The organism is Ruegeria sp. (assembly GCF_965243365.1).
Taxonomy (GTDB): Bacteria; Pseudomonadota; Alphaproteobacteria; order Rhodobacterales; family Rhodobacteraceae; genus Ruegeria.
Window position 1 is genome coordinate 230,687 of the sequence record NZ_CBDEUW010000001.1, and the last position, 115,343, is coordinate 346,029.

Below are 115,343 nucleotides of genomic sequence, written 5' to 3' on the forward strand. Positions count from 1 at the left end.
GAACTTGCCGACCAACAAGACGATGAACGGGGCAACGAACACGATTGCCAGCGCATCGGCAAGGGGCATCACCCGGATTGCGGCAATGAAGCAAAATGTTGCGAACACCAACAGCAATGAGCGGAAAACCAGCACCATCACCTGACCTTTCGCCACGCGCACCGACAGTCCCATTATCCAGATGAAAGGCGCCATCAACGCGCATTGCACCACAAACCGAGCAGCCGTAATCTGCCCGACTGGCACACTGGTCGACGCGAGTTTCGCAGACACATCCAGCAAAGGAGCGGTTAGGCAAAACCCCAGCATCAGCGCAACGCCGACAAGGGTGCGATCCGGCGATTGAGGTATGGGTTCAGCAGAGGTCATCGTTTCATTTAGAGATGTCGCCAAATGCGTGTCTGTTCTCAATACGACCACAGGCAAAAGTCTCGCAATCCACGAGTTCAGGTTGAATTGGATATAGCGCTCGCGATGAATGTCTCCTCTGAAGGGCCGCACAGCCGCATCAGGTGGCCGGGCCAAAGGGCAGCTAACACGACACGAATTGCTCCAAGGTAGTTGCCCCTGATCTGTTTAACACGCTCGGGTGAGAGGATGTCGCCAATTTCCATTATCTCATCGAGATGCGGAAACCCTTGCATGGCGTCAAAAGCGCGACTTTGACGTCGGGCATGGTCCTCAAGTATAGCCGAGATTGTTGGACTGTATTCGGTTGCTACTTAGCTTCAGTGAGCGCGTGAATGATACAAGCCCCTTGAGACGTATTTTCCCCGTCTGCCAGTAAGGCCAGCTCTGCAGCTCTCTTAGACTTTGATGACTGGAGTTTGGCTTTGGCTTCGGGCGAGAGCAAGGCAACCATGCACTCAGCCAGTAATTGGTTTTGATTGTCAGTCATGTCACTACGCGACATGTATTTCACATAGCTGTCTGTTGCCAGCTGGTCTGCGGACACAATTTTTGCCTGTATCAACAGGAGCAAGCAGATAGCAGCCAACCTCACTAGTCTCACTGTTTATAAGTCCTTGTCCGTTGATTGAGCTTTGGCAGATGCAAGTAGAAATCGCGCATCGGTGTACAGAACCTCTCGGACCTGGCGCCAAATAGGGCACACTTGTAATCGGCGACCAGCTTTTCGTATCCTTCTCTGGCCGTTCTGAAAGAAGTGATCAGCCTGAACACTTCGCAAAGCGTCCTGCCCAAGAGCCCCAATATTTTGGTTCAATAAAACGGGATCTGTTGAGAAGTTTTGGTTGGATGAAGAGAGAGCGTTGTAGCAGCAGGTTTGAGAGGTCAGTTCACGCCCGGACTCTGTCCCTTTCAAGAATTCAGAGAACTGCTCGCATAACAAAGCAGGTCAGATGTATTTCTCTGAACTTCGGTAAACTTCGCAACTGACAATCGGACTGCGGCCATCCAAACCGACGGTAATATTCAGGCGTCGGCGCGGTGCTGATGTCTGGGCTTGGTGGGAGGATTGGAGGGAAAACCATGCCAAGAGTCCAACTTCCCGCTGTCACCCCGAAACGAAAAGCATGGAACAAGGGCCGGATCATCGGCCAGAAACGACCACTGTGGCCGAAACAGGTCTGGGCGATCCGCGCGCGGCTCGAACTGGCAGACAACCTGCGCGATCTTGCATTGTTCAACGTGGCGATTGATAGCAAGCTTCGTGGGTTTTGTTGCAAAGATCTGAGCCCGTTGAGTTGTTTCAGCAATCGCTTGTGAGTCAGGTGGCGAGTTCAGCGAACTGCTGAAATGGACAGAGGCCGGGCGTGATTTGACCCTTGCGGATCATGTGTGCCACTTCTATTCCGTCGAGCGTTGCCGCCGCTGATGCAAAGGCCTTGAACCCCAGCATTGGCCGCGTGCGTCTCTTGATGAAGCGATGGTCTTGTTCCACGATATTATTCAAATACTTCCGCCTGATCATCTCGATTGGGATCGGGCAGCCAAAACCTTTCAGCATTTTGTTGATTGCTTTGATACCGGCTGTGTTCGCACCGCTCTTGTCGATGACGACCTTTCGTGGAATGCTATTGCATTCAAGCATTCGAGCGAAGAATTTCGTAGCGGCAGGTTTGTTCCGACGTCCTGAAAGCATGAAATCCAGTGTCTTACCGTGTTTATCTACTGCTCGGTAGAGATAGACCCACGCACCTTTAACTTTGATGTAAGTTTCGTCCATTCTCCACGAACGATCACATGGCCCTTTGCGGTGAAGTGCTGCTTCAGCGATTGCACCAGAATATCGTGTTACCCATCAGTTTAGCGTGGTGTGGTCCACTGAAACACCGCGCTCGGCCATGATTTCTTCAAGGTCACGGTACAACACGCCGTATCGAAGGTAGAAGAACACAGCAAAGAGGATCACATCCTTAGGGTATTGCGCGCTATTGCGTGCCTTTGAAGGAGATCATGAGCTGGCTTTCGACTAGTTGGGACCGAAAGCCATCCACACGCTAAACTCAAGCGCGTCAACAGCCAAAACTTTGCAACAGAGCCACAAGATGCTTGCGGGTTTTGGCTGCCCCATCCCGATCGAGATGGTCAGGCGGAAATATCTGAACAACATGGTAGAACAAGACCATCGTTTCATCAAAAGGCGAACTCGCCCGATGCTCGGTTTCAAGAGCTTTGCCTCAGTTGCAGCAACACTTGCTGGCATCGAGGCGTCACACATGATCCGAAGAAAGGGCCAATTCTCGCTCGGATTCTGTCCGTTTAAACAATTTGCTGCACTGCCAGCCTAACTTCGTTCCGATCGCCAAGACAGTCCGGTAAGTTCAAAACTCTGCAACAAAGCCAGGGCGGGTTTCAGACCTAACCCACTATCATCAGGCGGTGGCGATGGGTCTTTCCTAGGTCCGGCTAACTTTTCACTGTCTGGCGCTCAAGAAGTGCTCAGTTGAACCAGGATTCGCCCGTTCTCTTCGCGTGTCGGATAGCATTTCAGATCAACACAGACAGGCGCGGACAAAGCTTTGCCGGTTTCGATATTGAACCGACCTTGATGCAGCGGGCATTCGATCACCATGCCGGTAACTAGACCATCCTCAAGATGCTGTTCTTCATGGGTGCAATGCCCGTCCGTAGCAAAGTACCCTTTTTCAGTGTTGTAGATGGCATAGGTTTTTCCGCCATGATCCCAGCGGATCAGATCTTCTTCGTCGATGTCATCCGCTGCGCAGGCATCAATCCAGTCGGCCATGAGGTTATTCCTTGTTATTGGGTTGATTGGGCAAGATGTTCGCGAAATGCGTCCAGCTCAGCCGGTTTCATTGAGATCGATTCTGACGGGCCGGGATAGGTCCGGTCTCGAACCGCAGCGCGAAACTGATCGAGCGACGAGCCGCGCTCATTTACGATCTGTGTCCGCAAGCTTTGCAGGCCACCAAAAGCCCTTGCATGGCGAGGTGGGTTTGGCGTGTCGCCGCATATATCTTCCATGAAGCAGAATATCACGTCACCCGCAGGCCCTGATCCAATCGAATGGGTGATCAGCCCGGTGCGTTGTGTGATCTCTTCAAGGGCAGGGGCGGCGACGCATTCGACCTCAACGGCGTATGCTCCCGCGTCTTCGAGGCGGCGGAAATCGTCAAACAGGCGGATTGCCTCTTCGGCGGTTTTGCCAACCGCCCGCAGCCCGCCAATCCGGGTGGAAAGACGCGGCACAAGGCCAAGATGCCCTTGAACACACAGACCTTCAGCGACCAGCATCCGTACAACATCCAAACCGCGCGCGGTATAGACCGCATCCGCCCCGGCTTCGGCAGCCTTGATGGCAGCCCGCAGGATTTCCTCATTGGTCGCGTAGGCCGTCATGCCAAGACCGGCGATCACGAAGGTGTTTGGGGCGGCCTGTCGGACAACCTCGGTATCGCTGTCCCAGATCGAGATCATGTCGATCCCGTTCTGTTCACACGCGGCGGCTTCGTCTGCATCGGTGGCTGAGACCTGAGTGAACTGCGTGTTGCCCTTTGCGGCGATGATATCGGCGACGGTCAGATTGCGATCCGCAGGCTGACCGCCATAGGTGTAAATCCGTTTCATGTTCAGCGCATTGAGGCTTTGGCCACGGGTTCAAACCCACCTTCGGTGACCATATGCGGGGCTTGACGGATCGTAGGCGCCTTGGTGTTCATACCCAGTGAGCGTTTGATGACCACAACTAGCAATTCCCAGTTGGTGCGGATCAGACCGGGGTCAGGCTGAGGCACCTGATCTTTGACCTTCTCGTGCAATTCAGGCAGCGAGTAAAACGGTACCTGCGGATAAAGGTGGTGTTCAACATGGTTGTGCATATTCATATACAGGAACCGACCCAGAAATGACGGGCTGAACGAACGTGTAGACTTTAGGATCGAGGGATCGTTTTCCTGCAACTCGGCGTGCTGGATCGTAGTGAACAGTTGCATTGGGAAGCCACCCAGAATGCGAGGGATCACGAAATAGATGGCAAGCCAGGTCTGACCCATGGCGATGGCGACGGCGATGGCCAGATATCCCAGCAGGAAGGCGCGCGCGCCCCAGATCAGTTTGGGGATTTCCCCGTCGGGCGTGTAACGCCGCGCTTCTTCGCCAACAAAGCCAAAGGCGTGGCAGATGATGACCTTGGCCTCGTACCACAACAACGGCAGGCCGGTTTGTTCGATCAGCCAGCCACCGAAAGTCATCGGCGTATCGAACGGCATCTGACCGTCTTCGCCCACATGCCAGGTCTTGGTGTGGTGGCTGGTATGGGCGTAGCGGCGATGATAGGGCTCGCCGAAATACAAAAACGAGCTGATCCACAACACTGTTTCGTTTAGCCAGCGCGTACGGAAGGCTGTCCCATGGGCGGTTTCGTGGCTGAGAGAGTAGGCGGCGACCCCGAGGGCGCTGGCGTAGAAGCCCATGGTCAGAATGATCCACCAAGTGCCCAGCGTGTAGTGAATGGCAATGCCTGAAACGATCATCAGTGCCACCCACTTCGCCAGCCAGACCAGCCCGGGTCTGTCGCTGCGCTTTGCAAGAGATTTCAATGCTTTGCGATCAATTTTAATGCCTGAGGATGCTGCGTTTGTTGCAACATAATCGGTTGTCATGGCGATTCTCCGTGAGTCGGGCTTTGACGGTGCGCTGCTGCAGCGTAAAAACAAGCATCCCAAAAACAGGAAAAAGCACAAACTTGAAAAATTAGCATATCCAAAAGTATGACTTATGGATTATGCCTGAACCCATGGAAAAATCACTGCTTCCTCCACTGAACTGGATTCGGGCATTTGAGGCCTCGGCGCGCCATTTGTCCTTCACAGGCGCGGCAGGCGAATTGAACATGTCTCAGCCCGCTGTTTCCCAGCAGGTCAAGGCGCTTGAGACCCATTTGGGCCAAACCCTCTTTCTACGACGGGGTCGGCGGTTGGAAATCACGGTTGCCGGGAAAAGCTATCTGCCGACGGTGCAGGATGCGCTGGAAACCTTGTCACAAGGTACCCGCGCGCTGATTGGCGGTGATCGGGGAAGAACGCTGAGTGTGCAGTGCAATCTCGCCTTTTCCGTATATTGGTTATCCCCGCGTCTGGGCGATTTGCTGGCCCAGTTTCCCTGGCTCAATATCAATGTACAGGGTGCGCTGTGGGACCCCGAGCGTACCGCGGAAACAGCCGATGTCGAAGTCCGGTTTGGCGTGGATCTGGACCGCAGTCTCGGTGGGTTGAGATTGTCTCACGACACATCCTTTCCCGTTTGTGCGCCGGAACTGGCCGGGCAGGACTGGCGCAAACACAATCTGTTCGATTGTGCTGGTATGAAGGGTAACTGGCTCAGTTGGTCGCAGAAAGTTGGGCAGAGAATGCCCGCGAACAAACGGGTAAATATTGGTTCGACCTACGCTGTTTCTCTTAGCGCGGCTGTCGAAGGCTGTGGCTTTGCGATGGGGCACGAGACTCTGGTGGAGGGGTTATTGTCCAAAGGGCGCTTGTGTCGCGCGCATCCAGACGGGGTCGAAATGCCCGAAGCTTATTTTCTGATGCCAGTCCTGCCACGATCTCAAACCCCTGCCACGCGTGCTTTTTCAGGTTGGCTGTGCGAACAGGCGGGTGTTTAGTATGTTGTTCTCATTTGGTAACCTTGATGGAATGTCATTCTGACGAATGTGACGGGTTTGTTTTGGAACCATGTGGTGCGTTCGAGCTGGAAGAGGGGTGTTCCGGTTGGGACGGAGAGGAAGTCCTGGAGGGGGCCTGTTGCGGGGACGGCTGAGAAGGCGATTTCGGCGTTTGAGAAGGGAACCTCGGAGAGCAACCATTCATTGGGGCCGGTGCTGAGGAAGTCTTCGGCCACCACATGGGGTACGGCGTCGATATTGATCCAGCGTTCCTCGAACTGGAAGGGCCGGTTGTCGGCGTGGTGCATGCAGGTCAGGTGCAGAACCTGGGCGCCCTCGGGCAGGCCGAGCTTGGCTTGCAGCCAGGCGGGGCAGTCGATCACGGTGCGGCCGACCAGGGCATAGCGGTATTCGGCATTCATCTCTTCGATGGTCTGGCGGACCACGGCGATGGACAGTTTGGCCTGTTTGACGGGCATGGTGACCACGCGGGTGCCGCCTTTGCGCTTGCGGGTGACGATGCCCTGCTCGGCCAGTTCGCGCAGGGCACGGTTGACGGTGGCCCGGGCGCAGCCGAATTCGGCGGCCAGTTCCAGTTCGGTGGGCAGCAGGCTGCCCTGCGGCCAGACGCGGGTCTGGATGCGGTTCAGGACCTCGTCGCGGATCGCCTGAAAGCCGATGTTTTTTTGCTCGGTCAAGTTCTGCTCACTATATGATTTTGCTCATATTCATATTATGTCCAGATCAATAGCAACATGCAAAGAAATTGAACCGGATGCAGATAAGACTGGATGAGATCGCCGCCACACCCTGGGCCAACGGGGGTGGTGTGACCCGAGAGCTGGCCACCCACCAGATCGGGGGGCAGGTCGCCTGGCGCATCAGCGTGGCCGAGATTGAACGGGACGGGCCGTTCTCGCGGTTTCCGGGGCTGGCGCGGGTGCATACGATCATCGATGGGGCCGGGCTGGACCTGCAGGGTGCGGAGGGCACTTTGAAGGCGCGGCCGTTTGCGCCTCTGTCCTTTGACGGGGCGCTGGAGTTGCAGGCGCGCTTGCTGGATGGCCCGTGCCGGGCGTTCAACGTGATCTATGATCCGCAGATTGTCACGGTCACGGTGGATGTTCGTACCGGCGCGCAGGCGTTCGACGCGGCGGCGGATGCGTTTGTCTTTGTTGCGGTGGGAGGGGTTACGATAAACGGCACCGGGTTGGTCGCAGGCGAGGCGATGAGGCCGGACGACGCTGTAACGATCATTCCGGCCCCCGGGGCCAAGGTTCTGCATGCCCGGTTTGTGGACGCCCCGATTCAGAGATCGGCCAGAAGCCCGGCTATTGCGGTCCGGTAGTTCGAGACAATCCGGTCACGATTTACATGGCGGCCATTCTGCACCTGATGGCGGCCAGCGGACCACAGATCGGTGACCACATGATCCTTGGCGGCAAAGACCAGCCCGTCCAGCAATTGATCAGAGCGGAGCGCGCAGAGCGCCGGGTTCCGGCTGTCGATGGCCACGAGATCGGCCAGTTGGCCCGGGGCGATCTCTCCGGCGTTGCGGCCTAAAGCCTGTGCGCCACCAGTGGCCGCGCCGCAATAAAGGGTCTGCCCGACCGAACCCTCACCCACGACCAGCACATTGCGTGACAGATCGCGCAGGCGCTGGGAGTATTCCAATATACGCAGTTCTTCGGTCAGGGAAATCAGCACGTTGGAATCCGAGCCCACGCCAAAGGCCCCTCCTGCATTCAGGTAGGTTGGGCCGTTGAAGGGGCCGTCGCCCAGATTGGCCTCGGTCACCGGGCACAGGCCTGCAACGGCCCCGCTGGCGGCCATGGTGCGGGTCTCATCCTCGGTCATATGGGTGGCGTGGATCAGGCACCAGCGCGCATCGACCGGGGCATTGGCCAGCAGCCATTCCACCGGGCGGGCCCCCAGACCGGCCTGGACCTCGGCCACTTCCTTGGGCTGTTCTGCAATGTGGATATGGATCGGACCGGTGCCTTGCGCGGCCACCACCTGCGCCAGATCGGCGGGCGAGGTGGCGCGCAGAGAGTGTGGCGCGATGCCGACGCGGCAGTCGCCGGGCAGGGTCGCGCGTGCGTCCCGCGCCTGATCGACCAGCGTGCAGAAACGGTCGACGTCATTGCCAAATCGTGCCTGCCCCGGTTCAAGCGGCTTTTCCCCGACACCGGCATAGGAATACAGCACCGGCAGATGGGTCAGGCCAATTCCGGTCTCGGCGGCGGCCTCCATGATCCGGTCGCTGAGTTCGGCGAGGCGGTCATAAGGCTGCCCGTCCGGCCGGTGATGCAGGTAGTGGAACTCGCCGACCGAGGCATACCCGGCCTCCTGCATCTCAAGGTAGACCAGTGCGGCGATGGCCTGTACCTGCTCGGGGCTCAGGTGTGCGGTGAAGCGATACATCAGATCGCGCCAGGTCCAGAAACTGTCGCGACCGGCCAGACGGTATTCGGTCATCCCGGCCATGGCGCGCTGAAAGGCATGGCTGTGCAGATTGGCCAGCGCAGGCAGCAGGGTGTCGACATGCGTATCGCCCGGTTGTGCTGTCACATTCGGGGTCAGGCGCGCAATGCAGCCTTCTTCGAGCTCGACGCGCAGGTTGTCTGCCCAGCCGGTTGCGAGCAATGCGCGGTTTGCAAAAATGGCCATCGTGCCGTCCTCCGATTTTATGGATAGACATATGGCATAAAGACTTGTACCAGAAAAGAGAGAATTGCAGGGAGGGGGGATTCGAATGCCGGCCCACGATCAGCTGTTCACCGATCTGCATGCCGCCACCATGGCCGGTGGGGGCGCCTATGGATTGATCGAGAATGCGGCGATTGCCGTTCAGGGTGGCAAGGTTGCCTGGGTTGGCCCGCTGGCAGATCTTCCGGCTGATTATACGGCGCTGCCCCGGACCTCGCTTGGCAATCGCCTTGTGACACCCGCACTGATCGACTGCCACACCCATGTGGTCTTTGGCGGCAACCGCGCCGTTGAGTTCGAGATGCGATTGAACGGGGCGACCTATGAAGAGGTCGCGCGGGCCGGAGGTGGCATTCTTTCGACAGTCAACGCAACGCGGGCTGCGTCCGAAGACGCTCTGCTGGCCGATGCGTTGACGCGTGTGGATGCCCTGCTGGCCGAAGGGGTGGCGTGTATCGAGGTCAAGTCCGGCTATGGGCTGGATGTCGATACGGAGCTGCGCATGTTGCGTGCGGCACGGCGTATCGAAGAAGAGCGCCCTGTCCGGGTAAAGACCACCTTTCTGGGTGCGCATGCCGCGCCGCCCGAGTTTAAATGGCGCCCGGATGCCTATATTGACGACATCTGCATTCCAGCCCTGCGTGCGGCCCATGCCGAGGGGTTGGTGGATGCTGTTGACGGGTTTTGCGAAGGCATCGCTTTTGACACAATCCAGATCGCCCGTGTCTTTAACGTTGCGCGGGAACTGGGCCTGCCGGTCAAGATACACGCTGAACAACTGTCCAATCTGGGCGGTGCGAAACTGGCCGCCGGTTATGGCGCGCTGTCTGCCGATCACATCGAATATCTGGATGAGGACGGCGTCCAGGCCATGGCCGCAGCGGGCACCGTGGGTGTGATCCTGCCCGGGGCGTTCTACACCCTGCGGGAGACGCAACAGCCGCCCATTGACCTGCTGCGCAAACATGATGTGCCGATGGCTTTGGCCACCGATTGCAACCCGGGATCCTCTCCTCTGACATCTTTGCTGCTGACCATGAACATGGGCTGCACGCTGTTCCGCATGACGCCCGAAGAGGCTCTGGCCGGAGTCACCACGCATGCCGCGCGCGCACTGGGTCTGACCGATGTGGGCACGATTGCTCCGGGCCAGCGCGCCGATCTGGCGGTGTGGAATGTCACTCACCCGGCCGAGCTGTCTTATCGCATCGGCTTCAACCCGCTTCATACCCGCATATTCGGAGGCGCAATTTGACCCCCCTGACACTTACTCCCGGCGCTGTCTCTCTGGCGCAGCTGGAACAGGTTTACCGTGATGAATTTGCGGTGCGGCTGGACCCCGTTTGTCGCCCCGGTATTGAGGCCGCCCATGCCCGTATCGCCGATGCGGCGGCGGGTGAGGCGGCGGTTTATGGGGTCAATACCGGCTTTGGCAAACTGGCCAGCGTCAAGATCGCGGCTGAGGATACGGCGACCCTGCAACGCAACCTGATCCTGTCCCATTGCTGCGGTGTTGGCCCGGCCATTCCGCGCGCGCATGCGCGGCTGATGATGGCGCTGAAACTGCTCAGCCTCGGGCGCGGCGCGTCCGGCGTGCGGCTGGAGCTGATCGATCTGCTGGAGGCCATGCTGGACAAGGGCGTGACCCCGGTAATCCCGGCGCAGGGTTCAGTGGGCGCTTCGGGCGATCTGGCCCCGCTGTCGCATATGGCGGCGGTCATGATGGGCGCGGGCGAGGCCGAGTTTGGCGGCACTGTCATGCCCGGAGGCGAGGCATTGGCGGCAGCCGGTCTCACGCCGGTCGAGCTGGGCCCCAAGGAAGGTCTGGCGCTGATCAACGGCACTCAGTTCTCGACCGCCTTTGCGCTGGCGGGTCTGTTTGGCGCGTGGCAGGCGGCGCAGAGCGCGCTGGTCACCTCGGCGCTGACCACGGATGCCATCATGGGCTCGACCGCGCCGTTGCAGCCCGAGATTCACACTTTGCGCGGTCATCGCGGCCAAATCGAGGCCGGGGCCACCATGCGTGCGCTGTTGGCCGGGTCGGTGATCCGCGAAAGCCATCGCGAGGGCGACACGCGGGTGCAGGATCCGTATTGCATTCGCTGCCAGCCGCAGGTTGTCGGTGCGGCAATGGATGTGCTGCGGCAGGCGGCCACCACGCTGGAGATCGAGGCCAACGCGGCCACCGACAACCCTCTGGTCCTGTCCGAGGCCGGGCTGATCGTCTCGGGCGGCAACTTCCACGCCGAGCCGGTGGGCTTTGCCGCCGACATGATCGCGCTGGCCGTGGCCGAGATCGGGGCGATTGCGCAGCGCCGTATTGCGCTGATCGTCGACCCGGTGCTGAGCCATGACCTGCCGCCCTTCCTGACGCCCAATCCGGGGCTGAACTCGGGGCTTATGATTGCCGAGGTCACTACAGCGGCGCTGATGAGCGAAAACAAGCATCTGGCCAACCCCTGCGTGACGGATTCGACACCGACCTCGGCCAATCAGGAAGATCACGTCAGCATGGCCGCCCATGGCGCGCGGCGTTTGGGGCAGATGGTGACAAACTTGGAGCGCATTCTGGGGGTCGAGCTGCTCTGTGCGACGCAAGGCATTGAGTTCCGCGCGCCGCTGCCCACCAGCGAGACCTTGCAGGGCGTGATGGCGCAGCTGCGTGCGATGGTGCCGCCCTTGGGCGATGACCGCTATACCGCGCCGGATATCGAGGCGGCCTCGACCCTGATTGCCAGCGGCGAGATTGCCCATGGCACGGGTGTCGACATGCCGGAACTTGGCGCATGACCGAGCCAGTAGAGATCACGAAGGGCCACAGCCCTATCGTGTTGGGCCTGCCCCATACCGGAACCTATGTGCCGCCCGAGATCGAGGCAAAACTGAACGACCGGGGCCGGGGGCTGGATGATACCGATTGGCATATCCATACGCTCTATGACGGGTTGCTGCTCGATGTCACCACAGTACGCGCCACCTTCCATCGCTATGTGATCGACGCCAATCGCGACCCGTCCGGCGTGTCGCTTTATCCCGGGCAGAACACCACGACGCTGGTGCCGCTGACCGATTTTAACGGGCAGGATATCTGGGATCAGCCGCCATCGGAGGCTGAGATCGCCGAGCGCCGCGCGGCGTTCCACGCGCCTTATCATGCGGCGCTTGAGGCCGAATTGGCGCGAGTGAAGGCGATCCATGGATTTGCTGTCCTCTATGACTGCCACTCGATCCGCAGCCATATTCCCTTCCTGTTTGACGGCGTGTTGCCGGACTTCAATATCGGCACCAATCTGGGTACGACCTGCCATGCGCGGGTCGAGAAAACCGTAGTGGATATCTGTGAGGCAGCCGAAGGTTACAGCACCGTGCTCAATGGCCGTTTCAAGGGCGGCTGGACAACACGCCAGTATGGCCGTCCGGCTGACGGCATCCATGCCATACAGATGGAATTGGCCCAATCTACCTATCTCAGCGCTGAGACCGCGCCCTGGACCTATGAGACAGGCAAGGCCGATCGTCTGCGCTCTCATCTCAAAACCATTCTCAATAGCCTGGCCGCGCTGGCCCCTCAGACATCCGGAGAACCCCGATGACCGACCCCCGCAAGAACACCCGTGACATCTATCCACCCACCGGCCCTGAGCTGAACGCCAAAAGCTGGATGACCGAGGCGCCGTTGCGGATGCTGATGAACAACCTGCACCCGGACGTGGCCGAAAACCCGCATGAGCTGGTGGTCTATGGCGGCATCGGGCGCGCGGCGCGGACGTGGAATGATTTTGACACGATTGTTGCCAGCCTTAAGGATCTGGAAGAGGATGAGACGCTGGTCGTTCAGTCCGGCAAACCGGTGGCCGTTGTGCGGACGCATTCGGATGCGCCGCGGGTGCTGATCGCGAACTCGAACCTGGTGCCGCATTGGGCCAATTGGGATCACTTCAACGAGCTCGATAAGAAGGGTCTGATGATGTACGGCCAGATGACCGCTGGCTCGTGGATCTATATCGGCACGCAGGGCATCGTTCAGGGCACCTATGAGACCTTCGCCGAGGCCGGGCGTCAGCATTATGATGGCGATCTGACCGGCAAATGGATTCTGACCGGCGGTCTGGGCGGCATGGGCGGTGCGCAACCTCTTGCAGCGGTCTTTGCCGGGGCCTGCTGTCTGGCCGTGGAATGCAACCCGGACAGCATCGATTTCCGCCTGCGCACCAAATATCTCGACGAAAAGGCCGAGACACTGGACGAAGCGCTTGAGATGATCGACCGCTGGACCAAGGCGGGTGAGGCGAAATCGGTCGGTCTGTTGGGCAATGCCGCGGAAATCTTCCCCGAGATCTACGCCCGGATGCAGGCGGGCGGGATGCGCCCGGATATTGTCACCGACCAGACCAGCGCCCATGACCCGGTCAACGGGTATCTGCCGCTGGGTTGGACCATGGCGCAGTGGAAGGACAAGCGTGAAAGCGATCCCAAGGCGGTTGAGAAAGCCGCGCGTGCTTCGATGAAGCAACACGTCGCGGCGATGGTTGACTTCTGGAACGCGGGCGTGCCGACGCTGGATTACGGCAACAACATCCGGCAGGTGGCGCAGGATGAGGGGCTGGAAAACGCCTTTGCCTTCCCTGGCTTCGTGCCCGCTTATATCCGCCCGTTGTTCTGCAAGGGGATCGGGCCGTTCCGCTGGTGCGCTTTGTCGGGCGACCCCGAAGATATCTACAAGACCGATGCCAAGATGAAGGAGCTGTTCCCCGAGAACACACATCTGCACAACTGGCTCGACATGGCGCAGGAGCGTATCGCCTTCCAGGGCCTGCCCGCCCGTATCTGCTGGATCGGGTTGGGCGACCGCCATCGCGCCGGGCTGGCGTTCAACGAGATGGTCCGCAACGGTGAACTGAAAGCACCGGTTGTCATCGGGCGCGATCATCTGGACAGCGGATCGGTCGCCTCGCCCAACCGCGAGACCGAAGCGATGAAGGACGGATCGGACGCCGTCTCCGACTGGCCGCTGCTGAATGCGCTGGTCAACACCGCCTCGGGCGCGACCTGGGTGTCATTGCACCATGGCGGCGGCGTTGGCATGGGCTTCAGCCAGCACGCAGGCGTCGTCATCTGCGCCGATGGCACAGACGAAGCCGCAAAGCGCCTCGAGCGCGTTCTCTGGAACGACCCGGCCTCAGGCGTCTGGCGTCACGCCGATGCAGGCTATGACATCGCCAGGGACTGCGCCCGCGAACACGGATTGCGCCTGCCCGGCATTCTGGGCTGAACTATGCCAGCGGAGGGACAAGCACCCTCCGCACCCACTTTGGAGAAAACGCCAAACAAACCCAGCCTGACCAATAGGACAGCAAGGAGACGTAGATGCGAAGTATTCTGAACCTGGTAATCCAGCGATTGGGCCTGGGACTGATCACCCTGCTGGTCGTATCAATCATCATCTTCTCCGCGATCGAACTGCTGCCGGGTGATCTGGCCGAAGCAGTTCTGGGACAATCCGCAACCGAAGAAACTCTGACTGCTTTCCGGAAAGAACTGGGGCTGGATCAGCCTGCTGTGTTTCGGTATTTCGACTGGATCGGCAGTGCGTTGACCGGAGACTTCGGCGTGTCCCTTGCCACACAGCGCCCAATTTCCGAACTGATTGGTATTCGGGCCTGGAACACCTTCTTTTTGGCAGGGTATGCGGCGGCCATCGCTGTGCCCCTTGCCGTTACACTGGGCATATTCGCCGCGCTCTATCGCAACTCGTGGTTTGATCGCACCGTGTCTTACCTGTCGCTTGGGGCGATCTCATTCCCAGAGTTCTTCATCGCCTATATTCTACTGCTGGTCTTCTCGGTCGAGCTGGGCATGTTTCCAAGTATTGCCAGCGTCGATCCGGATACACCGCTCAGCACGCGCCTATACATCTGTTTTCTGCCCGCGTTGACACTAACGCTGATTGTGGTGGCTCACATGATGCGGATGACGCGGGCTTCGATTATCAACCTTCTGGCGCTTCCGTATGTTGAAATGGCCCACCTTAAAGGCGCGAAGCCCTGGTGGGTCATTGTCGTTCATACCCTGCCGAATGCGCTTGCGCCGATCATCAACGTGATCGCAATCAACCTGGCGTTCCTGATTGTGGGCGTTGTCCTGGTCGAGGTGGTGTTTGTCTATCCCGGCCTGGGGCAGCTTCTGGTCGACTCGGTCGCCAAGCGGGATGTGACGGTTGTGCAATCCGCGTGCCTCATCTTTGCTGCGACATACATCCTGCTCAACCTGCTGGCGGATGTGTTGTCGATCCTCACCAATCCCCGACTGATGCACCCGAGGTAATGGCCATGACACCTGAATTCAAAAAAGCGCTGCGTCATGCGCCCATCTCGGCCTGGATCGGCTTCATCATTATCGGGCTGTATATCTTTGTTGCTATCTTCGCGCCGGTTCTTGCGCCCTATACCGAACGTGAGGTTGCGGGTGCTCAGTATCTGCCATGGGCCGCGCCGCATTATCTTGGCACCGATGCTTTGGGTCGGGATGTTCTGTCGCGGCTGATCTACGGCGCGCGCAATACGGTTGGTATTGCTGTGCTGACAACATTCCTGGCTTTTGGCTTTGGTGCAATGACCGGACTGCTGGCGGCGACAGTCGGTGGCCGCTTCGATCAGCTGGCCAGCCGGGTCGTCGACATCCTGATGGCCATTCCACCCCTGATCTTTGCACTGCTGGTGCTGACCATCACCGGTACAACGGTCTGGGCGTTGATCTGTGTCATTGCCTTGCTCGACAGTACGCGGGTGTTCCGCCTGTCCCGTGCCGTGGCTCAGAACATTCTGGTTATGGACTATATCGAGGTCGCCCGCCTGCGCGGCGAAAGCCTTTGGTGGCTGATCCGACGTGAGGTTTTGCCGAATTCGACCGCACCACTGATTGCGGAGTTCGGGTTACGGTTCTGCTTTGTGTTTCTGTTCATCTCGGCGTTGTCTTTCCTGGGTCTGGGCATCCAGCCGCCCGCGGCCGACTGGGGGTCAATGGTGCGGGAAAGTGCCAAGCTGATCACATTCGCCGATTTCAGCAGTTTTGATGGGGCGACCTTTGGCCTTGCCCCGCTGCTGCCCGCTGCGGCCATCGCCATGCTGACCATCGGCGTGAACCTGGTGGTCGACTGGGTGCTGCACAACGCCAGCGGATTGAAGGAGTAACGCCATGTCTGAACTCTTGCTGAACATTCAGGACCTGAAGATCGAAGGTTACTCGGACGAAGCCTGGCACCCGATCATCAAAGGCGTTGATATCAAGCTGCACAAAGGCGAGGTGATGGGCCTGATCGGAGAATCGGGCGCGGGCAAGTCCACGCTAGGTCTGGCGGCGATGGGCTATACCAAGGGGGGCTGCCGGATCACCGGTGGATCGGTCTTGTTCGACGGACAGGAACTGGTTGGGGCAAAACCTGACACCCTGCGTGGCCTGCGGGGTGCCCGAATTGCCTACGTTGCGCAATCTGCTGCGGCATCGTTCAACCCTGCCTACAAACTGATCACACAATACGCCGAAGCGCCTGTGCGTCACGGTGTAGTGCCGAGATCACAGGCCGAAAGCGACGCCGTGGAGCTATACCGCCAGATGCGACTGCCCAACCCCGACGAGATCGGGTTCCGCTATCCCCATCAGGTTTCGGGCGGGCAGTTGCAGCGGGCGATGACCGCCATGGCAATGGCCTGTCGCCCGGATCTGATCATCTTTGATGAGCCGACAACGGCGCTGGACGTGACCACTCAAATCGAGGTGTTGAGCGCGATCCGCGATATTGTCGAACAATACAATACTGCGGCTATCTACATCACGCATGACCTCGCCGTGGTTGCCCAAATGGCGGACCGGATCAAAGTGCTGCGTTATGGCGTCGAGGTCGAAGAGGCCGAAACGCGCGAGATGCTGTCCAATCCGAAAGAAGACTACACCAAGTCCCTCTGGGCAGTGAGAGACTTTCGGCGCACGGTTACACCTCAGACCGAAGACCCCGAACCTGTGATCGAGGTGCGAAATGTCTCGGCGTCCTATGGCGCGCTGCAGGTGCTCAAGGACATCAACCTGACCATTCACCGTGGCAAAACCGTTGCCGTTGTCGGTGAAAGCGGTTCGGGTAAGTCGACGACCGCGCGCTGTATCACCGGGCTGCTTGTTCCAACAGACGGAGAAATCCTGTTCGATGGTGAACCCTTGCCGCCGGCGTTGAAATCGCGCGGGAAGGACTTGTTGAAGCGGGTTCAGATGATCCATCAGATGGCGGATACGGCGATGAACCCGAAACAGAAAATCCGCGATCTTCTGTCTCGTCCGCTGGAGTATTTTGCGGGTGTCAAAGGGGCCGAGAAAGAGGCCCGGCTGCGCGAGTTAATGGAGATGATCGAACTGGAGCCCGACAAGTTCCTTGATCGCTATCCGGGTGAGCTGTCGGGAGGACAGAAACAGCGCATCTGCATTGCCCGAGCACTGGCGGCCGAGCCCGAATTCATCATTTGCGATGAGGTGACCAGCGCCTTGGATCAGCTTGTGGCCGAGGGCATCCTGCGCCTGCTGGACAAGCTGCAGCGGGACCTGAACCTGACTTACATGTTCATCACCCACGATCTGGCAACGGTGAAATCCATTGCCGACGATGTGGTGGTCATGTTGAAGGGTGAGATTGTCGAACAGGGTCCGAAGGATGAGGTTCTGACTCCGCCCCATCATGGGTACACGGAAAAGCTGCTGTCTTCGGTCCCAGAAATGGACCCGGACTGGTTGGATAACGTTTTGGCCGAGAGGGCCAGGGACTAAGAAAGGGCCGCGATAATCTCGCGGCCCTTTTCCTTAGAGGTCCAATATAACGGCGCTTTTGGGACGAGAGCAGCACAACAGCACTTCGCCTGGATCAGGATCGTCCAGCGGGTCTTCGAAATAATCGACCTCGCCGTCGGAGATGTTGCACAGGCAGGTGTTGCAGATGCCGGTCCGGCAACTGAATTCAGGTTCCAGCCCTGCCTTTTCCGCCAGATCCAGAAGGGATTCCGCGCTGTCGTCCCAATCGACTGTTATGCCCGATTTGGCAAAAGTCACCGTGTTTTCACCCGTTGCCTTGGCTGGCTGTGGCGCGGGCTCTGTGGCCGGCGCCTCGGCAATGGGCGCAGAAGGTGCGTCCAGCGAGTCCGAGGGGCCGAAGAACTCGTAGTTAATCCGCTCTTTGTCCAAACCCAGCGTTTGAAGCAGCTGATACATTGCCCGCATGAATGGCGTTGGGCCACACATGTAGACTTCGTAATCATCTAGTGGCAGCAAGGACTGTAACGTCTCACGAGTGATCACGCCTTCGCTGTGGAAATGCCCGTTGGCATGATCCGCCTCATGCGGGACGCGGTAAGCGAAATGAACCGTAGCATTTTCGGCCTGCCCCAGTTCCAGAACTTCGTCGCGCAGGGCATGAACGGCGCCGTTCTCGCAGGCGTGAATGAACCACACAGGCCGATCCGTTCCGGCCAGGCTGTGCAGCATCGACACCATCGGAGTCAGACCAACGCCCCCGCTCAGCAGGACGACAGGGCGGGTGCTGTCCTGATCCAGATAGAACACGCCCCGTGGTGCCATCGCGGTGATCTCATCCCCTTCCGAGACCTGATCGTGCATATAACACGACGCGATCCCGTGCGGTGCGTCAGGAAGGTTGGCCGGTGCGGCCTCGCGCTTTATGGTCACGCGATAGCGCTCAGGTGAGGCGACATTGCAGGACAGGGAGTAGTTCCTCAATGTCGCCCCATCTGGCCCGGGTATGCGCAGCGGCAGGTATTGCCCGGGCAGGGCAGGGGCCAAAGCCTCGCCATCGGTGGGTTCAAGTTCGAACGAGGTGATGATCTCGCTTTCCCTGATCTTGCGTGCAACACGGTATTGACGGAATTTCTTGGCCATCTCAGCCCTCCATCTTGGCGTCGACCATCGCCTCTTCGGCGATCATTGCTTCCAGTTGACGGCGGAATCGCAACTGGCCACCGTCGATGCTCAGGTCGATATGGGGGCTTTCCTTTTCGTCCATGCCGACCTGTACCTCTTCAAGAACAGCCAGGTCTTCTTCGAAGGCATGGCGGACGTCTTCGCTCATCATTTCCGACAGTTCGGCGTCGTCGGGCCGGATGTTGCGCAGCTGGAACCAGTAGTACCGGGTTTCGGTCTCCGAAGTCGGCGTCATGAAGTTGTAGCTGTCCATGATGAAGGTCTTGTCATGCAGCGGCCCCTCTGGTCCGCCCGTTCCTGCCGGGGTGAACACGGCCTTAATCAGCGCATGGCTTGGATAGCGCACTTCATAATGTTGCAGTCGGTCGCAATTGCCTTCGAACTCGACCACTTTTTTATAGAACGGAGCAGGTTCCACATCCATCATCCAGCGATGAACAATTATGCCGTCATCTTTTTTCGTGACTGAAAGGGGCGCGTCCTTTGTGGCATCCTGCGCGAACGAGCTTTGATGTACCCAGGCTACATGGGTTGGGTCCAGCAGGTTGTCGGTCATATAGAGATAGTTGCACTTGATCTCCATGGCGGCACCACGGTTGATACCCCAATCGGGATCGTCGTAATGCTCGATCTCGAAAATCTCGGATGCATCTGCCATGGCCGGGTTGCCCATCCAGATCCAGACCAGCTCGTATTTCTCGTGTACCGGATATGAATGCACCTTGGCAGAAGACGGGATACGCCCTTTGCCGGGGGCCGAGACACACTGACCGGCGCAGTCAAACGTCAGCCCGTGATAGCCGCATTCTACATCGTCACCTTTGATGCGCCCTTTGGACAGCGGCAGTTTGCGGTGCGGGCAGGCATCTTCTAGCGCGACAACCTCGCCACCCTGGGTGCGGTAGATACAGATTTTCTTTCCCAGCACCCGAATTTGCCGAAGCTCATGAGTGATCTCGGAACTCCATGCGGCTACATACCATGCATTCTTCAGAAACACGGGTTTGCTCCTCTCGGATTTATTGTTCAAGCTAAACTAGTTTATGCGCAGCAAATGATCATCTGCATAGACCAGCATTCTATAGTTTTGTTTAGGAAAACTAATCCGATCCAGGAACGCGGCGCATCGAACGGGAAATCTGGCGTCCGGCTTGAAGAATCCAATCCAGAAACTGAGTTGCTGTCCGGTCGTGCAACGTACCTTCGCCCCAGCAGATGATATAGGGGTGCGGCATCTTAAGTTCTTCATCTGACAGGCGAATAAGTCGTCCCGTCTGTAAATCCCGCTCTGCGAATGAGGTTTGCGCCAAAGCGACTCCCTTGCCCTGAATGGCTGCATCAAGCGCCATACTGGACAGTGAGAACACCCCTACATCCCTGAACTCTTCCCCGTCGGTGATACCGGCAAAGTCAAACCAGTCCTCCCAACCTGGCACGTCTTCAAACCCTGGGCCCCAGTCGGTGCGCAGCAATGGCACTTGCCGCAGACCTTCCGTGGTTTTCACCTCTGGATACGCCTGCAGAAATTCGGGCGAGCAGACCGGAAAAACCGAGTCTGTGAACAATTCTTTATGAAACGGAAAGATTTGTCCTTGGTCCCCATATGTCAGCCGGAACGTAGTGCTAAGCAGATATCGCTCAGGTTCCTGGTGCGTGGAATCCAATCGAATCGACACGCCCGGATGTTGGTCCTGGAAATTACCCAGAATTGGATAAAGCCACTTCGACAGCAAGGAAGGCAAGGCGCTGACGGACAGATTCGTCGCCTGCTCCATCCGGTCGAGATAAATTTGCGCCCGATGAAGCGCGTCGAATCCTTCTGACAGAAACTTGTGATAGGCCTCGGCTTCTTTACGCAGCAATACGCCACGCCCGCGTCTTGTGATCAGGGATTTGCCGATTTGTTCCTCAAGAATCTTAAGTTGTTGGCTGACCGCCCCGGGCGTAACATTTAACTCACGAGCTGTATCAGCCACTGAATTTGTGCGCCCGAAAACCTCGAAGGTTTGCAGTGCACGGAGCGAAGGAAGCATCTTTCGTTTCATTGGATTTGCTCTGGCCAATTTAGGTTAGCTACCTAACTCTATAGGTTACCTAACTTGAATCTGGAAGAGAATAGTCCCAGTGTAAATATGCTTGTACATAATAGGAAACGACGGCTCGCTAGATATGTCTGTCAGACTCCAGCCGACATAGCCATAGCCGAACCGTACAACAGGGATCACAACGATGACATTAAAAACGACAAGACGGTCGTTGCTTCTGGGTGCCAGCGCGATCGGCGCGGGTGCACTATTGGGCGTCAACGGCTTGCCTCTGGCGGCATACGCAGACACACCGCAATCGGGCGGAACATTCAAAATAGGTACGTCTGATTTCAGTTCGTCAGATACTCTTGATCCGCAGGTGATCGAGACCCGTTTTGGCACGCTGCTGAACTGGCAGCTGCGCAACAACCTGATTGAGGTCGGGCCGGGTGGTGCATTGGTGCCTGAACTGGCCGAAAGCTGGGAGGCGTCAGACGACCAGAAAACCTGGGTGTTCAAAATCCGTGAAGGCGTCGAATTCCACAACGGCCAGCCTCTGACTTCGGCCGATGTCGTCTATTCGATCAACCTGCACCGGGGTGAAGAGACGAAATCAGCGATCAAGGCCCTGTTGGGAGAGGTCGCGGATGTCCAGGCGACGGGCGATCACGAGGTCACGATCTCGCTCAGCGCTCCGAATGCCGGCTTCGATTCGATCTTGTCGGTATACTCCCTCTCCATCGTGCCGGATGGCACAACCGATTTCAGTGCTGGCATCGGGACCGGCGGTTATATCCTGGAATCGTTTGAGCCCGGCACCAAGTCGGTTGTGAAGCGCAATCCGAATTACTGGAAAGAAGGTCGCGCGCATTTCGACTCGGTCGAGATCGTGGCCATCGCGGATGTGACCGCACGGACCACGGCGCTGCGCACCGGTGAAATCCATGCCATGAACTTTGTCGATCCAAGCACGGCTGCACTGTTGGAGCGGGTGCCGAACATCGATCTGATTCAGACGCCTGGTAAATCGCACTACGCCTTCGCGATGCTGACGGATACTGATCCTTACACCGATGTTCAGGTCCGTCAGGCGTTGAAATACGCGATCAACCGTCAGGATATTCTGGACAAGATTCTGGGCGGCTATGGCTCGCTGGGCAACGATCATCCGATCTCGGCCGCCTATGCCCATTACAACGGTGACCTAGAGCAGCGCGCCTATGATCCGGAAAAGGCGAAATCGCTGATCAAGGCAGCAGGTGCCGAAGGTACGACTATCAAACTGCACGCAGCAGACACGCCATTTACCGGTGCTGTCGATACGGCCCAGCTGTTCAGCGAGCATGCGCGCGCAGCCGGGATCAACATCGAAGTCGTTCGCGAACCCGACGATGGCTATTGGTCAAGCGTTTGGGCAGTAAAGCCGTTCTTTGCTTCGCGCTGGTCGGGTCGGATCAACGAGGACGTTATGTTCTCGACCGCCTATTCCGCATCTGCGATGGAGACCGGCTGGAACGAAGCACGCTGGACCACTGACCGTCTGAACACAATCCTGACAGAGGCACGTTCGGAAAGCGATCAGGCCCGCCGTCACGAATTGTATGGCGAAGCCCAGTCGCATATCCGCGACGAAGGCGGCACGGTCATTCCGGTCTTTGCCGATTTCATCGACGCGAAGGCCAACAATGTTGCCCATGGTGAGCTGTCCAACAATTGGGATCTGGATGGCGCCCGTTGTTCGGAACGGTGGTGGTTCACCTCCTAAGTGAAAACACTCTTTCGGGGCGCCTTGGCGCCCCGAAACACGCACTTTTTTCGAGATCAACCAGATGAACGCACATACTGCGCCGGACCGGGCCGAGGCCCTGAAGGCCGCCTTAGAAGACCTGAGCGCACGTTTTCCCGATAATCTGACCATCGGGCGGGGTATCCGTGACGAGCATTCACACGGGGATTCCTGGCACGACCCCGCGCGCCCGGATGCGGTGTTTTTTGCGGATAGCACTGAACAGGTCTCGGAAGTTTTAAAAACGTGCCATCGCTTCGGCGTTCCGGTGATCCCTTTTGGTGCAGGGTCCTGCATCGAAGCGCAGGTACAGGCGCATCAGGGCGGCATCGCGCTGGACACAACGCGGATGAACACAATCCTTGCGGTGCGGGCCGAGGATATGGATTGCACGGTTCAATGCGGGGTGACACGCCAGCAGCTGAATGAAGACCTGCGTGCCACGGGCCTGTTCTTTCCAGTCGATCTAGGGGCACACGCGACGCTAGGCGGGATGGCCGCGACGCGCGCATCGGGAACGACCACGGTGAAATATGGCTCGATGAAGGATCTGGTCCTGTCGCTGACCGTGGTGCTGCCAAACGGAGATGTTATCAGAACCGGGCAGCGCGCCCGCAAGTCTTCCGCCGGGTATGATTTGACGCGCCTGATGATTGGCTCTGAGGGAACGCTGGGCGTAATCACCGAGCTGACGCTTCGATTGTTCGGCCAGCCCGAAACGGCCCAGGCGGCGATGTGCAGTTTCGACACAATCGACGCGGCGACCCAAACTGTGGTTGAAGCGTTGCAGATGGGTCTGGGGCTGAACCGGATCGAATTGGCCGATACCCTGCAGATGCAGGCGATCAACGCTTATTCGAACTCAGACTGGCCGGAAAAGCCGACCCTGTTTCTGGACCTGACGGGTTTTGAGCCTGCGGTAGAGCACGATTTGGCCCTGCTTGAAGAACTGGCGCAGGGCAATGGAGCAGTTCGGTTCGACAAAGCGCAAAACACCGATGCCTATAACGCAATCTGGCGTATCCGGCATTCCGCGCTTTATGCCTCACGCGGGTTGCGCCCCGGTGCCAAGGGGATTTCTACGGACGTCTGTGTCCCGATCTCGCGCTTGCCAGAATGTATAAGTGAGATCAGCAAAGTGGTCGAAGCGCAAAACATCACCGCGCCGCTGGTCGGACATGTCGGGGACGGCAATTTCCATCTTGTCCTGCTGTTCGACCCCGAGGACCCAGATGAATTCGCACGCGCCAAACTGGTCAACGAAACGCTTGTAGGGATGGCCATCGAGATGGAAGGCACTTGTACCGGAGAGCACGGTGTCGGCCTTGGCAAGAAAGCCTATCTTGAGGCGGAACACGGGCCTGCGCTGAACCTGATGAAAACCATCAAGCGTGCCATTGACCCCAAAAACATCATGAACCCCGGCAAAATATTTGACCTCTGACCCGGAAACCAGCCCATGAAAGATTCCCAGATGTCCGACTTCCGCTCTTTGATCCGGCCTGAAATCAACGATTTGCCCGACTATAATGCCGGTCTCGCATTGGATCGGTTTCGCGCCACATATGGGATCGATTGTGTGGCCAAGCTGGACAGCAACGAAAACCCGCACGGCCCCAGCCCGCGCGCCATCGCGGCGATTGAAGCGGCGGCAACTGGCGTCGCCAGATATCCCGACGCCGGTACATTGGCGCTGCGCCAGGCGATTGGCACAGGATATGGGCTGCCTGCTGAGCGGGTGGTGATGGGCAATGGTTCAGAAGACCTGATCGGAGCGATTTTCCGCGCGGTGCTGCGCCCGGGCGACCATGTGGTCACCATCTGCCCCAGCTTTGGCCTGCACGAATTCGGCGCGCTGGCCTGTGGTGCAACCGTATCGAAACTGCCGTTCAACGAAGACTGGTCTTTCCCTATCGACGGTATCGTCGATGCTCTGGCAGATAAACCGCGCGTTCTGATGTTCTCCTCCCCGTCTAACCCCGCTGGACCGGCGATCACATCTGACGGTTTTGACCGCATTCTGGCAGGGTTGGATCCTGAAACGCTGTTTGTCTTCGATGAAGCTTATGTCGAATTCTTGAGCGACGATGCCAAGTTCAACGCGTTGGAAAGGCTTGAGACATCCAATCTTCCATGGATATCACTGCGGACTTTCTCGAAAGCCTACGGGTTGGCGGGCGTGCGTGTGGGATATGCGCTGTGTGCGAACGAGGTTTTGGCCAAATCGCTGCTGAAAACCCGCAACCCATTTGGCGTAAACGCGTTGGCGGTTGTTGCTGCGCACGAGGCTTTTGCCGATGTGGATCATCTGGAACACAGCACCCGTGCTACAATGGCGGAACGCGGCAGGCTGTACGAAGAAATGACAAAGCGCGGGTATTCCGCCGCGCCGTCTCACACCAATTTCCTGTTCTTCGACTGTGGCGAGTCGGGGGCGGGATTTGCTGAAAAGCTGCGCCACAAAGGCGTGTTGATCAAGGGCTGGCTGGAACAGCCATATGAGAACTGGGCACGTGTAACTATCGGTACTCCCGAACAGAACAACGCCTTTTTAAACGCACTGGACAGTCTTAAGGGCTGATAATTTTATCCGGTAAGGAGCAAGACAATGGGTGACATGAGCACATCCGCAATCGACAAAATCCGCGCCGATCTGGCTGCGCTGCAGGAGCTTGACCAATTAGATGGTCACGCGATGCCTGGTGATTTCTACAATTCAGAAGAGTTTCTGGAATTCGAGAAAGAACACCTGTTTCGCAAAGAATGGGTCTGCCTTGGTCACGTCGGCGAAGTGGCCAACCCCGGTGATTTCTACACGACCGATCTGGTAGGAGAGCTTCTTCTGGTGACTCGCGGCGAAGACGGCGAAATCCGGGTGCTTTCGAATGTCTGCCGCCACCGCGGCAATCAGGTGGAGACCGAGGCCAAGGGCAATCGCAAGCGTTTTGTCTGCGGCTATCACGCCTGGACCTATGGCGACGACGGAGCACTAAAAGCAGCGCCGCTGATGAAGAAGGTGCGAACCTTCGATCAGAAGAAGTGCGGTCTGAAGCAGTTCAGGACCGAGATTTGGGAAGATTTCCTGTTCGTTAACCTCGACGGTAATGCGACCCCTCTGGCGCCCCGGATGGAAGGCCTCTCGAAGCTGATGACCAACTACCATCATGAAGAGCGGCATCTGGTCTTCATGGAAGAAACTGTCTGGAACACCAACTGGAAAAGCCTGATGGAGAATTTTCTGGAAGGCTATCACCTGTCCGCGACCCATCTGAAAACTCTGCACGCTATCACTCCAACCAAGCTGTGCCAGAAGTTCGAGGAGTGGGGAGAAGGTTACACCGGATATCACGCGGTCTACGACCCGGACTGGCCCGACCGCGGCCCGTTCCATGAGGATCTGAACGAGTTCGAACGGCGCAACTCGCTGCTGACCTGCGCCTATCCCAGTTTCCTTTTGTCGGTGGCCACTCACTTCACGCTGTTCCTGTGCCTGCGCCCGATTGATGCCGATCACGTGGCCATCCGCTGGGGTGTTGCCGGGTTTAATCCCGAGCCCGGCAACAAGGAAGCGGTCGAATATGTCGAGCTGTGCAGAGGATTCAACGCCGAAGACAAGGAAAAACTGGAGACGCTGACCAAGGCGATCAAGAGCAAGTATTACGAACCCGGCCCCCTTGCCCCTGACAATTTTGAAGGCACCATCTGGGACTTCCTTCAATATGTCGCAAAGCACCTGTCAGCCAAGGCCGAACTGTAAATCTCCCGAAACTCAAGCGGCCGTCTGCTGGCGGCCGCATTTTTTTACAAGGACAAAGCAATGATGCGAACTCGCGCAGCAGTTGCGGTTGCCGCAGGCAAACCGCTTGAGATCATGGACGTCAACCTGGAAGGCCCGCGTGCCGGAGAGGTTCTGGTCGAAATAAAAGCCACCGGCCTGTGCCATACGGATGAATTCACCCGTTCGGGCGACGACCCCGAAGGTATCTTCCCAGCCATCCTGGGCCATGAGGGCGCGGGCGTGGTATTGGAGGTGGGCGAGGGCGTTACCAGCCTAAAACCGGGAGATCACGTGATCCCGCTCTATACGCCCGAATGTCGTGAATGCGAATACTGCCTGAATCCAAAAACCAACCTGTGTCAGGCGATCCGTGAGACGCAGGGGCAGGGCTTGCTGCCCGACGGCTCGACGCGCTTCTCGATGCTCGATGGGACACCGATACATCACTATATGGGCTGCTCGACATTCGCCAACCACACCGTGGTACCCGAGATCGCGCTGGCCAAAATCCGCCCCGACGCTCCGTTCGACAAAGTGTGTTATATTGGCTGCGGTGTCACCACCGGGATCGGGGCTGTCATCAACACAGCCAAGGTCGAGATTGGTAGCCGTGCCGTGGTGTTCGGATTAGGCGGCATCGGGCTGAATGTGATTCAGGGTCTGCGTTTGGCCGGGGCCGATCAGATCGTTGGCGTCGATCTGAATGACAGTAAAGAAGAGATGGCGCGACACTTCGGCCTAACCGATTTCGTTAACCCGTCGAAAGTTGACGGGGACATGGTGGCGCATCTGGTTGAGCTGACCAATGGCGGGGCTGACTACACTTTTGATGCAACTGGCAACGTGAATGTCATGCGCACCGCATTAGAAGCGGCGCACAAGGGCTGGGGTGAAAGCATCGTCATCGGTGTTGCTCCTGCCGGGGCCGAAATCTCGACCCGTCCATTCCAACTGGTCACGGGCCGTTCCTGGCGCGGCACCGCTTTCGGCGGAGCGTCGGGACGCACGGACGTTCCCAAGATCGTAGACTGGTACATGGACGGCAAGATCGAGATCGATCCAATGATCACCCACAAACTCACGCTGGATCAGATCAACGAAGGCTTTGATCTGATGCACAAAGGTGAAAGCATCCGCGCTGTGGTCGAGTTCTGAGCAATTGCACGCAAAAGGTGCAAGATGGTTCAACATTGCCCGGTCCAATACTCGCTTGATCTTGATGGCCCGGGCAAACGGACCGGCTTTGTCGATGTCACTCTGTCTGACAAAGCGCATGCGTTCTGCGTCATCTCCTCAGCCTTCAAAGGAATTTGCGACAAAACCCTGGATGGGATAGAGGTAGCCAACATCATCCGGATGATTTGAAGCCACACATGAGTCCTTGATGGCATCGAGTTGGCCGCACACGTGTGCTAGTTGGCAAAGCCAGCCCTGGGATGTTATCCAAAAAAACTGAGGCCAGGCAATGAGTTCAATGCCAATCATAGCTCAACGATTGTACGCCCTTTGATCTCTCCTTTCAGAATCCGTGCACCCGCGTCTGTGACATCTTCCAGTTTGATGCGGGTAGACAGCGCCTCCAGTTTCGCAATCGGCAGATCTGTTGCGATGCGTGCCCAGGCTTTCTGACGGTTGTCGAAAGGCTGCATGACCGAGTCGATGCCCAGCAGGTTCACACCCCGCAACAGGAAGGGCACGACTGAGGCGGGCAGGTCCGCGCCACCGGCAAGTCCGATTGCCGCAACCGAGCCGCCGTACTTTATCTGCCCGAGAACACGTGCCAGCATGGAACCGCCCACCGCGTCGATACAGCCTGCCCATGTTTCACTTTCCAGCGGACGCTTGACGGTTTCGGACAACTCCGCGCGGGACACGATGCGGGTGGCGCCCAGATCGGTCAGAAACGCGGTGTTCGCATCTCTCCCGGTTACGGCGACGACCTGGTATCCGAGGTTGGCAAGAATCGCGACAGCAACCGACCCAACACCGCCGGATGCGCCAGTCACCAAAACCTCGCCCTGATCCGGCGTCAGGCCGTGTTTCTCCAGCGCCATTACGGCCAGCATCGAGGTCAGGCCAGCTGTGCCGACCATCATCGCCTGCGCCGCAGACAAACCTTGTGGCAGAGGAACCAGTTTGTCCGCCGCGATCCGGGTGCGCGTGGCGTAGCCGCCCCAGTGATTTTCACCGACGCGCCAGCCGGTCAGGACAACCTTGTCACCGGGCATGTAGCGGGGGTCGGCCGAATGTTCGACCGTGCCCGCATAATCAATACCCGGCACATGGGGGAATTTGCGAACCAGCCCGCCGGTTGCGGACAAGCACAAGCCGTCTTTGTAGTTGACCGAGGAATACTCGACAGCAACGGTCACATCGCCCTTTGGCAAGGTATCGTTGTCCAGGGTTTGGATGGTCTGGGTGACACCGTCTTCGGTCTTGTCGACCACAAGAGCAGTATAGGACATCTGACTTTTCTCTTCCGTGAGTGACTGGGGGGCATTAAGGGCGGCAAACCGGGCTTCGCGCCATGCGATTGCCGCTTTGACGCCTTTGGTGGCCAGGATTTCCTTGAAGGTCCGAGACTCCTCGGTTTCCGAGGTCTCAATCTGGATATCAATGGCAAGTGCCTCGCGCAGAGCGCCCTCGAAACCCATACGACCGTAGGATTTGTTGATCGCATCTTTGGTCAGCTTCACAGCAAGCCCATCCAGAACCGCCGCGCGTCGGGCCGTATCCCGGGCGGTGTCCAGCAGATCGGACCGGGGCACCACCGAATTGACCAGACCTATCTGCAACGCCCGATCCGCTGTGACTCGGTCATTACCGAACAACAGCATCTCTTTAGCCTGTTTCGGGCCGGTCAGCCACGGCAACAGCAGAGCGACGATACCCGAACCGAACTTAGGCTCAGGCTCACCGAATTTGGCATCATCCGCCGCGATCGTCATGTCGCAGGCCATCGCCAGCTCAAAACCGCCCCCCAGCACATATCCATGCACGGCTGACAGCGTTGGTTTGGGCGAGTTCCAGAACCGCATGATGACGTCGAAATCCATCTGCAAGGTGGCCGTCATGTCTTCCAGAGAGGGATCGGCCTCCATCGTACCCAGATCGAAGCCGGCGGAAAACGCGCGGCCCGCGCCACATAACAGGATCGACCGCACTCCCGGGTCGGCCTCGGCTTGATCCATCGCGGCCTGAAGCCCTGCGGCCATCTCCGCCGTTATCGAATTGAGTTTCGCGGGCAGGTTCAGGACGATTTCAGCAACGGGGCCGTTGCGGCGATACAGAACAGGGCCAAAGGCGTGATCCCGAACCGGGTCTTTGCCAAGCGTTGGGTCAATGCGCATGATTCATATCCTCTGATGAGGAGGCCGCGTCTGCGGGAATGATCAGGCTGTCCACGGCAACGACGCCCGAGGGGCTGACCAGAACGGGGTTGATGTCGATTTCGGACAAGTGTTCCCCCAGATCGGCCACCAGATGACCAAAGCGAACATAGGTTTCGATCAGCGCTGGCACATCGCAGGGATCAGCCCCGCGCACGCCTTCCAGCACTTTTGCCATCTTCAGATCCGCGATCCGGCGGCTGGCGACATCCGCATTCACGGGCACCATCGACAGCTGACTGTCTTTGAGGATTTCGATCCAGACCCCACCAAAGGCGATCATGACGAAGCTGCCAAACTGCTCATCCTGCACCAGCCCCAGTGCCATTTCGGCGTCCCCGCTGGCCATACCGCTGAGCAGGACGCGCGGACCCAGATTGGTGGACAGAGTCCTATAAGCCTCAACCGCTTCGCCTGCATTCGCGATGTTCAGAATGACCCCGCCCACATCGCTTTTGTGCAGGATGCCGGGTTCCGCGGTTTTGGCGACCAAGGGAAAACCAACCTTGCAAGCAGCCGCGGCAACGTCGTCTGCCGAGGTTACGATAGCAAATTCCGGCACCTGGATGCCGTAGTCACGTAGCAGGGAATACCCCTCATCCTCGGTCAACGCGTCCTGACGGCCCCGCAGAACAGAACGCCAGTATTCCGCGCGCGAGTTCTCTGGATGATCCTCTTCAACCATGTCTTTCTGGGCTACGAAGTCACGATAGGTCATCGCGTTTCGGATCGCCCGCAGGGACGAGACCGTACCGTCGAGCACCACAATCCCGGATCGCGACAAACGCACCGCGTGTTTCCTATGGCTCCAGGCGCTGTAATTGGTCATGACAATCAGCGGTTTGTCGGTGGCACGCGCAACCGATTGACACACTTCGACATAGCCCGCATGCAGGTCCAGCTCTTCGGACAGATCCGCGACAAACATGCCCAGAGCCGTGTCGTCATCGGCCATCAGAGCCAGCAGGCAGTTTTCAAACACGGCCTCGAAATCACGCCCTGTTCCCCAGGCGTCCACCGGGTTTTCAGGTGTCAGGCCGGTGTCCAGATTGGCCTCGAGCACCTTTTTAGTGGCCTCGCTGATATCGGCAAAGGGCACACCTTCATCCGAGGCCACATCGACAATCAACTCACGCTCACCGCCGGAATCCAGCACGGCAGAGATGCCGCCCGGAGCAAGCGGCTTGTCACAGCATAGCAACAAAGAGGTCGCTGCCAGTTCGTTCAGATCGCGCACGCTGATCACGCCGAACCGGCGGAACAGGGCTTCGTACACCTCGGCATCGCCCGCAATCGCGCCGGTATGGCTCAGGGCAAAGCTGGCGCCCGCCTCGGTGCGTCCCAGTTTCAGGACCACAACCGGGATGTTGCGTTCATTGGCCTTTTTCAGCGCCGCAACGAAACCTTCCGGATCGCGGATCGCCTCAAGCACTAGTGCAACGCATTTGGTCTCGGGCTGTTCCAGCGCATAATCCAGATAATCTGCCGCCGTGGTCACCAGTTCCTGCCCGGTTGAAACCGCCAGATTGAATCGCAGCCGTTCGTCGTTGAACAACAATGCCTGCAGCAGCGAACCGGACTGCGCGATATAGGTCAGCCCCCCCGTTGCGATCGGTTCCGGGTGAAAGGCGGTAAAGGCGCGCAACCCGTGGATCGGGTTGAAAAACCCCATGCAGTTCGCACCGCAGACTGGCACCCCAGCATCCCGCGCCAGCTTGGCGATTCGGTCACGCAGACGATCATCCAGTTCGTCTTCTTCCTCGGCGCTGGCAAAGATCACCAATGAGCGTGCGCCAGCAGCAATGGCTTCCTTCGTGACCGCCTCCAGGACCCGGTTGGGCACCGACAGCACTGCCATATCCACCGTTTCCGGCAGATCCCCGATGGATTTGTAACAGGGCCAGCCATAAAGTTTTTCATAGGACGGGTTGATCGGATAGACTTTGCCGCTGAAACCGCTGGGCACAAGATTTCGTATCATGTCGTTGCCCACGGAATTGCGTCTGCGCGACGCGCCGATCATGGCGATTGAGCGCGGTTTTAGCAGCGGATCAAGACTGTGATCTGGCTTCTTCAGCATCATGTTGCCTTGCAATTGTAGGGTTTCATGCTCGCTGGACGCATCAGCGAGCCCAGCGGTGTTGCGCGCAAAACCTAGACAATTGACATCAGAAGAAAACTCTGGAAAAGCGAATGACACCATACGCTGAGGTTATGATGTCTACATCCTTGCCAAGCTTTTCCAGCCTGCTGGCCTTTGACGCAGCAGCCCGTCACGGTACGTTCACCCGCGCCGCGCGCGAGCTGAATGTCTCGCAACCTGCAATCTCGCGCCGGGTGGCGATGCTTGAGGCGGATATCGGGGTCGCCCTGTTCGACCGGACGACAAAACCGATGCACCTGACGCCGGAGGGCACATTGCTGTTTGATGTGTTGCGCAGCGGGCTCAGCCGTCTTGAGACGACAATCAGCGATCTGCGTGAAAGCGCGGGCAACAGGAAGTTCATGATTACCGCAGATCCCGGCTTTCTGACCTATTGGCTGCTGCCCCGCTTTCACATTTTGCGCGCCGCCTTCCCCGAACTGAACTTCAGCTTCATGACCGGTGATTACCGAAGCGGGCCGCAGAGTTTTGACGTGCAAATCCGCTTTGGAACCGGTGAATGGGACGGGATGACCAGTTGCAAAGTTCTGGGCGAAGAAGTCTTCCCCGTCTGCGCGCCGGTATTCCTGGAAGGTCGCGAGCCCGCTCTCGACCCGATGGACATTCAGTCTTCGCGCCTGCTGCATCTGTCGGGGTCGTTCCAGCGATGGTACGACTGGAAAGCCTGGCTGACGGCGGCCGGAGTCCCTGCGACCCGAAAACTGAAGACGATTGAATTCGACAGCTATGCCACAGTGATCAACGCGGCCCTCGCCGGGCAGGGCATTGCCTTGTGCTGGGCTGGTCTGCTTGAAGAATACCTGGAAACAGGTGCTTTGGTCCGGGTGTCAGAAACACGGCTCGTGTCTGATCGAGGGTATTTCGTCACATATGATGCAACGCAGGCCGAGAACAGCGCGGCGGCACGGGTGGCAGCCTGGTTCAATGATCCGGATCGCGGTGAATGACGACTCCCGACCAAGCGTCTTACCTGACCAACGACTTACACATGCGCGTCGGAGTCTTGCCAAACTCTTCACGAAAACATAGTAAAAAATGACGGTGTGAGGTAAAGCCGCTGGCTAGGTTAATATCCAGGATGCTCATACCTGTTTGCGTCAACAGAAAATACGCACCTATGAGGCGGAATCGCAGGTAGAACTGCTTTGGTGACGAATCCAGGCTTTTTTAGAAAAGCCGTTCGTTCTGCCGCGTTGAGATCCCGATCCTTTCCGCAAGTTCCTGGGTTGAGATCGGAAATTCCAGATTATCTTCCATGATCTTCACCGCACTGCGTAAACAGCCGGCATGTGAGCAAAGTGCAGCATCGAACAGATACCCCCGGACCGACGGGCCTGCGGCAACGGTGCTTGAACAGAATTTGATTGAATTTAAGCTTCGATCCTCGCTTGTTTGTTCGGCCACCCAGGAGGAAACCGTGAACACAAGTCGACATCTGAGTGCATTTCTGCTGGCGCCGGATATTTGCCACCTGAATCACGGCTCCTATGGGGCGGTTCCACGGATAGTTCACGAGAAGCACTGCGCGCTTCTGCGTCAAATGGAAGAGCGATGCTCCAGCTGGTTTCGTGACACTTACCCTGTCTTGATGGCCGATGCGCGCCGTTCAGCCGCGAGCTTTCTCGGGGGTTTGGAACGGGATTGGGTCTTCGCCGAATCTGCAACCCAAGCCTGCAACGCGATACTATTGTCGCAGAAGCTGAGTGCGGGCGACGAGGTTATCTTTCTCTCCGAAATCTACGGGGCGGTGCACAAAGCGTTGCGGCACTGGTGCGAAAGCCGGGGCGTGATCTTGGTCGAGGTCCCTGTTGCGCTGCCCGTCGAGGGGCCGGAGCAGGTCGTAGATGGTCTGCGTGCCGCTCTGACGGGGCGAACAAAATTGGCAGTATTCGATCACATTGCCTCGCCTTCGGCGATCAGAATGCCGGTCGAGGAAATGAGCCGCATTTGCCGCGACAACGGAACGCGCGTGTTGATCGACGGGGCGCATGTTCCCGGGCAACTGCCGTTGGATGTGGAGGCCATCGGCGTCGACTACTACGTGGGCAATGCCCATAAGTGGCTTTTTGCGCCAAAAGGCTGTGCGGTGCTCTGGGCACGGTCCGATCGTCAGGCTGACCTGCATCCCGGCAGCATTTCACATGGATATGGGGAGGGCTGGCAGGTCGAGTTCGATTGGGTTGGAACACGCGATGCCACGCCCTGGTTCTGCCTGCCCGACGCCATCGGAGCCTGGGAAAGGTTTGGAGGCCTGGACTTGGTCGCGCGAAACAAGGCACTCGCCCGCGATGCAGGTGAAATGCTGGCCCACGAACTGCGTGCGGAGCTCTCCTGTCCGGCGGACATGGCGTACGCCATGGCGACGCTGCGCCTGCCCGGCGTCACGGGCGATGTGAATGCGATCAAGCGCGAACTGGGGCGGCGCTACCCAACCTGCGTGTGTGAAATCCTTTATGAAGCGACATAAGAACGATGCCGCTAATGCAGAGACCATCTGCGAGGCTGCGAGCCGCCCCCGACGATGCGCTAACTCGAACGTCAGGTCGCGGAGCTGCGGAAAGAGAACCGTATGCTTCGGCAATGCCGTTCTTCGCCAAATCCAGGCCAATAGTGCAAATTTCATACAGTGAATCCCTCACGTCATTTGTGCAATAAGGTCGTCAATCGGGGCAGAGTTCGCGACCGACCCAGCATCGGTCACGTCGTCTCGGTTATCTTGCGTAAATGTCGCGGTGCGTCGGGATTTAAGCCACGATTGTTGGCCATAGTTTCCACCATATTGTAGAAAGTGGTGACAATCGAAATCGGATCGGTCAGCCAGTGATCTGTTGCGACAATCGGCAGATGCACTGCGTGTTGAGCGAACCGGCTGGTGGTAAAAACCCGTGCTCCCCTTTCAGTCAAGGTATCGGCGACCTCTGCCAAGGATTTCTCTGTTGCATCGTGTGCCGAAAACGCGATCACCGGGAAGCCCGGATCGACGATCGCGACAGGTCCGTGCAAGACCTCGGCCGAAGAATAGCTTTCGGCATGCAGCTGGCACGTTTCCTTGAACTTCAACGCAGCCTCGTTCGAGATGGCCAGACTTGGACCACGCCCAAGGGTGAACAGAGAGTGCGCATTGCCGACCTCGATTACCTCGTGCCATTCGCATCTGGTGGCGTCTTTTAATTGTTCCGGCAAAGCGCGAATTGCAGCTAGTAGCGCATCATCCCGGGCCAGTTCGGCCAACAGCCATAAACCGGCGACCATTGATGTCACAAAGGTTTTTGTGGCGGCAACACTCTGTTCCTCTCCGGCGTGAATAGGCAATGTGACATGCGAGGCACGGGCCAACCGCGATGTGGGAGAGTTGGTGATCGCCACAGTATGCGCACCGGCTGAGGCAAAGGAAGAGCTCAGGCTGACAATGTCTGGGCTTTGACCAGATTGCGAGATCGACAGGCACAGTGCGTCCGTGCAATCGAGTGTGACCCCAAACACCGAGTTGATCGAAGGACCGGCGGACGCCATGGGACGTTTCAGAAGCAACTCTCCCGCATATTTGAGGAAGGTTGCTGCATGATCGGATGACCCGCGCGCGACGGACAGAAAATAACGTGGATTTCGTGTGCGAATTTCCTCGGCAGCGTTAGAAATGGCTGCTGCCCCGTGTGTCAGCAGCTGCTCGACGACGTCGGGGATTTGATTAATTTCGCGGCGCATATGGGTGTCTGTGGCAGACATGTCTGTTGCCTTTCGAGTGTACCGGCGCTGAGGCCAGGGCATGGAAGAAGATGAGAAGAGTGTTCAGTAGCGGGTTTAGGACCGCCACGTCAGCATGTTGGCCATCAGCCGGTAGGCTCCTGGAACAAGGTGGTCCATCTGGTAGTGCAGATTCAAAGCAGCATGCACATGCCTGCCGTTGCCGATCCTGGCTGCAAGAAGGGCACCTGTCAGAGGGTCTTCGCCTTCATCGGACATCGACAGAAGAGGCTCATAGGCTATGTCCCACGACTTAGCAAAATACAGGCCGCGCTCTTTTTTCCAGCCTTGCCAGTCGGAAACACCAATACGATTGGGTGTCGTTAGCAGAGGATGCTCTGGCTTCAATGCTGCGACCCGGGCGCCCGGGTCTGTAACGCGCCAACGCAACGACGGCTGGCCAATTTCAAGCCTTTTGGGTGGTGTGCGATCGGGATCCCAATTGTCCCAGGGTCGATGATAGAGCGTCACAAGCGTACCGCCCGCATGCGTCCAATCATGCAGGGCGGGCAAGGCGTCGAGCAAGCCCGCACGCATCTTGAACGCAAAGACGCCGACAAGGATAGTATCGAATTGCGCCAGCCGCTCGGCATGGTTCAGATCGTCATCTTCCAATGCGGTGACGTCAACGCCAACCTGCTTCAGCCAATGGCCGACCTGATCATTTCCGGCGCCGATATAACCTACGCGCCCTTCAGGAATGTTGGCCGACAGAACCCGGATTTTCAGCTGGGCAGGCTCTGCCAGAAGGCGCGGCGTGATATGAGGTGCGTCGATCAGCCGGTAAGTCTGCACCGGCTCGGGGCCTGACATCAGCGGCAGGGAATAAAGCCCCTCGGCCACGCCATTGGGCAAGGTCAGTGTTCCGTGGCCGGAAGAAAACTCGCACCGCCATCCTTCGGGCATCTTCAGATGAAGATCCGGAAGGATCCGCAGAGCATCAGAGAGATCAATCTCGATCTGTTGCGCCTGCGTTTTCAGGTTCAAAACAAAACGATCCTGTGTCAGCGGAACAGCCCGGGCTGGTGCGGCCAGCGGTGTGACCTCGAATGGCAGACGGGATCGGGTCGTGACGCCATTGGCCGTTATTGTCAGGTCAAGACAGGGGGCGGTGGGGCTATCGGGAAAATAGCAGTCTGGGTACGGGTCGCTTGATGAGGTCTCCGCATCCAGATGCAGGGCATCGCCGACGTGCTGCCAACCGACGGATAAGTGCGGCGCAATTTCGACCTTGGACGCCTGACCTTTGAACAGCTCTGTTTCAAATTTGCTCGCCCCGCCAGCCGGGATCACATCATCGGCTACGCGGCCACGCGCCTCAACACCTGCTGCGATGCGGATCACGCGGGACAATTGCGTCTCCTTGCGGGTCAGCTTGTGCATGACCTCGGGGACCAATTCTGCAGGGCAGAGCTGGATTGCCTCTCGCACAGCGGTCAGAGCGGCGCAGGCTTCGCTCAGGATGGCGGCGGTGTCGGGGAAGCTGGCGATAGCAGCGTCCATGTGCCGTTGTGCCCGGCTGAGAGCACTCTCGGCCGATAGTACCGGCAGCTCATCCAGACGCTGAGGAAGCCCGCCAAATAGGCTGTCTTCAGGACCATCGACACGTGTACGCAAAAGGTGCAGAGGGTAATTGCGCTCGACACCCGCGGGAACCCAGACGCCCATGCCCTGACTTGCGTGGCAAGAGCGGCTTTGTTCGCCGATTTGGGCGAAACTCCAACCAGTGATCGGGTCTGGGGCGTCAAGTGAAACACACAGGGATTCCGGCGGCGGCGGGGTTTCGTCGTCATAGGCTTGTCCCGCGCCGGACCATGCGGGCAGGTAAACTTTGCGCACCTCCCAGGGGGTTAGATCACTGTCGGTATAGTTGGGATCGGCTGCACACTCGAAAGCCAGGTCCGCAATCTGTGTCATCGCGCGGTGGTGGCCGTGTTGTCCCGGCACATCCAGGAAGGTGGAGCAGATGATATCGGGCCGTTCCAGACGCAGAATGTCCACCATGCGTTTCAGTGTGCGTGAATGACCCCAGCGGTTTAGCGTATCCTGCCCGGATTTGGAGAAACCAAAATCGGTAATACTGTCGTCCGGGGACTGCGACAGCCAGTACATGCGCAGATTCAACACATCGCAGGCGCGTTCCATCTCGGCTGTGCGAAACGCTCCAAGCGCTGCGCCTGTGTGCGTTCCAAGATTGTTTTGGCCCCCCTCGCCACGAGTAGAGCAGGCGTAACTGACATCGACCCCGTCGCGCAGGGACAGGGCCGCCAGAAGGGCCGAGTGTTCGTCATCCGGATGCGCACCGGTGTTCATGAAAGACACAACGGATTTCAACGGGGCCAAAGCGCGCCAAAGCTCTACGATCCGGGGCTTTCGGCTTTCGGCATTGATGCGTTCGGGGTCGGACAAGGGCATGAGAAAGCTCCGAGGCGGGATACGGCGCGTCTGAGGGATCGGGTCAGGGCGACAGGGTTTTGTTCAGGATCAGCGCAGCCGCGCCATGGGTGACGGTCATCGGGCCACACACACCCGCCTGCAGGCGGGGCAGGGGGCTGTCGGCCCGGTTTGAGACAGAGTTTTTTGGCAGCACGGTTCTGCTGATCAATTGATCAAGAATCTTTGGCGGCATTGCGCCGCCCAGTATGACAGTCTGCGGATCGAAAAGGTTTTCGATGATTTGCATCGCACAGGCCAGAGCGCTGGCCGCCTGATCCATCCACACGTCCAGCCCGCTATCACCGCCTGCGGCGAGGGTTGCCAGCTCGTCGTAGCCAATGATCTCTTTTCCTTCGCCGCGCAGATGGTGCGATACGGACACGCGGCTGAGGGTGGTTTCCAGTGGGGCAACACCGCCGGGAACGGGTACCGGGATATGGCCGATTTCGCCAGCATTCCCGAATGCGCCGGGGATCAAGTGACCCTGTGAGACAAGACCCAGCCCCAGCCCTGTGCCGCAATAAAGATATGCATAACTGCGCACATCCTTGGCTGCGCCTATGATGCGTTCCGCCATTGCGGCAGCATTTGCGTCGTTGCTGACTTCGACGGGCACGCCAAGCGCATTCTGAAACAGAGGTTGGGCTGCTACATCCTGCCAACCGGGCAGATCAGTGCCCTGCCCAGATAACCCTGTATTGCCAAAGGGGCCGGGCATCACGACGCCAGCGCCCAAAAGGCGGTCGAGCGGGGCATCTACCTTGGCGAGAGCCGCGCTGCGCATATCTACAAGGATGTCGCAAATGGCATCCGACGTGGCTGAAATCACCTGCGCGCGCCGTTCGAAAACAACCTCACCAGACAGGTCTAGCAGAGCTGCAAAAACGGCATTTGGCCGAATCTCGATTCCCAATGCATAGGCCCCCGGTGGGTTCAGGCCATAAAGCACAGCTGGTAGGCCACGCCCGGTTGAGCGTGTACCCATCTCACGCAGCAACTCTTCTTCCAGAAGCTCTGCAATGATGTTGCTGACAGCCTGAGTGCTCAAGCCCAATGTGCGCGCAATTTCTGCCCGGCCCATTTGGCCATGAGATTGAATCAGAGCCAGCACAACCTGACGATTGCGCGAACGAGAGCGGGTCGAATTGGACCCCTGAGGTGTGTCTTTTGTGGCCATGAGCTATATTTAACTCAAGTGTATTGACTATTCAAGTAAGTTGATTTAAATTTTCACGATGATCGGGCCGGCGCTGCCAATGTGCCGAGTCGCGTTATTGGGAGGATAAGACATGAGAACACACCTGAAACGGTTGGCTTTTGCTGGCCTGACTTCTTTTGCTGCACTGACGTCAACTGCGGCGACTGCGGATGTTGAAATCGAGTACTGGCAGTATTTCTTCGATGCACGAGTCGAAGCGATGGAGCAGTTGATCGAGAACTTCGAGGCAGCAAATCCTGGCATTACCGTAAAGATGTCTCACTTCCCATATGCGGATTATCGCACCAAAGTGGCCGCGGCCATTCCTGCGGGCGAGGGCCCCGATGTCGTTCAGCTTTTTTATGGCTGGCTGAATGACTACATTGACGCTGAACTGATCCAGCCGCTACCTGCAGATGTCTTCGATCCGGCGCAGGTGGATGCGGATTTCTTCCCCATGGTGCAGGCGATGAAGCGCGACGATCAGTATTATGCGTTGCCGACCGCCGTGCGTTCGCTTGCGCTGTTCTACAATGAGCGTCTGTTTGAAGAGGCCGGGATCGACAAGGTGCCTGAAACTCTGGATGAATTGGTCGAAGCCGCCAAGGCCTGCACCAAGTATGATGGCGCAGGCAACATCACGCAGGTTGGCATTACAACTGGCATGAATGCGCAGGATCACCATTGGTTCCGCGAAGTTCTTGTCCGCCAGTTCGGCGGCGAGCCTTATCAGGACGACTATCGGACCGTGAACTACGCCACCGAAGCCGGTGAAAAGGCGTTGGCCTTCTACACGGGGCTCGAAACCGAGCACAACGTCACCAAAGCCGGGTTCATGGACGAGCCGCAGGCGGCCTTCAAGGGCAGCCGGGCCTGCATGCATATCGATGGATCATTCCGGATCGGTTCGTTGAATGATGTGCGCGGCCTTAAATGGGGCGTCGCGGAACTGCCCGCGAATGCGGAAGGTGAGCGCGCCAATTACAGCTCGTATTGGGTGAATGCGGTGACCACCAAAGCCGACGGTGAAAAATACGATGCCGCGCTGAAGTTCATGGATTACATCACCTCGGACGAAGCGATGCAGATTTGGTTGGATGTGGTCGGCGAATTGCCTGCCAAACCTTCGGTGGGCATGACAGATGCCAACGCCAAAGATCCGATCTTTGGTCCGTTCATCCGCGGACTGGCCTATGCCAACACAACCAAGTTCGCCAATGAATCAGCCCAACGCGCCGAGATGATGCAAATGGTCGAGCGCGTTTTCCTGGAAGACGCTGCGCTTATGGACAGCCTGCAAGCTGCTGCTGCCGCTGAACAGGCCATACTGGACGACTACTACGAGTAAGCTCCCTGTCCCCTCCCGGCCCCGGCGATAAACGATTGTCGCCGGGGCTAAAAAAACCGGACTCTTCACCATGTCATTTTATCGCAATCTCACGATCCGCCAAAAGCAGATCCTGTGGGCCTGGGCTTTTCTTGCCATTCCGGTGGTCTTCTATTCGGTCATCCGATTTTACCCCACCGGTAACGCCATTCTGATCTCGTTTCAGGATTGGAACCTTTTGGGGGATCGCACCTGGGTTGGCTGGGAAAACTATGTCAAGCTGTGGCATGATGAGGTGTTCTGGAAAGTCTTTCGCAATACCTTCGCCTATCTGATCCTGGGTACTCCGATCTCGCTGATCATCTCGTTCACCATCGCCTATCATCTGGATAAGGTGCGGTTTGCCCATGGTTTCCTACGCATGCTTTATTTTCTGCCCTTCATGACCAGCGCCGTTGCAATGGCATGGGTCTGGCGCTGGTTCTATCAGGGTGTGCCAATCGGGTTGTTCAACAATATCCTGGCAAGTTTTGGCATTTCTCAGATCGAATTTCTCGGATCTACTGAAACGGCGCTGCCTTCGGTTCTCGCGCCAGCGGTGTGGGCCGGACTGGGATTTCAGGTGATCATTTTCATGGCCGGCCTGCGGGCGATCCCGACTTCCTACTACGAAGCGGCACGGATTGACGGGGTCGGCTGGTTCACGATTCTGACGCAGATTACCCTGCCGCTGTTGCGCTCGACCATCGTGTTCATCGTCGTCTTCTCGTCGATCGGATTTTTGCGCATATTCGATCATGTTTTCAACATGACCACGAACAATCCAGGCGGCCCGCTGAATTCGACCAAGCCACTGGTTCTGATGATCTATGATACCGCTTTCAATTCGTTCGACATGGGATATGCCGCGGCACAGACTGTGGTTTTGTTCCTGATCTTGCTCGTCGTCAGCCTGATCCAACTGCGCCTGCTGAGGAGCACCTGATATGAGCGTCACGGAAAGCCTCAAGCCCTCGAGCACAAGCCTGCTACAAAATCAGCGCGCCACGGGCGGGTCCCGCAATATGGGGCAGATCCTGCGCTGGCTGGTGCTTTTCCTGGGCGGGATTCTGATGATCATGCCCATTGCTTACATGATCTCGACCTCGCTGAAATGGCCGCACGAAGTCTACAACGTCAACTTGATCCCCGAAGAACCGACTCTGGAGAACTATACCTACGTTCTGGAAGATGGCCGGTTTTATATGTGGTTCCTGAACTCGGTGATTATCGCCACAGCGACGACGATTTCGAATCTGCTGTTTGACAGTCTCGTTGGGTATACCTTGTGCAAGTTCCGGTTTCCCGGCCGCACGCTGGTCTTTGTCGCGATCCTGTCGACCTTGATGATTCCAACCGAAATGCTGGTGATCCCGTGGTATTTGATGTCGCAGCAACTCGGCTGGCTGAACAGTTATTGGGGCATCATGTTCCCCGGGCTTATGACGGGTTTCGGCACCTTCCTGATGAAACAGTTCTTTGAAAGCGTGCCAGATGATTTCATCGAAGCCGCCCGGATCGATGGGCTGAACGAACTACAAATCTGGTGGACCGTGGCCATGCCGCTGGTGAAACCGGCGCTGGCTGCACTGGCGATCTTTGTCTTCCTTGGCAACTGGACAGCCTTCCTGTGGCCTTTGATCGTGTCGAACTCGGTTGAGATGTATACGATCCCGGTCGGGCTTTCGAGCTTTGGCGACGAGGCAGATGTGGCGTGGGAACTGATCATGACCGGGGCTGCAATCTCGACGCTGCCAACGCTGCTGTTCTTTCTGATTTTCCAGCGCTTCATCATTCGGGGCGTGGTCATGGCGGGGTTGAAAGGATGACGGACAACAGCGTTTTCCCTGACAAGACATACGCCGACACGGTGCTTGAGCCGTTGTTCGAGGGCGTAAAGATTCACTTCGCCGAACACATGGCGCAGATCGACCGGGCTCATCTGGTCATGCTGGGAGAAACCGGAATTCTGAAGGATGAGGATTGCGCAAGGCTGGCGCGGGCGGTCGATGCTGTACATGAACAGGCGGACCTGGAAAACCTGACCTATACCGGCGAATTCGAAGATTACTTCTTTTGGGTCGAGGCCGAGCTGCGCAAGCAGCTTGGGGATCTGGGTGGGGCACTGCACACCGCACGGTCGCGCAACGACATTGACCATACGGTGTTCCGCATGGCCCTGCGATTGCGGGGCGAGGCCCTGTTGGGGCAGGTGCTGACACTGGCCGCTGCGTTGTTGGAAAAAGCGGTGCAGGAAAGGGACACTCTGATCGTTGCTTATACCCACGGTCAGCCCGCCCAACCGACGACCTTCGGGCATTATCTGGCCGCTGCGATCGAGGTGCTCTTGCGTGATGCCGAGCGTATTAGCGCAGCCCTTGATCAGATCAACCATTGCCCTCTGGGGGCCGCCGCAATCACGACCTCGGGCTTTCCAATCGATCGGGTGCGGACGGCAGAACTGCTGGGTTTTGCAGCACCAGTGCAAAACAGTTACGGCTGTATCGCGTCGGTGGATTATGTCACCGGCTTTTATTCCGCGATGAAACTGATGTTCCTGCATTTAGGGCGGGTGGTTCAGGATATGGCCTTCTGGTCCAGTTTCGAAGTCGGGCAGCTATATGTCCCCAACGCTCTGGTGCAGGTCAGCTCGATCATGCCCCAAAAGCGCAACCCGGTGCCGATTGAACATCTGCGCCATTTGTCCTCGGTCACCGCCGGACATTGCGATACCATGCTCGCGACAATGCACAATACGCCCTTCACCGACATGAACGACAGTGAAGGCGAGGTGCAGCAGGCGGGTTATGCTGCCTTTGCCTCAGGCGAACGCGCGCTAAGTCTGTTGACGGCTTTCCTTCCGGCCTGCTCGATCAATGCGGCCAATGTGTCCCGCAATGGCGACGCTGCCTGCATCACGATCACTGAATTGGCCGACACCATGGTGCGTAGCGAAGGCCTTAGCTTTCGACAGGCGCATGAGGTTGCAGCCACCACCGCGCGTGCTTGTATCGCATCGGATCGCCCGCTGGGCGCAGGGTATGATGCATTTTGCGAGGCGTTCAGGGCTTCGACCGGCGAAGCACCGGGTTTGTCCCCAGATGATTTTAGCGAGTCGGTCTCGATGGAAGGGTTTGTCTCTCGCCGCGACCGTTTCGGGGGTCCTGCCGCCGCGCCAATGAATCAGGCGTTTGACGGATATCATGCCAAGCTGGCTGATCTGCAAACCCATAGCGCCACCCGGCTGACCCGACGGAAAACCGCAAAGGACCAGCTTGAACAGGCGTTCAGGTCAACAATGGAGCCGTAAACCGTGGCAAATCTCTCTTTAAAAAATCTAGTGAAATCCTACGGTCCTGTAGATGTGCTGCACAGCATAAACCTGGACGTCGAGGATGGAGAGTTTGTGGTCTTTGTTGGCCCATCGGGCTGCGGGAAATCCACGACGCTGCGTATGATCGCAGGCCTTGAGGACGTGACAAGCGGTTCGATCATGATTGGCGACCGTGAGGTGAACAACCTTGAGCCCAAGGATCGCAACATCGCCATGGTGTTCCAGAATTACGCGATCTACCCGCACATGACGGTGAAAAAGAACATTGGGTTCGGATTGCGGTCATCGACTTTGTCCAAACCGGAAAAAGAAGATCGCATTCAAGAGGTCGCCAAAATACTCGGGATGGATCACCTTCTGGATCGCAAACCGGACGCTTTGTCCGGCGGGCAGCGTCAGCGGGTTGCGATCGGCCGGGCCATGGTGCGCGATCCGGCCGTATTTCTGTTTGACGAACCTCTGTCCAATCTTGACGCGCAGCTTCGTACACAGATGAGGCTTGAGATCAAAAAACTGCATCAGCGCGTGGGCAGCACGATCATCTTCGTCACCCATGATCAGGTCGAGGCGATGACGATGGCTGATCGGATTGTGATCATGAAAGACGGCTATATCCAGCAGGTTGGAACCCCGGAAGAGGTTTATCGTACCCCGGTCAATGCCTTTGTGGCACAGTTCGTGGGGGCTCCCTCGATGAACATGATCCCGTGCGAGTTTGCAGCGGGGCAAGTGACGCTACCTTCTGGCGAAGTCCTGGCCATGGCGAGATCGAACGCGCAGTCGAGTCAGGCGTTGCTGGGCGTGCGTCCGGATGACCTCAGTTTGGTGGACTCCGGAGCCATACTTGAAGGCAAGGTCACAGTTCGCGAACCCCTGGGGTCAGAAACCCTGATCTATGTCGATACCGGCAGCCAGGAGGTGGTCGCCAAAGCTGATGGCCTGAACCCGCCCGGGGTTGGAGCGGTTGTAAAGCTGGGCGCTCCGCCCGAGGCGTTGCATCTGTTCGACTCAAAAACCGGTGAGGTTCTGTCGTGACGGCGGCAAGCGCGTCAGGACAGGTGTTATGTGTCGGCAGGCTCTACTGCGATTTGGTTTTTACCGGGGCGTCGAACATGCCCGTTCCGGGAACCGAGACCTTTGCTAACGGGCTTTTCGTGGACGTCGGTGGTGGTGCATTCATCACCGCGGCCACCCTCGAAAGCCTGGGACGCCCCGTTGCATTGATGGCTACGATCCCGGCCGAACCGTTTGGCACAATCATTCGTCAAGATGCCGTGTTCAGACGGATTGACAGTAGTCTTTGTCAACCCGCCCCTGCCGGGGTTGATCCACAGGTAACCGTCGCGGTCACAACGCCGGACGACCGTGCGTTTCTCAGCCGCCGGGCCGGACCTGCATTGCCAAGCCTTCGTGCTGAACATTTCGATGGGGTCACTCACCTTCATATCGGCGAACTGAGCAGCCTCGTCGAGCATCCTCAGCTGATCCCATTGGCGCGTCAGGCAGGCGCTTCGATTTCACTTGATTGCGGCTGGGATGTGGACCTGATCCAGTCCGGGACCGACCTGGAAGAACTGATCCGGTCTGTCGACGTCTTCCTGCCAAATGACGGCGAGTTTGATTTGCTGCGCAACGCCGGGATCAATCCAGAAGCCGCGCCCCTGACGGTGGTCAAGTCCGGAGCGGATGGGGCCTATCTGATCCGCGACGGCGAACGGTACGTGACTGATGCCCCCTGCGTGTCGGTCGTGGACACGACGGGCGCAGGAGATGCGTTCAATGGCGGGTTCATTGATGCATGGCTAAAGGGGGCGGGTGATGTCGAATGCCTGGAAGCTTCGGTTGCCAGCGGGTCAGTGGTGGTGCAGTTCCCAGGGGGAACAGGGGCACTGAAGCGCTAGTCTTATTGGCTGGACCTGTCCCGTTTTCGTGCCGCTCCGATTGCTCATTCATGCAGCTTCAGCAATGAGGCCCGCATATCGGCTGACCCAGCGGTTTAGAGATGCATGATCCAGATCAACGCCGCGTTTCGCCATGATTTTTTCCAGATCCCGGTATGAAACACCGTAGCGTAAGTAATAGAATACCGCGTGCAAAATCACATCTTTCGGAAAATGCGCACCCTTAAATGAGATCGTCACGGCCTGCTCCTGTCATATTCCAGCCCGCGTTAACAGAACAGCGTTCGACCTGACAGGTGGGGGCGGAGTTTGCAACAGAACCGAGGCGGAAATACCTAAATAACATCGTGGAGCAAGATCACAGGTTCATCAAAAGATGAACTCGCCCGATGCTTAGCTTCAAGTCATTCGAATCTGCATCTGCAACTCTTTCAGGTATCGAAGTCGCGCACATGATCCGCAAAGGCCAATTCACGCCCGGACTCTGTCCATTTCTACAGTTCGCAGAACTGGCGGTCTAACCCATCTGCACAAAGGTGGGTTTCCGAACAACCACAAACTTTGCAACGGAACCCTCGCAAGATGTGTGAAAATTCTTGCCTAATCGACTTAACTCAAGTAGCTTCCAGTATTTATTATTATTGATCCAATACATTCTAAAATGCGCTGTTTTTAACCTCAGCTCATTAATTTTAACATATTTTTTGGAGAAGTATTTTGGCTAAAACTCCGACAATTGCACCGACAAAGCTGCAAAAACCACAACCTGACCCTTTCAACCTACAGGCCGAAAAAAGGTACGTATTCAACGAAACCGGCAACATCATGATGGCTTCAACCGAGATTGGAGCAGAAGAAATCTCGCAGGAGGTCCGAGATGTATTCGCCGAAGTTTCGGTTTTCTTTGCGGCCATGACACGCGCCATGTCCACAACGATCAACCCGAAGACCGGCAAGTTCTATTCGATCTATGACTACGAGGCGATCGAAGGCATTGTGGCTGGTTCAGGGCTATTCATCCGTGTGAGCGAGGAGGACATAACCCATGAAATGTCATCATGGGGTGTTACGGTAAGCAAGGAACTGATCGAGGGCCTGCTTGGACTGGCGACCGGATCGGGGGAAATGGCCTTCGCGCAGGCAATGGTGTCTTCCATCGGCAAGCGTGGCCTGGAGATCAGCGGAAAAAACAACAAGAGCGACGGTCGTGTCGGCACGATCGTTTTTGTCTGCGAATATCTGATGGGCATGCCCGTAATCAGTGCCCTTGTGTGCTATGTCGACTCCAAGATTGCCAGCCAGAGTTTCACACTCGGCCCCTGTATCAAAGAGCAATCGAGTTCACTGCATTTACTCTTGCACAAAGACACTTACATGTTCGTTACGCCCAATTTCATTCGTAAGTATGCGGGCGATCTGCTGTCGGCTGAGAGCGACCTGGAATACCTCGAACTTGTTGACTTCCTGCAAGACCTGGTCGAGCGCAAGCCCACCGTGACCGCTGTGGAGACTCCCGCCGGTAATCCAGCTCCAACCACGCTTACCCCGAACCAGCCCTATTTCATATTGGGCGCATTCCTGACCGAGGTAACGGGCATCGATCCGAAGTCGGACCCCAAGATCACCTTCACGGTCGACTTCGACGGCGGTGAGAGCATCCCTGCAGCAAACCCGCAGTCCAGCGTGGTCGGGTTCACACCGACGCAGCCGATGTCCAAGGCGACCCCGGCGACCATCGTGGCTCATATTACGACGGGCAAAGCACCAAACCAGAAAACAACCAAGCAGAATATCGTGACAACCGGGACCGCCTTCACCGTTGCAGAACCCAGCTCGCCGAGCAATACGCCACAGGTGAACGGAATCTTCGATTCCCATAACACGAAGATGACGGGCGACTTAACGGTTGGACAAACCTACAAGGTAAGTGGGACCAACCTCCTCGGCGGTCACGCTGCCAGTGGTGTAACCGTGGAGGTTGTGGGCTCGACGCCGCAAGCCCTGTCTTTGGTTGGAACACCCACCGACAGTGACATTTCGTTCAAGGTGGACCATGCGTTTTCATCCAAACCGGTGACCATCATGGCAGATAGCACAAAGCTTGCCGCAACCGCACGTACCTCGGCAAACTGAGTGTTTCCGTCCCTTTGGGCGAGACGCGATGATGCGATGTCAGGAACCTTCTGCAGGTAGGCTTCCCGTTTTTCTGGTGTTGCCCAGAACGGTGTCCGCGCCCACAGCGAGGCAAGCGGCGCGATCATTTGATCCACCGGAGCTTGCTGACGTAGTCTTGGTTCGTGCGATCCCTCATGTTCCGACTTTTTTCGCATACGCGCTTCGCGTCTACGATCTGGCCGCATTACAGGAATGACAAAAAAGATAACGGAAGCAAAACACATTACAAATAAGAGGAAAAATAATGCTTAAAAGATGCTTCAAAAGTATTATGCAAATTGTGCTTATCGGCACGTTTTTCGTTGTTACCGGTTGCAATCTTTTTCAGGATACGGGACCGCTAAACAATACGATTATCTACCGTGGGCTTGATGCCAAAAGTAAAACGGGGAAGGCCATATTGTCGCCAAGCCAGTTTCGATTTAACCCAGACCTGTCCACCACGACCGATGTGGCTGTTCTCGAGAAACCTTGTACCTTCGCATTCACGGTTGACGACAATGGAAATGTCTTGGGCTTGCCGGGGTACACGGCGATGAACACACCAACTGAGCAGGACCCGAACCATTGGAGCATCAATCACCCTGCCAATGTCAGTGCGGATGCCGCCAAGAAAGCGGTGAGCGACTACGCAAAGGAAAACCCTGCATCGCTCAGCCCGGTCGCATGTCAGTAGGTTGGCCCTGATCCAACGTGGCTACGTATCATCACGCATACGAGATCGACAGGGTTGCTTACCTTGAGTCGCTCGAGCCGCTGGAGCATCTCCACAATGAGGAGCGACTTCTTCAATTGGCAAAGCGCGGGGCTGAAACAGCCGCGCGCTTTGACGAGCACGGGTTTCTTGTTGCCATACGGCAGGATCAGGATTGGTTCGATGCTGATATTGATGAGCTTGAAATCGGCCCATTGCTTCTTGTTCAGATGGTGCCCTACCTGACCCCGGCGCACGCTTTGCCAGCCCACAACGTGTCGCGGGCGCTGGCCGCATTGTCGAATGAACCGCGCGCCGGTGGGATGCATGACGCGCTGAGGGCTTGTGTTTTCGGTGAACCCATCTCCAAGTTCTTCCCTGAAACACCTTGGTATGAGGCTGTGAAATTCGAGCGCTTTCTGGATCATTATTGCGGCTGGCTGTCTTCGGACAAATGCGGAAAGCTACTGGGTCTTTTTGAAAGTGAAGCATCAACGTTTCAGGATATCCTTCCTGGCATACGACAATTATTGGCACCCATTGCATCTCAGAATACAAACCCATTGGTTCTTGCACTGGAAAGGTGAACGCTTGTTTGGGTCCAACGCCAACGATCAGGTCGGTCGCTGCAAACAAGAAGTCGTTGGTACCATGTGGACGCGTCATCGAAGGCGCACGCTCTACGGCTTTGTAACGGAACCTGTCGCGCATGCATCTAGCGAGCGCATGGTCCAATTAATTGTTAGGTCGAAAGTCGGCTCATGATCTCGCTCAAAGGCGCGCATTATGGCTATCGCAGGATCGCTGCACTGCTGAGAGAGGCTGGGTGGTCTGTTAGCGACGGGCGGGTTGAACGGCTTTGGCAACGAGAGGGGCTGAAAGTGCCAGTGGAACAAACGAAGAAAGGGCGGTTCTGGCTGAATGACGGATCATGTGTCCGGCTTCGACCGGAGCATTGCAACCACGTGTAGTCCTATGACTTTGTTCACTGCCGAACCGATGATGGCAAAGCCTTCCGGACGTTGAACATCCTTGATGAGCACAGCCGGGAGTGCGGCGATTACAGTGAAGCGGAAGCTGAACTCGGTCGATGTGATTGATGCCCTGACGGATCTGTTCATCCTTCGTGGTGCACCCCGTTTCATACGTTCAGACAATGGGCCGGAATTTGTTGCCCAGGCCGTCAGGGATTGGATTGCCGCTGTCGGGGCCAAGACAGCCTACATCGAACCAGGAAGCCCGTGGGAGAACAGATACTGTGAAAGCTCTAACGGCGGTTCAGGGATGAGCTGCTCAACGGTGAAATCTTCTACAGCCTGCGCGAAGCTCAAATTCTGATCGAACAATGGAGGAGACACTACAACACAAAACGTCCCCACAGTGCACTGGGCTATCGCCCGCCATCGCCCGAAACCATCATCCCGATGGATCAAAGGCCGATGATGCACTAACAATCAAATTGGACCAGTCAGATGAGGCTGCTCACGACTTACTACGGTTGTCGTAGCCTCACCCAATTGCCGCTTCAGGGCCGCCGCTTGGTAGGTATCTCATTCCGCGACAGTGACCCCGTCGACTTGAAACTTTGGCATCTGTCGTGCCCCTTATTGTGATCTACAATTTTGCGCTGGTTCATCTCACTGCGGAGATCCAAGCACTCCATACGCAACCGCTCCAGCAATGGCGAGCAGTACTATTGCAACTAACGGTTTCCAGAACTTCCAAGCAACGAACCCCGCCAACGCAGCCGGAAATAGAGCATACCACCATTCGGTGAACTCAAATACCTCCAATGAGCCCCAGAATGCCGCGACAGCTGCTACCACACCTACAACTTCGCTTGTGTTAACCGGTACGTTTCCAGATGTTGAGTTGCCCCTTGATCCGCGCCCCGAAAGCCAACTTTGACTGGGCTTATTCCTTACCTGCTCTAACTCATCTTAAATGCCGTGCATGTTTTCACGTCTGCGGGCTATCTCTGCGTCCCTCTCTTCCGCTCGGCGAAGTGCCTCGTTACGTTTGCGGTTTTCGATTTCGTTGGATTCAATAGGCATTGGTTCTAAATCCTCATTTTTAAATTCAATAATGGCCATACCGGTCCAGTTAACTGGCTTTGAAATAAGCTATTTTGGCTCGCGGGTGCCCGATCCCGCCGCCTTGATAACTTGATCGCGAACCCAATGATCCGGCACCTCTGCACCGACGATTTCGCGCACCTGATCAACCGCGGCGCTACGCTTCATTTCAAGAGTATGCCACAGTGAGACGATAGTTTCGACCCGCTGAACTGTGGGAACCGGCCATTCCGGCTTGGCGCCCCGGCCCTCTTTCTTTTCAACCGAGCAGCGGCGCGGCGACAACGCCAACTTGTCCCGTCATGCCTTCGTCCCAAACAAAAAAGCCCGACCGCACGGGCCGGGCAGATTGGACAAAGGTGGCTTTCTATTGACAATTGCTTGGATCAGCTCGACAGGCGGCCAGCCGTTCTCGTTGCTTTATTAAGTCTGCCTCCGCTTGCAACGCCTTCGCCTGATCAGCTGCGCTCGGGCCCGCTACGGTTGCAACGGTGGTGTTGATCGTGCCAATTGCGTCAGAGGTACCGGATTCTGATGCATACTTGAGATTTGTAAGTGCGCCAGAATCTGAGAATGCTACCTGGAACTCCTGTTTTCCGAAAGCCGGGCGAGAAGGCAACGGGATCCCATATTCGTTCGGAAACCCTGGATTGATTTCTTTTGTGTGTAACGCCAACAGCAACTCAGCATTCCATAATGCAGTTGATTTTGGGGTGCCCGTTGAAGATTGCACCTCCTCCTTAACCACAACAGCGACTCTCGTCAGTTGTCGTGCTTTGAGTGTATCAAGTTGTTTTTGTTTGGTTTCACTATCGTTCTCGATCACGGGTGGTTCCAAGTTTTTGATATGATCCTTGGACGGACGGACAACGACATCGCCTAGTTTCGACTCGAGATGTTGGTTAAGGAAATCCTGATGAACTTTGGTCGCACCGACTGGTTCTAAAGTTATTTTCCCAGCCATAGGTACAACCACCGGCGCGGAGTACTGAAGTGTAAGAATCCCCGCCTTGTTTCCGTGCTTCTTAATGTAAGCACATGGTATTGAAACTTTGGGGCCCTCCTCTTTGTCATCACCTCCAACTGGCGCGGCGGCCGGCGCCACGAAATCGGCAGGGTTAGATTTGAGAAGTGTAGCCGAAGCCAAAGTCAGAGCGGCTTTGACAATCTGACCAGCAGTTCCTGTCTGCACCGTATTAATGGATTTCAGTCTTCCATCATCATAAAATACAATTGCCACGTTAGGGTCGGTAAAGGTCGCCCTAAGCTCTGTCAGATTAAGGCTACGAGGAGAGTCGAAATCTGCGGAATTCACAATTACAGGGTTCACTGCGTTGGCAACTTCAACCTGATTGCCTGCGCTACAATTGACGGCTCTCGATACATCCAAGCGCAAACTACTTTTCGTAAGGTAGTACTTTGTTGAGGCATCAGGGATCTTTGTACAACTAGATAGCATCAACAATGCCAAACCAATGTACAAACCGGAAATATTCATTATCCCATCCTCTATTACTTAATCTAAATGCCGATAGGCTTGCACGGCGCCTCCATCATCTCAAGTAAATTCCGCCCGCGTTCACTGACCTAGCCATAGGTCTCCTGCCACCCAGCAATGATGTCATTGCGCAATCCGCAAGCCAATGTTCCTCAAACAGCAAAACCTGAGATTCAATATGGACGGACAAACCACCGAGATCTAAAACTCCACCCTATAGTTGTTGTCAATTGCACCGTGATTGAAGCGCTGAAAGGGGTTGAAAAGAGGTCATGTTGGATATGATCAAGGGGTTGGTCTTTATTTAGCACAACCATGGCAGCTACGGCAGCGTCAGGCGCAACTGCGCTGAGTTGTCTGACGTCAGCACCAATGGGACAGTCTAAGTCGATTTGATAAGAGAGGGTTTCTGGCTCATCGTAACCGCCGAGGGCAAGCTGCGTGGCAAACAAGCCAAGCTATCTAAGAAGCAGCGGCGTGAACTCTGCCGCGTGCGTGGCACGCCGATGCCGCAGCCGAGCCCGATGATCCCTGCAAGCAGCGCCGGGCGAGAGACCGCCCACCGGATATGGGTCTGCTGCCAATGCTCGAGCGCGGTCAGCATCCCGCAGTGGTTGTTTCTGGTCTCCAATACCTGTGCTAGCGGCACGTCGTGCCGTTGGGGGAATCCTCGCGTGCAACCATCGTCCCGGCTCGAATACCTGATCAGTCGGACTTGGTGATCTCCAATGCTTGTTCCCTCAACCAATTGACCGCTGGATTGAAGCGGCTGCGCTCGTGGCGGATCAGGTAATAGGGGAAACCGTAACTTGGCTGAAACGGAGCTGAACAAAGAGAGGTCAATTTCTGGACTTGCTTTGCCAGCCGCTTGGGAACAGCTGCAACTGCATCCGTCTGTCCTACCAAAAAAGGTAGCGTGGTGAAGTAGGGCTGCTGGAATACGGCATTCGAACCGTCTCCGTCTTCCCGCATGATCGTATCCGGTTTCAAACCCGTCGTGCCCGGAAAACTGAACTCAATTAACCGGTAAGCCGAAACGTCTTGCGGAGTAAGAGCCCGTTTTGATCTTGCATGCTTTTCAAGCGGGTGGCCTTGTCGGAAAAGGACTTCGTACGTCTCATCAAATAGTTTCTGAGCGAGCAAATCGTCCCTGGCGTCCAAATCCGCGTATAGCAGCAGATCGATTGCTCCCCTTTCCAGGTCGTTAAAGCTTTGCGGCACCAGTGGCGAGACATCGAACCTTAATGCTGGTGCGGTAACTGCAAAGGCTTCCATCATTGGTCCCAGGACGGCCGCGACGCCGTAATCTGTCGAAGCGATGCGATAGCAATGGTTGGACTGTGCCGGATCAAAGACGGATGGTTTGAAGACTTCAGCTATCGCCGACAGTGCTGCATCTACAGGTTCATTTAGGCCCAGAGCATGATCCGTTAACTGGTATCCGGACTGCGTTCGGATCAGCACTGGATCACCTACCAGGTCGCGTACCCTCGCGAGGATGCGACTGGCAGCTGGCTGGCTGATCCCCAAGAGCATTGCCGTGCGTGTCACGCTGCTTGTGCGGAGCAGGAGCTGCAGGAACCGTAGAGTCCGCATATCCAGTGAAGTCAGACCATCATTCATTTCGCGCATGCCCATCATGTCATTTACGCTATCCAAATTATGCCGATCGCGAGCTAACTGACAAGTGAAGCCCAGTCGAGCACCCCCGAACAGACCTTTTGTCCATGATCTGTTGGGTGCGAAGGCCATCAAACTTAAAACGAAAGGACAGCGACAATGATTACGCGACGCATGTTCAACACAATTGCGATTGCAACATCCATGACCGGAGCTTTCGCCGCCCGGCCCAGCACTGCAGAGGCATCTGGTGACGTAGATCAATCGGCACTTGGCTCTTATGATGTTGAAACAGTGTCCTTTGACAGCTCTGGGGAAACCCTTGTTGGAAAGTTGTTGAGACCTGCTTCGGAAGGGCCTCACCCGGCAGTTGTGATCATCGGGCCTGTTGCGTTCGTCAAGGAACAATCACCAGTGCAATACGCGACCCGCCTGGCATCGCGTGGGCTGGCCGTTCTGATATTCGATCCACGCTTTCACGGAGAAAGCACAGGCGCCCCCCGACGCTACGAGTCTGGCGAAGCCAAGGTTGAAGACTGCCAGGCGGCCCTCGGATTTCTCGCCACTCAGGAAGGCATCGACGCAACCCGGCTTCATCTTCTCGGGATCTGTCAGGGTGTCAACTGGGCGATTGAAACAGCGGTGACAGACAATCGCGTGGCCTCTCTTGGAGTCGTTGCGGGTCACTATCTGACCGCGGAAACCGCAATAATGTACCTCGGCGGTGATGCCGCAGTAGAAGCGCGTATGGAGCGCGCGACCAAAGCAGCCGCCGATTTCGCAAAAACAGGGGAAGCAAGCTACATTCCAATCGTCGGCACTGAGGATGCCCTTCTGACAGCAACTGCCAGTGCGGATTGGTACTTGCCTTGGGACAACAGGGCGCCCTGGCTGACGTTCAAGGGCGGTTGGGAAAACCGCATCACCACCATGAGCGAAGCCGGCATTTGGGGCTGGCGGATCGACGAAACAGCGCCTCAACTGAGCCTGCCCGTATTGATGATCCACGGCGACAGAGCTGCAAGCGGCCCCGACATTCCGCGCCGCATTTTTGAAGAAATCGCGTCGAAGCAGAAAACACTGCATTGGATCGACAATGCCAACCAGCTTCAGTTCTACGAAGACCCGCTGATCATTGACGCCGCCGTCAATGCGCTTGTTCCGCATTTTTTTGTCTTCAACCGAAGCTAATGAGGCAGACCGCTTGGTCGTTGCAGCTGCCATAGAGCAATCATTGCAGGAAAAAGGGCGGCAACATCAATGCGTAATTACACAGGAGAATTGTTTGAGATGAAAATTCTTTCTCTATTGGTTGCTTGCACCGTGGCCTGCCCTGCTGTCGCCGAACGGAAGCTGCCGCCCTTTACTGAAGCCGTTTTGCCGATTGGAAACGATATCTATGCCGTATCGATTGGAACAGGTGGGCCAGATGAAGAGTTCGGCTCAGACGCAACCAATGGCGGGCTCTACAAGCTCACTCCTGACGGCGCCACCGAAGAAATCAAACTCTCGGATGGGCAAGGCCTGCGTAACCCGACAGGAATGGTGCGCTCTGGCAACCAGATTGTCATTGTGGATGGCAATGAGATCATCTCTACCGCTTCGGATGGCACGGTAAACTGGCGTCAGGCTCTCGGTGACGATGGTGTTTTTCTCTACGACATCGAAGCCTTCGACGAGGACACTCTCCTCGTTAGTGATTTTGGGCGGGGTGCATTCCTGTCCGTCACAGCCCAGACCGGACAAAATCAACCTTACCTCGTCGATTTAAGCATCAGTGGGCTCGCCCGCTTTGCGGTCACAGAGACAGGGATTTACGCGGTGTCCTGGGGCAGCGACGACGCTTGGGACAGCGCTTTGTATTGGGTTCCGCATTCCGGCAACGGGGATGCCGCTACAGTCGTTTCAAACGGGTTCGGTAACCTGGAATCCGTTGAAATAGTCAACGATACAGTTGTTGTCGGTGGTTATCGGGGTCACGAGGGGCACCCAAGTGCGAAGCTCATGCGCGTTGAAACCGATGGAACGGTTCACCCATTGAGCGCTGGGTCTCCTTCGCGCGGGATTTCCGATATACTCTTCGATGGGTCGTCAATATGGCTGACTTATTTCTACGACGCATCCTATGCAAAATTGCCGTCTCAGGCGGTACAAAATCTCGACCAATAGACGGTTTCTATGGCACCAGACTTCCGCCTTGGGGGCTAACTGGCGGTCCTTATCCTGTTGACCGGCGAATACAGGTGGCCAAAACGATAGCCACCCAGCTTATGTACTATTCTGCCTCTTATCGGAGCAGACCCCTTATAGGCTACGTTACGTTAACCACAACGCCCCGCGCCTCCTGACCAGGCGCTTCTTCTCCGGGCTGCAGAATAGTCATCCATTCAGGGCGAATTCCTGCGAAAACCCTGCCGCTGGTCGTGTCGTCCACACCTGACAACGTTCCTTTTCTAAAACACAAAGCTGCATGCCATCTGCGACAGCCAGGGACGCGCGCTTGATCTATTTGTCACCGCCGGACAGGTTACGACTACATCGGTGCACGGGCGCTGCTGTGCAGTCTGCCACATGTCGATTGGCTACTTGGTGATCGTGGATACGACGCCGACTGGTTCAGAGACGCATTGAAAGACATGGGAATAGCGCCTGTATCCCAGGTCGCAAGCTACGCAAAAAGCCCGTCAAATACGACAAATGCCGATACAAGAAACGCAACCGGATCGAGACCATGTTCGGCAGGCCAAAGAACCGGAGGCGTGTGTCTACTCGCTACGACAGATGTCCGAAGGTCTTCCTCTCAGCAGTCGCTTTGGCTGCAACCGTCATCTACTAGCTCTGAAATTCAATGAGCCTAGACCCAAATCTCTTCCATAGACGCCTCCAGTCAGGTTGTTTGCGAACCCACAATGGCACATCGAGGCCAGCAGGGGCGTCTACACCTTAAGAACCTCCTAGAAAACCCTTTTCAACTTTTCGATGTAATAAAGTATTGCGTTTTGCATGGCTTGCTCTGCCGCATCTGCGTCTTTTTTCCTGAACGCAGTTACGATGGTTTCAATCTCGGTATTGAGCGCCTCGGCGAGTTCGGAATGCGCTTCGTTTTCAGGAATGCTGTGCCATACACGTACGGTGATGTTGAACAGGCGATCCGATAGCTCGACCAGTGTTTTGTTACCCGCAGCCTTGCCCAGAACCTTGCGCACCTTGACGCTGATGGCGTTCAGATCATCCTGGTTACCCTGGTCGATCAGTGCCTCACACTCGGATTTCAGTGCCTCAAGCTCGTCAATCTGTTTCTCAGTGATGCGCGCAGCCGCGAGGCGGCCCATGTAGCCCTCAAGCACAAGCCGCACCTGATAGGCCTCTTTGATCAGGTTCACTTCGGATGGTGCCACCATGGCACCGGCGCGGGGGATGATGGTGACTAGCTTTTCCCATTCCAGCCTGGCCAGGCTTTCGCGGACCGGAGTGCGGCTGACGTTGAACTCTTCGGCCAGTTCTTTTTCCTTGATGATTTCGCCGGATTCATATGTGCCGGAAAGTATTCTCTGCTGAATCTCCGAGTAGATCTTTTTGCTCATCCTAACCTCACAGCGTAATCAGAAAACCGAGATACATCATTGAAATACACAGCGCAATATCATCCCTGTTCCTGTTGCATTCCAAACATGCAATCAGGTCTGCGCAATTTGTTGTGAGGATAGCCCGGGTGGGGCTGATCCTCGGGTTTTGCTTGGGCCAGCGTTCCCCGGGCCCGGCGGGTTGCTCTTACCAGAGGCCCTTTGTTTCAGGCGTGTCGAAGGCGTCTCCGAACTTGATGCTGTTCACCAGCGGCAGGCCGAAAACGGCGCATTCCAGCTCGAACACATCGCCATCTTCCATGACTTCGCCCTGTTCCGTGCTCATGACAGCGTTGCCAAAGTACAGCACGTGGATATCGCCCGGGATATAGGCGTCACGGTACTTGAAGTAATGTGCTTCGATATTGGCCAGCGAATGCAGCATGTTGTCTTCACCGGTCTTGAAGTCAGCCTGCCATTGTACATCACCCTTGCGATGCAGCGTAATCCGGGCCGAGATGTCCTTGGGCAGCGCGCCCACCAGCAGTTCCGGGCCAAGCGAGACCTGACGTTTCTTGGATTGGGCCAGATGATAGACATTCTTGAAATACATCTGCTCGTCGGCGAATTCATTCCCCAGCGCGTAGCCGATGCAATAGGCTTCGCGATTCGGGCCGATGATATAGATGCCGGCGACTTCGGCCTCTTCACCCGGACCATCGCCATAAAACGGATGCTCGACGGCTCCTCCGGGCGGGATCAGGATCTGACCGTTGCCCTTGTAGAACCATTCGGGTTGCGCGCCGAACTCACCGGGTGCAGGTTTTCCGCCGCTATGGCCAAGCTCAAGGGTTTTGAAATGATCCGGCCACTGACTTTTGTCCGCGCCGTGATGAACCTTCTCCTGCTCGTACCACGACTTGTGCGACAAGCCCGAGCCGCTGACGAAAACATGCGCCGGGTCCTCGTGGTCGATCGGGGCAAGGATGCGGTTTTCGTCCAGCGCTTTGGCCAGATCGACCTTTTCATCGCTGATTTTGTCGGCAATCACCGCCGGAATGGTCGAACCGGCGTCGATGGCGGCCAACGCAAGTGAGCGGATGTCAGCGACACCGGCCAGTTTTCGGCTGACGCCTGCCTCATCGGTGGCGCAGACGATTTTTGCGCCGTTTTCGTCCAAGATCTGTGAAAGTCTCATGTCGTTTTCCTGTTGGGTCCCAGCCCGTGCGACGGGCTTTATTGTTTGACGAGAATGGCCTCAACCTCGATGCGCTGTCCTTTGTGGGTCAGCGTATCCAGCGGCAGGCCGACCGATCCCGGTCCGGGTTTGACAAAGCAATCGGTGCGGGTCTGCAGGTTGTCGTTGAACTCCTGAACCGTGTTCAGCACGTAATAAGAATTGGTCTTGTGCACGTTCTGGAGTTTTTCGCCGAACGGCGCCATCAATGCGTCGATATTGGCCATGGTCTGTTTGGTCTGTGCGATGTGATCGCCCGTCGCGCCAACCGACCCGTCGGCCTGAACTGTGGATTGACCCCCGGCAAAGACCATGTCGCCGCACCCAACCGCGTGCCGCCAGAAAACGGGGCCGGGGGTGTTATGCGCGTCATCGAGACCGACATAGGTTTTCTCAAGCCGCGCGCCGTCTCGGCCCCGCATCGCCCAGGCGCTGACCATGATCTGCGTGCCCGCCGGGAACAGACGGGGAAGGGGGATTGCAGTCAGGCTGGGGGCGGCCTCGGCCCCGAAACGCTGTTTCAGCAGCTGCATACAGGCGTCCCAGTCGGCGTCCGAGGTTGCGGCATCGTAGAAGATGTTGAGCCTGACGACGTCAGCCAGATCTGCGCCAAGCTCATTCAGAACCTGCTCAAGCCGGTCGACTGTGGTTGCGGCTTGTGCCTTGATATCTCCGGCATTCAAAACCGTGCCGCCTGCGTCACGCGCAACCTGTTGGCCCACAAAGATCATGTCGCCGCGTTTGACACCCTGCGACAGCGCGCCACCGGGGTGGTGCAAACCTTCGGGGGCGGATTTGCTGCGCGCGCCGGGGCCTGTCATAGCGTAGGTGCAGATCTCGACCAGCAGTTCGGGCAGAACCAGCCTGTCAAAAGGCACCATTTCAATGGTGGCCGCGTCCAGGTCTGGCATCTGGTCGATGATGCTCTGGCGATAGACATCTTCGTCCACATCGCCGGTGTTCACATATGAAACACGCAGATTGGTGATGTCGGACATCTTGCAGTCGATATCACTCATCAATTTGCGAATATGCTCGATGCTGACGGTGGTCTGGCTGTCCAGATCATCGGGGTGATCCAGATCCAGCTGCGGATTGAGCACGACCATGTCATTGGTCTGAATCGCCATCGTCCAGGGGTGGTCGACGTCCAGTTCGAAGTTCTGCGGGTTGTAATTTTTTCTGGGCATGATGTCACCGAAGCTGATGAAGCACGCGCGGCCGAGGCCGCAGGTGCCGGTTGAAAATTAGGCCGGTTCGTTCTGCATCTGGCCGTTGAGGTATTTGATGGCCGAAGTCACATGCATCTCGACGCCGATGGCCAGACCGTCCTCGTCGATGTCGAACTTGGGATGGTGGTGCGGGTAATCGGTTTTCTTCTCGGCGTTTCCGACGCCGACAAAGAAGAAGGTGCCGGGCACCTCTTGCGAGAAGCGGCAGAAATCTTCGCCGATCATCGTGACGTAGGGAACGATTTTGTGGTCGGTGCCCGCGACCACATCCGCAGCCGCATCGCGCACGATGGCGCTGACGCCGGGGTCGTTCACAACTGCCGGATCGTGGAACCGCCATTCCAGTTCATAGCTCATGCGATGCGCGGCGCAGATGTTGCTGACGATCCGTTCGAACCGGTCCAGCACATTCTCGCCTGGCTCGTCCTTGGAGCTGAAAAGGCACCGCAACGTACCCTGCAGCTCGACCTTGCTGGGAATGATGTTGGCGGCCTGACCGGCGTGGATCGAGCCAAAAACGATCGCAACGGCTTTGTGCGGGCTGAGTTCCCGTGTCTGGATCGCCTGAAGCTGCTGGATCACGCTGGCTGCGCCCAAGATCGGATCAATCGAATCCTCGGGCACCGCCGTGTGGCCGCCAAGCCCCTTCAGGGTCAAACGGAACACGTTGGCTTCGGCCATAACCGGGCCATCATCCGCCGAGACTGTGCCGATGGGCAGGCCCGTCATCAAATGTGTGCCGATCACTGCGTCAACGGCCGGGGACTGCATGACACCGGCCTCGACCATTTCAAGGGCGCAGCCGTTTTCCTCGTTGGGCTGAAAGACGAATTTGATGTCACCTTTGAGCGCATCCTTGTTTTCGACAAGGATTTTCGCGGCGATCATCATCATCGATGTATGCCCGTCATGGCCGCAGGCGTGCATCACGCCGGGGGTTTTGGACTTGAACCCGTGATCGGTCATTTCGGTGATCGGCAGCGCGTCGGTATCGGCGCGCATCATCAGCGTCTTGCCCGGCTGCCCGCCCTTGAGCATCGCGATCACGCCGGTGCCGCACATGCGTTCGGTTTCCAGACCCAGATCCTGCAGGTATTTCTCGACGATACCGGCGGTGCGGTGCTCCTCCAGACCCAGTTCGGGGTGCATGTGAAAGTCGCGGCGCAGTGTGATCAGTTCCTCTTCCAGCTCTTTGACGCGGCTTTTGATGTCAAATGTCATGCTGTTCACTCTCTGTTTGCGTTGGTCTTGCCGCGTCAGGCGGTGAGCTTTTCGATGCCGGTCTTTATACGCGCGATGGCTTCTTTCAGCTCGGCATCTTCGACCGCGAAAGACAGGCGCAGATACCCTTCACCCTGATCGCCGAAAATCGGGCCGGGGATTGTGATGACGCGCTGGTCGTGCAACAGATATTCGGCCAGATCCCAAGACGATTTCCCGACAGCCTTGATGTTGGGGAAGGCATAGAAGGTCGATTCCGGCTTGATGCAGGACACGCCTTTGATGTCGTTCAGCCCGTCATAGATAATTTCCCGGCGGCGCGCATAGGCAGCGTTCATCTCGTCCACGCAACCCTGCGGACCGGCGATCGCAGCCAGAGCTGCCCGCTGAGAAACCGCTGTCACACCTGACACCAGATGCTCCATCAGCTTTTCCATCTCGGCGATCACGGTTTCGGGGCCGACGGCATAGCCGACCCGCCAGCCGGTCATCGCGTATGTCTTCGACAGGGTGAAGGCGGTGATCGTGCGCTCTTTCATGCCGTCAAGGGTGGCAATGCTGACATGTTCGCGCCCGTCGAACATCAGGTCTTCGTAAGGTTCATCCGAGAACACCAGCAGGTCATGTTCGATGGCGATATCGGCGATTTCCTGCATCAGCGCACGGTCAAACACCGCACCGGTCGGGTTCGAGGGCGAGTTGATCACAAGCAGTTTGGTCTTGTCGGTCAGGGCCGCCCGCAGGTCGGCGGGGTCCAGACGGAAACCGTTTTCTTCTTTCAGTGGAACCGAGACCGGCACACCGCGGAACAGCTTGATCTGCGAGAAATAGTCGTAGCCCGGATCCATCACGATGACCTCGTCACCGGGTTCGATGAAGTTGAGCATCGTGTTGAACACAACCTGCATCGCGCCCACGGTGATCATGATCTCGGTTTCCGGGTCGGCGATGATGCCGTTCTGGCGCGAGAGTTTCTCGGCCACCGCCTGACGCACATCCAAAAAGCCCTGCGCTGGTGGATAGCGCGTATAGCCGTCATCAAGCGCCTGTTTCGCAGCGTCGATGATGTGCACGGGCGTGTCGAAATCGGGCTGTCCGATGCCAAGATTGATCACGCCATCAAGCTGGCTTGCCATTGAATGCATCTTGCGGATGCCAGACCAATCCACGCGCGCAATGCGCTCAGTCAAACCGAAGTTGTGCATATTTACTCCGTCTTTGTTTGTGTGGGGTGCCTTGCTCGTATGAGTTCGCGCACCGATGAACCCAACGCGCCCGCCGCCAGGCTTCGGGCAGTTCCGGAATCAGATAACTTTCTCAAAGTCGAGATGTCAACATTTGTGATATACTAATAATTGTCAGTTTGATTTGTTGTTATATTAATGATCAAACAAAGCATGATTAAAAGTATTGACAGAGCATCAATGATGAACTTACGCTCCGAACACGACGAAGGAACTACTGGAGTTATGGGGCGGCTTGATCAGCGCGTTGAGAGCAAAAGCCAGGCCTATGCCGCTGATGCTGATTGGGAAGCGGACGTGAGATTTCTGAATCAGCCGGGCAGATATCCTGTGCAGTCTTGATTTCAGATACACACGTTAATGCGACCAGCAGTGCAGCAATGGCAGGCGCTCGGGCAGCCTGAAACTCCATCGAGACTATCAACAGGAGGATGAAATGAACTATTCGAATGTGCTAAAGGGCACTGTGGCCGCATGTATGCTAGCTCTTCCGGTGCAAATGGCATCCGCAGAAGGCCTGTCGCAGAAGGCTCAGGAAAGTGGCCTGAAGGTGGCGTTCTTTAACTTCCAGCCCTATTCGTATGAAGGCGAAGACGGTACCCTGACCGGCACGGATGTCGATACCTTGCGCGCCGTGCTCGAGGCGATGGACGCAACGATTGATACGGCACAGGCAACCGAGTGGGGCGCGCTGATTCCCGGTCTGCGGGCCGGTCGGTTCGATGTTGTGGCTGCGGGCATGTTCGTGACCCCGGAGCGCTGCGCACAGGTGACTTTCTCCGAACCAATCTTCGGCATTCCGCAAACGCTCGTTGTTCTCAAGGACAACCCGAACGGCATCACCGGCTATGAAGATGTCGCCGCCAAAGGCCTGACAATCGCCGTGTTGGCGGGCTCGGCCCAAGCTGCGCATGCCCGTGACGCAGGTGTCGAAGAGGCAAAGATCATGGAGATCCCGGACAACGCAACCGCGATTGCTGCGATGCGCGCCGGTCGTGCAGATGCGTATGGCCTTGCGACCCCCGGAGGCCGTAATCTTGTGGCTGGCGTGCCCGAGCAGGATTTCGAGATGATCGAACCGTTTTCGGAAGTCGCCGGGAAGAATGCGATGGCGCATGGCGCTTTTGCCTTCCGCCAGGAAGACGCCGCCTTTGTTGAGGAGTTCAACAAAATCCTGACGAACCGGATCGAGGATGGCTCGCATGTCGCCGTTCTTGAGGCACACGGCATGGACGCCGCTGAAATGCCGCTTCTGTCGACAGCTGAGCTGTGCGGCGGATAAGCGACGGCTAACAAGACAGCGCCCAGCCTTCGCCATTGCGACGTTCGGGCTGGGTGCTACAGGTCCGGGGCGCCAGAGCAGGTCCCTTGCCGAACAGTTGAAGGCCAACGATGTCGCTTCGTGGCATTGGGGAGATAAGGATGAACGCATCTGTATCGCGTGTCGGCGCCATCATCGCGTTGCTGGCATTTGTCGCAGGGATGGTTTTTGCCACGTTTTCTGAGTTGCGCATTTTCCTTCCTGCGTTGCTGAAAGGCGGGGTCGTTACCTTACAGGTATCCATTCTGGCGGTGATTGTGTTCTACGCCGCATCGGTTCTTGCCGGGGTCGGACGATCCAGCAACGTTTGGCCGGTGCGCATCTTCAGTGGAGTATACGTTGAGATTTTTCGCGGGACCTCCCTGTTGGTTCAGCTGTTCTGGTTGTTTTACGTACTGCCTGAATTTGGCATCGTCATGTCTCCGATGGCCGCTGGCGTTATGGCGATCGGGCTGAATTACGGTGCTTACGGGGCCGAAGTTGTGCGCGGTGCGCTGCGCGCCGTCCCGAAAGGGCAGGTTGAGGCTGGAATAGCGCTCAACATGACCAAATGGACGCGTATGACGCGGATCATCTTCCCGCAGGCCCTGATTATCATGTTGCCGGGTATGGGAAATCTGACGATTGAGATGGTCAAGGCGACGTCGCTGGTCTCGGCCGTTACGCTGGTTGACATCACCTATGCGTCGGTGCTGCAGAACAACCTGCATTACCGCACCGTTGAAATCTTCACGATCACGATGCTGTTGTATTACATCATCTCACAGCTGATCCGATTTGCCTTTGCAGCCCTCGAGGCTAGAACGGCGCGCTATCGCGGAAGGAATGCCTGATCATGGAATGGAGTTGGGAATTCACCTGGGATCGGGTTTTGCCCGCAATGCTCGAGGCGCTACCGGTTACCATTCAGGCCACGGTCTTTTCGTTCCTGCTTGCCGTGGCGCTTGGCCTGCCCCTGATGCTTCTGCGCAAAAGCCCGATCCGGGTCGTTTCGCTGGTGGTGGGCGAACTCATCGAGTTCATCCGCGGCACGCCCTTGCTGGTGCAGATATTCTTTTTGTTTTTCTTTCTACCCGAGTTCGGCATCACTCTGCCGCCGCTCACAACCGGCATTCTGGCAATCGGCCTCTATTATAGCACGCTCTGTTCCGAGGTGTTCCGGTCGGGTTTCGACGCCGTTCCGCGCGGGCAGTGGGAGGCAGCCAAAGCGCTCAACCTCAGCCCGGCACGCACATTGACCCGGATCATCATACCGCAATCACTGCCTCCGATAGTACCCGCGCTTGGCAATTACCTGATCGCCATCTTCAAAGAGACGCCGCTTTTGTCCTTTGTCGCCGTGGCCGAAATCATGCACGTCGCCAAGGGTATCGGCATCCAAACCTATCGCTTTACCGAAGCCATCACGGTTGCAGGCATCCTGTTCCTCATCCTCAGCCTGATTGCCGCTTTCCTCGTCACCCTGACCGAGCGTTATGTCAATAAAAGGATATATCACTGATGGAGCCCAAGATTCGCTTCGACAATGTCACCAAGAGATATGGGGCTCATACGGTTCTGGACGGTCTTGATCTGAGCATCGACCCGGGCGAGCTGGTCGCCATCATCGGGCCGTCAGGGTCCGGCAAGACCACCGTTCTGCGCGTCTTGATGACGCTGGAAAATATCCAGGAAGGGGTCATCTATATCGACGGGCAGCCGTTCACCCATGTCAAAAAGGGCGACACGCTGGTGCCGGCTTCGCAGGCGCATATTCGCAAGTTGCGCTCGAAGATCGGCATGGTGTTCCAGTCGTTCAACCTGTTCCCACATATGTCTACGCTGCAGAACTGTATCGAAGCGCCGGTGCAGTCGCTTGGCCTGAGCAAAGACGAAGCGGTCGAGCGCGCGCGGGAATTGCTGAACATGGTTGGCATGGGGGACAAGGAAGACCACTATCCCAGCCAGCTCTCGGGTGGCCAGCAACAGCGGGTGGCAATTGCGCGTGCCCTTGCCATGCGGCCCGAGATTTTGCTGTTTGACGAGCCGACCTCGGCGCTTGACCCGGAAATGGTTGGTGAAGTGCTGCAGGTCATCCGGTCACTGGCCAGCGAGCATTCCTATACAATGCTGCTGGTGACGCATCAGATGGGCTTTGCGCGCGAAGTCGCAGATCGGGTGCTGTTCTTCGAAGCCGGCAAGTTTGTCGAGCAAGGCAAGCCGGACGAGTTTTTCAGCAATCCGCAGAACCCCAGAACGCAGGCCTTCCTGAACAAGGTTCTGGAATCCAACTGAACGGGGCATTTCGGCCGCTATTCAAGACGCCGGTTAACAATCCGGGTGCGGCCACGCGGGCGCGCTCTTCTTTAGGAGCAGAGATCCAATGGTGTATCAAAACTGATCGCGGGCAATTGGGAAGCCACTAGCGATGCAGTCGCAAACGTCAATCCGTCTGACATCAGCGATGTTATTGGTTCCGCAGCCCTAAGCGATGCGGGCGTTGTCGACAACGCCATTGCTGCAGCTCATAAGGCAGCCCCGGGCTGGGCGGCCTCCACACCTCAGCAGCGTTTCGATGTGCTCGATTTCATTGGTGATGAAATTCTGGCCCGTTGCCGGGAACTGGGTGAGCTGCTGTCGCGTGAGGAAGGCAAAACCCTGCCCGAAGTGATTGGCGAAGTCGCCCGCGCTGGTCAGATATTCAAATTCTTCGCTGGTGAGGCGCTGGCGTCGGTGCGTCCGGGCATTAGCGTTGATGTCACGCGCGCGCCATTTGGCGTTGTTGGTCTTATCACGCTGTGGAACATCCCGATTACCATCCCGGCCTGGAAGATTGCCCCAGCCCTGGCTTAACGTGCTAGTTCAGCGAATTGTTGGAATGGACCGAGTTTGGGCGTGAGTTGACCATTGCGGATCATGCGCGACTGTGATCCCAGCCAAAGTTTCCGAGGCCGGGATATAGGAATTAAAGCCGAGCATTGATCGGGTTTGTCCTTTGATGAAACGATGATCCTGTTCCACGATATTATTGAGGTATTTGCGCCTGACCATCTCGATCGGGATCGGGCATCCAAAACCTTTAAGCATCTTGCCATACTTGTCGACGGCTCGATAGAGATAAGCCCGCGCGCCTTTCACTTTGATGTATGTCTCGTCGATGCTCAAAGAGCGGTCGCGCAGCAGAGAATTCAGCGCCCAACTTTTTTGACTCCAAGTTCACTACCCTTCGTGCAGATCCGAAAGGTTTTGATTTTGCCCATATGTTCTGTCACGCAGCATAGCGTTGGAAACTGAAAGCAGATGCGATTGCATGATTTCTGCAGCGGCCTGACTGTCGCGCGACGCGATACTACTGAACAGCTGTTCGTGCTGTTCGCCCAGTCGGACAAGGGTTGACGGCGAATACTGTGTTTCGCGCTGACGCGTCCATTCCGATTGTTTGCGCACGGCGCGGATCGAGTCATACACCGTAAGGAACAGCGGATTATGGGCCAGCTCAGCGATTTTGTAGTGAAAAACGTCATCCGCGACCCCGTAGGCCTGGGTGTCGGCCGCGTCCAAAGTAGCCCGCATGAGTTGCTCAAGCGTCCGCAACTCTTTGGTCGTCGCGCGCTGCGCGGCCAAAGCCGCCAAGGCAGGTTCAATTTCCAGACGCACCTCCATGACGTCGCGCGGCATCACCTTGGCTGCAACGGCGCGGAAGGGGCTAGCACCGACGGCGGGTGGTGGGGAAACGAAGGTTCCCTGTCCGTGCCTGCGAAACACGGTGCCGTCTTCTTCCAATTGATCCAGAATGCGGCGCATACGTGCACGCGTAACGGCCAGTGCCTCAGCTAACGCGCGTTCGGGCAATAACTTGCCGTTTTTCAGGAAATCACCGGTTTCGATTCCTGCCCGCAGGGCTGCGGTCAGTTCGGTATCAGTTGGACAATTTCCCAAGGTCAGAACGCTCCGGTCAAGTCGTAATACATGCGCAAGGACGTAAGCATCAGGAATAAGCCAAAAGCAAGACGCAATGCACGTTGCGAAATAGTGTGTGCAATGCGGACCCCGACATGCGCAAAACTAGTTGTAAGTGGAATGATCAACGCAGCTGCAATCAGATTGACATAGCCGATGGAAAAAGGCGGCAGCCCAACCTGTCCCAACCCGGTTCCTGCGTAGATCAGCGCGCCGGGCAGGCCGATTACGAACCCAATGGCCGCCGATGTCCCGACGGCACGCCGGATATCGTAGCCGAGAAAGTTCAGAACGGGCACGCAAACCGTGCCTCCACCGATGCCCATCATTGCCGAGATCGCACCTGCAAAGGTACCGGTGGCGGCCCAGACACGCGGTGAAAAGCTGCGCTGATGGCCGTCATCGCCGGGTTTGCGAAAGATCATGTCCAGCGATACCAACGCGGCGACCGTAGCGAACACAGCAACCAGAAAATAACCGCTGACCAAGCCGCCCAGCAGACCACCGATTATCACGCCGATCAGAATGGCCGGAGCCCAGCGCTTCAGCAGCACCATGTCCAATGCGCCTCGCTTGTAATGTCCCCAGCTTGAGGACAGCGCAGTGAACACGATGGTGGCCAGTGATGTCCCAACAGCAACCTGCATAGTCAGGGCCGGATCGCTTCCAGTCAGCGACAGAGCGAAATAGAGCGCCGGGACAATGATGATCCCGCCACCCACCCCCAGCAAACCGGCCAGGATACCACCGAACACGCCGGCGGCAGCGGCGATACCAATCAGCGTCGTCAGGGTCGAAACGTCAACGCCGCCCATACATCACGCAGGATCACTGGCCAACGAGCGGCTCACCCGCCCTTCGGCGTGACGTTGCGCATCTGCGCGCGCGATTGCCTTCTCAAGCGCACCTCGGTCGGGATTGCCCGAGAAATTTTGCTCGCTGGGCATGGCTTCGGCAAAATGAAGATACCGCTCACCGGCCACATCATAAAGCCGTCGTAGTTCAGCCAGCGGGTCGGCATGATCATCGCTGCGCATGTCCAGCCAGGCATGGGACTGACCCTGGTGAATGACCAGACCGGCGGCCTGTTTGCCGCGTTTGTCACCGCCTGCGCGTTCGCCTGCTTCCATGGCAGCCATCAGGCGTTCGGGAAACGGCAGCGTGGATTCCGAAGCGTAGGTTTCAAAGGTCGCATCGACCACGTCCGGGCCGGTCAGCATATTGCCCGCGACGGAATGCGTGTCGCCGATCCGATGCCCCGCCCAATCGACGCAATCGGACCCGGTATAAGCTGCGAAATTGCCAAGTGTATCCATCAGATGCGCCTGCCGCGCATCCCGGCCTGTGTCCCGGGCCACAAGATCGTCCAACACCGTTTGAGCAGCCTCGTCGGCCTCCAATCGTCTTAACCCCTCGGTGCCCCAAACCGGGTTCGAGAACGCCTGTGACGCAATCGCGCTGCGCGCGCCGACGCAAGGAACGCGCGCACCACAGGCGAAGAAACGACTGGCCACGATCAAGCCAACGGCACCGGTCTCTGTGTCTTTTGCAATCAGGGAATATGTCATGTCACCGTCCTACTGCATAGGCCTGCATAAGCCGCGGCGTAGCAGCTGCGCGCAGGGTTCCGTCTTTCTCCCGAAGGGCGGCCGTCAGGCGACCAACCGTCCATGGTTCTGCCACAGTGATTTTGTGACCACGCGCGCGCAAATCTTCTATCACCACCTCACCAAAGGTTTCCTCAATCATCATCTCCCCGGGTGCGGCTGCGCGGGGGTAGAAGGACCCCTGAAAATGCATCGAGTGAAACAGAGGCGCGTCCATACATTCCTGCAGACCCAGTCCGAAATGCACGAAGCGCAGGAACCAGATCAATTGCCACTGATCCTGCTGATCGCCTCCGGGTGTGCCAAAGACCAGTTGAACCCCGTCTTTTTCTGCAAGGCTGGGTGTCAGTGTGGTGCGCGGCCTGCGTCCGGGTGCCAGCGAGTTGGGCAGGCCGGGTTCAAGCCAGAACATCTGTGCGCGGCTGTTAAGGGGAAAGCCCAAGCCCGGGACAACCGGTGAACTTTGTAGCCAGCCCCCCGATGGCGTCGCCGCGACCATGTTGCCCCAGCGATCTATCACGTCCAGATGTACGGTATCCCCTCGTTTTTCGGTCAGGTGCGACATGGTCGGCTCACCGGCGCTTGCTCCGGTCCTGACGGCGAAATCACGGGTAGCGCGGGCGACATAAGCGTCGGCCAGATGTTCATACCCCGGCACCCGGCCCGGTCGTTGCTCGTGTGAGGCATCCGGGCTGATCAGCGCGCGACGCTCAGCCGCGTAGTCCTCGCTCAGCAAATAACCCATCGGAATTTCACTATGGGCAGGGTCACCGTAATAAGCTTCGCGGTCGGCATAGGCGAGCTTCATCGCCTCAATCACCGTATGTACGAACTCTGCCCCGTTCGGGTCCATAGAACTAAGGTCGATGCCCTTTAGGATGGCCAAGGCTTGCAACAGAACTGGCCCCTGACTCCACGCATGTGTCTTGTGGATAGTCCAACCAAAATAATCGTAGCTCAGCGTGTCCTCGTAAGTCGCCTGCCAACCGGCCATATCCTCACGCGCCATAATCCCGCGATTACGCTGGCCCGAGACATCCATGACAGATGCATCTGCCAGATACTCAAAGATCCGATCTGCAACGAAGCCTTTGCTCCACGCCCGGCGGGCCGCATCGATCTGATCCACACGATCCTCATGCGCAGCCTCGGCATCCGTGACGAGGCGTTCATAGGTCGCCGCCAGCGCTGGGTTGGTAAAGTTGCTGTGTGGTTCGGGCGCTTTACCGTCCGGCATCCACGTCTCTGCAGATGTGGGCCATTCGTCTTCAAAAAAATCTGACAGGCCGGCAATGGTATGGGCCACGCGCGGCAACACGGGATGACCGTCGCGGGCGTAGGCGATGGCAGGCTCCATCACGTCGCGCAGCGACATAGACCCGTGATCACGCAGCATCAGCATCCAGCCGTCAAACGCACCGGGGATCACTGTGGCCAGCAAGCCAGAGCCCGGGATCAGGTTCAGGCCCAGACCTGTGTAGTGTTCGATTGTGGCGGCAGCGGGCGCAGGGCCCTGAGCACACAAGACCTCGGTTTTGCCGGTTTTGGCTGAGTGGAAAATGGCAGGCATATCGCCTGCAGGGCCGTTCAGATGTGGCTCGACCACTTGTAGGGTCATGGCTGTAGCGACCGCCGCATCAAAGGCGTTGCCGCCTTTTTCAAGGATGCCAAACCCCACAGCCGAAGCAATCCAATGAGTTGAAGTAACGACCCCAAAAGTGCCTCGTATCTCAGGGCGGGTGGTGAATTCAGTCATTCGTTGTCTCCGAAACTCAGTGTTCGCGCGGGTCCAGCGCATCGCGCAGCCCGTCGCCCAGAAGGTTGAACCCCAGCACCACGAGGAAGATCGCGATGCCCGGCCACATGGCCATCCACGGGGCCTGATTGAGGAAGTTCTTGGCCGTGTTCAGCATCGAGCCCCAGCTGGGTGCAGGTGGTTGCTGACCAAGGCCGAGGAAAGATAGCGACGCCTCGGCAATGATCGCTGTGGCGATGGTCAGCGTCGCCTGCACCAGCACCGGCGGCAAAACGTTGGGAAAGATGTACCGGCTGAGGATTTTCGAAGTGGGCAGCCCGATAGCGCGGGCCGAAGTCACATAGTCTTCGGCCCGGACCGACAGTACCTGCCCCCGAGTCAGACGGATGAAGATTGGGGTCGCAGACAATCCGATGGCGATCATTGCATTGGTCAGCGACGGTCCCAGAAACGCCGCCAGCGCGATCGCAAGGATCAGGAAAGGCGCGGCCAGAAGTGCTTCGGTACAGCGCGAAATTATGGCGTCGACCCAACCGCCAAAATAACCGGCGATAATACCCAGAGGAACACCCAGCAGCACGGCAATACCGACAGACACCACACCTGCCAGCAGCGAGGCTTGCGCCCCCCAGATCATCCGCGCCAGCACGTCTCGCCCGATCTCATCTGTGCCAAACGGATGCGCGGCTGTTGGCGCTTTGCGCACCGCACCCCAATCCGTGGCCGCCGGATCAGGTACGGGCAGGATCGGGGCCAGTATTGCGATCAGGACGAAGAAGGTGACCAAAACGCCGCCCAGCATGGCGCTTTTGTGAGTGCGGAATTTCTTCCAGACCCGGTTTTCGGGACGACGTGACAGGATGGGATCAGCTATGGCCATGTCAGGCGGTCCTCAGGCGGGGGTTCAGCAGCACATAGGCGACATCGGCCAGCAGGTTCATCACGATGAAGCCGACAGCCGTCACCAGTACGATGCCTTGAACAACGGCATAGTCCCGGTTGAACACGGCATCGACCACCAGCTTGCCGAAGCCGGGGATGGTAAAAATTTGCTCGGTCAGGACAGCCCCGGCGATCAACTCGCCAAACAGCAATGCGGTCAGCGTTACAATCGGCGTCAGCGCATTGCGAAAGGCGTGTTTCAGAACGACGCGGCGTTCATGCAGACCCTTGGCGCGCGCAGTGCGGACATAATCGGATTTCAAAACGCCCAGCATCGCCGAACGCGTGTGTCGCATCAGCGTTGCTGCCAGCGCAGTGCCCAGTACAAAGGCAGGCATCAACATGGTGGTAATGGATTTCACGGGGTCTTCTGACAAGGGAACATAACCAGAGGCGGGCAACAGATCGAGCCTTACGGAGACCAGCAGGATCAGCATGATCCCCAACCAGAAGTTCGGAATAGAAAGCCCGGACAGCGCCACGATGTTGGCTATATAGTCTGTGATCGTCCCCTTCTTTACAGCCGACAGAATGCCCGCTGGTATTCCAATCACCAACGCAAACAGGATCGCCATAATAGCCAGCTGGATTGTCACCGGCAGCTTCTCGGCGATCAATTCTGTAACCGGCTGATTGGTACGCAGAGATATCCCCAAATCCCCCCGCAGCGCGTTGCTGACCCAAGTCAGATACTGCACGGGGATCGGATCATTTAGCCGGTATTTTTCACGTAGAAACTCCAGCACTTCGGGATCGCGCTCCTCTCCGGCCATCGCAAGGACAGGATCGCCGGGCAGCAACTTTTGCAGGCTGAAAACAAAGACCGAGATCAACAGGATCGTCGGGATCGCAATCAGGATACGGCGCAGGATGAAGGACAGCATGGGCTCAAGGCTTTCGGTCAGGGAAACCCGCCCGGCTACAGGACCGGGCGGGCCGTGGGCGGCTTATTTCTCCAGCGTCACACCTTCCAGACGGATCATACCGTCAGGATAAGGGGTGAAGCCTTTGAGGCCATCATCCAGCGCCCAGATCCATGTCTGGTGATAGAGGTACACGATGGGCATATCCTCGGCCAGAATGTCCCGCGCTGCGTCATACTCCGCCTTGCGGGCATCGAAATCAGTCGAAGCACGGGCGTTGTTCAGCATCTCGTCCACCTTCGGGTCGGAATAGTGGCTGTCATTGATGCCGCCGCCTGTGGTCATGAACTGGTGGATGTTGCCATCCGGATCGACACGGCCCGACCATCCGATCTGACTGGCCTGATAATCACCAGCGCTCTGATCAGCGAGCAGGGTAGCAAATTCCTTGGACGTGATCTCGATATTGATCCCAGCCTCGGCTGCCATAGCCTGCACCACCTGCATCAGTTGCAGCGGGACGGTGGTGTTGGGCACTTGAACTTCAAGATCAATCCCGTCGGGGAAACCGGCTTCGGCCAGCAGGGCCTTGGCCTTTTCCACATCACGCGCAGGGACCGGGTGATCGGCATCATACCAGGGCGAGGTCGGCGGGAAAGGCTGGTTACCCGGCGCAAAGGCTCCTTCGAACACGACCTGATTGATTGCATCCCGATCCAAAGCGTAGCTGAGCGCTTGACGCAGACGCTCGTCATTGCCCCACGGGTTATCACCCTTTTCGCCGTTGTTCACATTGATTGTAATACCCTGATATCCAAGGGAAACCGCGCGTTCAACATTAACACCCGCGTCAGCCTCGGCCTGTCCCAGATCGGTTGCAGCCAGGCGTTCCAGCATATCGATATCACCCGATTGAAGGTTCGCCAGACGCACGGTCGTATCCGGGATCGGCAGGAATGTGACGCTGTCGAAATGGATCTCATCAGCGTTCCAGTAATCCGGGAACCGCTCCAACGCGATCCGGTCTTGCGCGACGCGCTCTTTGAACTTGAAGGGGCCGGAGCAGACGGGGTTCAGACCAAAATCGGCACCTGCCGCTTGGGCTGCGGTCGGAGAAACCATCATCCCCGAACGGTCTGCAAACTGCGCCAGCAGAGTGGCATCGGGTGCAGCCATATTAAAGCGGACGGTATGGTCGTCGACCACATCCACTCCGGTGACCGACTTCAGTTCCGACTTACGGCGCGATTCCTCCAGGTTTTGCGACCGGTCAATATTGTCCGCCACCGCCTGAGCGTCGAACGGTGTGCCGTCATGGAACACGACACCTTCGCGCAGGGTCATGGTCAAGGATTTGCCGTCCTCGCTCCATTCCCAACCGGTGGCCAGTTGCGGGATCAGCTCAAGATCAGGGGTGATGTCGACCAGCTTGTCGCACATGGACGCGTAAACAATACGACCCACGAAAGTGCGTGACTGATCGGGATCCAGCACGTCTGCATCCGATTGCAGGGCGATACGCAGATCGGCGGCCTGGGCACTTAACGCAGTGGCGCCGAGTAATCCGGCCAACAAGCCGGTCTTGAAGACATTCATGATGTTTCCTCTCTGTTTTCGGCAGAAGCCTGTGGAGATTGGACGGCCGCGCGATACAGCGCGAATCGCTCTTCTGCTCCGGCGCTTCGACGTCGGGGCGGGGCCGGTTTTCCGGCCTCTGGTATGGTTTTCCAGTAGTGGCAGGCGACGTGATGTTCCGGACCTGCCTTATCCAAATCGGGTGCTTGGGTTCGGCAATCGCCCTGAGCAAACGGGCAACGTGTATGAAAGCGGCAACCGTCGGGCGGAGAAGACGGGCTGGGTGTCTCTCCTTTCAGCGCCATGTGATCCCGTTCGCGGCCGGGTTCGGGTTCCGGGATGGCGGACAACAAGGCATGCGTATAGGGATGGCGCGGTTCCTCGAAGACCTGATCGGCTGGACCGGTTTCAACCACCTGACCCAAATACATCACGGTGATGCGGTCGCTCATGTGCCGGATCACCGCCAGATCATGGGCGATGATCACCAATGTCAGGTCCAAGTCCTTTTTCAGGTCATTCAGCAGATTGACCACCTGTGCCTGTACGGACACATCAAGCGCTGAGACAGGTTCATCCCCAATCAACAGCCATGGCCGCGAGGCCAGAGCGCGGGCGATCCCGATCCTCTGCCGTTGGCCGCCCGAGAACTCATGCGGATATCGATTGGCGTGATCCGGCAGCAACCCGACCTGCGCCAAAAGCGCCGAAACTTTCAGGCGGCGGGCGGCTTTATCCAGGTCCGGGGAATGCACCTCCAGCGGCTCGCCCACCAGTTTGCCCACGGTCATACGTGGATTCAGCGACGAGAATGGATCCTGGAACACGAACTGCATCTGTTGGCGCAGCGGAGCCATGTCCCGGCGGGCAAGATCCTGAATCTCGTGACCATCGAAGAGAACCTGACCGGATGTCGGGCGATCCAACCGCATCAGCAGTCGCGCAAGCGTCGATTTCCCGCAACCGGATTCCCCAACGATGGCAAAGGTTTCACCCTTGTGCACAGACAGCGACACCCCATCAACCGCGCGCACTTTCGATTTGCGCTCGAACAACCCGGTCCCCAATGTAAAATGGCGTGTGAGGTTTCGCGCCTCAAGGATTACATCGCGCATTTCACCCCCCTCAACTGTTCCAGCGGAGCGTAGTGGCAGGCGACTGCGTGGCCTTGCCCCATCTCAGACAGGTTCGGACGCTCGGCGCAGTCTTTGGTGGCAAATGGGCAGCGTGTGCGAAACCGGCAGCCTTTTGGCATATCGGTCAACGAGGGCACAGTTCCGGGCACGGTGATCAGCTGTTCACGTGCGCCAGTCATGCGCGGAACTGAACTCATGAGACCGATGGTGTAGGGATGTTGTGGATCGTCGAACACCGCATCCACCGGGCCGCTTTCGACGATCTGCCCCCCATACATGACCGCCACATTTGTCGCAACTTCTGCGACAACGCCAAGATCATGGGTAATGAACATAGCCCCCATGCCGGTTTCGGCCTGAAGCTCTCGGATCAGGTCCAGAATTTGCGCCTGAATGGTGACGTCCAGCGCCGTTGTTGGTTCATCCGCGATCAGTAGTGACGGATTGTTGATAAGCGCCATCGCGATCATCACCCGTTGCCGCATGCCTCCGGACAATTGGTGCGGATATTCGTTCAGACGTTGTTCGGGGGCTGGGATACCGACGCGACGCAACATGGTCAGAGCGCTTTCCGCAGCCTCGACCCGTGTACAGTTGCGGTGATGCAGAACGGCCTCGGCGATCTGATCCCCGATCCGGAACGCCGGGTTGAGCGAGGTCATCGGTTCCTGAAAGATCATCGCCATGCGGTCACCGCGCGTCGTCGCGTCAAGCTGTTCGCTGCGCAGATCGTAGGCGTGGCCCTCGAACTCCAATTTGCCAGAAGGAATGTCGATGACATCGCGGGGCAACAGTCCCATCAGCGCCATTGCCGTCACGGATTTTCCGCATCCGGATTCACCCACGATGCACAGCGTTTCACCCGAAGAAACCGAGAGACTCAGGTTGTCCACGGCATCATTCGAATGATCCCGAATTCTGAGACTAAAGGATTTCAGGCGCAGAATCTCTGATCGAGAACCCTTGCCGAATGCGGTGTCGTCAGCCTGCACGGCATTTCCACCTTTTTTCCAACCTATTTTATATTGGTTGATTTTAAATATGCGATTCGTCAATTGTTATTTTCTATTCATCTCACCTGGAACGCCAATGTAAGCAGATCTGGAGACTGAGCACTAAAATGACTCAGTGCGTTGGTAATAATACATATTTACGAGATTCAAACTTAGCGGCCGTGCACGTTGGGCCCGAGTTTAACTATATCAGAACTTGACCTGAAACGGTCCAGACCCGTTAGGATATCGCCTGCCTACGTCGCAACCAATTCTCCAAATCGTTCTCGGCAGAAGCGATGCTCTCACGGTTCAAAATCTGTGACGTCATGGCTTTGGAAACGGCCCGGGCTGGCCTGTTGATAGCAATGTCCCCTCTGCTAGTGGGTAGATCGCCGACATCCAATTTTTCGTAAATCAACAACAACCGGTTCTGAACGGTCCGCAGGGCCAATTTGCGGCGCAGGGCAATAGTCTTGCCCGGTAATCCCAGCGCCAGATCAGTCTGAATAGCCAGTTCTACCTCGATCGGCGCCTCGCCCGAACGGTTCCGATCATGTTTACGAGTTCGATTCCAGCGAGCGTTGAACAGGCGGAACTATACGACTTGAAGCCAAGCATCGGACATGTTCGCCTCTTGATGAACCCGTGGCCCTGTTCCACGACATTGTTGAAGTATTTCCGCCTCACCATCTCAATCGGGATTGGGCAACCAAACCCCTTGAGCATTTTGTTGATGGCTTTGATGCCAGCAGTGTTCGCTCCGCTTTTGTCGATAACGATCTTTCGTGGCAGACCGTTGCCCTCCAGCATACGAGCAAAGAATTTGTTGGCGGCCGGTTTGTTGCGGCGCTGCGACGGTATGAAGTCGAGCGTATTGCCATGTTTATCGACCGCGCGATAGAGGTGGACACACGTGCCCTTCACCTTGATGTAAATTTCACCCATTCTGCTACATCGACCTCCTGGCCGAGCGTGAGGTCGATGTGAATGTTTCGACGGTTTATCGCTGGGTTCAAAAGTCTGGCTCAGAGATCCGAAAGCGGGCTCACAGCTAGGGCAAAGTGATCAAGGAAATGGACAGTATTTGTAGCCCGGAAGACGTCATTCTGCACATCAATCGCAAACATCTGAACAATCTTGTTGAAGCCGATAATGGCGTCCTGAAACAGCTATTCAGGCCGAAACGTGGGTTTCGCTCACTTACTTCCGCGAAGACCACATTGCGGGGGATCGAAACCGTCCGGGCAATCAGAAAAGGCCACTTCGCGAACAATCCAACTGATGTTCGGACCGAAATGGCTTTCCTTTCAAACCTTTCTCCGAAAGCCACTTGAAGAAAGGCAGAGCCCTCCTCCTGCAGCCGGTTCACTTAATGCAACAGTGCCTCTCAGACGGAGAGGCCGAAAGTTTGCGATAAAGCCCTTCAACTAGCCAAGATTCCGCAACAGATCCAGCGACAGTCCAAGCTCAAACCGACAGGCAGAGGTATTTGACCTCAAGGTAGTCCTCGATCCCATATTTTGAACCTTCACGCCCGTTGCCGCTCTCCTTCATGCCCCCGAACGGGGCGACCTCGGTTGAGATCAATCCGGTGTTGATGCCTACAATGCCGAAATCCAGTGCCTCGGCGGTGCGCCAGACTCGGCCGAGGTTCTGGCCGAAGAAATAGGCGGCCAGGCCAAAGGGTGTGTCATTGGCCATCTCATACATCTCTTCCGGATCCCGGAATTTGACGATCGCGGCGACGGGGCCGAAAATCTCTTCGTTGAAGATCTGAAATTCGGGCGTCACGCCAGTCACAATGGTCGGCTCAAAGAAGCTCAGCCCCAATGTATGACGTTTGCCGCCAACGTGCGTCTGGCCGCCCCTTGCTTCGGCGTCCGCTAGTAATTCCTCGACCTTTTCGACAGCAGGCTGGTCGATCATCGGGCCGATCTGGACCCCATTGCCAAAGCCGTCACCTACGCGCAGTTCCTTGACCCGTTTGGTCAGGGCCTCGACAAACGCATCATGGATGCCTGCTTGGACAAAAAACCGATTGGCGCATACGCAAGTCTGGCCAGCGTTGCGATACTTAGAGGCAATCGCGCCTTCCACAGCATCGTCAAGATTTGCATCGTCGAAGACGATGAAAGGAGCATTGCCGCCCAGCTCCATCGAGGTGCGTTTGACTGTATCGGCGCATTGTTTGATCAGCTCTTTGCCGACCTCGGTTGAACCGGTGAAAGACAGTTTGCGAACGGTTGGGTTCGACGTCAGTTCCGCGCCAATCACACGGGCCGAGCCGGTGACACAGGACAGAACCCCGGCTGGAACGCCGGCACGCTCGGCCAGAACACAGAGCGCCAGCGCGGACAGCGGTGTCTGACTTGCGGGTTTGATGATCATCGTACACCCGGCGGCAAGTGCGGGTCCCGCCTTTCGGGTGATCATGGCAGCCGGAAAATTCCAAGGCGTCACGCAGGCGGTCACGCCGACCGGCTGTTTCATGACGATGATACGCTTGTCTGGTTGGTGGCCGGGAATGGTGTCGCCGTAAACGCGTTTGGCTTCTTCTCCAAACCATTCGATGAAGCTTGCAGCATAATCAATTTCGCCAATGGCCTCGGCCAGCGGTTTACCCTGTTCCGCGGTCAGAATACGGCCCAGATCCTCGCGGTTTTCACGCAGCAATTCGAACCACCGGCGCAGGATAGCCGCCCGGTCTTTCCCGGTGCGGGCTGCCCAGTCTTTTTGCGCGGCTTCTGCTGCATCGATGGCATGTCGCACTTCTTCGGCAGATACCGAGGGCACGGTTGTCACTTCGGCCCCGGTTGAGGGGTTGGTGACCGACAGGGTTTTCCCGTCGGAAGCGGATTGCCATTGACCACCGATCAAAGCCTTTGAGCACAGCAGGGAGGGGTCGGAAAGGTGCAGGGTCATATCAGGCCTCTTGTTTCATCAGGCTTTGGAACGCGGCGCGCCGGTCGTCTTCGATAGGAGAGGGGCGATGAGTTTCGCGGTTGACATAGACATGGGTAAAGAACCCCTCGGCCGACGCCTTGTCTTCATCATTGCGGAACAAGGCGAGCTCGTACCGGACCGAGCTGTTGCCCAGTTTTGCCACACGCAGCCCGGCGGTGACACGGTCGGGGAAACCCATCTCGACATAGTACTTGCAGCCGGTTTCTACCACCAGCCCGTAGGTACTGCTGCTGAGCGGGTCCAGCAGGCCGCGCTCCATCAGCCAGCCATTCACGGCGGTGTCGAACAGGGAATAATGCACCACGTTGTTCATGTGCCCGTAGATGTCATTGTCCATCCAGCGGGTTTGCAGCGGGTAAAAGTCGGCATACCCGGCGCGGGTGGTGATCGGTTTTCTTTCCCCCATCACCAGGCCGCCTTGTAGATGTTGAACGCGTCCTGTTCCGAGACTTCGCGCGGGTTGTTGACCAAAAGGCGCTGCTGCAGCATCGAATCCGATGCCATTTTGCCAATCGCGTCTTCAGGAATATCCACGTCGCGCAGACGAGTTTGCATCCCGAGTTTCAGGGACAAGTCAGCCAGCGCGTCGATGAAGGCCGCGCAGCGGGCCTGACTGCCTTCGACCTGTGCCAGATGCGGGAAAGCGTCCGCAGCGATTTCGGCATACAGCCCATGGGCGTCCGGAGCGTTGAACCGCAGCACGTGCGGCAGGACCAGCGCGTTAGACAATCCGTGCGGGATATGGAATGTACCGCCGATAGGGTAGGCCAGTGCATGGACTGCGGCGACAGGCGAGTTCGCAAAGGCTTGCCCGGCCAGCATCGAGCCCAGCAACATGGCACCGCGTGCGTCCTTGTCCTGACCGTTGAAGACAGCAGTTTCGATATTGGCCCCCAGCAAGCGCAGCGCCTCGCGCGCCAGCATCTGCGACAGCGGGTTGTTGTTGGCGGATTTCGAGGCATAGGCCTCGATCGCGTGGACCATCGCATCGACGCCGGTTGCGGCGGTGATGTGGGCGGGCAGGCCTACGGTTAGATCAGCATCCAGAATGGCGATGTCGGGCAGGATGACGGGCGAGGACACGCCACGTTTTTCCTCGGCCCCAACGGTGATGATTGAAACCGGAGTGACCTCGGACCCTGTTCCGGCAGTGGTTGGGACCAGCACCAGCGGCAGGCGCGGGCCTTTGGCCATTGCGACGCCCCACGCTTCGTCCAGATCCTCGCCAGACCCTAGCAGCAATGCCACCAGTTTGGCGACATCCAGAGACGACCCTCCGCCAAACCCAAGAACACCCGTCGCCCCGGCATCACGCCCGAATTCAACGGCCGTCATCAGCGTTTCGCGCGAAGGATCAGCCTCGACACTGTCAAAGATCGCCACCGTGTGGCCTGCGGCCTCAAGCGAGGCGATGGCAGGATCGGCCAGGCCCAACTGGCGCAGGCCGGGATCGGTGACCAGCAAAACGGTCTTGCCCAGTGTTTTGCCCGCGACCTCAGCCAGGCGCGCGGCGGCGCCGGTTTCAAAAACCAGTGATTTGGTGGTATTGAAGGTAAAGGGGGTCATATCCTTGTCCTCAGCTTGGGGATCACGTGTCAGCTTCGTAGAGATCACGCAGTTTGAACCGCATGATCTTGCCCGATCCGGTGCGTGGAATTTCATCTATTGTTTTCATGTCGTTAGGAAGTTTGTATGACGACAGATGCTGGGCGCAGAACTCGCGGATGGTTTCCACATCCGGGGCAGCTTGGCCTTCGGGCACGACAAAGGCCACCGGGACCTCGCCCAGTGTTTCGTGCGAAACGCCAACAACCGCGCAATCACGCACGCCGTCCATCTGCACCACGGTCTCTTCGACCTCGGCCGGAGCGATGTTCTGGCCGCCACGGATGATCAGCTCTTTCAGCCGCCCGGTGATGGTCAGGAACCCGTGGGCGTCGACCCGGGCCAGGTCGCCGGTGTGGTACCAGCCGTTGCGTAGGGCATCCGCGGTTGCATCAGGTTTGTTCAGATAGCCCTGCATGACGTTCGGGCCTCGGCAGACCAGTTCACCCTCTTCGCCCTGCATTGCGTCTGTGCCGGTGGCTGGATCGATCAGACGCACGGATAGCCCCGGCAGCGGCAGGCCGCAGGACCCCGCTGTGCGGACCGAGCCGGGCCAATTCAGGGTAACCATCGTCGAGGTTTCGGTGATGCCATAGCCGTCCAGCAGCTCGATGCCGAAAAGCTCTTCGAACTCGGTGTTCAGAGCGGCTGGCATAATCGCTCCGGCGGACACGCAACGTCGCACGGTGCGGAACGGGTTCTGCCCGGTCTCCTTCGCGCGCAGCATCAGATAGTGGAACATCGTTGGGACGCCGGGCATCAGCGTGAACCGATCCTGCGCCAGCAGGTCCAACGCCCCATCTGTCGAGAACGCCTCCATGATGTATTCGGTGGCGCCATTGGCAATGATCGACATCACGCAGAAATTCAGCGCGTAAGAATGAAACAGGGGCAGCGGTGATAGCACAACATCATCCGGCCCCATGCCGAAGATCGGGGCCCAGCAGGCTGCGTTGACCCAAAGCATGGACCGTGTTGTCAGCTGCACGCCCTTGGGCTGACCCGTTGTGCCAGAGGTATAGACCAGCAGTGAAACCGCATCGATATCCTCGGGCTGCAAGTCGGCTCCGGGCGTTGCGGTCAGATCATCGAAAGACAGGGTGTGCGCCGGGGCGTTGCCCGTTGTGATCAGCGTCTTGGGGAAGGGGCCTTCGCCTTGCTTGATCTTTTCCAGAACCGGCAGAGCCTCGGGCCAAGTCACAAGGACATCGATCCCTGCATCGTCCAGCCGATAAGCAACCTCACCCGGTTTGGAGGCAGCAGGGATCGGCACAGCCACCCCGCCTGCACGGATCGCGGCCAGAGTGGCCACGACCCAATCGACCGAGTTCGGTAGCCATATACCCACGCTCCCGCCCGGCTTCAGCCCGGCATTCAGGTATTGGGCCGCCAGATTGCGGGTGTCTGTCTCAAGCTTTGCATATGTGATCTTTCGATGGGTATCCTCGAAAGCCAGCTTGCCCGGTGCGGCGGTTGCGTGTCGCGCCAGCAGTTCTGAGACCGGTGCAATCAGATCGGTGCGTATCACGGTGTCCTCCCTTTCACGATGCGCTTGATGGTCGTCGTCAGACCATCGAGAACCCGCCGTTGACAGAAATCACCTGACCGGTGATCCACGACGCCTCATCCGAGGACAGGAACGCAACCATTGGCGCGATGTCGTCCGGTGTACCGATGCGGCGCACTGGATAGGCCTTGACGATCTTGTCCATGTGTTTTTCCAGGAATTCCGCATCCGAATGTGCGGTTTGAACCAGACCCAGCGACACAGTGTTGACGCAGACATTGGCGCGGCCCAGTTCGCGCGCCAGCGATTTGCCTAAAGCGATGGTGCCGCCCCGCGCCGCTGCCGCCAACGCCAGATTGGCTTCACCAATGCGCGAGCTGTCCCCGACCAGAGAGATGATCCGCCCGCCATTCTGCTTGATCATGTGCGGGGCAACTGCGTGGCAGCAGTGGATCGCGCCATAAAGGCAGGTGTCGATCTGCGCCTTCCACTCTTCCGGTGTGGTTTCGACGAATTTCTTGTACACAACGTATCCGGCGTTGTTCACCAGAATATCGACGTGGCCAAAGTCAGCGACGATCTGGTCGACCATGGCGGTCACCTGATTGTAGTGACCGATATCCGCCTGATACGCTTTGGCCTGACCGCCTGCTGCTTCGATGGCCTTTACAACCGCGTCAGCTTCGTCCTTGGATTTCCGGTAGTTAACTGCGACGATGGCACCTTCAGCCGCCAGCGTTTCAGCGATCTGACCGCCAGTGTCGCGCCCGCCGCCGGTGACCAGTGCCACTTTGCCGTTCAGGTTCAGGTCCATATCTTACTCCTGTGACTCGGATGCCGCTGCGATCAGCGCATGCAGCTTGTTTGGGGTGATGGGCAGCGAGTTGATCCCGATGCCCAGATGAGAAACGGCGTCGGCCACCGCATTTGCGATGGCGGCGGGGGCGCCGATGGTGCCGCCTTCGCCCATGCCGCGGAATCCGCCCGGATTGTTCGGCAGTTCGGTTTCAATATGGTGCACGTCCATCGGGGGTATTTCGGCAGATGTGGGGACCAGATAATCCGCCAGAGTTGCCGTAATCGGCTGACCGGTTTCGTCGAATTTCATCTCTTCCAGCAGCGCGGCCCCAACACCCTGCGCCACACCACCATGGACCTGACCCTCGACCACCAGCGGGTTGATCAGCTTGCCGCAATCCTCGGCCACGACGATGGTGCGCAGTTTGATTGCCAGCGTTTCGGGGTCAATCTCGACAACGGCCACATGGGTCGATGACGTGGTGGTGCCGAGGAACGGATCAAACGTCTCCTGCGCTTCGAGCGTTTCGCGTTTCTCCATCGGTAGGGTGGCCATATCCGCATAGACGACGCGGGCCAGTTCCCTGAAGTCGATCGAGTGGTTGGTGTCGCGCACAAAAATGCGCCCGTCGCCGGTTTCCACCTGCTCGGGGTCGACATCGAACAGCGATGCAGCGACACGTTTGACTTTGTTCAATAGCGTACGGGTGGTCTTGATGGCGGCCCCACCGCCCAGTACGGCCGAGCGGCTGGCGTAAGTGCCGGTGCCATGTGGGCTGGCAGCGGTGTCGCCATGTACGATGCGAACATCCTCGGGTTTGACGCCAAGTTCCTCGCCGACGATTTGCGCCAGCGTGGTTTCCAGGCTTTGGCCATGGGATGAAATGCCAAAACTTGCGGTGATTGCGCCGGTGGCGTCGATGCGCACATTCGCGGTTTCCACACCGGTATTCATCGGCATTCCCGGCGCTACGGCGATACGCGACCCGATGCCGGTCAGTTCGGCATATGACGCGTATCCCACACCAATCCACTTGCCGCCCTGTTGCTTTTCCGCCTCCAGTGCGGGCAGATCGATTGCGTCTTCCGCCGCCGCCAGACATTCCTGAAAACCTGAGCGATCCCAAATGATGCCCGAGCCGATGCGATGCGGGAAATCTTCGGCACTGGCGAGGTTGCGGCGGCGGATTTCAAGGGGGGAGATGCCCAGTTCCGCCGCCGCCAAGTCCACCAGCCGCTCCATCGCAAAGACAGCCATAGGCCGCCCAACGCCGCGATAGGGGCCGGTGGGGGGTTTCGGGGTGCAGACCGCGCGCACGCGCCCGCGATAGGCCGGAGTTTTATACGGACCGGGCAGGAAACTGGCGACCTGAACCGGTTCCAACGCAGCGGTCCATGGATAGATCGAATAGGCCCCGATATCCCCAATGATTTCGGCGTCGAGCGCCAGAAAGCGGCCGTCGGCGTCAAAGGCCAGCGTGGCCTCGACCTCTTCTCCGAACGCCTGCGAACTGGCGGTCAGCTCTTCCAGACGGTCGGCCACATATTTCACCGGACGCTCAAGACGACGGGCCAGATCCGCGACGATAACCTCTTCGGGATAAAGCGAGCCCTTGCCCCCAAACGATCCGCCGACATCCGGAGCTACGACACGGATTCTGTTGCCGTCGAGCTTCAGCAGCCGGGCCAACTCATCCCGGACGATGCCGGGAATGTTTGTGGCGTCGTATAAAGTCAGTTCATCCCTGCCAACATCATAATCGGCCAGATAAGCGCGCGGTTCGGTGGACATGGAGGTCTTGCGGGTGAGGTTGAACCGGCCCGAGACCGTGTGGGGTGCGCTGGCTATCTGCGCAGGCGCGTCTCCGGTGGTGAAGACGCGCCCCAAAAGGACGTTCGATACCAACGCTTCATGCAGTTTGGGTGCGCCCTCGACTATCGCGTCGCGGGCGGTGACGGCCACGTCAAGCGGGTCATAGTCGATATCAACCAGCGCGGCGGCATCTTCGGCCACGTAACGGTTGCAGGCGACAATGGCCACCACAGGCTCTCCTACATACCGCACCACGTCACGTGCCAGAACCGAGCAGGCGGTGGCCTGATAGTTCTTCATCTTCGACGGCGCCTTGATCTCGGGGATATGGTCGAAATCAGCGGCGGTGAAGATGCCGATCACGCCGGGCAGGGCACGGGCCTGTTGCACGTCGATGCTGTTGATCCGGGCATAGGCCTGATCCGAGCGGATAAAGGCCAGATGTGCCATCCGGGGCAATTGGATATCAGCCGTATAGCGGCCCCGTCCCGTCAAAAGACGCGGGTCCTCGAACCTTTGCACAGGCTTGCCTACATATTTGGGTCGCGTATAGGCGGTGGCGTCAGTCATAAGCATCCGCGCCTTTTTTCAGGGCGTTATACTGTTCGTCATCGTGGCAGCAGATCAGCGTTCCGCCCTCAGCCTCAAGCTTGCGGACTTTCTCATACGAGGCCAGCACGACATCCGCATCCCAGGCGTTCTTGGGCACTTCGTCATTATCCAGATTGCGGCGCAGGTTCACCGCGTCCGAGACGAGCAACACGGTGCCAGTGTTCTCCAGCTGCACCTTCAGGCCCATCAGACCGGGAGTGTGGCCAGGTAGGTCGATGGTGATGATCGAGCCGTCGCCCATCAGGTCGTGGCCTTCAGTCACGGTCTCCATTGTCATCGGATGATCCCAATCTTCAGGCATTAGTCCCAGCGCGGCACCTTCTTCGCTGCGCGCGGCTGCCAATTCTTTTTCATGCACAACAACGCGGGCGTTGGTGAAGAACTCGTTGCATCCGGCGTGATCCGGATGGAAATGCGAATTCACCACGATGTCGATGTCTTCCGGCTCCAGACCAACGGCTTTCAGGCTGTCGATCACGTTATTCTCGGGCGTTCCGATCACCTGCATGGCGCGCGCCAGCGGACCCCAGCGGCCCTCGGCATCGGTGATGACCTGCGTATGATAGCCGGTGTCGAACAGGATATTGGCATCCTTGTGGCGCAGCAGAATCGCCATGACCGGCAGCTCGATCATCTCGGTCTTGTCGGTGCATTCCGGTACATAAATCCGCTTTTTCATGGCCAGACGGCCCGCGTCGAGAATGTGCATCTTCATAGATTGGGTATCCCGTCTCGTTCGTTGACCAGCGTACGGACGGCCTTGACGATGTGGTCGTAGCCGGTGCAGCGGCAGATATTGCCCGATAGCGCGTCGCGGATTTCCTCGTCGTCGCGCAGGGGCAGGGTGTCCAGAACATCGCGCACGGTCATCAGGAAGCCGGGCGTGCAAAATCCGCATTGCAGGGCATGATGTTCGCGGAACGCTTCTTGAATGCGGTGCATCCTGCGGGTGGTGCCCAGCCCTTCGACCGTTTGCACGTCCATGCCATCCAGTTGTACAGCCAGCATCAGGCAGGATCGCGCGCTGGTGCCGTTCAGGGTAATGGTGCAGGCCCCGCAAACGCCGTGTTCGCAACCGACATGAGTGCCGGTCAGGCCCAGTTCGTCGCGCAAGAAGTCAGCGGCCAGCATTCGGGGTTCGACATAAGCGTCGAACGCCTCGCCATTCACGGTCAGAGAGATTTGTGTTTTGCCGATCATGTCGCGGCCTCTTTCATCGCGCGGGTCAGAACCCGGCGCGCCAGAACCGGCACCAGCGACAGCCGGTAAGCGGCCGAGGCGTGCAAGTCGTCATTGGGTTCAAGGTCTTCCACGGCCAGCGGCAGCGCAGCTTCGATGACCTCAGCGGTGGCAGGTTGGCCGGTCAGCGCTTCTTCCAAGGCTGCGGCGCGGACCGAGGTGTCAAAGACGCCACCCAAGCCCAGCCGAACCTCGGCGAACTGCCCGTCTTTGATGCACACCAACGCGCCCGCCGCGACGACCGCAAAGTCGCCCGCCCGCTGCGCGACCTCATCAAAGGCCATGCTGCAAGGGGCGCTGGGCAAGGGCAGGTGGATGCCGGTGACCAACTCGGTTTCTTCGATATCGGTGACTAGCGGGGCCAGGAAGAACTCATCCGGCTTCGCGGTGCGTGGGCCGTCGCCGCCCAGAATCTCAATCTCGCCGTTCAGCAAGGTCACCAGCAGCGGCCATTCTGCTGAAGGATCGGCGTGGCACAGGCTTCCCGCGACAGTGCCGCGGTTGCGAATGGCGACATGGGCGACATGAGCCATTGCTTCGCGGATGATCGGCAGGTGCTCGGCCAGCAGGTCACTTTGGGCCGCCTCGGCATGGCGCACCAGCGCACCAATGCGGATGCCAGTCTCGGTCTTTTCGATCTGGCTGAGTTCGGCGATGCGATTGATATCCACCAGTCGTTCGGGTTGCACCAGCCGGAAGTTCATCATCGGCAACAGGCTCTGCCCGCCCGCGATGATTTTGGCGTCGTCGTGGTCCAGCGCCGCGACCGCATCGGCCAGAGTTTCGGGCCGGACATATTCGAATGCGGCAGGCTTCATCTATTCACCCCGAAACGCCGGCGGGCGCTTTTCGGCAAAGGCGTTGCGGCCTTCGGAATAGTCGAAGCTGGCTGCGGCCCCATCAATCAGTGCATCAGCCTTTTTCGCGTCAAACTCCTGCAAAGCCACGCTGTTGAGGATGTACTTTGCGCCACCCTGCGTCAGCGGTGCCTTGGCGGCCAGTGCGCCAGCGAATTCGATCGCTGCGGCCATCGGAGCCTCGGACACGTGATCGATAAAACCGATCTTATGCGCGTGTTCCGCATTGAAGCGCTGCGCGGAATAGAGGATGCGTTTGGCCTCGGTCAGGCCCACCAGCGCCAGCAGTTTGCGAGTGGCCTGCACGCCGTACACAATGGACAGGTTCGCCGCCGGGATACCGAATTTCGCGTCCGTATGCGCGTACCGAAAATCGGCAGACATCGCCAGATGAGCTCCGCCCCCCAGCGTGTAGCCAAGATTCACCGCAATCACCGGCTTGGCGCAATGCATGATGGCGGCACAGCCCCTATCGACCGCAACCTCGTATTCCTTGGCCTTTTCCAGGTTTTCGCGGATGTTACCAAACTCACTGATATCAGCCCCGGCCGAGAAATCACTGCCAGCGCCAGTCAGGATCACCGAACGTACGGATTTGTCGGCGGACAACCCATCGAAGATATCCGCGAACCCGTTCCACATGTCGAAAGTGACAGAGTTTCGCAGTTCGGGTCGGTTGATAGTGACGGTTGCGACTCCGTCATTTTGCGTAACCAGAATGTCGGTCATTGTAGCGTTCGGGCTTCCTGAATGCAGAGGTTAGGTGGCGGACTTTGCAACAACTGCGCTGAAATCTTCGAAGAACTTTTTTGCCAACTTTTTGGCGGTGCTGTCCAGCAGGCGCGAACCAAGCTGGGCAATCTTGCCGCCGACATCGGCCCGGGCATCATAATGCAGGACGGTTTCGTTGGGCGAGGACTCTTCGAGCCGTACAATCGCCGAGCCTTTGGCAAAACCAGCCACGCCGCCCTTTCCTGCGCCGGATAGCACATAGCTTTCGGGCGCATTAATTTCGCTAAGTGTGACTTCGCCCTCGAACTTGGCCTTAACCGGCCCAACTTTCAGTGTCACCTTGGCTGCCATTTCGGATGGGCTGTCTTGAGTCAGCTCCTGACAGCCCGGGATGCACTGTCGCAATACGTCTACGTTGTTAAGAGCTTGCCAGACGATTTCTCGTGTAGCGGGGATGGCGACGGTGTCACTCAGTTCCATTCTTCACTCCTTCCAACGCATCGCGCCCAACTTTAATTGTTAACTTGCACTAATGGACTTTTGTGATGGAGATGTCAAGAAGGTATGTATTACTTTGCGTATTATATACATATTAAGACCGCTTGCTTTGATAATAATTAAAATATCAATTTTGTTATAGCTTGCATTAATGAACGATCTGACGTAAAGAGTTCGATAGTGCAAGCTAATGGGAGGTCCAGCAACAATGCGCGAAAATGTGATCAAGAATAGGCTTAAGGTGCTGACCGTCAGCGCCTTTGTTGGCGCGTCAGCTTTGGCGTCCCCGTCACTGGCAGACGATTCCTTTAAAGTCGCAGTAGTATCTTTCCTGACGGGTCCGGCTGCCGGTCCTTTTGGTGTTCCGGGGCGCAATGGCGCTGAACTGGTCATTGACGCCATCAACGACGGCACCATACCCGCCCCCTACAGCGCGCCGGGATTCGGCGGGCTTCAACTCGAGGCGATCTTTGCAGACGAATCCGGCGGGAACGCCAAGCAGGTTGCCGAATATCGGAACCTTGTCGAGAAGCAGGACGTTGACGCCGTGCTGGGTTACATTTCTTCGGGGTCCTGCATGTCGATTGCGCCCGTGGCAGAGGAACTGAAGACCCTGACCGTGATGTCTGTCTGCGGTACGCCGCGTCTGTTTGAAGGCAGCGACTGGAAGTACACTTTCCGCACCCAGGCCCACGCTGTGGGTGACAGTGTGGCGGCGGCGCTTTACATCCGTGATCAGCTGGGCGACGTCGCAAGCTATTCCGGCATCAACCAGAACTACGCATGGGGTCAGGATTCCTGGAAGTTCTTCGACATCGCAATGCAAAAGCTTGCACCGGGGTCCGAGGCGTCAGATAACCCTCAGTTCCCTAAAATCTTTGCGGGTCAGTACGGAACCGAAATTTCCACACTGCTTCTGGAAGACTCGGATCTGGTTCATTCCAGTTTCTGGGACGGAGATATCGAGGCGTTTGTTCTGCAGGCATCTGTCCGCGGTTTCTTTGACAAGAAACGGTTCATCTCGGTGGCCGGTGCCTCGGCAATCGACAACCTGGGTAAACGGTTCCCGTCCGGGACTGTCATCGGAACGCGCGGTGAGTTCGGTATTCTGGTGCGCGAGCAGGAGGGTGAGCTGAACGAATGGTTCATCAATGCCTACAAAGAGCGGTACGGCGTATATCCTCTGGAATCCTCATACCAGTATGCTCAGTCGGTTCTGGCGCTGAAGGCCGCCATGGACAAAGCTGCCGCCGATAATGGCGCGGCACCGGATACAGATCAGATCATCGCTGCGATGACTGGGTTGGATTTCGAGTCGCTTGCGGGCGATGTCAGCTTTGCGCTGGGCAACGGCCATCAGGCGATCCACGCCGTCGGCTACGGCATCACCGCCTGGGACGATGAGAAGGATGAGCCGACCGTGGTTGATGTCAAGGTCTATCCGGCCCATTGCATCCTGCCGCCTGCCGGACAGCTTTCCGAGGACTGGTTGGAAGCCGGAATGCCCGGTTCTGACTGCTAATACATCAATAAATTGGCGGCGAGGGTGGCATGCGCCTCCTCGCCGCTGTCTTTCCGGGGAAAGCAAATGCAAACAACCCTCACGATCCTTCTCGATGGTCTGAGTTACGCATCGTACCTCTTCATCGTCTCAGTCGGATTGACGATCGTCTTTGGCGTGATGAAAATACTGAACGTAGCCCATGGCGGTTTCTATGCCTGGGGCGCTTATTCGGCCGCATATACAATCGGCCTTGCGGCAGAACTGGGTTTCCCGGATTGGTTTGGGTTCGTTCTGATAATCCTGTCCTCGGTATTCGTGGGGCTTGTGCTTGGATTGGTGATCGAGCGGGTAATCCTGCGCAAGCTGTACGAGCACGAAGAGGTCATCGTCATCCTGGCCACCTTCGGCCTGTTTTTGGTATTGGAAGACCTCATCATCCTCGTTTTTGGCGTTAACCCCTATTTCGCTTTCCAGCCCATGGTCGTTTTAGGCAGCGTTGAGCTTGGCGGGATCTTCCGGGATGTCTATTCACTGACATTGCTGGGGCTTGCAGCCTTCGTCGCGCTTGCATGTTGGTACGCCCTAACTCAGACCCGCTGGGGTAAGATCCTGACAACAGTGATCTATGACCGAGAGATCAGTCTTGCGATCGGTATCAACGTGAACGCCGTCTTTGTATGGACCTTCGTGGCGGGTGCCACGCTTGGAGCACTGGGGGGCGCCTATATCGCGCCGACTGTTTCGGTCGCTCCGGGAATCGGGATCGACGTTATCGTGCTGAGCTTTGCCGTTGTGGTGATCGGTGGAATGGGATCAATCCCCGGCGCGTTGATCGGCGCACTGATGGTGGGAATTCTACGTGCGGTGGCAGTGCACAAGTTCCCCGAATTCGAACTCTTTGTAATCTTCGCGGTGATGGCTGCGGTTCTGATGGTGCGCCCAGAAGGATTGTTCGCTCCCGCCAAAGCCCGGAAAATATGATGATCAGATCGACACTATCAGACAACACAATTCGCTGGGCGATTGTCGGCTTCCTTGTTCTTGCCGCTGCGGGCTTTCTGCTGCCGAACTGGATATTGAACAATACCATGTTTGGTCTGGCGCGGGGCCTCGCTGTGTTGGGGCTTCTGCTGCTGTGGCGCACCGGATTGGTTTCGTTTGGCCATGCCTTGTATTTCGGTCTGGGCGCTTATGCGGTGGCCCTGCTGGAAAAATACACCGGCGCCACGGACCTCATCCTGCGCCTTGGGGCGGCCCTGATCGTATCCAGTCTGGTTGGGTTCTTGCTGGGCTTCGTCCTGCGCCACTACCGGGGCATCTTCTTTGCCATGCTGTCACTGGCCTTTTCGATGGTGCTTTACGGTATTCTGATCAAGTCCGAGGCGCTGGGGTCCACCGATGGTTTCTCGGTTTCGCAAACAACGATCCTGGGTTGGCAACCGCAGACCAAGTATCCGCTGTTTCTGGCGATCATCCTGATCTGCATCATCGCAATTACGGGCGTGCAGCTTTACCTGCGTTCGGCGCTGGGGCATCTGACGACATCCGTGCGCGACAATGAAATCCGGGTAGAGTATCTGGGCTATTCCGTGGCCAAGGCGGTTCACATTAAATATGTGATCTCTGCTGCATTGGCGGGTGTTGCAGGTGGTGTGATGGCGATGGCCCTCGGGCAGGTTGACCCGGATTCCATGGTCAACTGGACCGTGTCCGGAGAGCTTGTCTTTATTACAATCATGTCCGGTCCGGGCAGTGTTGTGGCACCCTTTATTGGCGCGATCACCTTTGAGTTCCTGAGGACATTTGCATTCGAACTGGCCCCGCACGCATGGCAACTCATCGTTGGCGGAACGTTGTTGGCAATCATCTTCTTCCTTCCCGAAGGATTGTGGTCACTGGTCCAGCGCTTCTGGACCAAAAAGGGAGAAGTCTCATGAGTAGCACTTCCGTTTTACGCGTCAGAGATCTTCATAAATCCTTTGCCGGAATCGTGGCCGCTAACAACATTAACGTCGATGTGGCAGACGGCGAAGTTGTCGGCATTATCGGAGCGAATGGTGCTGGCAAGACCGTGTTTGTGAACATGGTCACCGGGTATCTGAAACCCACAAACGGCCTGATCGAGTTTGCGGGCCGGGACATCACGGGGATCAAACCGCGTGTTGCCACCAACATGGGTGTTTGCCGGTCTTTTCAGATCAGTCAGGTGTTCATGACCATGACGGTTCTGGAAAATCTGCTGATTGCGGTTTCTCTGGCCAATCAGGAAAAGCGATCACTGTTGTCGCCATTGCTGTCCGATGATCGGATCGACGAGTGCGAACAGATCATGAGCCGCTACAACCTGACCGAACATCGCGACAAGGTGGCGAGTACATTGTCCCAGGGTGTGCGCAAGCTGCTGGACATTGCGATGGCTGTGGTCTCGAACCCGAAGCTGCTGCTGCTGGATGAACCGACATCGGGGGTATCCAGCGACGAGAAGTTCGGCCTGATGGACCTTGTCGTAAACGCGCTGAAGGAGCAGGGGACTGCGGTTCTGTTTGTTGAGCACGATATGGAGATCGTGCAGCGCTACGTCGACCGGATACTGGCTTTCTATCAGGGTGAGATCATCTGCGACGCGACACCTGATGTCGCGCTGCAGGACCCGAAGGTAATCGAATACGTTCTTGGGGAAGGCCATGGGCCGGTTGCTGGAACCGTACAAGCATTGGAGACCGGACGTGCTTAAAGCTTCACGGTTGAATGTCGACATCGGACCCGCACGGATCATTCGGGACGGGTCTTTTGAAATCGAAACCGGTCAGATGGTCGGGCTGATTGGTGCAAACGGAGCTGGCAAAACCACCTGTTTGCGGACAATCATGGGGCTGATCCCACCAGTGTCCGGGCAGGTCTCCTTTGACCATTTTGAACTGACCAAGACACCGGCCCATCAGCGGGCTACGCTGGGCATAGGCTACATGCCCGAAGACAGGCGACTGGTGCCTTCGCAAACAGCCGAAGAAAACATCCTGACGCCTGTCTGGTCTGTCGGCATTCCCGACTGGCAGGACCGTTTGGCGTGGATTTACAAACTCATCCCCGAAGTTGAGGCATTGCGCGAACGGCCTTCGACCAGCCTGTCCGGGGGTCAGCAGAAACTTGTCGCCCTCGCGCGTGCGCTTATGTTGGGCAACAAATTGTTGCTGCTGGATGAGCCGTCCGAAGGCATTGCGCCGGTCCTGGCCCGCCGTATTTCGGATATTCTCGCCGATATGAAATCAGAAGGGGTTACGGTGTTGATCTCGGAATCCAACACGCAGCACTGCGAAGACCTTTTGGATCGTATGTTCATGATCGAGCGGGGCACAATCACCAGCAACGACTGAAGCTTGCAAAACGGCGGCACCGGACGGCTTTGAGGACGGGAAGACTTATTCCTTCAATGTGTAAGTCAACGTGTAGTCTGTGTCGGTGGCCGCTATCGGTTCCAGACACTCGCTGCACACCACCTGGGCATGAAAATCCTTGCCACACTTCTTGTGGCGAAGTCTAAGTGGGGGGCGACCATCGCTGAGCCATTTGTCGCCCCACGCCATCATCACAAGCATCGGCTTGTAAAGATCGATACCCATTTTGGTAAAGCGGTATTCAAACCGATCTCCGGCTGCATTGTAGGGAACTTTGCGAAACACTCCTGCATCAACCAATCGGTTCAGGCGGTCTGTCAGGATGTTCGTAGCAATGCCGAGTTTCTCGCGCATTTCGTCAAAGCGGCGTACACCAAACCAGCCCTCTCGCAGGATGAGAAAGCTCCACCGATCTCCAATACTGGACAGGCTGCGCGCCACAGAGCACGGGCGCACCCGCTGCAACACGTTCGGATCGGAACTGCGACGTGTTACAGGACGCGCCTCGGGCGGGGAATACCCGGCCCCCGGCCCATCGCGGTACGTAACATCATGCGCGGTTACCGGTGTCTTGCATTCAGAGCACACCGTGATCGGATGACATGCTTTCCCGCATCGGGTGTGGATCAGCTGCAAGGGCGGCGGCTCATCATCTGCCAGCCATTTGTCGCCGAATTCCATCAGCGACAGCATGATGCCAAATAGATCCTTCCCCCGAGGGGTAAAGAAATACTGCTTGCTGCGACCGCTGTCGCGCGTTCCAATCGACAAAAGCCCGTTTTCCACAAGCTTTTTCAACCTGGTAGACAATGTCTGACGGGGAATGCCCAGACGGGCCTGAAATGTATCGAACCGTTTCACGCCAAAGAAGGCTTCGCGCAGGATCAGAAAGCTCCAGCTGTCGAGGACGATCTCGACAGTGCGGCGCACCGAGCAGTGCCGCTCGAGCAGAACGGGTTTTGCGGCTGATCCCGCAATTGTTTCCACGGCCTCAGCTTTCATCTGGCCTATCCTTTTCCTGCCCTTTGTCCGGGGCGCTGTCCGAAATCCGCTCCAGCGTTCCAAGCAACTGATCGAATGTCACGCCACCGATCTGATCCCTGAGAGTTTTTTGATGGGCATCGAACTTCATCTTGAGTTGTCTGATACAAAATGTGCCGTCCGCTGTCAGGTAAATCATGCGCCCTCTGCGATCTTCGGGGTTTTGGCGCCGCTCGGCCAGGCCGCGTTTTTCCAGCGTATCGATGACCGGTACCAATCGGGGGCGTTCAACGCCAAGTGCCTTGGCAAGTTCAGATTGTGCTATACCGGGATTGTCCTGAACGATGGACAAGACAGAGAATTGCACAAGGGTCAGCCCGTCGCCACCCAGCGAGTCGTAAATTCCCCGATATAGTGCAACCAATGCCCTCTTCATTCTGTAACCCAATGTGGATTCCAAGTAGCTTAGATCGGGTGCCCGGTCGGATTTCCTAGGGTCCAGCGAAGGCATCGTTTTATGTGTGTCTGCCATTCGGACTCCTGAGTTTCACCCTTCGCCTTGGACTTGATGAGCGTACCCCGACAAGCTGCAGGGCAACAAGAGGGTTGCGTTTAATAGATAACATTGTTATTTACTTTGCGAGTTTCATTAATAGACCTATCATAGCAAGATAGTGTTGCGACAATCGCGGGAATCCACATGCAAACCTCCGAAAGAGAACTAATTATTAGCAATAAAAGCGGATATTCTGCAACTCATGAGACGGTGCCGGGGATTCTCGAGCGGCAAGCTCAGGTAAGGGGTGATAAAGTTGCTATCATAGACCGTAGTCTTGAGGTGGATATTACCTACAGCGGTTTGTGGACCCGGGTGTGTGCCTTGGCTAATGGACTAAGCCGTTTTGGGTTGAGCGCTGAGCGACCGATTGCAATCTTGTCGGAAAACAGCATTGACCACGCCGCTGTTACTTTTGCTGGAATGGTTCTGGGGGTTCCCGTTGCGCCGATTTCAGTGGCCTATTCGCAGTTCTCTGATCTCGGCCGTATCCGGTCGCTTTTCGAACAGCTTACGCCGGGGTTGGTCTTTGCCGAAGACGCCGAGGCTTTTGGTCGTAGCCTGGCCTTGGCGGCAGATATGGGCGTTCCTACCATTGCCTCGCGCGGGGCGGGTGCAGTTTATGCGCTGACCGAGGTTGAGGCTGAGACTGCTCAGGTCGCCGATCTGCCTGTAATTGATGGCGATACCATTGCAAAGATCCTGTTCACCTCTGGGTCGACGGGTGCCCCAAAAGGGGTGATCGTTACGCAGCGGATGATCTGTTCGAACCAGGCGGCGGTGGCTGCCGAATGGCCGTTTGTCGAGGATGAGCCGCCGGTGATTGTAGACTGGCTGCCCTGGAACCACGTCTATGGCGGCAATCTGGTGTCCATGTGTGCGCTCAGAAACGGTGGCACGCTGGTGATCGATAATGGGCGTCCCGTGCCGGGGCTGTTCCAGAAATCAATCGACAACCTGGCCAAGTATCGGCCAACAATCCATTTCGGGGTCCCCCGAGGTTTCGACTTGCTGGTCCCCGCGTTGGAACGGGATGAGGAATTCGCCCGATCTTACTTCAGCCGCCTGCGCCGTATGTTTACAGCCGGAGCTGCATTGCCCGAGGCGACCTGGAACCGGTATTTGGCTCTGTCCGACAAATATGCGCAACCCGGGTTTGTGGCCCATGTGGCCTGGGGATCGACCGAAACGGCACCGGTCGTAACCATGTCCCCGCCGGATAATACCCGCCCCGACAATCTGGGCGTCCCGGTGCAGGGCTGCGAGGTCAAGATGGTGCCGGATGAGGACAAGATGGAACTGCGCCTGCGCGGCCCGATGGTCACTCCGGGGTACTGGCGCAACGACAAGGCCACCGCCGAATCCTTCGACGAAGACGGGTTCTATCGCATCGGAGATGCGGGACGTCTTGTGGATGATGATCCGGCCAAGGGCATTCTGTTCGATGGGCGGATTTCTGAAAATTTCAAGCTGGTGACCGGAACTTGGGTGCAAGTGAACGCATTGCGTCTGGCCACCATCGACGCCCTTCGTCCGGCTGTACAGGATGCGGTCATAACTGGCCATGATCGGGACGAGGTCGGGGTGCTGGTGTTTATGAACCTTGCCGGATGCCGCGAGATCGCGGGCGAACCCGAGGCCGATCCGGGTGTGTTGCTGCAGAACGAGGCTCTGCGCACGCATATCGCGCAAGGGTTGGCCAGGATCGGGCAGGGGGGTGGGTCCTCTGGCCGGGTCGCCCGGGGTCTGATTCTGACCGATGCGCCATCTCAGGAAGATGGAGAGATGACCGACAAAGGATACCTCAACCAGCGCGCCGCTCTGCGCAAGCGTGCGGATGACGTGATCCGGTTGTTCGAAAACGAAAGCCATCCAGCCGTGGTTCTTGCCGCGCGCTAAGGCACTTATTGCAATCATTGAAAGGCGGAAACGCTTATGACCGACATATTCATCCTGAGCGCTGCACGCACTCCTATCGGCTCATTCGGGGGCAGCCTGGCTGGCTTTACCCCAACCGAGTTGGGAACCTTTGCCGCCAAAGCTGCCATCGAACGCGCGGGTCTGGCGCCTGCCGATGTCGATAACTCGGTCTTTGGCACCGTGATCCCGACCGAGGCGCCGGATCTGTTTCTGGGCCGTACTGTCGTCAAAGAGGCCGGTTGCCCTGACGAGGCGCTGGGCCTGACTGTCAACCGTCTGTGTGGTTCGGGTGCGCAGGCCATCGCGACAGCTGCGGGCATGATCCAGAATGGAGAGAGCAGGATCTCCATCGCGGGCGGAGCCGAGGCCATGAGCCGTGCACCAATGGCGGTTGACGGGATGCGTTTTGGTAAGAAAATGGGCAATGGCTATGTCTATGACTGGCTGACCAACACGCTGGCCGACCCGTTTGGGCATGGGGCCATGGGCGACACGGCGGAAAACGTTGCCGAGAAATATCAGATAACCCGCGAGCGTCAGGACGAATATGCGTTGAACTCGCAGAAGAAGGCCTGCGCCGCGATTGAGGCGGGCCGGTTTGACGAGCAGATCGTGCCGGTCGAGGTCAAGACCCGCAAGGGCACGGTGACCTTTGACCGTGACGAGTATCCCAAACCGGACACATCGTTGGAGGTTCTGGCCGGTCTGAAACCCGCCTTCCGCAAAGAGGGCTCGGTGACCGCTGGCAACGCTTCGGGCATCAACGATGGCGGCGCATGTGTTGTGCTGGCCTCGGGCGAGGTTGTCGAAGAGCGTGGCTTGGCACCCATCGGGAAGGTGCTGAGCTGGGGCCTGGCCGGTGTTCCGGCCGAGATCATGGGCATCGGCCCGGTCAAGGCGGTTCCGATTGCGCTAGAGCGCGCGGGCCTGACACTGGACGACATCGACGTCATTGAATCGAACGAAGCCTTTGCCGCGCAGGCGATCTCGGTCGCGGATGGTCTCAGCTTTCCCGAAGACAAGCTGAACCCAAACGGGGGGGCGGTTGCTTTGGGCCACCCGCTGGGGGCAACCGGAGCAATCCTGACCACCAAGGCACTCTATGAACTAAAGCGTACCGGCGGTCGGTTTGGTCTGGTCACCATGTGCATCGGCGGCGGCCAGGGCATCGCGCTGGTCATCGAAAACCTTGTTGACGTGAGGGGCTAAGGGATGACAGCGCAGGACTCTATCATTGTTGCGAATACCGCAGAAACTCTGGGCCTCAAACGCGCGGCTGTGATCGGTGCGGGCTCGATGGGTTCGGGCATTGCGGCACATCTGGCCAATGCCGGGATCGAGGTTGATCTGCTGGATATCGTGCCCGAAGGCGCGGAGGACCGCGACAAGCTGGCCAAGATCGGTGTTGAACGTCAGCTGAAATCGGGTGGCTTCATGCATCCCGACCTGGCGGCGCGCGTTCGCACGGGCAATGTCGAGGATAACTTCGACCGCATCGCCGAGGCGGACTGGATCGTTGAGGCCGTGTTCGAAGATTTGCAGATCAAGCGCGATCTTTATGTACGTGTTGAGGCCGCCCGCAAGGATGGCTCGATCGTGTCGTCGAACACCTCGACCATTCCGCTGGCCGATCTGACCGAAGGCCAGGGCGACCGGTTTGCGCGCGACTTCGTGGTTACCCACTTCTTCAACCCGCCGCGCATTATGAAACTGCTCGAGATCGTCTCGAACGAGAATACCGACCCGGCAGTTGTGGCGCGGATCGATACGATCAACGACCACCTGCTGGGCAAGTCGAACATCATGTGCTTCGACACGCCCGGCTTCATCGCCAACCGCGTCGGCAACTACTGGATGTCGGTCGCCTCGTCCGAGGCGTTCCGCCTGGGCCTGACCGTCGAGGAAACCGACGCTGTCATGAGCCGTCCGTTCGGTATTCCGCGCACCGGTATCTTTGGTCTGTTCGATTTTGTCGGCATTCAGCTGGTGCCGCTGGTCTGGGGCAGCTTCATGAGGACCCTGTCGGCTGACGATGACCACCGCAACTTTGACATCACGCAGGACAAGACGTTTGCGGCGATGCTGGACAAGGGCCTGACCGGTCGCTTTGGCCCCGGTGGCTTCTATCGCCGCAAGAACGAGGCTGGTGAGCGGGTGAACGAGGTTCTGAACCTGAACATCATCGAATATCGCGCCGCAGGCACCGCTGATCTGCCTTGTTTGGCCGATTGGTCTGACCTGAAGAAGCTGTGCAGCCACGACGACAAGGGCGCGCAATATGCGTGGTCGGTTCTGTCACACTTCGTGGCTTACTCGGCGGAGATCGCCGGTGAGATCGCTGAGAATATCGGCGACATCGATCTGGCCATGCAGCTTGGCTACAACTGGAAGAAAGGCCCGTTTGCGCTGGCCGATCAGGTTGGTGCCGACTGGATTGTCGAGCGGATGGAATCCGAAGGCCGCGCCATTCCCGCTCTGTTGCGTCAGGCGGCTGAGAATGGCGGCTTTTACCCCGCCGAGGGTCGGATGCAGAAAGCCGGTGGCGGTCTGCACGCCGTGAAACCGTCCGAGGGCGTGCTGGCGTTGGCCTCGATCAAGAAGGGATCGGACAAGGTTGCAGGCAACGCCTCGGCTTCGATCTGGGACTTGGGTGATGGCATCGCGTGTTTTGAGGTTCACACCAAGATGAACGCGCTGGACCCCGATGCGACAGCGATGGCGGCGCAGGTCATAGATGCAGTCAAAGCTGACTTCAAAGGTCTGGTGATCGGCAATGACAACGCCCGTGCGTTCTCGGCTGGCGCGCGTCTGGATGTGTTCGTCGATTTCGTGAACCGTCAGGATTGGGACGGTCTGCGAGAGTTCGTGCGCGGCGGTCAGATGGCTTGGCATAACCTGAAGTACTCGGATTTCCCCGTTGTGGCGGCTGCTGGCGGTTTGGCCCTTGGTGGCGGTGCGGAACTGATGATCCATGCCAACCACGTCGTGGCGCATGCCGAGCTGTATGCTGGTCTGCCCGAACGCAATGTGGGTATCCTACCAGCGTGGGGTGGCGCGACACAGATGACCCTGCGCCATCAGGACCTGAATGCGGATAAACTGGCCGGGACCGAAGCTGGATTTCGCGCGGTGATCGGCTGCGTGAATTCAGGCTCGGCCCTGCAAGCACGCGATTTGGGCGTGCTGAAGCCGACCGATGACATCGTCATGAACCGCGACCGTGTTCTGTCGGCGGCTAAGGCCAAGGCCGTGGAACTTGCCGAGGGATACACAGCCCCCGAAAAGGCCAGAATTGTGGCCGGCGGTGAAGCCCTGTTCGACCGTCTGGTCGCCATTGCCGAGGCAGAAAAAGCAGCCGGTCGGTTCAGCGAAACCGACGTTGGTATCTCGACAGAGATCGCAAGGGTGATGGCCGGTGTGAACCTGCCGGGTGCCGAATGCGACGAATTGGCCTTTATGGCGCTGGAACGCGACGCGACGATCACATTGGCACAGCGCGAAACCTCACAGGCGCGTCTGGTTCATATGCTGACCAAGAACAAACCGCTAAAGAACTGAGGCGCAGGATGAGCTGGGCCTATACCCCTCCGGTCGATGATATCCTGTTCTATCTTGAACACTGCACTGGCTTGTTCGGGGATGAGGCAGAGGGCAGAATCGACCGTGATCTTGCCCATGCTATCCTGACCGAAGCTGGGCGTTACGCTGCCGAGGTTCTGGTGCCGCTCAATGCCAGCCTTGACCGGAATGGCGCGCGCCATGACGGCAACGGAGTCATCACTGGCCCCGGCCACAAGGCGGCTTTCGACAAGTTCGTCGAAGACGGCTGGGTCGGCCTGAACCTGTCCGAGGAATGGGGCGGGCAGGGTCTGCCCTCAGCGCTTTATGCTGCTGCTTTGGAGTTCTGGCATACCGGATCGTTGGGCTTTGCCATGGGCAACCTGCTGACCGTCGGCGCGGCAGAAACGATTGAGGCACACGGGTCCGAGGCGCTTAAACAGTCCTATCTGCCTCGTCTCGCCTCGGGCGAATGGACCGCCACCATGGCGCTGACCGAACCCGCTGCCGGGTCCGATTTGGGCGTCGTCAAAGTCAAGGCTACACCGCTTGAGGATGGGTCTTATGCGGTCAGCGGGACCAAGATTTTCATCTCTTACGGTGATCATGATCTGACCGGAAATATCGTGCATCTGGTGCTGGCGCGCCTGCCCGATGCGCCCGAAGGGTCCCGTGGTTTATCCCTGTTTCTGGTGCCAAAGAGCGTTCCAGAAAATAGCGGGCTGACGCCGAACAACGTGAAATGCGTTGGCATTGAAAAGAAGGTCGGCCTGCACGCCTCGCCCACCTGCGTCATGCGGTTTGGCGAGGGTGGGGACAGCCGGGGTTGGCTGATTGGCCAGCCGCATAGGGGCCTGATGGCGATGTTCACCATGATGAACAATGCAAGGATGGCAGTGGCGACGCAGGGCGTGGGCGCTTCGGAATGGGCATACCAGAAGTCGCTGGAATTTGCCAAAGAACGCAAGCAGGGCAAGGGCACAGGTCCGCTGGCGGAGTCAGAGAGGGGCATCATTGCCCATCCGGATGTGCAGAACATGCTGTTGACCATGCGCGCGCTTGCATGTGCTGGGCGCTGCATCATCTTGGAACTGGGGAACGCCATCGACCAGGCCGGCAAAGGCGATTCCAGTGCACAAGCCCGAGCCGACCTGCTGACTCCGATAGCCAAAGCATTTTGCACCGATAGCGGCATTCAGTCCGGCTGCCTTGGCATTCAGGTCCATGGCGGCATGGGTGTGGTCGAAGAAACCGGTATCGCGCAGGTCTGGCGCGATGCGCGGGTGACCACGATCCACGAAGGCACCAACGGCATTCAGGCACTCGACTTTGTCGGGCGCAAACTGGCGATCCTTCCTGAGGAAGAAGTCCAGGGCCTGATCAGGGGCTATTGGGATGTTGCAAAAGGCCTGATCCAATCCGAAAATGACGCCGTAGCCCGGGCAGGGCGGCAGTTGACGGATGCCGTGGCCGCGCTGGAACGGTCGCAGATCAAGATCGCGGAATACAGACTGGCAAATCGCGGGCTGGCAAGCCAAGCCGTTGCCACCGCAGCCCTGCGGCAGTTCTCGCTGGTCGCAGGCTGCGCGTATCTCGGCAAGGCCACGCTGGCCGCCACGGGCCAAACCGCTCCACACCACCGTCGCTTCCGCACCGATCTGTGCTTCTTCGCCAATGATCTGCTGAGTGAAGTCTTTGGGTTGGAACGGGTTATTGCTGAAGGGGAGGGTATTCTGGCCAATCTCGATGAAAACCTGCTTCTGGATCCCGGCGTTGCCACAGATCGAGTGGCAAGTCTGCTATGAAGATTACATGTTAAATATGCATCACGCGTTACAGGGTAGAATATACGTTGTGCACGGTGACCAAAACGCAGGGACCAACACATGATATTCACACCTTACGGAGACCCGGAGCTGTCGGAACACAACCTCGTCGCTACAGAGTTCTTTGATTTCGATCATCCGGCGGTCGCGTCTTTTGTGGAACGCACTATAGGCAGTGAAAACGACCCTGTCGCGCAGGCGGTGCGCCTATTCTATGCCGTCAGGGACGAGATCAGGTACGATATGTATGGCGTCACAGTTGACCCGACGCGATTTCGCGCAAGTGATGTCCTCTCCAGAACCCGAGCCTTTTGCATCCCCAAAGCGTCCCTGTTGGTGGCCTCGTTACGCGCGGTCGGGATACCGGCTGTTATTGGAACAAGCGATGTTGTAAACCACTTTTCGACGCCCAAAATGGAACGGGCGATGGGCGGAAAAACCATATTTCTGCACCACGGTTACGCAACGATTTATCTGGCCGGCAAGTGGGTTAAGGCGGTTCCGGCCTTCAACAAAGAACTATGCGCACAAATGGGCGTGGCCCCGACAGAGTTTGACGGTCATGTGGATGCGCTTTTGCAGGAGTATGATGCTCAAAACAATGTCCGAATGACCTATTTGAAAGACCATGGCCATTGGAGTGATCTACCCATGGCGCGGACCGCGGCGGACTTTGTCGGTTATTATCCTGAAACGTTTACGCAATTGAGCGAGCATTCGAGCTAAAGGGGGCATTCCGGGTGGGTGTTCGCTGATTTTATAGCGCCGATGTCCGTATTCCGGTCTATACAATGCGGATGACAGCCGTTAAGGGGCTGTCTTTACTTTTGGATGATGCGTTGTTTGCAATACTGCGCAGCCTGCGTCCTCTGGCCGATACAAAGAACCATCACTGTGAAACAAACCATTGCAGATGCGCTTGCGCGTAAGGGTTATGATACTTTGACCCAAGTTCAGCAGGCTGTTACCCGGCCCGAGCTGGACGGGCGCGATATGCTGGTATCGGCCCAAACCGGATCCGGGAAAACCATTGGGTTCGGTCTGGCGATTGCGCACCGACTGCTGGACGAAGACGAAACATTCGGAACGTCGGGTGCCCCGCTGGCATTGGTTGTTGCGCCGACCCGCGAGCTGGCGTTGCAGGTAAAGCGTGAACTGGGTTGGCTATATGCCGATGCGGGCGCGTTTCTGGCCTCGTGTGTTGGGGGTCTGGATATCCGGGATGAGCGCCGGGCGCTTGCGCGTGGGGCTCATATCGTTGTCGCCACGCCGGGGCGGTTGCGCGACCATATCATGCGGGGTTCGATCGATCTGACGGCCATCCGCGCGGTGGTTTTGGATGAAGCCGATGAGATGCTGGACCTCGGCTTTCGGGAGGATCTGGAGTTCATCCTTGATGAAACACCGATAGACCGCCAGACACTGTTGTTCTCTGCTACGGTGCCGCGCGCGATTGCCAACCTGGCGACCCGGTATCAGCGCGATGCAGAACGTGTGACCACGGTCAGTGAACGGACCCAACATGCCGATATCGAGTATCGAGCCATGACCGTCGCCCCGCGGGATAGTGAAAACGCGATTATCAACGTGTTGCGCTATTACGAAGCTCCGAATGCCATCGTTTTCTGCAACACACGCGCGATGGTGTCGCGCCTGACCGCGCGCCTGTCGAACCGTGGGTTTTCAGTTGTAGCGCTCTCGGGTGAGTTGACCCAGGCTGAACGTTCAAACGCGCTGCAGGCCATGCGTGATGGGCGGGCTCGAGTCTGTGTGGCAACCGATGTGGCCGCTCGTGGGATTGACCTGCCGAACCTTGATCTGGTGGTACACGCGGAACTGCCAAACAGCCACGAAACCTTGCTGCACCGCTCGGGCCGGACCGGCCGTGCCGGGCGCAAGGGGGTCAGTACGCTGGTCGTCGAGCCTTCATCGCGGAAAAAGGCAGAGCGTATCCTGAAATTCGCCAAGCTGTCCGCGGACTGGGGGACAGCGCCGTCAGCCCAAGAAGTAAACGAACGAGATCAGGCGCGGATGTTTGCGTCAGAGGATTGGCAGACCGAGATCACAGATAGCGAACGCCCAGCGGTTCATAAACTGATCAAGGAGTTTACACCAGAACAGATCGCGGCAGCTTATCTGCGGCAGTTCAAGCTGCGCCATTCTGCCCCGGAAGAGCTGGCAGCGATTGATCAACGCAGCCCGAAACCGCGCGCCGCTTTTGGTCCCAGCGTCTGGTTCTCACTGTCCGAGGGTCGCAATCAGAACGCATCCCCGCGCTATATGCTGCCGATGATATGCAAGGCTGGTGATCTGACCAAGGGTGACATCGGGGCCATTCGGATCGATGAAGACGTGTCCTATGTCGAAATCCGAGAAGCCAGTGTCGCAGGTTTTCTAACGGCCATTGGTCCCGATATGAAAATCGAAAAGACCAAAGACCTTGTGCGTCTGGATCAGGCGCCGGATTTGTCGGCAACCGGTCGAACTGGGCTGAATCGCAAGTCCGGGGGTAAGCCGTTTGCGCCCAAAAGAGGCACCAGGCTGGATGAGCGCGATCAGACGCCAGCCCGCCGTCGTAGCAAATCCAAACCCCAAGGTCGTGCGCCTTCCAAGCCGGATCAACAATACTCACAAGCGGTGCAACCGGACAAACCTGCGGGCGCAGCCGAACGTCGAAGCGATCCGAAAAGTGAGGCAGATGGCCTGTTCAAAGCGACGGGTGCAAAGCCGAAAAGCCGTAAGGACCGTAAGGCCAGACCCAAAAGCGGTGACATCAAATCTGCCCGGAGTGGATCAAAAGGCCCACCTCCACCCAAGAGCAAGCCAAGTAGCAAAAAAAACCGCGCGCGTGCGGCAGCAGCCAAATCTGCAAAGGGTGGCGACTCCGTTCCGAAACGCTGTAAGACCTAGCATGGATTAGTCTTTGACCAAGGCATGATAGATCTGTTGCAAGGTTTTGGCTGTCGATGCTCGTTGATGCAGGCGCAAGTGGTTCAGGCGTGCATAATCTGGGCGGTATGTAGAGCATAGGGTGAGCAAAAATTCACAACTAAGGGTTAGTAGCGTTCGATCAATCATTATCGCAACTCAAGAGCTGACACCTTCGACCCCAGGCGCAACTACGCATTCGAAACGAATGCGTGATGGACACTTGATCAGGCTGTATCCAAGCGAGCTCGAATGAGTTGGCAATGGCGCAGGTCGTCAGCTCGATAGAGATAAACCCAAGCCTCTTTCATTCGCATGTGAACACAGCGTCAATCGGTCAAAGTTTGCAACAGATCCTGCAAAGAATGTTGGTACTAAAACTTGATCTTGGGTTCTTTCGGGGCTTCCACTTTCAATGCACCAGTAACAGTGTCCACCGCGTTGAGATCAGTCATAAAGGTGAAAATACCGTGGTATCCATCCACAGGCGAAAGCAGCTCGGATGAGTATACCAACACGTTTCCACAATCTGCCTTGTCGCTTAGGAACTGACTATTCCCACTACCAATCCTTGCGATAGACCGGATGGTCGCTGCGGTCAGCGCGTTGTTGAAATCGCTTTTTGCGTTGTTTGGCTCCAGTAGGTCGAACTTCAGTTGATCAGATGCGGACAATGGCAACGAGGCACAGTCTTCGGACATTGCCCACACCATTGAACTGTCATCAGAAGCCCGCGCAATCGGGGGACCGTATTTGTCAATTAAGGAAGCGGTGACGGCTTCTTGTGGCCATGGCGCATCGTCACGCAACAGATGCCTGTTGACGGCAATAACCGGACCAGTCGGACCAAAGGACATCAGCGTTATGGCCTGGTTGTCTCCGTTGACAAAATAGGTTCGGCCATATTCCAGCGCTGGTTCACTGATCCCCGCAGGAACGGTTGTTTCAAAGGCGACTGTGATATCGAACTCAGCCTCGATAACGGCTTCGGCCTGTTCCATCGACATACCGATTTCAATTCCAACAGTATCGCGGTTCGAATCCGAAAAAGTCACCTCAACGATGTCAGGCCAAAGGTTCTCGCTCTCGGTGGAAGGCGCAAAGGCCACCTCTTCGACTTGCGCTTCGCGTTCCTTGGCGAGTTTTGCAAGCCCTTCGGCGTTTTCGATTTTCCAGGTTGGCGTCAGCCCCGCGATATAGCGTGCGCTGGTGTCGAAATACCGTGTCTCGGTCGCCATCCCCTCTAACTTGTAAAGCTGGACTCCGTTTTTCCCAGCCATTGTTTCGACGTTAGTCAATTCAAACTCAATTTGGCGTGTCTGATATCTGTAAGGTTGGTTGTCTGCTTGCGCTTGAACCAGACCGACACCTTCCAACGACAACGTACCCATCAGCGCTTGCTGATTGCAGGCTTGGCTGTTGGCTTCGATCGCCCCCATGAAATAAAGGTGGTCCGTTAAGGTCTTAGTCTCTCCGACGGACATAGATGCCTCGATCACACGCGTTGCGTCAGAGATCATGGTTGAGGTGTCGAGCCCCCATTGCCCCGGCACGTCATATTCCTGACGAAGCAGAGCCAGTTGACCGCACTGATATATCGACACGTCATTCCCGTGGGTCAGAGTGAACGATGTCCCAAGTGCTTCGGCGCGCGCTTTAATCCAGTTCCGATACCTATCCCGATACAATGCGATTTTGTCGGCCTCGAAATACTTGATATCGTTAAAGAACCCCGTTGGCACAAAGCTGTCGCGCTGGCTTTCGTAGAAAAATGTCTCGGCCATCAGATTTTCAAGGCTGGCGTCCAGCTCATCGTCACTCATCGACTTGACGCGAAGAAGCTGAATAGTTGCCAGATCAAATGGTATCCGCTGCTTTAATTCGGGGAAATCCGATGCAGCGAAATTCTCGGCAAAGAAATTCTCGGCACCGTCGTATTTCTTGTGCTGTAAAACCTGCGCGGCCCCGAGCTGCGGCTGGACATAGATAACCTCCATGGGCTGAAGCATCAGATTAAACCGCTGATTGCGTTCATCCGCGACACTGGCAGCCAAAGGACGTGCCCGCACGAAGTATTGGATGTTTCGCAACTCACCCGAAACAATCTCTCGTGCGACATCCTCTTCGATTTCCAATGGATCGAACAGGTGTGCAGCAGTCAGTTGCGGAATGGTTTGAGCGCGAAACGGATTCTCGTTTCCCGTTGTTAGACGGATGTTTTGACTGTTGTTTTCGGCAAAGGGGAATAGCCCGTTCTCGCGGTCATACCGACCAAGAGTCGCCGCCCCTTGAAACCAAACGTCCCCGGTTTCAATGCCGGACCAGTAGTTCCTGGTTTCCAGAATTTTCTCATCAACCTGGAATTCGTTCGCGTTGGCTACGCTTTGGTGTGATCTGATGACCGCTTCCTGGACATTGTCATCGCCAATAAGATTAACAGCGCTCTTGAGTAGCTGATATGGTTCGGCCAGCTTCATATTGGCCAGAATGGCTGCCGGGCCTTCTCCCTGCACTGCAGGTGCGCTAAACCTTGGGTTCTGGACCATGGCTTCCGGGTCGTATTCTTCCAGCGTTTGGGTCAGTTGCGGGTCTCTGAACAAGGCAATTCGATTCAGCGTTGCCCGCCCCGGGCGGATCCCTGTCTGCTGTTGGTGGTTCGAACTGGGGTCGAACTGAAGCTCAAGTTCTGAACCGTCCTCGTTCATGTCAAACGCAGCGGTCCATGCAAGATAAACACGATTGTTTCCGCCCATCGCTTCGCGCAGCGCGCGGGCCTGCTCTGCTGAAACCTCAAGCCTGTCCGGAAGAGTTGCAAGCCGATCGGCCGAAACCAGCGTCGAGCGATTGTTGCTGCCTGTGATATCGACAACGCGCGGAGCAAAATTCTGGCCAGAGGATGTTCCGTCATAGCTGATCGGGAAGTACTGGTTTTCAAAGTTATACGATCCCAGCCGCCCCCCAATGACTTGAATGACGGGGACCGGCCATTCCGGTATGGTCGAGATGACCCGCGGATAGTAGGACGTCAAAAATGCTTGCTTGGCGTCTTGCGCGGCAAACTCGTCAGGAAAAACGTTCTGTCCGTAACTACTTAGTTCGGCATAGGACACACCCTGATTGACGTATTGGATATGTTGCGCACCGTCTCCGAAAAACTGACGCTTTTCAGCTTCGGTCATGACACGCGCTGCGACAGATACGAAATTCATGTCTTTTTCGGCGAAGTCTGGGTTCAGTTTCAGCCATGTCAGATAAGACAGCTTGTCCATCGCGCCTGCGGTAATCTGCCGGGATTGCGGTCTGATTTCCTCGAGTACCTGCTGACCGTTCGTACCGTTCGACAACAGCAGGTGCCCGTTCATGGTGGGTACATTTCGCTGATGCAGATATGTCAGAACCGGTACACCGGCGCTACGTTTCTGCTTTTTTGTCAAATCGAAAGTAAACAGCGTGCGGTTTATCTTAGGCTGTGACGAATAAGCAGCTTCGGCCAGATTCAGCGTAACCTGGTCTACCGAGAAGGTCGTCGCCACGTCCCGTTCACCAAACTGTCCGCTGGACTTGGCAAAGGATGCAACTGTTTCATCTTCACCGACATTTAGAACCTGTCCCCAGACCACACGGAACAGGCGCTGTTTGCTTGCCTGCACAAAATCGATCAGTTGCGCAGCCTCGTCCCGCGTAATCTTCAAAACTCCGGTGCCAGGCAATTGGGCGCGCATGGTCGCGTAGGACGAAAGGTACGGCGTTCGATATTGCCAGACGAAGTCGGTTATGTCCCGCCCGGTCAGCTCTAGGCCCTGACCATCGAAATAGGACCCGAAATTGACCGGCTGGTAGAGGGCAACCGGCTGAGGAGATTGCGCCGAAAACGCGTCGGTTGCACTGGCTTCCGCCAGAAGATCATCGCGGAATTTGCGCAAGATGTCTTCGCGCTCGATTTTGTTGCCTGCGTCATAGGCCTTGCGCAGAGCCGTGGGTTGCCCGCTGTGCGGGTGATCCTGCCGGAACCATGTCTGCACATTGTTCATATCTTGCAAAAGGGCAGGGCGGGCCTTGACCATCTGCAGGGCGATCCGGCGGTCGACGCTCTCCATACCTTCAACGGGTTGAGCTGAAATGTGCACGTATTCCGACGCGTTGGCCGGAGGCGGTGCTTCGGCAGAGCTGCCGACGTTGTTGGCAGGCGCGGCCGACGATCCTGCAATTGCCGGAAGGCCAGATTGTCCGCCCAGACCGGACCCGCTGTTTTGCCCCAGCCCGGCGGGGGCCGGAACACTGCCAAGAGCCAGACCCGCACCCAGACCCGGCGAGGAGATCTGGTCAAGCTGCAATCCGGGTGAAGCTGATTGCCCCGATCCAATGCCGGGTGCGCCGCCGATCGCCAGATTGCCCGGGGCGACCATAGCCAGATTCAGGGGCGGTGTCCCGTGAACCTGCGTATGCAAGGTTTCGATATCTGTTGCAGATAGGTTTCCGATGGCCGGAACCCCGGCATCCAAGCGATAATTGTCCAATGCCGCCTGCGACCGGGGTCCCCAGACGCCATCGGGTTGGCCGACATTATAGCCCAGCTTGTTGAGGTACAGTTGCGCTTCATAAGTAGAAGCTTGCGTCATCTGACCGGGTGCAGCAGGCGCAGACAGGGCCGAATAGGCGCTGTTGAGGGCAGCAGATTGCTCTACTGAAAGGCTTCCGGTGACCGGGTATCCGGCATCCGCTTGAAATGCTTCGATGGCCAACCTGGTTTTATTGCCCATCTGCCCGTCGACCGGGCCGGGATCATAGCCAAGTTCAGTCAGTGCACGTTGTGTTTGAGCGACGCTGGTGCTTTGGCTTGCTCCACCTGATCCACCGGACGCTTTCTGTCCGCCGCCAGATTGAGCCGTCTGATTTGCTTTCTTTTTCTTGTTGGCCTCATTGAGGATGATTATCGTACCCAGGCCAAGGAGCGCATCCTTTAGCTTGTCGTCGGCATGCACCGGTTCTACGGTTCCTGTGAGGGCTATAGCTGTACCGATTACAAGCGCGGACGCGCTGCTCAAAATGCTTTTGGTCATGGTTCTGTCCTCTAATGGCCATCCATCGGGTCATTGCTTGCGCAGGCGCACTTCTCCACAGCCTTCTTGAAGGTATTGCGCTACGATTTCCTCGCGGTCGATGTTGAAAGTTCCTTTAAAGCCAATTCCCTGGTGACCTTGCGGTTGATACAGCCAGTCGCGCGGCGTCAGGCGAAAATCGCCGCTCACTTCATCGACCGTACCCTCCATCGACAAAACGCCTGATTCAATTTTTGATCCATTATGCGCCGGGTAATAAGTTTGCATTGCCGTCAGCGTGTTGTCTGGATTCACCAGCACTGAAATCGCCACGCCAAACGTGACTTCACCGCAGCTGCCATTGCCTTTCCAGATGCCATTGCGCTTATCGGGTTCTGGTGGCCCACCCATCACGTTCGAGCTTGACAGCTTTACTGCTGTATCCAGGTGACGTTGAACGGTTGGCGTCAGCGGCACCCAGACACTCGCGACTTCCAGGGTTTCAATTGTTTCGACATCGATCAGGCGACTATCGATACGAACCCGGTCAGACAGAGGCGTAATTTCCCCAACCACAAGTGCATCGACACCTAGGAACTTTCCGAATTCCTTTGCCGACGACGGATTGAAAAGATCGATCTCGGACAGTTGAATTTCCTGCAGGGCGTTTTCAAGCTGCGCCCTTTCTATCACACGAAAAACACCGTTCCCGTGCTGCACCATCTTGCCGGTCAGTGCGATCATCAGCAGGCTGGTCATCTGTGTGGTTTTCCGGTCATTGGCGATAAAGGCCGTGACGGCAACCCTTTTCGTGACCTCGGCGCCCGTCTGGGAGGACACGAACTTTTGGGCAATTTGTTCAACGGCCTGATCGATGCTTTCCGCAGCATTAGACAGAGTGGCTGCCAAAATGCTGACCGCGCAGGCTATCGAAAACAAAGCAGAGCGGATGATCATTACGAGTTTCCTTGAGGCAGCTGGATACCGTTGATTACGACATCGTGGAAATTTTGCGATTTCAGGTCGGAGGAATAATACGCAATCCGTGCGGTCAAAGATGCTGTGGAAGCCATTTGTGCAAGTTCTGCAGAAAATGCGCCTTCATAGGGCAGGATGGTGAAAACAACCGGCAGAGGCTGACCCGGGGTCATCATAATCGGTGTTTCTTTCATGTAATACGCGCAGTTTTTTGTATCCAGGTTCCAAGGCCGTCCCTGTTGCGTACAAATCGGTATGCCTGTTGAATTCGCGACGTAGTAGATATTCCCGAACTCATCGACCAGAGTTGCCGCCGGTTGGACCAAAGCAACACGGCGTCCGGGTTTTTCGGTATCCACCACCCGTAAGATAAGCCGGAACGCATTGTTGTTTGCCGGATCCCGTACAAGACGCTGGACCTGAAAAGTCAGGCCTCCGAATGTATCGGTTGCGTTCTCGCCTTGGTCCTGAACGCCAAGGCCACTTGAGCTTCCGCCGTTTGATCCGCCACCGGTGAATTGTGCCGCCAAGGGGGACGCCATCCAGAATAATGCACAGACGAGCGTGAGGAGTTTGGTCATTTGGGCTCCAGAGATATCAGAGGGAAACTAACGGGGATCGCCACAAGGTTCCGATCACCTGCATCGGGTAGCGTGTCGCCGCTCCCCATCGCTGCGTTCATTGTCAGGCTCAGGAAACCTTCATCCGCCGTGCTTCCGCTAGACGATTGCAGGGTTAAATTGACCAAAGACGCAGACCCCGGCGCCAGCTTGGTGAGTGTCGAGCTTGGCATGTAATTACCTTTGTTTGTCATGCAGTTATCGACATTTCGCGCGTCAAGATTACTGCAGGAACCCAATCCCGAAATCTGTGAGACGCGGTAGGTTGCTCCGTTTGTGTCGACAGCTGTTGGCGCGGGTCCGATTAGGGCCAGCCAGATCGGTGTATCGAGCGTGTTCTTTAACTCGACGCTAGCCGTTCGTTGCGCACCAGCCCCTTTGCTGACGAACAATACCCGTACATCTAGCCCATTGTTTCGAACATAGTCGCTGCTGGCTTCAAATGAAACGCTTGAGCCCGACGTTGCACTGTTGTCTGAAACCATTTGCGCATTCGCACTTTGCCACGCGAATGTGGTGAATAGAACTACCGAAAAAAACGCACCGCGCACGATTACCCCTAAACAATTGAGTCACCGGCACATCGCGCCGCAGCGACCCTTAACCCACATGTCAAGACGCTGAAAACATATATTTTCTTGACAGACTAACTATTCAGCGTTCAGCTTTGCGTAGTTTAATATGTCTGGCAAGACTTTTTTTGAGACCCCGATCGTGCAAGGGTTTCGGTAAGTTCGTTTCGTATTGTTAACCAGGAAAAAGTTAAAATGACTGATCGACGTGAGCGTCAACGTCAAAAGCCTCGGATACGTGGCAATCTCCAGCAAAAAGCACAATCTGAGCAACCCGACAGTAATTCTGAAACGCCACCAGGCGGCCAAGGCAAGACCGGCGGAACTGGCTCTGGCGGTCGTGGTGGTTGGCTGGCTGCCGCTGCTGTTGCGGTCGCCGCGGTCGCAATTGGTGCCTTTACCGTTTTCGGGGGCGCAGGCGGTGGTGGAGATACCATAACCGAAGCTGAGTCACAGTCTCGGATCGAGAGTCATCAGGCCCTGCTTGCTTCGCCGGGTTTGCCGGTTCGGTTGGTCGGTGCTGACGAGGTGGACGACGCCATTGCTTCGATGCCCGATAACGTGAGCCAGGAAGCGCGCGAGGAAATACGTGAACAGATCAATCAGGGTGGCCTGCAATTGGCGTGGGTGACCCTTTGGGACACACATGCTGAAGACGGAGATATCTTGCGGTTCGAAAGTACAAGCTCCATCCCGATCGAGGTGATGGCGTTGAACGCGCGCACCACCTTTGCCATTCCCTATCCGGCTGACGGTCAGGTGTTGGTGACCGGCGTCAAGGATGGCGGCGGCGGTATCACAATCGCATTGGAAAGCGGCGCGGCGTCGATTGCGTGGCCCACTATGGCACCGGGTGATCAGCTTTTGCTTCCGATCACTCCCGGTTTCTAAGGCTGCGAAGCGATGCGTGCGTTGTCTATGGTTCCCCTGCCACTGAGGATCGCAGGATTGATCCTTGTCGGAGTCTTGGCCTTTCGCCTTATCGGAGGCGCAATGGGGTCTTGGATGATGGTGATTGCAATCCTGCTTTGGGCGGTTGTTCTGCTGACCCTCGCCTGGAATTTCGGGTGGCTCAACAGTCTGACCAGGATACCTGGCGCAGCGTCATTCTTTGGTTTCATGTCCGCAGCGAGATCGCAACAAAACACCGCCGGCGACAGCGGGTCGCGCGGTAAGCTCAGCGATGCAGACAGGGCGAAGTTGTTTGCCGATGCACGCGCCAGACTTGCTGCGCTTGAGGGCGTCGAGGCCACGGAAGATGACATCATGGTCCGGCTGATTGGCCCGGCGGAAGAAGACCCCGAAAACCCGTTTGGCACTCAGTCTCCGGCTTTACTGGCTTTGTTTGCGGGGCCCAGTGGGACCGGCAAGACAACCGCTGCCGTTTCTGCGGCCCAGATGTTGACCGGGAAGGGCGCTTTGGAAACTGCAAATATTGTCACTGTCCGCAAAACGGATTTGAGCTCGGGTCAGTTCGGGTCTGCCGCCCAGCTGGCGCGTGCCAAAGCCGAACAAGCGGTGGGCGGAGCCCTTTTGATCGAAGACGCCGGATGGCTGTTGGCAGATGACGGGTATGGCGGACCCGGTCCGGCAGAGGATTTCGGACAGGGCTTGCTGGATGTGTTGACCCAGCATCCCCAAAGAGTGTTCGTCGCGATGACTGCGTCGACCAAAGATGCGGCAAGCTTACAGCGCGCGAGCGATGTTTTGCGTTGGTTGAGCAAGCTGACAACCCGTGTCTTCAAATTCGATGACCTGCCTGACGATACGCTGGTCGAGCTTCTTGAACAGCGGCTTGAAGACGTAGGTTGGGCATTGGAAGACGATACAGCCGCCGGACAGGCCCGGCGTTTGATGGCAGAGATTCGCGATCGTGCCGCGGACAACTTTGACAATGCAGAAAGCTGCCGACGAGTAGCAGAACAATTGGTGGAACTTGTGCGCGGCGCAGATGATGAAGAGGCGTATCGCCGAAAGATCATCAGCCGGGACGTAATTCGCCATATGGATGATCAACTGGAGTAGTGAGTATGGATGAAGGTTTTCGCAGACGGCGACGTTCGGAACGTGCAAGTGGCCCGAAACGGGGCGACGGGTTGGAACCTATTCTCAAGGAGATAGACGAATTGATCGGTCTGGAACCGGTCAAGGACGAGATTTTTCGCCTGGTCGATTTTGCCCGCGTCGTTTCGCTCAAGAAAGATCGCGATCTGCCTGTGTCCAATTTGACCTTTCACATGGTTTTCACTGGCCCGC

Annotated in this window: 97 protein-coding genes and 10 pseudogenes (2 of these 107 running past the window's edge); 52 read left to right on the forward strand and 55 right to left on the reverse strand. The window is 57.2% G+C overall.

Translation table 11 applies throughout. The features are described 5' to 3' along the window. Positions 1-369, reverse strand: the 5' end (the start) of a protein-coding gene (locus ACP0GE_RS01070) for a DMT family transporter (protein ID WP_424830159.1). The gene continues 579 nt to the left of window position 1, outside the view; 369 of the gene's 948 nt are visible here — the first part of the coding sequence; the start codon lies at positions 367-369; the stop codon falls past the left edge of the window. 1,122 nt (positions 370-1,491) lie between these two features. Here ACP0GE_RS01070 and ACP0GE_RS01075 point away from each other — a divergent pair. Continuing rightward, positions 1,492-1,677: pseudogene (locus ACP0GE_RS01075) on the forward strand (integrase); the annotation flags it as partial. Positions 1,678-1,729: 52 nt separating this feature from the next. Here the strand turns inward: ACP0GE_RS01075 and ACP0GE_RS01080 are convergent. Beyond that, a pseudogene (locus ACP0GE_RS01080) lies at positions 1,730-2,374 on the reverse strand (IS6 family transposase). Between the two features lie 175 nt (positions 2,375-2,549). Between ACP0GE_RS01080 and ACP0GE_RS01085 the strand changes: the two are divergent. Next, a pseudogene (locus tag ACP0GE_RS01085) lies at positions 2,550-2,753 on the forward strand (DDE-type integrase/transposase/recombinase); the annotation flags it as partial. A gap of 140 nt (positions 2,754-2,893) precedes the next feature. Here the strand turns inward: ACP0GE_RS01085 and ACP0GE_RS01090 are convergent. The 3 genes from ACP0GE_RS01090 to ACP0GE_RS01100 are packed head-to-tail and all read right to left on the reverse strand — an operon-like array spanning position 2,894 to position 5,087. After that, positions 2,894-3,211, reverse strand: coding sequence for a MocE family 2Fe-2S type ferredoxin (locus ACP0GE_RS01090; RefSeq protein ID WP_424830160.1), 318 nt, complete (start codon positions 3,209-3,211; stop codon positions 2,894-2,896). A 14-nt stretch (positions 3,212-3,225) separates the two neighbouring features. After that, positions 3,226-4,053 carry a 3-methyl-2-oxobutanoate hydroxymethyltransferase gene (locus ACP0GE_RS01095; RefSeq protein WP_424830161.1) on the reverse strand — a complete coding sequence of 276 codons (828 nt, stop codon included), beginning with the start codon at positions 4,051-4,053 and terminating at the stop codon, positions 3,226-3,228. 2 nt (positions 4,054-4,055) lie between these two features. Continuing rightward, a complete protein-coding gene (locus ACP0GE_RS01100; RefSeq protein ID WP_424830162.1) occupies positions 4,056-5,087 on the reverse strand; it encodes a fatty acid desaturase in 1,032 nt (343 codons plus the stop codon). Positions 5,088-5,221: 134 nt separating this feature from the next. Here ACP0GE_RS01100 and ACP0GE_RS01105 point away from each other — a divergent pair, with 134 nt between their 5' ends. Continuing rightward, positions 5,222-6,088 carry a LysR family transcriptional regulator gene (locus ACP0GE_RS01105; RefSeq protein ID WP_424830163.1) on the forward strand — a complete coding sequence of 289 codons (867 nt, stop codon included), beginning with the start codon at positions 5,222-5,224 and terminating at the stop codon, positions 6,086-6,088. On the opposite strand, the gene ACP0GE_RS01110 is transcribed toward ACP0GE_RS01105, so the two are convergent. Further along, positions 6,085-6,786, reverse strand: a complete 702-nt coding sequence (locus tag ACP0GE_RS01110) for a GntR family transcriptional regulator (RefSeq protein WP_424830164.1) — start codon at positions 6,784-6,786, stop codon at positions 6,085-6,087. The two genes, ACP0GE_RS01105 and ACP0GE_RS01110, sit on opposite strands and share 4 nt — an antisense overlap. 77 nt (positions 6,787-6,863) lie before the next feature. On the opposite strand from ACP0GE_RS01110, the gene ACP0GE_RS01115 reads away from it, so the two are divergent. Continuing rightward, entirely contained in the window at positions 6,864-7,436 is a 573-nt protein-coding gene (locus tag ACP0GE_RS01115; RefSeq protein ID WP_424830165.1) for a HutD family protein, read from the forward strand. Here ACP0GE_RS01115 and ACP0GE_RS01120 read toward each other — a convergent pair. Beyond that, positions 7,397-8,758, reverse strand: a complete 1,362-nt coding sequence (locus ACP0GE_RS01120) for a formimidoylglutamate deiminase (RefSeq protein WP_424830166.1) — start codon at positions 8,756-8,758, stop codon at positions 7,397-7,399. The genes ACP0GE_RS01115 and ACP0GE_RS01120 overlap by 40 nt on opposite strands. Before the next feature lie 85 nt (positions 8,759-8,843). On the opposite strand from ACP0GE_RS01120, the gene hutI reads away from it, so the two are divergent. The 7 genes from hutI to ACP0GE_RS01155 all read left to right on the forward strand — a co-directional run bounded on the left by hutI (position 8,844) and on the right by ACP0GE_RS01155 (position 17,605). Continuing rightward, positions 8,844-10,052, forward strand: coding sequence for an imidazolonepropionase (hutI, locus tag ACP0GE_RS01125; protein WP_424830167.1), 1,209 nt, complete (start codon positions 8,844-8,846; stop codon positions 10,050-10,052). Next, positions 10,049-11,587: a histidine ammonia-lyase gene (gene hutH / locus ACP0GE_RS01130; RefSeq protein WP_424830168.1), complete on the forward strand. Its 1,539-nt coding sequence runs from the start codon at positions 10,049-10,051 to the stop codon at positions 11,585-11,587. The genes hutI and hutH overlap by 4 nt, the downstream gene beginning before the upstream one ends. Beyond that, a complete protein-coding gene (hutG, locus tag ACP0GE_RS01135; protein ID WP_424830169.1) occupies positions 11,584-12,390 on the forward strand; it encodes an N-formylglutamate deformylase in 807 nt (268 codons plus the stop codon). Before hutH ends, hutG begins: the two co-directional genes overlap by 4 nt. Continuing rightward, positions 12,387-14,069 carry a urocanate hydratase gene (gene hutU, locus ACP0GE_RS01140; RefSeq protein ID WP_424830170.1) on the forward strand — a complete coding sequence of 561 codons (1,683 nt, stop codon included), beginning with the start codon at positions 12,387-12,389 and terminating at the stop codon, positions 14,067-14,069. Before hutG ends, hutU begins: the two co-directional genes overlap by 4 nt. Before the next feature lie 95 nt (positions 14,070-14,164). Beyond that, positions 14,165-15,121 (forward strand): ABC transporter permease, encoded by a 957-nt coding sequence (locus ACP0GE_RS01145; protein WP_424830171.1) that lies wholly within the window; start codon positions 14,165-14,167, stop codon positions 15,119-15,121. A gap of 5 nt (positions 15,122-15,126) precedes the next feature. Beyond that, complete coding sequence (locus ACP0GE_RS01150) at positions 15,127-15,987, forward strand: ABC transporter permease (RefSeq protein ID WP_424830172.1); 861 nt, start codon at positions 15,127-15,129, stop codon at positions 15,985-15,987. A gap of 4 nt (positions 15,988-15,991) precedes the next feature. Further along, complete coding sequence (locus ACP0GE_RS01155; protein WP_424830173.1) at positions 15,992-17,605, forward strand: ABC transporter ATP-binding protein; 1,614 nt, start codon at positions 15,992-15,994, stop codon at positions 17,603-17,605. Positions 17,606-17,638: 33 nt separating this feature from the next. Here ACP0GE_RS01155 and ACP0GE_RS01160 read toward each other — a convergent pair whose 3' ends face one another. From ACP0GE_RS01160 to ACP0GE_RS01170, 3 genes are all read right to left on the reverse strand, one after another. Further along, positions 17,639-18,727 carry a 2Fe-2S iron-sulfur cluster-binding protein gene (locus tag ACP0GE_RS01160; protein WP_424830174.1) on the reverse strand — a complete coding sequence of 363 codons (1,089 nt, stop codon included), beginning with the start codon at positions 18,725-18,727 and terminating at the stop codon, positions 17,639-17,641. Between the two features lies 1 nt (position 18,728). Next, on the reverse strand, positions 18,729-19,769 hold the full coding sequence (locus ACP0GE_RS01165) for a Rieske 2Fe-2S domain-containing protein (protein ID WP_424830175.1): 1,041 nt from the start codon (positions 19,767-19,769) through the stop codon (positions 18,729-18,731). A 100-nt stretch (positions 19,770-19,869) separates the two neighbouring features. Next, the gene (locus ACP0GE_RS01170) at positions 19,870-20,814 is read right to left on the reverse strand and encodes a LysR substrate-binding domain-containing protein (protein ID WP_424830176.1); all 945 of its coding nucleotides are present in this window, start codon (positions 20,812-20,814) and stop codon (positions 19,870-19,872) included. 184 nt (positions 20,815-20,998) lie between these two features. Here ACP0GE_RS01170 and ACP0GE_RS01175 point away from each other — a divergent pair, with 184 nt between their 5' ends. The 5 genes from ACP0GE_RS01175 to ACP0GE_RS01195 all read left to right on the forward strand — a co-directional run bounded on the left by ACP0GE_RS01175 (position 20,999) and on the right by ACP0GE_RS01195 (position 27,515). Continuing rightward, positions 20,999-22,561 (forward strand): ABC transporter substrate-binding protein, encoded by a 1,563-nt coding sequence (locus ACP0GE_RS01175; protein ID WP_424830177.1) that lies wholly within the window; start codon positions 20,999-21,001, stop codon positions 22,559-22,561. A 64-nt stretch (positions 22,562-22,625) separates the two neighbouring features. Then, positions 22,626-24,026, forward strand: coding sequence for an FAD-binding oxidoreductase (locus ACP0GE_RS01180; protein WP_424830178.1), 1,401 nt, complete (start codon positions 22,626-22,628; stop codon positions 24,024-24,026). A gap of 15 nt (positions 24,027-24,041) precedes the next feature. Continuing rightward, complete coding sequence (locus ACP0GE_RS01185) at positions 24,042-25,163, forward strand: aminotransferase class I/II-fold pyridoxal phosphate-dependent enzyme (protein WP_424830179.1); 1,122 nt, start codon at positions 24,042-24,044, stop codon at positions 25,161-25,163. Positions 25,164-25,190: 27 nt separating this feature from the next. Beyond that, positions 25,191-26,339: an aromatic ring-hydroxylating oxygenase subunit alpha gene (locus ACP0GE_RS01190; RefSeq protein WP_424830180.1), complete on the forward strand. Its 1,149-nt coding sequence runs from the start codon at positions 25,191-25,193 to the stop codon at positions 26,337-26,339. A 63-nt stretch (positions 26,340-26,402) separates the two neighbouring features. Beyond that, on the forward strand, positions 26,403-27,515 hold the full coding sequence (locus tag ACP0GE_RS01195; protein WP_424830662.1) for an S-(hydroxymethyl)glutathione dehydrogenase/class III alcohol dehydrogenase: 1,113 nt from the start codon (positions 26,403-26,405) through the stop codon (positions 27,513-27,515). A 326-nt stretch (positions 27,516-27,841) separates the two neighbouring features. On the opposite strand, the gene ACP0GE_RS01200 is transcribed toward ACP0GE_RS01195, so the two are convergent. From ACP0GE_RS01200 to ACP0GE_RS01210, 3 genes and pseudogenes are all read right to left on the reverse strand, one after another. Then, complete coding sequence (locus ACP0GE_RS01200) at positions 27,842-28,825, reverse strand: MDR family oxidoreductase (protein ID WP_424830663.1); 984 nt, start codon at positions 28,823-28,825, stop codon at positions 27,842-27,844. Between the two features lie 141 nt (positions 28,826-28,966). After that, positions 28,967-29,710: pseudogene (locus ACP0GE_RS01205) on the reverse strand (enoyl-CoA hydratase/isomerase family protein); the annotation flags it as partial. Beyond that, positions 29,700-31,829, reverse strand: coding sequence for an acetate--CoA ligase family protein (locus ACP0GE_RS01210; protein ID WP_424830181.1), 2,130 nt, complete (start codon positions 31,827-31,829; stop codon positions 29,700-29,702). The gene ACP0GE_RS01210 and the pseudogene ACP0GE_RS01205, both read right to left, overlap by 11 nt. A gap of 113 nt (positions 31,830-31,942) precedes the next feature. Here ACP0GE_RS01210 and ACP0GE_RS01215 point away from each other — a divergent pair, with 113 nt between their 5' ends. Continuing rightward, positions 31,943-32,860 (forward strand): LysR family transcriptional regulator, encoded by a 918-nt coding sequence (locus ACP0GE_RS01215; protein ID WP_424830182.1) that lies wholly within the window; start codon positions 31,943-31,945, stop codon positions 32,858-32,860. 19 nt (positions 32,861-32,879) lie between these two features. On the opposite strand, the gene ACP0GE_RS01220 is transcribed toward ACP0GE_RS01215, so the two are convergent. After that, positions 32,880-33,074, reverse strand: coding sequence for a helix-turn-helix domain-containing protein (locus tag ACP0GE_RS01220; protein WP_424830664.1), 195 nt, complete (start codon positions 33,072-33,074; stop codon positions 32,880-32,882). A gap of 256 nt (positions 33,075-33,330) precedes the next feature. Between ACP0GE_RS01220 and ACP0GE_RS01225 the strand changes: the two genes are divergently transcribed. Continuing rightward, positions 33,331-34,380 carry an aminotransferase class V-fold PLP-dependent enzyme gene (locus ACP0GE_RS01225; protein ID WP_424830183.1) on the forward strand — a complete coding sequence of 350 codons (1,050 nt, stop codon included), beginning with the start codon at positions 33,331-33,333 and terminating at the stop codon, positions 34,378-34,380. 230 nt (positions 34,381-34,610) lie between these two features. Here ACP0GE_RS01225 and ACP0GE_RS01230 read toward each other — a convergent pair whose 3' ends face one another. The 3 genes from ACP0GE_RS01230 to ACP0GE_RS01240 all read right to left on the reverse strand — a co-directional run bounded on the left by ACP0GE_RS01230 (position 34,611) and on the right by ACP0GE_RS01240 (position 39,270). Then, positions 34,611-35,639 carry an SIS domain-containing protein gene (locus ACP0GE_RS01230; protein ID WP_424830184.1) on the reverse strand — a complete coding sequence of 343 codons (1,029 nt, stop codon included), beginning with the start codon at positions 35,637-35,639 and terminating at the stop codon, positions 34,611-34,613. A 75-nt stretch (positions 35,640-35,714) separates the two neighbouring features. Beyond that, positions 35,715-38,072 (reverse strand): PIG-L family deacetylase, encoded by a 2,358-nt coding sequence (locus tag ACP0GE_RS01235; protein WP_424830185.1) that lies wholly within the window; start codon positions 38,070-38,072, stop codon positions 35,715-35,717. Between the two features lie 43 nt (positions 38,073-38,115). Then, positions 38,116-39,270 (reverse strand): ROK family protein, encoded by a 1,155-nt coding sequence (locus ACP0GE_RS01240; protein ID WP_424830186.1) that lies wholly within the window; start codon positions 39,268-39,270, stop codon positions 38,116-38,118. 112 nt (positions 39,271-39,382) lie between these two features. Here ACP0GE_RS01240 and ACP0GE_RS01245 point away from each other — a divergent pair, with 112 nt between their 5' ends. The 6 genes from ACP0GE_RS01245 (at position 39,383) to ACP0GE_RS01270 (ending at position 45,892) form a co-directional block, all read left to right on the forward strand. Continuing rightward, positions 39,383-40,639 carry an extracellular solute-binding protein gene (locus ACP0GE_RS01245; RefSeq protein WP_424830187.1) on the forward strand — a complete coding sequence of 419 codons (1,257 nt, stop codon included), beginning with the start codon at positions 39,383-39,385 and terminating at the stop codon, positions 40,637-40,639. A 70-nt stretch (positions 40,640-40,709) separates the two neighbouring features. Continuing rightward, entirely contained in the window at positions 40,710-41,603 is an 894-nt protein-coding gene (locus tag ACP0GE_RS01250; protein WP_424830188.1) for a carbohydrate ABC transporter permease, read from the forward strand. Positions 41,604-41,682: 79 nt separating this feature from the next. Then, positions 41,683-42,486: a carbohydrate ABC transporter permease gene (locus ACP0GE_RS01255; protein WP_424830665.1), complete on the forward strand. Its 804-nt coding sequence runs from the start codon at positions 41,683-41,685 to the stop codon at positions 42,484-42,486. Then, positions 42,483-43,967: an argininosuccinate lyase gene (gene argH, locus ACP0GE_RS01260; protein WP_424830189.1), complete on the forward strand. Its 1,485-nt coding sequence runs from the start codon at positions 42,483-42,485 to the stop codon at positions 43,965-43,967. The genes ACP0GE_RS01255 and argH overlap by 4 nt, the downstream gene beginning before the upstream one ends. 3 nt (positions 43,968-43,970) lie before the next feature. Beyond that, positions 43,971-45,026 carry an ABC transporter ATP-binding protein gene (locus tag ACP0GE_RS01265; RefSeq protein WP_424830190.1) on the forward strand — a complete coding sequence of 352 codons (1,056 nt, stop codon included), beginning with the start codon at positions 43,971-43,973 and terminating at the stop codon, positions 45,024-45,026. 77 nt (positions 45,027-45,103) lie between these two features. Beyond that, positions 45,104-45,892 (forward strand): carbohydrate kinase family protein, encoded by a 789-nt coding sequence (locus tag ACP0GE_RS01270; RefSeq protein WP_424830191.1) that lies wholly within the window; start codon positions 45,104-45,106, stop codon positions 45,890-45,892. A 51-nt stretch (positions 45,893-45,943) separates the two neighbouring features. On the opposite strand, the pseudogene ACP0GE_RS01275 reads toward ACP0GE_RS01270, so the two are convergent. Further along, positions 45,944-46,132 (reverse strand): annotated as a pseudogene (locus ACP0GE_RS01275) (IS6 family transposase); the annotation flags it as partial. Between the two features lie 89 nt (positions 46,133-46,221). Here ACP0GE_RS01275 and ACP0GE_RS01280 point away from each other — a divergent pair. From ACP0GE_RS01280 to ACP0GE_RS01300, 5 genes and pseudogenes are all read left to right on the forward strand, one after another. Further along, positions 46,222-46,413: pseudogene (locus ACP0GE_RS01280) on the forward strand (DDE-type integrase/transposase/recombinase); the annotation flags it as partial. 196 nt (positions 46,414-46,609) lie between these two features. Next, positions 46,610-48,025 (forward strand): hypothetical protein, encoded by a 1,416-nt coding sequence (locus ACP0GE_RS01285; protein WP_424830192.1) that lies wholly within the window; start codon positions 46,610-46,612, stop codon positions 48,023-48,025. A gap of 286 nt (positions 48,026-48,311) precedes the next feature. Further along, positions 48,312-48,743, forward strand: coding sequence for a hypothetical protein (locus ACP0GE_RS01290; protein WP_424830193.1), 432 nt, complete (start codon positions 48,312-48,314; stop codon positions 48,741-48,743). A 17-nt stretch (positions 48,744-48,760) separates the two neighbouring features. Next, positions 48,761-49,348: a hypothetical protein gene (locus ACP0GE_RS01295; protein ID WP_424830194.1), complete on the forward strand. Its 588-nt coding sequence runs from the start codon at positions 48,761-48,763 to the stop codon at positions 49,346-49,348. A 195-nt stretch (positions 49,349-49,543) separates the two neighbouring features. Continuing rightward, positions 49,544-50,212: pseudogene (locus ACP0GE_RS01300) on the forward strand (IS3 family transposase); the annotation flags it as partial. Positions 50,213-50,701: 489 nt separating this feature from the next. Here ACP0GE_RS01300 and ACP0GE_RS01305 read toward each other — a convergent pair. From ACP0GE_RS01305 to ACP0GE_RS01320, 4 genes are all read right to left on the reverse strand, one after another. After that, positions 50,702-50,854, reverse strand: coding sequence for a hypothetical protein (locus ACP0GE_RS01305; protein WP_424830195.1), 153 nt, complete (start codon positions 50,852-50,854; stop codon positions 50,702-50,704). A 30-nt stretch (positions 50,855-50,884) separates the two neighbouring features. Next, positions 50,885-51,127 (reverse strand): hypothetical protein, encoded by a 243-nt coding sequence (locus ACP0GE_RS01310; RefSeq protein ID WP_424830196.1) that lies wholly within the window; start codon positions 51,125-51,127, stop codon positions 50,885-50,887. Between the two features lie 76 nt (positions 51,128-51,203). Continuing rightward, complete coding sequence (locus tag ACP0GE_RS01315; protein WP_424830197.1) at positions 51,204-52,334, reverse strand: hypothetical protein; 1,131 nt, start codon at positions 52,332-52,334, stop codon at positions 51,204-51,206. A gap of 705 nt (positions 52,335-53,039) precedes the next feature. Further along, complete coding sequence (locus ACP0GE_RS01320) at positions 53,040-53,966, reverse strand: LysR family transcriptional regulator (RefSeq protein ID WP_424830198.1); 927 nt, start codon at positions 53,964-53,966, stop codon at positions 53,040-53,042. Positions 53,967-54,113: 147 nt separating this feature from the next. Between ACP0GE_RS01320 and ACP0GE_RS01325 the strand changes: the two genes are divergently transcribed. From ACP0GE_RS01325 to ACP0GE_RS01335, 3 genes and pseudogenes are all read left to right on the forward strand, one after another. Beyond that, complete coding sequence (locus tag ACP0GE_RS01325) at positions 54,114-55,145, forward strand: alpha/beta hydrolase (protein ID WP_424830199.1); 1,032 nt, start codon at positions 54,114-54,116, stop codon at positions 55,143-55,145. A 99-nt stretch (positions 55,146-55,244) separates the two neighbouring features. Then, positions 55,245-56,123 carry a hypothetical protein gene (locus ACP0GE_RS01330; RefSeq protein WP_424830200.1) on the forward strand — a complete coding sequence of 293 codons (879 nt, stop codon included), beginning with the start codon at positions 55,245-55,247 and terminating at the stop codon, positions 56,121-56,123. Between the two features lie 288 nt (positions 56,124-56,411). Continuing rightward, positions 56,412-56,790, forward strand: a pseudogene (locus ACP0GE_RS01335) (IS5 family transposase); the annotation flags it as partial. 118 nt (positions 56,791-56,908) lie between these two features. Here ACP0GE_RS01335 and ACP0GE_RS01340 read toward each other — a convergent pair. From ACP0GE_RS01340 to ACP0GE_RS01360, 5 genes are all read right to left on the reverse strand, one after another. Then, on the reverse strand, positions 56,909-57,538 hold the full coding sequence (locus ACP0GE_RS01340; protein WP_424830201.1) for a GntR family transcriptional regulator: 630 nt from the start codon (positions 57,536-57,538) through the stop codon (positions 56,909-56,911). 187 nt (positions 57,539-57,725) lie between these two features. Continuing rightward, positions 57,726-58,715 carry an AraD1 family protein gene (araD1, locus tag ACP0GE_RS01345; protein WP_424830202.1) on the reverse strand — a complete coding sequence of 330 codons (990 nt, stop codon included), beginning with the start codon at positions 58,713-58,715 and terminating at the stop codon, positions 57,726-57,728. Between the two features lie 38 nt (positions 58,716-58,753). Next, positions 58,754-59,944: a RidA family protein gene (locus tag ACP0GE_RS01350; RefSeq protein ID WP_424830203.1), complete on the reverse strand. Its 1,191-nt coding sequence runs from the start codon at positions 59,942-59,944 to the stop codon at positions 58,754-58,756. 57 nt (positions 59,945-60,001) lie between these two features. Beyond that, positions 60,002-61,207 carry a M20 metallopeptidase family protein gene (locus ACP0GE_RS01355; protein WP_424830204.1) on the reverse strand — a complete coding sequence of 402 codons (1,206 nt, stop codon included), beginning with the start codon at positions 61,205-61,207 and terminating at the stop codon, positions 60,002-60,004. A 35-nt stretch (positions 61,208-61,242) separates the two neighbouring features. After that, complete coding sequence (locus ACP0GE_RS01360) at positions 61,243-62,412, reverse strand: pyridoxal phosphate-dependent aminotransferase (protein ID WP_424830205.1); 1,170 nt, start codon at positions 62,410-62,412, stop codon at positions 61,243-61,245. 475 nt (positions 62,413-62,887) lie between these two features. Here ACP0GE_RS01360 and ehuB point away from each other — a divergent pair, with 475 nt between their 5' ends. The 5 genes from ehuB to ACP0GE_RS01385 all read left to right on the forward strand — a co-directional run bounded on the left by ehuB (position 62,888) and on the right by ACP0GE_RS01385 (position 66,604). Continuing rightward, positions 62,888-63,733 carry an ectoine/hydroxyectoine ABC transporter substrate-binding protein EhuB gene (gene ehuB / locus ACP0GE_RS01365; RefSeq protein WP_424830206.1) on the forward strand — a complete coding sequence of 282 codons (846 nt, stop codon included), beginning with the start codon at positions 62,888-62,890 and terminating at the stop codon, positions 63,731-63,733. 140 nt (positions 63,734-63,873) lie between these two features. Next, entirely contained in the window at positions 63,874-64,605 is a 732-nt protein-coding gene (gene ehuC / locus ACP0GE_RS01370; RefSeq protein WP_424830207.1) for an ectoine/hydroxyectoine ABC transporter permease subunit EhuC, read from the forward strand. A 2-nt stretch (positions 64,606-64,607) separates the two neighbouring features. Next, entirely contained in the window at positions 64,608-65,273 is a 666-nt protein-coding gene (gene ehuD / locus ACP0GE_RS01375) for an ectoine/hydroxyectoine ABC transporter permease subunit EhuD (RefSeq protein ID WP_424830208.1), read from the forward strand. Continuing rightward, a complete protein-coding gene (gene ehuA, locus ACP0GE_RS01380) occupies positions 65,273-66,046 on the forward strand; it encodes an ectoine/hydroxyectoine ABC transporter ATP-binding protein EhuA (protein WP_424830209.1) in 774 nt (257 codons plus the stop codon). The genes ehuD and ehuA overlap by 1 nt, the downstream gene beginning before the upstream one ends. A gap of 105 nt (positions 66,047-66,151) precedes the next feature. Then, positions 66,152-66,604: an aldehyde dehydrogenase family protein gene (locus tag ACP0GE_RS01385; RefSeq protein WP_424830666.1), complete on the forward strand. Its 453-nt coding sequence runs from the start codon at positions 66,152-66,154 to the stop codon at positions 66,602-66,604. Here ACP0GE_RS01385 and ACP0GE_RS01390 read toward each other — a convergent pair. The 11 genes and pseudogenes from ACP0GE_RS01390 to ACP0GE_RS01440 form a co-directional block, all read right to left on the reverse strand. After that, a pseudogene (locus ACP0GE_RS01390) lies at positions 66,601-66,925 on the reverse strand (DDE-type integrase/transposase/recombinase); the annotation flags it as partial. The gene ACP0GE_RS01385 and the pseudogene ACP0GE_RS01390 overlap by 4 nt on opposite strands. 45 nt (positions 66,926-66,970) lie before the next feature. Beyond that, entirely contained in the window at positions 66,971-67,690 is a 720-nt protein-coding gene (locus tag ACP0GE_RS01395) for a FadR/GntR family transcriptional regulator (RefSeq protein ID WP_424830210.1), read from the reverse strand. A gap of 2 nt (positions 67,691-67,692) precedes the next feature. Beyond that, the gene (locus ACP0GE_RS01400; protein ID WP_424830211.1) at positions 67,693-68,526 is read right to left on the reverse strand and encodes a sulfite exporter TauE/SafE family protein; all 834 of its coding nucleotides are present in this window, start codon (positions 68,524-68,526) and stop codon (positions 67,693-67,695) included. A 3-nt stretch (positions 68,527-68,529) separates the two neighbouring features. Continuing rightward, a complete protein-coding gene (locus ACP0GE_RS01405; protein WP_424830212.1) occupies positions 68,530-69,279 on the reverse strand; it encodes a DUF1028 domain-containing protein in 750 nt (249 codons plus the stop codon). Position 69,280: 1 nt separating this feature from the next. Further along, complete coding sequence (locus ACP0GE_RS01410) at positions 69,281-71,074, reverse strand: gamma-glutamyltransferase family protein (RefSeq protein ID WP_424830213.1); 1,794 nt, start codon at positions 71,072-71,074, stop codon at positions 69,281-69,283. Between the two features lie 16 nt (positions 71,075-71,090). Continuing rightward, a complete protein-coding gene (locus tag ACP0GE_RS01415; RefSeq protein ID WP_424830214.1) occupies positions 71,091-71,954 on the reverse strand; it encodes an ABC transporter permease in 864 nt (287 codons plus the stop codon). Between the two features lies 1 nt (position 71,955). Further along, positions 71,956-72,900 (reverse strand): ABC transporter permease, encoded by a 945-nt coding sequence (locus ACP0GE_RS01420; protein ID WP_424830215.1) that lies wholly within the window; start codon positions 72,898-72,900, stop codon positions 71,956-71,958. Between the two features lie 63 nt (positions 72,901-72,963). Then, entirely contained in the window at positions 72,964-74,475 is a 1,512-nt protein-coding gene (locus ACP0GE_RS01425; RefSeq protein WP_424830216.1) for an ABC transporter substrate-binding protein, read from the reverse strand. Continuing rightward, positions 74,472-75,569 carry an ABC transporter ATP-binding protein gene (locus ACP0GE_RS01430; protein WP_424830217.1) on the reverse strand — a complete coding sequence of 366 codons (1,098 nt, stop codon included), beginning with the start codon at positions 75,567-75,569 and terminating at the stop codon, positions 74,472-74,474. The genes ACP0GE_RS01425 and ACP0GE_RS01430 overlap by 4 nt, the downstream gene beginning before the upstream one ends. Then, positions 75,557-76,582 carry an ABC transporter ATP-binding protein gene (locus ACP0GE_RS01435; RefSeq protein WP_424830218.1) on the reverse strand — a complete coding sequence of 342 codons (1,026 nt, stop codon included), beginning with the start codon at positions 76,580-76,582 and terminating at the stop codon, positions 75,557-75,559. The genes ACP0GE_RS01430 and ACP0GE_RS01435 overlap by 13 nt, the downstream gene beginning before the upstream one ends. A gap of 519 nt (positions 76,583-77,101) precedes the next feature. Further along, positions 77,102-77,542, reverse strand: a pseudogene (locus ACP0GE_RS01440) (DDE-type integrase/transposase/recombinase); the annotation flags it as partial. A 104-nt stretch (positions 77,543-77,646) separates the two neighbouring features. Between ACP0GE_RS01440 and ACP0GE_RS01445 the strand changes: the two are divergent. Further along, a complete protein-coding gene (locus tag ACP0GE_RS01445; protein ID WP_424830219.1) occupies positions 77,647-77,919 on the forward strand; it encodes a DDE-type integrase/transposase/recombinase in 273 nt (90 codons plus the stop codon). 133 nt (positions 77,920-78,052) lie between these two features. On the opposite strand, the gene ACP0GE_RS01450 is transcribed toward ACP0GE_RS01445, so the two are convergent. The 11 genes from ACP0GE_RS01450 to ACP0GE_RS01500 are packed head-to-tail and all read right to left on the reverse strand — an operon-like array spanning position 78,053 to position 89,192. Then, complete coding sequence (locus tag ACP0GE_RS01450; RefSeq protein ID WP_424830220.1) at positions 78,053-79,507, reverse strand: NAD-dependent succinate-semialdehyde dehydrogenase; 1,455 nt, start codon at positions 79,505-79,507, stop codon at positions 78,053-78,055. A gap of 1 nt (position 79,508) precedes the next feature. Next, positions 79,509-79,955: an acyl-CoA thioesterase gene (locus ACP0GE_RS01455; RefSeq protein ID WP_424830221.1), complete on the reverse strand. Its 447-nt coding sequence runs from the start codon at positions 79,953-79,955 to the stop codon at positions 79,509-79,511. Further along, positions 79,955-81,115 carry an iron-containing alcohol dehydrogenase gene (locus ACP0GE_RS01460; protein WP_424830222.1) on the reverse strand — a complete coding sequence of 387 codons (1,161 nt, stop codon included), beginning with the start codon at positions 81,113-81,115 and terminating at the stop codon, positions 79,955-79,957. The genes ACP0GE_RS01455 and ACP0GE_RS01460 overlap by 1 nt, the downstream gene beginning before the upstream one ends. A 22-nt stretch (positions 81,116-81,137) precedes the next feature. Continuing rightward, positions 81,138-82,682: a class I adenylate-forming enzyme family protein gene (locus ACP0GE_RS01465; RefSeq protein WP_424830223.1), complete on the reverse strand. Its 1,545-nt coding sequence runs from the start codon at positions 82,680-82,682 to the stop codon at positions 81,138-81,140. 37 nt (positions 82,683-82,719) lie between these two features. Then, the gene (locus ACP0GE_RS01470; RefSeq protein ID WP_424830224.1) at positions 82,720-83,475 is read right to left on the reverse strand and encodes an SDR family NAD(P)-dependent oxidoreductase; all 756 of its coding nucleotides are present in this window, start codon (positions 83,473-83,475) and stop codon (positions 82,720-82,722) included. Positions 83,476-83,478: 3 nt separating this feature from the next. After that, positions 83,479-85,842, reverse strand: a complete 2,364-nt coding sequence (locus ACP0GE_RS01475; RefSeq protein ID WP_424830225.1) for a xanthine dehydrogenase family protein molybdopterin-binding subunit — start codon at positions 85,840-85,842, stop codon at positions 83,479-83,481. Further along, positions 85,835-86,599, reverse strand: a complete 765-nt coding sequence (locus ACP0GE_RS01480) for an N-acyl homoserine lactonase family protein (protein WP_424830226.1) — start codon at positions 86,597-86,599, stop codon at positions 85,835-85,837. Before ACP0GE_RS01480 ends, ACP0GE_RS01475 begins: the two co-directional genes overlap by 8 nt. Then, positions 86,596-87,084, reverse strand: coding sequence for a (2Fe-2S)-binding protein (locus ACP0GE_RS01485; RefSeq protein WP_424830227.1), 489 nt, complete (start codon positions 87,082-87,084; stop codon positions 86,596-86,598). Before ACP0GE_RS01485 ends, ACP0GE_RS01480 begins: the two co-directional genes overlap by 4 nt. Further along, positions 87,081-87,941 (reverse strand): FAD binding domain-containing protein, encoded by an 861-nt coding sequence (locus ACP0GE_RS01490; RefSeq protein ID WP_424830228.1) that lies wholly within the window; start codon positions 87,939-87,941, stop codon positions 87,081-87,083. Before ACP0GE_RS01490 ends, ACP0GE_RS01485 begins: the two co-directional genes overlap by 4 nt. Beyond that, the gene (locus tag ACP0GE_RS01495; RefSeq protein WP_424830229.1) at positions 87,942-88,709 is read right to left on the reverse strand and encodes an enoyl-CoA hydratase-related protein; all 768 of its coding nucleotides are present in this window, start codon (positions 88,707-88,709) and stop codon (positions 87,942-87,944) included. It abuts the gene before it with no gap. A 30-nt stretch (positions 88,710-88,739) separates the two neighbouring features. Then, positions 88,740-89,192 carry a CoxG family protein gene (locus ACP0GE_RS01500; RefSeq protein ID WP_424830230.1) on the reverse strand — a complete coding sequence of 151 codons (453 nt, stop codon included), beginning with the start codon at positions 89,190-89,192 and terminating at the stop codon, positions 88,740-88,742. A gap of 226 nt (positions 89,193-89,418) precedes the next feature. Between ACP0GE_RS01500 and ACP0GE_RS01505 the strand changes: the two genes are divergently transcribed. The 5 genes from ACP0GE_RS01505 (at position 89,419) to ACP0GE_RS01525 (ending at position 94,088) form a co-directional block, all read left to right on the forward strand. Next, positions 89,419-90,732, forward strand: coding sequence for an ABC transporter substrate-binding protein (locus tag ACP0GE_RS01505; protein ID WP_424830231.1), 1,314 nt, complete (start codon positions 89,419-89,421; stop codon positions 90,730-90,732). Positions 90,733-90,798: 66 nt separating this feature from the next. Next, positions 90,799-91,695 (forward strand): branched-chain amino acid ABC transporter permease, encoded by an 897-nt coding sequence (locus ACP0GE_RS01510; protein ID WP_424830232.1) that lies wholly within the window; start codon positions 90,799-90,801, stop codon positions 91,693-91,695. Then, entirely contained in the window at positions 91,695-92,651 is a 957-nt protein-coding gene (locus tag ACP0GE_RS01515; RefSeq protein WP_424830233.1) for a branched-chain amino acid ABC transporter permease, read from the forward strand. Before ACP0GE_RS01510 ends, ACP0GE_RS01515 begins: the two co-directional genes overlap by 1 nt. Next, positions 92,648-93,448, forward strand: a complete 801-nt coding sequence (locus ACP0GE_RS01520; protein WP_424830234.1) for an ABC transporter ATP-binding protein — start codon at positions 92,648-92,650, stop codon at positions 93,446-93,448. The genes ACP0GE_RS01515 and ACP0GE_RS01520 overlap by 4 nt, the downstream gene beginning before the upstream one ends. Continuing rightward, positions 93,441-94,088, forward strand: coding sequence for an ABC transporter ATP-binding protein (locus ACP0GE_RS01525; RefSeq protein WP_424830235.1), 648 nt, complete (start codon positions 93,441-93,443; stop codon positions 94,086-94,088). The genes ACP0GE_RS01520 and ACP0GE_RS01525 overlap by 8 nt, the downstream gene beginning before the upstream one ends. A gap of 45 nt (positions 94,089-94,133) precedes the next feature. Here ACP0GE_RS01525 and ACP0GE_RS01530 read toward each other — a convergent pair whose 3' ends face one another. Together ACP0GE_RS01530 and ACP0GE_RS01535 are read right to left on the reverse strand one after the other, a co-directional pair. Further along, positions 94,134-95,111 carry a winged helix-turn-helix transcriptional regulator gene (locus ACP0GE_RS01530; protein WP_424830236.1) on the reverse strand — a complete coding sequence of 326 codons (978 nt, stop codon included), beginning with the start codon at positions 95,109-95,111 and terminating at the stop codon, positions 94,134-94,136. Then, the gene (locus ACP0GE_RS01535; RefSeq protein WP_424830237.1) at positions 95,101-95,622 is read right to left on the reverse strand and encodes a MarR family winged helix-turn-helix transcriptional regulator; all 522 of its coding nucleotides are present in this window, start codon (positions 95,620-95,622) and stop codon (positions 95,101-95,103) included. Before ACP0GE_RS01535 ends, ACP0GE_RS01530 begins: the two co-directional genes overlap by 11 nt. Before the next feature lie 168 nt (positions 95,623-95,790). Here ACP0GE_RS01535 and ACP0GE_RS01540 point away from each other — a divergent pair, with 168 nt between their 5' ends. From ACP0GE_RS01540 to ACP0GE_RS01565, 6 genes are all read left to right on the forward strand, one after another. Beyond that, positions 95,791-97,545: an AMP-binding protein gene (locus ACP0GE_RS01540; RefSeq protein WP_424830238.1), complete on the forward strand. Its 1,755-nt coding sequence runs from the start codon at positions 95,791-95,793 to the stop codon at positions 97,543-97,545. A gap of 36 nt (positions 97,546-97,581) precedes the next feature. After that, positions 97,582-98,775 (forward strand): acetyl-CoA C-acyltransferase, encoded by a 1,194-nt coding sequence (locus ACP0GE_RS01545; RefSeq protein ID WP_424830239.1) that lies wholly within the window; start codon positions 97,582-97,584, stop codon positions 98,773-98,775. Between the two features lie 3 nt (positions 98,776-98,778). Further along, positions 98,779-101,124, forward strand: a complete 2,346-nt coding sequence (locus ACP0GE_RS01550; protein WP_424830240.1) for a 3-hydroxyacyl-CoA dehydrogenase NAD-binding domain-containing protein — start codon at positions 98,779-98,781, stop codon at positions 101,122-101,124. An 8-nt stretch (positions 101,125-101,132) separates the two neighbouring features. Next, positions 101,133-102,929, forward strand: coding sequence for an acyl-CoA dehydrogenase family protein (locus ACP0GE_RS01555; RefSeq protein ID WP_424830241.1), 1,797 nt, complete (start codon positions 101,133-101,135; stop codon positions 102,927-102,929). A gap of 81 nt (positions 102,930-103,010) precedes the next feature. Beyond that, positions 103,011-103,676 (forward strand): transglutaminase-like domain-containing protein, encoded by a 666-nt coding sequence (locus ACP0GE_RS01560; RefSeq protein ID WP_424830242.1) that lies wholly within the window; start codon positions 103,011-103,013, stop codon positions 103,674-103,676. Positions 103,677-103,844: 168 nt separating this feature from the next. After that, the gene (locus ACP0GE_RS01565) at positions 103,845-105,860 is read left to right on the forward strand and encodes a DEAD/DEAH box helicase (protein WP_424830243.1); all 2,016 of its coding nucleotides are present in this window, start codon (positions 103,845-103,847) and stop codon (positions 105,858-105,860) included. A 392-nt stretch (positions 105,861-106,252) separates the two neighbouring features. Here the strand turns inward: ACP0GE_RS01565 and ACP0GE_RS01570 are convergent, their stop codons facing one another. From ACP0GE_RS01570 to ACP0GE_RS01585, 4 genes are read right to left on the reverse strand one after another with little or no spacing between them, the layout of a single operon-like run. After that, positions 106,253-110,938 carry a peptidoglycan-binding domain-containing protein gene (locus ACP0GE_RS01570; protein WP_424830244.1) on the reverse strand — a complete coding sequence of 1,562 codons (4,686 nt, stop codon included), beginning with the start codon at positions 110,936-110,938 and terminating at the stop codon, positions 106,253-106,255. A gap of 30 nt (positions 110,939-110,968) precedes the next feature. Next, entirely contained in the window at positions 110,969-111,874 is a 906-nt protein-coding gene (locus ACP0GE_RS01575; RefSeq protein WP_424830245.1) for a CsgG/HfaB family protein, read from the reverse strand. Then, complete coding sequence (locus ACP0GE_RS01580) at positions 111,874-112,476, reverse strand: hypothetical protein (protein WP_424830246.1); 603 nt, start codon at positions 112,474-112,476, stop codon at positions 111,874-111,876. The genes ACP0GE_RS01575 and ACP0GE_RS01580 overlap by 1 nt, the downstream gene beginning before the upstream one ends. Continuing rightward, a complete protein-coding gene (locus ACP0GE_RS01585; protein WP_424830247.1) occupies positions 112,473-112,709 on the reverse strand; it encodes a hypothetical protein in 237 nt (78 codons plus the stop codon). The genes ACP0GE_RS01580 and ACP0GE_RS01585 overlap by 4 nt, the downstream gene beginning before the upstream one ends. Before the next feature lie 573 nt (positions 112,710-113,282). Here ACP0GE_RS01585 and ACP0GE_RS01590 point away from each other — a divergent pair. From ACP0GE_RS01590 to ACP0GE_RS01600, 3 genes are all read left to right on the forward strand, one after another. Continuing rightward, positions 113,283-113,978, forward strand: coding sequence for a hypothetical protein (locus tag ACP0GE_RS01590; protein ID WP_424830248.1), 696 nt, complete (start codon positions 113,283-113,285; stop codon positions 113,976-113,978). 114 nt (positions 113,979-114,092) lie between these two features. Beyond that, positions 114,093-115,112: an AAA family ATPase gene (locus tag ACP0GE_RS01595; protein WP_424830249.1), complete on the forward strand. Its 1,020-nt coding sequence runs from the start codon at positions 114,093-114,095 to the stop codon at positions 115,110-115,112. A 5-nt stretch (positions 115,113-115,117) separates the two neighbouring features. Further along, positions 115,118-115,343, forward strand: partial view of an AAA family ATPase gene (locus ACP0GE_RS01600; protein WP_424830250.1) — the 5' end (the start) only. It continues 692 nt past the right edge of the window; only the first 226 of its 918 coding nucleotides appear in the window; it begins with the start codon at positions 115,118-115,120; the stop codon falls past the right edge of the window.

Excerpts from the sequence above, each read along its gene's own strand:
- ACP0GE_RS01150 (WP_424830172.1), top strand. The coding sequence starts at position 15,127 with ATGACACCTGAATTCAAAAAAGCGCTGCGTCATGCGCCCATCTCGGCC.
- araD1 (WP_424830202.1), bottom strand. The coding sequence starts at position 58,715 with ATGAGACTTTCACAGATCTTGGACGAAAACGGCGCAAAAATCGTCTGC.
- hutI (WP_424830167.1), top strand. The coding sequence starts at position 8,844 with ATGCCGGCCCACGATCAGCTGTTCACCGATCTGCATGCCGCCACCATG.
- ACP0GE_RS01145 (WP_424830171.1), top strand. The coding sequence starts at position 14,165 with ATGCGAAGTATTCTGAACCTGGTAATCCAGCGATTGGGCCTGGGACTG.
- ACP0GE_RS01475 (WP_424830225.1), bottom strand. The coding sequence starts at position 85,842 with ATGACTGACGCCACCGCCTATACGCGACCCAAATATGTAGGCAAGCCT.
- ACP0GE_RS01360 (WP_424830205.1), bottom strand. The coding sequence starts at position 62,412 with ATGCACAACTTCGGTTTGACTGAGCGCATTGCGCGCGTGGATTGGTCT.
- ehuD (WP_424830208.1), top strand. The coding sequence starts at position 64,608 with ATGGAATGGAGTTGGGAATTCACCTGGGATCGGGTTTTGCCCGCAATG.
- ACP0GE_RS01105 (WP_424830163.1), top strand. The coding sequence starts at position 5,222 with ATGGAAAAATCACTGCTTCCTCCACTGAACTGGATTCGGGCATTTGAG.
- ACP0GE_RS01450 (WP_424830220.1), bottom strand. The coding sequence starts at position 79,507 with ATGACCCTGCACCTTTCCGACCCCTCCCTGCTGTGCTCAAAGGCTTTG.
- ACP0GE_RS01500 (WP_424830230.1), bottom strand. The coding sequence starts at position 89,192 with ATGGAACTGAGTGACACCGTCGCCATCCCCGCTACACGAGAAATCGTC.
- ACP0GE_RS01405 (WP_424830212.1), bottom strand. The coding sequence starts at position 69,279 with ATGACATATTCCCTGATTGCAAAAGACACAGAGACCGGTGCCGTTGGC.
- ACP0GE_RS01415 (WP_424830214.1), bottom strand. The coding sequence starts at position 71,954 with ATGGCCATAGCTGATCCCATCCTGTCACGTCGTCCCGAAAACCGGGTC.
- ACP0GE_RS01200 (WP_424830663.1), bottom strand. The coding sequence starts at position 28,825 with ATGTCCTATACTGCTCTTGTGGTCGACAAGACCGAAGACGGTGTCACC.
- ACP0GE_RS01185 (WP_424830179.1), top strand. The coding sequence starts at position 24,042 with ATGAAAGATTCCCAGATGTCCGACTTCCGCTCTTTGATCCGGCCTGAA.
- ACP0GE_RS01515 (WP_424830233.1), top strand. The coding sequence starts at position 91,695 with ATGATCAGATCGACACTATCAGACAACACAATTCGCTGGGCGATTGTC.
- ACP0GE_RS01325 (WP_424830199.1), top strand. The coding sequence starts at position 54,114 with ATGATTACGCGACGCATGTTCAACACAATTGCGATTGCAACATCCATG.
- ACP0GE_RS01550 (WP_424830240.1), top strand. The coding sequence starts at position 98,779 with ATGACAGCGCAGGACTCTATCATTGTTGCGAATACCGCAGAAACTCTG.
- ACP0GE_RS01235 (WP_424830185.1), bottom strand. The coding sequence starts at position 38,072 with ATGCCCTTGTCCGACCCCGAACGCATCAATGCCGAAAGCCGAAAGCCC.
- ACP0GE_RS01495 (WP_424830229.1), bottom strand. The coding sequence starts at position 88,709 with ATGACCGACATTCTGGTTACGCAAAATGACGGAGTCGCAACCGTCACT.
- ehuA (WP_424830209.1), top strand. The coding sequence starts at position 65,273 with ATGGAGCCCAAGATTCGCTTCGACAATGTCACCAAGAGATATGGGGCT.
- ACP0GE_RS01100 (WP_424830162.1), bottom strand. The coding sequence starts at position 5,087 with ATGACAACCGATTATGTTGCAACAAACGCAGCATCCTCAGGCATTAAA.
- ACP0GE_RS01230 (WP_424830184.1), bottom strand. The coding sequence starts at position 35,639 with ATGTCTGCCACAGACACCCATATGCGCCGCGAAATTAATCAAATCCCC.
- hutU (WP_424830170.1), top strand. The coding sequence starts at position 12,387 with ATGACCGACCCCCGCAAGAACACCCGTGACATCTATCCACCCACCGGC.
- ACP0GE_RS01470 (WP_424830224.1), bottom strand. The coding sequence starts at position 83,475 with ATGGACCTGAACCTGAACGGCAAAGTGGCACTGGTCACCGGCGGCGGG.
- ACP0GE_RS01210 (WP_424830181.1), bottom strand. The coding sequence starts at position 31,829 with ATGCTGAAGAAGCCAGATCACAGTCTTGATCCGCTGCTAAAACCGCGC.
- ACP0GE_RS01090 (WP_424830160.1), bottom strand. The coding sequence starts at position 3,211 with ATGGCCGACTGGATTGATGCCTGCGCAGCGGATGACATCGACGAAGAA.
- ACP0GE_RS01580 (WP_424830246.1), bottom strand. The coding sequence starts at position 112,476 with ATGACCAAACTCCTCACGCTCGTCTGTGCATTATTCTGGATGGCGTCC.
- ACP0GE_RS01305 (WP_424830195.1), bottom strand. The coding sequence starts at position 50,854 with ATGGCCATTATTGAATTTAAAAATGAGGATTTAGAACCAATGCCTATT.
- ACP0GE_RS01315 (WP_424830197.1), bottom strand. The coding sequence starts at position 52,334 with ATGAATATTTCCGGTTTGTACATTGGTTTGGCATTGTTGATGCTATCT.
- ACP0GE_RS01160 (WP_424830174.1), bottom strand. The coding sequence starts at position 18,727 with ATGGCCAAGAAATTCCGTCAATACCGTGTTGCACGCAAGATCAGGGAA.
- ACP0GE_RS01115 (WP_424830165.1), top strand. The coding sequence starts at position 6,864 with ATGCAGATAAGACTGGATGAGATCGCCGCCACACCCTGGGCCAACGGG.
- ACP0GE_RS01155 (WP_424830173.1), top strand. The coding sequence starts at position 15,992 with ATGTCTGAACTCTTGCTGAACATTCAGGACCTGAAGATCGAAGGTTAC.
- ACP0GE_RS01485 (WP_424830227.1), bottom strand. The coding sequence starts at position 87,084 with ATGATCGGCAAAACACAAATCTCTCTGACCGTGAATGGCGAGGCGTTC.
- ACP0GE_RS01540 (WP_424830238.1), top strand. The coding sequence starts at position 95,791 with ATGCAAACCTCCGAAAGAGAACTAATTATTAGCAATAAAAGCGGATAT.
- ACP0GE_RS01425 (WP_424830216.1), bottom strand. The coding sequence starts at position 74,475 with ATGAATGTCTTCAAGACCGGCTTGTTGGCCGGATTACTCGGCGCCACT.
- ACP0GE_RS01455 (WP_424830221.1), bottom strand. The coding sequence starts at position 79,955 with ATGGGGGAAAGAAAACCGATCACCACCCGCGCCGGGTATGCCGACTTT.
- ACP0GE_RS01330 (WP_424830200.1), top strand. The coding sequence starts at position 55,245 with ATGAAAATTCTTTCTCTATTGGTTGCTTGCACCGTGGCCTGCCCTGCT.
- argH (WP_424830189.1), top strand. The coding sequence starts at position 42,483 with ATGACGGACAACAGCGTTTTCCCTGACAAGACATACGCCGACACGGTG.
- ehuB (WP_424830206.1), top strand. The coding sequence starts at position 62,888 with ATGAACTATTCGAATGTGCTAAAGGGCACTGTGGCCGCATGTATGCTA.
- ACP0GE_RS01255 (WP_424830665.1), top strand. The coding sequence starts at position 41,683 with ATGGGGCAGATCCTGCGCTGGCTGGTGCTTTTCCTGGGCGGGATTCTG.
- ACP0GE_RS01585 (WP_424830247.1), bottom strand. The coding sequence starts at position 112,709 with ATGACAAACAAAGGTAATTACATGCCAAGCTCGACACTCACCAAGCTG.
- ACP0GE_RS01240 (WP_424830186.1), bottom strand. The coding sequence starts at position 39,270 with ATGGCCACAAAAGACACACCTCAGGGGTCCAATTCGACCCGCTCTCGT.
- ACP0GE_RS01400 (WP_424830211.1), bottom strand. The coding sequence starts at position 68,526 with ATGGGCGGCGTTGACGTTTCGACCCTGACGACGCTGATTGGTATCGCC.
- ACP0GE_RS01290 (WP_424830193.1), top strand. The coding sequence starts at position 48,312 with ATGCTTAAAAGATGCTTCAAAAGTATTATGCAAATTGTGCTTATCGGC.
- hutG (WP_424830169.1), top strand. The coding sequence starts at position 11,584 with ATGACCGAGCCAGTAGAGATCACGAAGGGCCACAGCCCTATCGTGTTG.
- ACP0GE_RS01320 (WP_424830198.1), bottom strand. The coding sequence starts at position 53,966 with ATGCGCGAAATGAATGATGGTCTGACTTCACTGGATATGCGGACTCTA.
- ACP0GE_RS01250 (WP_424830188.1), top strand. The coding sequence starts at position 40,710 with ATGTCATTTTATCGCAATCTCACGATCCGCCAAAAGCAGATCCTGTGG.
- ACP0GE_RS01555 (WP_424830241.1), top strand. The coding sequence starts at position 101,133 with ATGAGCTGGGCCTATACCCCTCCGGTCGATGATATCCTGTTCTATCTT.
- ACP0GE_RS01510 (WP_424830232.1), top strand. The coding sequence starts at position 90,799 with ATGCAAACAACCCTCACGATCCTTCTCGATGGTCTGAGTTACGCATCG.
- ACP0GE_RS01410 (WP_424830213.1), bottom strand. The coding sequence starts at position 71,074 with ATGACTGAATTCACCACCCGCCCTGAGATACGAGGCACTTTTGGGGTC.
- ACP0GE_RS01120 (WP_424830166.1), bottom strand. The coding sequence starts at position 8,758 with ATGGCCATTTTTGCAAACCGCGCATTGCTCGCAACCGGCTGGGCAGAC.
- ACP0GE_RS01490 (WP_424830228.1), bottom strand. The coding sequence starts at position 87,941 with ATGAAGCCTGCCGCATTCGAATATGTCCGGCCCGAAACTCTGGCCGAT.
- ACP0GE_RS01590 (WP_424830248.1), top strand. The coding sequence starts at position 113,283 with ATGACTGATCGACGTGAGCGTCAACGTCAAAAGCCTCGGATACGTGGC.
- ACP0GE_RS01270 (WP_424830191.1), top strand. The coding sequence starts at position 45,104 with ATGCCCGTTCCGGGAACCGAGACCTTTGCTAACGGGCTTTTCGTGGAC.
- ACP0GE_RS01530 (WP_424830236.1), bottom strand. The coding sequence starts at position 95,111 with ATGAAAGCTGAGGCCGTGGAAACAATTGCGGGATCAGCCGCAAAACCC.
- ACP0GE_RS01180 (WP_424830178.1), top strand. The coding sequence starts at position 22,626 with ATGAACGCACATACTGCGCCGGACCGGGCCGAGGCCCTGAAGGCCGCC.
- ACP0GE_RS01560 (WP_424830242.1), top strand. The coding sequence starts at position 103,011 with ATGATATTCACACCTTACGGAGACCCGGAGCTGTCGGAACACAACCTC.
- ACP0GE_RS01460 (WP_424830222.1), bottom strand. The coding sequence starts at position 81,115 with ATGACCCCCTTTACCTTCAATACCACCAAATCACTGGTTTTTGAAACC.
- ACP0GE_RS01480 (WP_424830226.1), bottom strand. The coding sequence starts at position 86,599 with ATGAAGATGCACATTCTCGACGCGGGCCGTCTGGCCATGAAAAAGCGG.
- ACP0GE_RS01420 (WP_424830215.1), bottom strand. The coding sequence starts at position 72,900 with ATGCTGTCCTTCATCCTGCGCCGTATCCTGATTGCGATCCCGACGATC.
- ACP0GE_RS01340 (WP_424830201.1), bottom strand. The coding sequence starts at position 57,538 with ATGAGCAAAAAGATCTACTCGGAGATTCAGCAGAGAATACTTTCCGGC.
- ACP0GE_RS01245 (WP_424830187.1), top strand. The coding sequence starts at position 39,383 with ATGAGAACACACCTGAAACGGTTGGCTTTTGCTGGCCTGACTTCTTTT.
- ACP0GE_RS01170 (WP_424830176.1), bottom strand. The coding sequence starts at position 20,814 with ATGAAACGAAAGATGCTTCCTTCGCTCCGTGCACTGCAAACCTTCGAG.
- ACP0GE_RS01575 (WP_424830245.1), bottom strand. The coding sequence starts at position 111,874 with ATGATCATCCGCTCTGCTTTGTTTTCGATAGCCTGCGCGGTCAGCATT.
- ACP0GE_RS01535 (WP_424830237.1), bottom strand. The coding sequence starts at position 95,622 with ATGGCAGACACACATAAAACGATGCCTTCGCTGGACCCTAGGAAATCC.
- ACP0GE_RS01570 (WP_424830244.1), bottom strand. The coding sequence starts at position 110,938 with ATGACCAAAAGCATTTTGAGCAGCGCGTCCGCGCTTGTAATCGGTACA.
- ACP0GE_RS01215 (WP_424830182.1), top strand. The coding sequence starts at position 31,943 with ATGACACCATACGCTGAGGTTATGATGTCTACATCCTTGCCAAGCTTT.
- ACP0GE_RS01350 (WP_424830203.1), bottom strand. The coding sequence starts at position 59,944 with ATGCCCAGAAAAAATTACAACCCGCAGAACTTCGAACTGGACGTCGAC.
- ehuC (WP_424830207.1), top strand. The coding sequence starts at position 63,874 with ATGAACGCATCTGTATCGCGTGTCGGCGCCATCATCGCGTTGCTGGCA.
- ACP0GE_RS01545 (WP_424830239.1), top strand. The coding sequence starts at position 97,582 with ATGACCGACATATTCATCCTGAGCGCTGCACGCACTCCTATCGGCTCA.
- ACP0GE_RS01175 (WP_424830177.1), top strand. The coding sequence starts at position 20,999 with ATGACATTAAAAACGACAAGACGGTCGTTGCTTCTGGGTGCCAGCGCG.
- ACP0GE_RS01520 (WP_424830234.1), top strand. The coding sequence starts at position 92,648 with ATGAGTAGCACTTCCGTTTTACGCGTCAGAGATCTTCATAAATCCTTT.
- ACP0GE_RS01595 (WP_424830249.1), top strand. The coding sequence starts at position 114,093 with ATGATGGTGATTGCAATCCTGCTTTGGGCGGTTGTTCTGCTGACCCTC.
- ACP0GE_RS01505 (WP_424830231.1), top strand. The coding sequence starts at position 89,419 with ATGCGCGAAAATGTGATCAAGAATAGGCTTAAGGTGCTGACCGTCAGC.
- ACP0GE_RS01430 (WP_424830217.1), bottom strand. The coding sequence starts at position 75,569 with ATGCGCGATGTAATCCTTGAGGCGCGAAACCTCACACGCCATTTTACA.
- ACP0GE_RS01195 (WP_424830662.1), top strand. The coding sequence starts at position 26,403 with ATGCGAACTCGCGCAGCAGTTGCGGTTGCCGCAGGCAAACCGCTTGAG.
- ACP0GE_RS01190 (WP_424830180.1), top strand. The coding sequence starts at position 25,191 with ATGGGTGACATGAGCACATCCGCAATCGACAAAATCCGCGCCGATCTG.
- ACP0GE_RS01355 (WP_424830204.1), bottom strand. The coding sequence starts at position 61,207 with ATGACATTTGACATCAAAAGCCGCGTCAAAGAGCTGGAAGAGGAACTG.
- ACP0GE_RS01095 (WP_424830161.1), bottom strand. The coding sequence starts at position 4,053 with ATGAAACGGATTTACACCTATGGCGGTCAGCCTGCGGATCGCAATCTG.